Below are 115,343 nucleotides of genomic sequence, written 5' to 3' on the forward strand. Positions count from 1 at the left end.
TTAGCAGATACTTGATAAAATGCTATAATCTTGCTTTAAATTTTTTAAAGGTTTTTTTATGGCTGCTGATGATCAAGAGAAAACAGAAGAACCCACATCCAAGAAAATAGAAGATGCGCGACAAGAAGGAAATGTCCCAAAAAGCCAAGATGCATCTGCTGTGGCTGTACTTATTATAGCTGTGGTTGTGGTGTTGTTTATGATGCCTTTTATAGGTGAGAGAATTAGCGGTTTATATCGTTTTTATCAAAGTTTTATAGGCATTGAAATTGATTTAAAGATTTTACAAAAAATCATTATAAAAACTATGATAGAGATGTTTATTATGGTATTGCCCATTACTTTAGTAATTATGGTAGCGGGTGTGCTTGGAAATCTAATGCAGTTTGGTTTTATTTTTACTACTAAGCCCATTACTCCAAATTTTAATAAAATTAATCCTATTAACGGGCTTAAAAATCTTTTTTCTTTAAAAAAGATTATTGAAGCTTTGAAAATTATACTTAAAGTCGGTGTTGTATTTGGTATAGCTTTTGTTTTTTTATTGCAATTTATGAAAGAACTTCCTAGAGTAGAACTTTATACGATTTATCCACAACTTTTATGGCTTAGGGATAAAGCTATTATACTTGCAGCTATTGTTATTATAGCTTTTTTGATTATAGGGCTTTTAGATGTACTTTTGGTAAGGTATCAATACTTTAAAAACTTACGCATGAGTAAGCAAGAGGTTAAAGATGAATTTAAACAAAGCGAGGGAGATCCTTTGGTAAAAGGAAGAATTCGTCGTTTGCAAATGGAAGCAGCAAGGCGTAGAATGGTGCAAGATGTTGCTAGTGCTGATGTTGTGATTACTAACCCTACCCACTATGCGGTTGCTTTGCGTTATGATAGTTCCAAAGAAGCTGCACCAAAAGTTTTAGCTAAAGGAGTGGATTTTTTAGCTTTGCGTATTAAAGATATGGCATATGAATACAATGTTATGATTTATGAAAATCCTCCTTTAGCTAGAGAACTTTATAAAGCTTGCGAGGTAAATGATCTTATTCCACCAGAGCTTTTTAAAGCAGTGGCAGAGGTTTTAAGCTTTGTTTATACTTCCAATAGACAAAAATTTGCCGATAGATTAAAATAAATTTAGCTTTTTAATTAAGCTTATAATGGTCATAGTTATAGAAAGGGTGTAAATACCTAAAAGTGCTATGCGGTGGGATTTAAGATTGATTTTTTCCATGATTTTTATACCAAGATAAACTCCTAGCATAGAGCTAAATCCTACTAAGCTTCCATTTTGTAACACTTCTTTATCAATGATGTCATTATATACAAAAGAACTAATTCCTGAAATTGAAGCAAATATTACAAAAAATAAACTAAGTGGCACTACTTTTTTAGTATCATAGCCTAAAAAATAAGCTAAAATAGGGGTAATTAAAAGCCCACCACCAATTCCTAAAGATATAGCAAAAATTCCTGTAAATACGCCACAAATTAGCAAAATAGAATTTTTTAAGATATTAGAGTGGTTAATGTTTCCAATGGTGCTTTTTTGATTAAAAGCAAATTTTAAAAAGAATGCAATACTCACGCATAGAAAAATACTTGTTAAGGTTATATCTGAAAAATATGAGAGTAAAAGCCCGCTAAACATCGCACCTAAAAAGCCTCCAAAGCCTATGATAAGTCCATCTTTTAAGATTAAATTTTTCTTTTTATAGTTTAAATAGGAGCCAAAAATAGAAGCAAAAATCATTTGTACAACAGAAATTGCAACAGCATGATGAGAGCTAAGTCCTAAAGTAAGCATGAAAGGAACGATAATCATACCACCACCTATGCCAAAAACCCCTGAAGCCATACCTGAAAAAATTCCTATAATCATATAAGGAAGTAAAGTTAAATCCATAATTTATAAACCTTTAAATAAAAAATATTGTAACAAAATAAAATTTATTTATCTTTAGAAAATATAATCATAGTCGATTTATGATGATTATAAAGATTTTTTGGAGTTAATATGAAATTTTGTAAAAAATGCGTTATGCCAGATACTAAGCCTGATTTGCATTTTAATGATGAGGGAATTTGTGATGCGTGTTGCTCGCAAGAAGCTAAAAATCATGAGATAAATTGGCAAGAGCGTGAAAAAGAATTTCTAGAACTCGTTAAAAAATATAAAAAACATCCTGTGTATGATTGTGTGATAGGAGTAAGTGGTGGTAAGGATTCTACCTTTCAAGTTTTAAAATGTCTTGAACTTGGACTTAATCCTTTGTGTGTTTGTTTTGAACCAAGTATTCCTACTAAAATAGGTAAAAAAAATTTAAAAAATTTAAACAATCTTGGTGTTGATTTAATCCATATCAAAAGAAATCCTTTGGTGTATAAAAAATTGGCCCGCGAAGCTTTTATAAGAACGGGTGATAATGAATGGCAAAACCATTTGGGGATTTTTACATGTGTTCCAAAAGTAGCTGTTGCTTTTGGTATTCCTTTGATTATTTGGGGAGAAAGTCCGCAGATTGAGTATGGTGGGCCAGCTAGTTCTAAAGAAAAAAACACTTTAGGTAGAGAGTGGCTTGAAGAATTTGGCGGACTTTTGGGTAATAGAATTTCTGATATGATTAGTGTTGATGGTATTAGAGAAAAGGATTTATATTTTTATACTTATCCAAGTGATGAAGAGCTTCAAAGAGTAGGAGTTACAGGGTTATTTTTGGGATATTATTTTAAATGGGATTATAAGTATAATTTAAAAATATCTAAAGAAAATGGTTTTAAAACTAGTACAAAACCAGTTGAAACTACTTATGAGAATTTTGAAAATTTAGATTGTTATTCAAATCATGTGCATGATTATTTAAAATACTGCAAATATGGTTTTGGAAGAGCTACGGATAATGCATGCTTGGATATAAGACTTGGCTATATTAGCCGTGAAGAGGGCGTGAGGCTTGTAAATAAATATGATGGAAAGCCACCTAAAAAGGCTATTAAGAAGTATTTGGAATTTAGTGGTTTTAGTGAAAAAGAATTTGAAAAAATTGTAGATTCTTATACTAATAAAAAGATATTTAAACGCGATGAAAATGGTAAATTTTTAAGAGATAGTGATGGATCATTGATAAAAAAAGATGAGTTTGTTTTGAAATGATTTGTATTGTTGATTATCATCTTGGAAATTTTAAATCTGTTTTGAAAGCTTTTGAAAAACTTAATCAAGAAGTGATTATAAGTTCTAAAAAAGAAGATATAAAAAATGCCTCTAAATTAGTTTTACCAGGCGTTGGATCTTTTAAACAAGGTATGGAAAATTTAAAAAAACTTGCACTAGATGAGCTTTTAAAAGAATGTGTTTTAAAAGATAAAAAGCCTATTTTGGGGATTTGTCTTGGTATGCAACTTTTTGCTAGTAAGGGATATGAGGGCGGAGAGTGCGAAGGGCTTGATTTTATAAAAGCAAAGGTTTTGAAATTTGATTTAAGTAAAGAAAAATTATTGCATAGTGGTTGGGATGATTTACAATTTAGTGATAAAAAAAGCAAGCTATTTGATGGAATTTTAGAAAAAAGTGATTTTTATTTTGTGCATTCTTATTATGTAGAGTGTTTAGAAAGTGTGGAAACTTCTTTTTGTGAGTATGAAAAACCTTTTTGTGCAAGTTTTGAAAAAGATAATATTTTTGCTGTGCAATTTCACCCTGAAAAAAGCCAAAATGTAGGTTTGAAACTTTTGGAAAATTTTGCAAATTTAAAGGCCTAGTATGCTTAAAACAAGAATTATACCTTGCGTGTTATTAAAAGATCATCAGCTTGTAAAAAGTATCAATTTTTCTTCTTTTAGAACTATAGGGCATGTAATAAGCACAGCTAGGATATATAATGCTAGAAATGTTGATGAGCTTATAGTTTTGGATATCAATAAAAATGGTGTTATAGATTTTGAAAGCTTAGAAGATATAGCTAATGAATGCTTTATGCCTTTAACCATTGGAGGTGGGATTAGAACTTTAGAAGATATTAGAAAAGTGTTAGATATAGGTGCTGATAAAATTAGTATTAATTCTATGGCTTTGCAAGATCTAGATTTTATCAAAAAGGTGGCAAATACTTTTGGAAGCTCTTGTGTAGTATGCTCGATTGATGTAAAAAAAGACAAAAATAAATTTAAAGTTTTTAATAATGAAATTTTAGATATTGATCCGCTAGAACTTGCATTACAATACGAATCTTTAGGAGCAGGGGAGATACTTTTAACAAGTGTTGATAAAGAAGGAAGTTCTTTGGGGTATGATTGGGAATTACTAGAGTATTTCAAAGGTAAATTAAAAATTCCACTCATTATCAATGGAGGACTTTCTAAACCTCAAGATGGGGTAAAGGCCATACAACTTGGTGCGAATGCATTAGCTGGTGCTTATATATTTCATTTTAGTCAATATACTCCAAATGATGTTAAAAATGAGCTTTTAAAAAATGATATCCCCGTGAGGATTGTTTAAATTTACAAAATAAAAATTATTATCTTCTTTAATAACTTCAAAACCATGTTTTAAATATAAATTCAAAGCTTTTGTATTTTCTTTGAAAACACATGCGTTTAAAGTTTGAACTTTTAAAACATTGAAAGCATAGTTTTTAACTTCTTGCATTAAAAGCTCACCTACGCCTTTTTTTATACCATAAAGCCCAAATTCACAGGATATTTTTATGATATTATTAAAATATATTACTCCCAGTTTCTCGTTATTTTTTATCAACAAAAAATATTTTTTATTTTTGTTTTTGTTTAGTTCTTTTAAAAATATTAAGTGATTTTTATAATTTATATTTTTTGTTTTCATAAATTTAGAGATATTTGGAGAATTTCTTATATAAAAAATTTCCTTTTTTTCTTCTTTTGTAAGATTAGTAAAATTTTTATAAAAAATCACTTTATAACCTTTATACTTTTAAACACTTCAGCATATTGAAGACCAACTCTCATTCCTTGGTATTGTGCATTTATTTTTATTCCCTCTAAGCTTCTTGGATGGGGATAATTTCTTAGTTCTGATTGATAAAAAGACATAGCTTTTAGCTTCAAATCAAGCGTCTCACTAATATCAAAAAATACATCAGGTTGAAAGCTTAATGGATAGTTCCATTCTGTACTCGAAAGAATTTCAAAACTATAAATTTCTTTAACACTTTCTTCTTGTAGAGATCTTGTAGCAGTAATTGTTGCTTTGTATGTAATTTGATGGTCTATATTGAGATCTTTTTCATAATGTGTAAAAATTATATTTGGTTTAATTTCATTTTTAACTTCTTCTATACTTTTGACTATTTCTAATAATGGTATTTTATCAAAAGCATTATCAGGAAAAAACTTTCTAAAAACTTTTTTAATGCCTAAAAGATTATTTGCTTTAAATAACTCATCTTCTAAAATTTCTTGTTCATTTTCACTATTTATCTCTCTGCTTGTTTTACCTTCTCCAAGTATTAAAGTATAAGCTTCATATCCTTCTTGAATATATTTTGCTATAGTTCCAAAGCATCCTAAAACTTCATCATCTGGGTGAGCTGCTATAATTAAAATTTTGTTATTTTTCATAAAATATTACCTCTGCTTTTATTTTATTATTGTGTTTTTTTGCGTTTTGAAAAACCATTTTTATATTTTCAAATTCCAAAAAAGCTTTTGGATAATCAATGGCATCAAGCATGCGTATAAAATCATATATTTTTATCAAATTTGGATTTTCGAGTGTATTGATATTACTTTGTTCTTTTGTTCTTCTTTTGAAAATTACTACTTTCCCTTTTTGTATGCGAGGGTTGATTTTTGTATGTAAAATTCTTGGTATTAGTTTAAAGAATATGATTTTTGAGATTTTTTCATAAATTCGTTGTGCATTTGAAATTTTAAAACTAATATTGTGTTTTAGATATATTTCTCCACCATCTAATGTATCACAAGCTTTTAAAGCACAAATTTTGCTTTTATATACCCCTCTTATGATTAAATTTTGTAAAGGTGAACCTCCTCTTCCAAATGGTAAATTTCCAAGGTGGAAAATAATACATTGATAGTTATTGTAAATTTCTTGAGGTATATAGAAAGACCAATGCGGGAAGAATATGTAATCTGGATTTATTTTTGTTATTTTTTCTAAAGTAAGATCGTCTTTTTTTGTTATGAGGTAAAAAGTATATGTTTTATATAATTCTTTTAGTTTATAAAAATTATTAATATTGTGCTCTCTAAGAGTTGCTATGATTATATTCAAACTGCAACTCCATATATTTGATTAAATATATTTAAGTTGTTACCCCCCCCCCATGTATGCAAAAGACAAATTTACAAAATAAAAATTATTATCTTCTTTAATAACTTCAAAACCATGTTTTAAATATAAATTCAAAGCTTTTGTATTTTCTTTGAAAACACATGCGTTTAAAGTTTGAATTTTTAAAACATTGAAAGCATAGTTTTTAACTTCTTGCATTAAAAGCTCACCTACACCTTTTTTTATGCCATAAAGCCCAAATTCACAAGAAAGTTTAGTGATATTGATAAAATCAATCACGCCTATGATATTTTCATCATCATATACTAAAAAATATTTTTTAGTTGCGTTTGTTTTTAAGCTAGATAAAAAGTTTAAATGCACTTCTAGGCTAATATTTTGCGTTTTCATAAATTTAGCAATGCTTTCATCGTTACGCCATTTTAAAACAAGTTTGATTTCTTCTTGAGTCAAATGGATAAAATCTTTTAAAATTATCATATAAAATTCTCCACTTCATAGCCTTTTTTAGCAAGCCATGTTGCAAGTTTTTCTTGATTTTTAGCATAAGCTATGGCTTTAAAATTTGCTTTTAAAATTAAAGCTTCATTTACCAATGAACTTGCGCTAATGATGAGTTTTTTGCTTTCATTCATCAATCTTGCAAGATTAGATTGGTCAATGAGAATTTGTATATTAGGGTTTTTTTGGCTTAATTTTCGAAGTGAGTTTAGATGAGAATTTGCTTTTGTGGTAGCTATGATGATAGTTTTGTTTTTGTTAAGTTTGTTTGCTATATCAAAGGAAATATTTTTTGGATCACTTCCTCCTATACAGATAAAATAATCATAAATTTTTTCTCTTTTTATCTTGCTTTCTTGGTAAAATTCATCGCGTATTAGAGCATAGGAAAAGCCACATCTTAATTCACAATATTTTGGCACTAAATTCTCATAATCACTTTCTTTAGCATAAGCATTAACATTTAGTAAAATGTCACAAAAATGTTCTTTTATCTCATCATCAAAACTTAGAATTTTAACCCCTGTTTCTAGCTTGATGAGTTTTTCATCATCTGCAGTAATTTCATAATGATCAATAATCAAAAGATCAAATTTTTCTTTTTTGATGAGATTGATTAGCTCATATACACTAGCACTTGTTAGCTCATATACAGGATAAGGAATTTCATCTATCAAAGAACCTTCTAGAGCTAAACATGCAAAAGATACATCATGATATTGCTTAGCTAACAAAAGATCTCTTTTGATATGTCCGTGTCCTATGGTGCTAGAACTATCACTTCTAAAAAGAACTTTCATGTATTATGCTCGTTAATTTTGATACATTCTTGAAATTTTGCACAAGGCTCTTTTTCATTAAATAAAAAATCTAAAATTCCTAAATAAGCTATAAAATTTGCACCCAATTGAGTATAGGTTGGATGGATAAAATCAAAATATTCAATTTTTATATTTGCATTTTTAAAAATTTCTTTTGCTGTTTCTTTTTCAAGATAGTTTTTTGAACCTTCTGGGGAAAGGTAATGATCAGCTTTTAGTATTTGGCAAATTTCAAGTAGTAATTTTTCTTTTTTTTCATTTTTTAAATTTAAAGAAGAGCTTTGCAAAATGGGTGTTTTGATGCTCAAATGCTCGCAGTAAATTCTGATTAGCTCCATGTTAAATTGTACTAAATGTGTATGTTTAAATAAGACTTTTTCTAAGATATTGTAGTATTTATTAAAATTAATACTTTTAGAGTAGGCATGATGAATAGTTTTTAAAAATTTAATTTTCCATTTATCATCTTTATCAAATAATATATCCTGAAGTAATGTTTTTTGTGACGCTTTTTGTAAATTTAATCCCAATAAAAAGGTTTTATCTTGTAGTTTAATTTTATTTCTATTTTGCCATGATCTGCGTTCAAATTGCACATTATCCAAAAAGACAAAAGTATCAACGCTTTGTATCATATATATATAGCCAAGCCATGGATTAAAGGTTGGCTGCATGATAGCTATTTTCACTTAATTTTTCCATAAATTACAATATCGCTATCATTAACTAATCTTTCATCTTCTCCCATGATATTGGTATTTTCATAAGTAAGTACTTTAAAATCATATAAATTTAAATATTCTTTTAAAATTTCCACAAGCTCGTATTCTTGATATAGAGTATTAATACATCCAAGCTCTCCTGTAGTATTGTCATTTGTGATTTTAAAACAATTATGAGCTATTTTTTCTCCATAGCCATATCTATAATCTTTTATGCTTCTTGTTCTTAAAAAAAACAAAGCATTTTCTTTATACATAGAATTTTCTTTAGAAATTTTTAATAATTTTAAAAAATCTTCTTTCAATAGATAGTTAATCACATTGGGAATCATAAAAATATCTGCATTAATATTTGGATTTTTTAAAGGAAAATCTAAGATATTATCATGAAAAAACTGATAGTTTTTACATTGAATTATTTCTTTGAAGTTATAATTAGCATTGCTGATACTTTCTTTGCTTAAGTCAACTCCGATACACTCATAATCATAATTTGCAAATAAAGAGAGATTGTTGCCATTAGAACAGGCAAATTCTAAAACTTTTTGGTTGCTTTTTTGATGCAGTCCTTGTTTGAAAAAAAATTTAATCACGGCTAAATCTGGAAATTTTAAGCCTTTTAAATTTTTTAAATACATTTTTACTCCTTAGTGATTTTTCCATATATAATTATATCGCTATCTTTGATATAAACTTTATTTTTTATATTAATATTTTCACTTGTGATAACTTCAAAATCATATAAATTTAAATTTTCTTTTAAAATTTCCACAAGTTCATGTTCTTGGTATGCTGTGCAAAGACAATTTTTTTCGCCACTAAATTCATCATAGCTTAAAATAAAACTATCATTTTTTAATTTTTCTCCAAGCCCATAGCGATGATCTTTAACGCTTCTTGCTCTTAAGAAAAAGTGAGCATACCCCCCCCCATTTGCTTGATAAAGATTATTTTGTTTTGCGCTTTGTAGTAAATTTTTAAATTCATCTTTAGTAATGTAATTAATAACATTAGGTATTAAAAATACATCTGCATTTATATTTTGATGATTTTTAGCAAAATCAAGCATATTTTCATTAAAAAAACTTGCCTTTTGATAATGCATAATTTCTTTAAAATTATAAATAGCGTTTTCATGATTTTGTTTGCTAAGTTCTACACCGATACACGCATAATTATAATTTGCAAATAAAGAAAGATTATTGCCATTATGAGAAGCAAATTCTAAAACTTTTGCATTTTTTAAAGTGTCAAGTTTGTTTTTAAAAAACCATCTTACAAGTTCCATATCAGGATATTTAAAACCTTTGATTTTATTTATAAACATTTGTTTCTTTCATGGAATTGATACAATATTTTAGCAAATTCTAAGTCTTCAAAAGTGTCAATATCGCAAATTTTATTTCTTGGAAGTAAAAAAGCTTTAGAATGAGATTTAAACATAAAATCTTCTTCTAGCCACGCTTCTTTTTTGCCAAAGTAAAATGCACCACCATCATGGTAAGCTTTAGTAAGATCTTGTGAGCGTTTATCGTAATTTGACTCATCAAACATATAAACTTTATTTTGATCATTAAGGTAAAAACCTCTTTGTATAGGATATTCAAACTCGCAAGCTGAAAATAAAAATTTACATTCTTCTTGACTAAATTGTTCAAAAGCTTCTTTTAAGATAAACTCATCTATAAGTGGAGCAGTTGCGTATAAGCAACACACATTTTCATAGATTTTACTTTGTTTTTCTAGAGTGATGATGGCATCTTGGATTACAGTGGTTGAACTTGCATAATCATCACTTAGTTCTTTTTTACGCACAAAAGGAGCCTTAGCACCATACTTTAAAGCCACTTCTATGATCTCATAATCATCACTTGAAATAATTACATCATCAAAAATACCCGAATTTAAAGCACTTTCTATGCTATAAGCAATCAATGGTTTTCCCAAAAAATCAATAATATTTTTTCTAGGAATACGCTTAGAACCACCGCGCGCAGGGATAATACAAAGATTTTTCATGATTTCTCTTTAAATTTATAAAAAAGTAAGTATAATTGAATTTTTATTTTAAAAGGCTTAACATGCTCATAAATCAAACTTATTTTATAGACTCTTGTGATGATGTAGAATTAAATATAAAAAGAGAAAGTAAATTAGAATATAGAATTACTTATGATGATAGTAAGCAAATGGAAGCTATTGTTTTTATCATAGGTGGATTTGGGGCAAATGCTAATATATCTTTTTTAGATTTTGATAGAGAATATCTTGCTAAAAAATTTAATATTATTGTTGTAAATGTTTTTTATCATTGCTTTAGTGCTAGGCCTTCTATAGATGAGAAATATAATCCGATTTTTATGCCAAATGAAAAAGATTGGGAAGGTTTTTGTGAAATAGCAAAAATTTGCGATATGGAAATTTATGACCATGAAAAAAGCAATTTTAAAAATTGTATAAGAAAACTTGATGAAAGATCTAAACAAATAAAACATGAAGGAAGACTGAAAAAAGATTTTTTGATAAATCTTTCTTGTGATTTTGTATTGCCAAATAACGAATATCAAAATTATGGAATTATGGCAGCTATCGATCATATCAATGCTTTAAAAGATATAATGAAAAATTATCCTCAATTTAAATCTTTGCCTAAAATTTATGGAGGAGGATCATACGGAGGTTATTTAGCGCTAATGTGTGCTAAAATAGCTCCTTGGTATGTAGATGGAGTGATAGATAATTCAGGAGTGACATTGCCTCATTTGCCTCATTTGTTAGGTAGAGAAAGTGAGTGTGGTGAATTTGCTATTAGAGGTGATAATTATATTTTATTATGTTTTGTAAAAAAATACTGGACTAGAGATGAAAGCTCTCCGTATTTTTTAAGTGATGATAATTATATGATAAGGGTTCTTTTAAACTCAAAGCATCTAAGTTTGCAAAATGAAAAAAATCAAAATACAATATTTATCAGTTATCATAGCGCAAAAGATGAGGGAGCTCCAGTGGAACATAAGAGTAATTTTTATGAATTTTGCAAACAACTTGGATTTGATACAACTTTGCATATTGTTAAAGATGAGAATGATGTAGATGGTAGATATATAAAGAGCTTAGAGCATGGTTTGAGAATGACAGATAGGGCTTTATTTAAAAAAGAATTACCTATATTGCTTGAAAAACTAAAAAATAAAACATTTAATATGAGAGAAAATAGCATATCTTATCCTTGTAAAGATAAGATATTTACTTTTAAAGATTTTAAAGATCGATTTGAGCTTAAAATTATGTAATCTTAAGTATATTTAATTGTAGAAATATTCTTTTATTAATAATATTATTGTTTTAGGTATAATATAAAAAATGTAAATATAAGGCTTAACATGCTCATAAATCAAACTTATTTTATAGACTCTTGTGATGATGTAGAATTAAATATAAAAAGAGAAAGTAAATTAGAATATAGAATTACTTATGATGATAGTAAGCAAATGAAAGCTATTGTTTTTATCATAGGTGGATATGGAGCAAATGCTCATATGACTTTTGTTGATTTTAATAGGAAGTTTTTGGCTCAAAAATATAATGTTGTAGCTGTAAGTGTTTTGTATCATTGTTTTTGTCAAAGAAGATCAGATATAGAAAAATATAGTGCAGCTACTGCATTTATAGAAGAAGATTTACCTAGTTTAAAACTTGTATTAGAACAATTTAATATCAATACCAATGCTTTAAATATTTATACTGCTTGGGAATACTATGAGCTTTTAAATAGAACTATAGGTGAATTAAAAGATAAGAAGATGTTAATTCAGCCTTATAGGGCACATTTTAATGCTACTTTTATTCCTCCAAATAACGAATATCAAAATTATGGAATTATGGCAGCTATTGATCATATCAATGCTTTAAAAGATATAATGAAAAATTATCCTCAATTTAAATCTTTACCTAAAATTTACGGGGGAGGATCATATGGAGGTTATTTAGCACTAATGTGTGCTAAAATAGCTCCTTGGTATGTAGATGGAGTGATAGATAATTCAGGCGGAGCTTTGCCTCCATTTACATATTTTTTAGGGAAAGAATTTGATAAAGAAGATAGTGTATTTTACGATCCAAACACTATTGTACATTGTCAAGTAAAAACTCATTGGACACGTAAAAATCCAAACTCACCTTATTATTTTGCTGATGAAAATTATTTAATAAGAGCTTTACTTAATAAAGATCATTTGATCTTACAAGCTCAAAAGAATAAAAATATTATTTATACAAGTTATCATAGTGCTAAAGATGTTTTGGTGTCTTTTGAGCATAAAAGTCAATTATTGCAAATTTATCAATTTTTAGGCTATCAAGTTAATTTTAATATAATTGATGAAAAAAATATAGATGGTAAATATATAAAAGATTCAGCGCATGGAGGTGGAATTTCTGATAAGACATTATTTAATAAAGAATTACCTATTATGCTTGAAAAATTAAAAGATAAAACATTTAGTATGAAAAAAGATAGTATATCTTATCCTTGTAAAAATAAAGTTTTTACCTTTAAAGATAAGGGTAATAAATTTATATTGGAAATTATGTGATTTTGATATAATTACTAGATATAGATTTTTAAAATATGAAAAGGAAAAAATGACAGCGTATATTAGTATAGGAACAACCAATAGTGGCAATCAAGAAAGACAAGGCTTTTTAATGCAAAATGAAAATAAACTTTTGCAACAAGGTTATATCTATCCAAAATCTCTTAGAATGGCAAATAGACATTGGGTTTTAGTCGATATAGTTTTAGAGCTTATAAAAAAAGATAAATTAAGTCAAAATCCATTGGACGATTTAGAAGATGTGCGTTTGATTAAGGCTATTGAGAATTTCAAAATAGAAGCCACAATACATAAAGATAAGAAATTTATATTTTCTGCAGAAGGGATAGTTTGGGATTTTTCTACTAAAAGACATATAGAAATTCTTAAAAGTGTTTTAAATGCTTTAGGATTTGATGAAATTTATGAAATTATTTACTTTAGAGATACTCTTGGATATTTAAATTCTCATTGTTCTCAAGATATTAAAAATAATATGGGGTTTTATAGTGCTGATTTTAAGCCTGATGAGCATCCTAGAAAATATATATTTGATTATAAGTGGATTTGCGAGAGCCATATAGAAGTATTTGGTGAAAAAAGTTTAATAGTGAGACTTTTGAAGGAAGAATATGTTGGCGGAACATTACTTAAAGATTTTGTATATCATTTAGGTTTAGAATGGGATGATGAATTTTCATTAAAGCAAAATAAAAATGAAAGTTTTAATCTTTTAGGTATGGAGCTTCAAGGAAGACTTATAAAAAAAGATTTGCATGGGCAAAACATAAATTCTTTACTTTATACGGCTAGAAAAATTTTTGAAGGTGCTAATGAGGATAGGTTGAAATTTAGAGTGCAAAAAGAAATAGCAAAAGCTTATGTTGATTATTATGCTCCTTCACTTGAGTGGGTTAGAGCTAAGTATTTTCCACACAGAAAAAATTTATTTGAGCCGATTAATTGGGATGAGTATGAAGAAAATCCAACCTTAACCCAAACCAAAGAAAGTGATTGGGATAAAATAGCTGATTTTATAGCAGAAATTATTGTGTCTAAAAATAAAATTATCCAGTCTTTAAAAAGTAATTAACGCAATGTTTTAACATTGCGTTAATTATATGCTTTTTCTAGCATATTTTTGATACTTTGAAAATCTTCAAAATTTTCAGGACTTATAAATTCAGCATTGAGACTTTTTCCATAGTGTTTTTCAATTTCAGCTACTAAAGCCATAATATCAATACTATCTATAATGTCTTCACTTACTAAATTTTGCATTGTTTCATCAATATCGGTTCTCTCTATGTTCATAAAAAACTTTTTAATATTTTGCATATTTATCCTTTTTTTGTTTAAAATAATAATGATTATTATATCTTATTAATATTGAAATTTATAAGAATTTGATAATATATTATCTTTATTAATTTGAGAAAGTTTTAAATGATTGCAAGTGTTATTTGGCTTACAGGTTTAGCAGGTAGTGGAAAAAGTACTATAGGTAAAGCATTATATGAGAAATTAAAAAATGAACATAAAAACATTATCTATCTTGATGGAGATGAATTAAGAGATTTACTAGGACATTATAGCTATGATAAGCAAGGTCGTATAGATGTAGCATTAAAAAGATCCCAATTTGCTAAATTTTTAAATGATCAAGGTATGATAGTAGTTGTAACAACCATATCTATGTTTAGTGAAATTTATAAACATAATAGAGAAAATTTAAAAAATTATTTTGAGATTTATATTAAATGTCCAATGGAAGAATTAATAAAAAGAGATCAAAAAGGACTTTATACAAAAGCTTTAAATGGTGAAATTAAAAATGTTGTAGGTGTTGATGTAAAATATGATGAACCAAATGCACATTTTATACTAGATAATTCATTGCAGGATAATTTAGATAAAAAGGTCGATATAATATTTGATTTAGTAACAAAGGAGTTTCATGAAACAAGGTGACTTTAGTGAAGTTGCAAAACATTATCACAATAGACCAGCATACTCAAGTATGCTTATAGAAAAGCTCATAAAATGTGTAAATGATCAAAATAAAAGCACATTAAAAGTTGTAGAAGTAGGAGCGGGTACGGGAAAGCTTACTAGAATGCTTGCTGATGAGTTTAACCTTTGTATAGATGCAGTCGAGCCAAATGATAATATGCGTGAAGAGGGTATTAAATTTACTCAAAATTCACAAAATATTACTTGGTATAAAGGCAGTGGAGAAGAAACTACCATGCCTAGTAATTATGCTGATTGGGTAATCATGGCTAGTTCTTTTCACTGGACAGATCCTAAAAAATCCTTACCTGAGTTTGCAAGAGTGCTTACAGGGGGGGGGTATTTCACTGCTATATGGAATCCACGCCATATAGCTAAAGGCTCTGTGTTTTATGAAATTGAAGAGGAAATTAAACATATTATACCAGAGCTTACTCGTGTAAGTAGTGGGGTGCAAAATGTTAAAAACTGGGAAGAAATCTTAGTAAGTACTGGAGATTTCAAGGATTGCTTTTTTATGGAGTGTGATTATAAAGAGCTTTGGAGTAAAGAGCGTTATCTTGGGGCTTGGCATTCTGTAAATGATATTCAAGCACAAGCTGGAAAAGCTAGATGGGAAGAAATTTTAAAAATGATAGAAAATAAAATTTCTTCTATGGATATGATTGAAATTCCTTATAAAATCCGTGCATGGACGGTACATAAGGCATAGAAAATCTTTTAGCTTTTTTAGCTTTGCTATTAAAGTTAAAGGAAAAAAATGGAAAAAATAGTAGAACAAGTTTGGGATTATACTAAGCATGCAAAATTTTACTCATATAGACCAAATTATGCACCACTTAGTATAGATATGCTAGTAGAGCTTGCTAAAAGAACTAGTCAAAGTTCAAAGATAAAAGTTGCAGATATTGGAGCAGGTACAGGGAATTTAAGTATTATGCTTTTAGAGAGAGCTTGTAAAGTGGTAGCGGTTGAGCCAAATGATGCAATGCGTGAAATTGGTATAGAAAGAACTCAAGGTCAAGATGTAGAATGGGTAAGAGCTACCGGTATTGACTCTACTTTAAAAGATGGAGAGTTTGATTGGGTGAGCTTTGGAAGTAGCTTTAACGTGATGGATAGATCAATGGCACTAAAAGAAAGTCATAGATTGCTCAAAAAAGGATGTTATTTTACTTGTATGTGGAATCATAGAGATTTAAATGATCCTATTCAAAAAATAGCAGAAGATATTATTGTTAGTTTTGTTCCAAATTATACAAGAGGCACAAGAAGAGAAGATCAACGCCCTATTATAGAAGCACATAAAGAGCTTTTTGATAATATTATTTATTTGGAAGAAGATTTTTACTTTCATCAAAGTGTAGATAATTACATCAATGCTTGGAAAAGTGTAAAAAATCCTTATTGGGATCTTGAGACTAAAGAAGGCAATGAGTTGTTTGAGAAAATCACTGATAAGTTAAAACAAGAATTACCAGGTGAATTTGATATCAAATATACAACAAGAGCTTGGAGTGCAAAAAAAATATAAAAGAGTGATATTATGGATAGATTAGTTTTTCAAACAAAAGCAAGAAATTTACAGAATTTAAAAAATATACTTAAAAATGCAAAAGTTTTAGATGTAGTTATCACTTCTTTAAAAGAAATCATTCAAGATAAAGAAGAAGTGCTTAAAAAAATTATCAATCTAAATGCGAAAAAACTAATCATCCGTAGTTCTTCTAATAGCGAAGATAGTTTAAAAAGTTCCAATGCTGGAGCTTTTCTAAGTTTGGCTAATGTAGATATTAATGATAAAAGTCAACTTTTTAATGCTTTAGAAAAAGTAGGTCATTCTATGCCTAGTGAGAATGATGAAATTCTAATCCAACCTATGCTTTTAGATATTAAAAAATGTGGTGTTGCTTTTAGTGTAGATAAGGATAATTTTGCTCCATATTTTTGTATAGAATACGATGAAAACGGCTCTAATAGTTCCATTACAGATGGAAGTGCTAAAAATGCTAAAACATATTTTCACTACCGTGAAAATGAAGATATAAAAGAACCATATATGCAAAAAGTTATTTTATTATTAAAAGAACTTGAAAGTTTATATGGCTGTAATTTTTTAGATGTAGAATTTGCTTTTAATGAGCAAGATGAACTTTTTTGCTTGCAAGTTAGACCTTTAATAATGCAAGAAAAAATTAATCTTTTTAATAACCTGCCTAAAGAAGCTTTACATAGACTTTATAAAAGATTTGTATCTTTACAAGAACCAAGATCTAGAGTGCTTGGAGATAAAGCCATTTTTGGTGTAATGCCTGATTGGAATCCAGCAGAAATTATAGGACTTAGACCAAAAAGATTAGCTTTTAGTCTTTATAAAGAAATCATTACAGATAATATTTGGGCTTATCAAAGAAATAATTATGGCTATAGAGATTTAAGATCGCACCCTTTAATCCATTCTTTTTTAGGTATTCCTTATGTAGATGTGAGACTTTCTTTTAATTCTTTTATACCAAAAACACTGGATGAGAGTATTGCTAAAAAGTTAGTTAATTATTATTTAAATAAATTATATGAAAATCATGAGTTACATGATAAAGTAGAATTTGATATAGTATTTTCTTGTTATGATTTTCATATGGCTGATAAATTAGAACGCTTATTAGATCATGGTTTTAATAAAAATGAAATTAAACGCATTGAATTTTCTTTACTAAACCTTACCAATTCTATTGTTAATATTAAAAATGGCTTATGTTTAAAAGATATAGAAAAATCAAAACAAATGATTGTATATTATGAAAATATTATGCATTCAGATTTTTCACCATTAGATAAAATTTATTGGCTTTTAGAAGAGTGTAAAAGATATGGAACATTACCATTTGCTGGTGTTGCAAGGGCTGCGTTTGTGGCCATGACTATGCTTAATTCTTTGGTGGAAATTAGATTTTTTAGCAAAGAAGAAAAAAATGAATTTTTAAATTCTCTCCACACCGTTAGTAAAACTTTGAGTAATGAGTTAACAACTTTAAATGAAAATAATAAACAAGATTTTCTAAAACAATTTGGCCATTTAAGAGCAGGGACTTATAATATTTTATCTCCAAGGTATGATGAGGATTTTGATGGGTATTTTGATTTAAAACAAAAAAGTGAAATTCAAAAAGAAAAGGAATTTAAGATTAGCGATGATAAATTGCAAAAACTTGATCAAATTTTAAAAGAACATGGAATTGAAGTTAATGCAAAAGAATTTTTTAGCTTTTTAAAAATAGCTATAGAAGGACGCGAATTTGTTAAATTTGAATTTAGCAAGCTCTTATCTAAAGCTATATCACTGATAGAGGATCTTGGAAATTATTATGGAATATCTAAAGAAGATATGGCCCATTTGGATATTAAGAGTATTTTAAATTTGTATTCTAGTGTGTATTCTAAAAATCCAAAAGATAAATTTTTGAGTGAAATTAATGAAAACAAACAAGAATATGAATTAAGTTTAGCTATAAAACTTCCGGCTTTACTAACTGATGCACATCAAATATTTGGGTTTTTTACTAGCTATATTCATCCAAATTTTATCACTCAAAAAAGTATTAGTGCTAATATTGCTTTAGAAAATGAACAAGATTTAAAAGGCAAGATAGTGTTAATCTATGCAGCTGATCCTGGATATGATTATTTATTTACTAAAGATATTGCAGGTTTTATCACTTGCTATGGTGGTGCAAATTCACATATGGCTATTAGAGCTTCTGAACTTGCTATGCCTGCTGTTATTGGTGTAGGTGAAGAGAATTTTAAAAAATATCTTCAAGCAAAAAAAATTAAAATTGATTGTCAAAGTGAGCAGATATTTTGTCTATGAAATTTATAGCTATTAGTCAAAGAATTTTAGAAAATCAAGATTATTATGAATTAAGAGAGTGTTTGACACTTGATTGGGGAAGTTTTTTTAAAAAAGAATTAAGTGAGTTTTTACCTCTTCCATTGAGTTATGAAATTGATTTTAAAAATTATATCTCTAGTATTAGTGCTGTGATTTTAAGTGGGGGTAATGATTTAAACTCTTGTAAATCTTCTTTTATTAATCAAAAAAGAGATGAATATGAGAAAAACATTATAAAACATTGTATGCAAAATAACATTCCCTTGCTTGGGGTTTGCAAAGGAGCACAGATGATCGCTTCTTATTTTAATTCTACTATTTGTCCTTGTAAAGATCATGTTGGAAATCATGAAGTGTATTTAAAAGATCAAATAATTAATGTTAATTCATATCATAATTTTGCTATTAAAACATTAGGTAATGAGCTTGAGGTGTTAGCAAATGCAAAAGATGAAACAATAGAAGCTTTTAAGCATAAAAAATTTAGTATTTATGGTCTAATGTGGCATATTGAAAGAGAAAATGGTATGAGCGAAAAAAGTATTTTTAATGCGTGGTTAAAGGATATAAAATGAGAGCTATAATTTTAGCAGCAGGGTTTGGTTCAAGGTTAATGCCTTTAACAAAGAACAATCCAAAATGTATGGTTGAATATAAAAATAAAAAAATCATAGACTATGAAATTCAAGCTTTAAAAGAAAATAATATTCATGAGATATGTGTAGTTGGTGGATATTTATTTGATGTTTTAAAGGATTATGTGGGTAAAAATCATAATTTGGAGTTGTTTTATAAAAATGAAAACTATGATAAAACTAATATGGTTCAGACTTTATTTTGTGCTAGAGATTTTTTGCAAAGTTGTATTGAGGATGAGCAAGATTTGATTGTTTCTTACGCTGATATAGTTTATTTTAAAGATAGTATAGAAAAACTCAAACAATCAAAAGATGATTTTGCTGTTATTGTGGATAAAGCTTGGAAAGAACTATGGTTAAAAAGGTTTGAAAATCCACTTGATGATGCTGAAACTTTAAAATTACATGATGATTTTATAGTAGAGCTTGGCAAAAAAGCAAAAAGTTATGATGAAATTCAAGGGCAATATATAGGCTTATTTAAATTTTCTCATCATTTTTTAAAAGAAGTTTTAAAAACTTATGATGAGCTTGATAGAACTTTACTTTATGATGAAAAAGATTTTAAAAATATGTATATGACAAGTTTTTTACAAATTTTAATTAATAAATACAAAAATGCAAAAGCTATAAAAATCAATGGAAATTGGTGTGAGATAGATTTTATGAGCGATTTAAGAGTGGAGATTTAAGAGTTTTTACTCAAAACCTTCCTATCAATCTTCCCATTTGCATTTAAAGCAAATTGTTCTATTTTGACAAATTTTTTAGGTATCATGTAAACAGGGAGTTTGTCTTTTAAAAAGTTTTTAAAATCTAACTCTTCCTTACTTTCATAAAAGCAAATAATTTCTTCTTTAAAAATACAAGCGCAATTTCTTACATTCTCATGAGAATTGATAATACTTTCTATCTCTCCAAGTTCTATGCGATGACCCATATATTTGATTTGATGATCTATCCGTCCATAACATAAAAGTTCACCAAATTCATTATAAGCTACCACATCACCTGTTTTATAAAGCAAGTCTAGGTAATTATCATGCAAAGGATTTTGCATAAAAGCTTGCTTTGTTTTTTCTTTATCGTTGTAATAGCCTAAAGAAAGACAAGTTCCTCTTACATAAAGCTCGCCTTTAACTCCCACTTGACTTGAAGTAATTAAATTTAAATTCTCATCAAAGACTAAAAGTTGGGTATTTTTACAAGCTTTTCCTATAGGTAAAAGCTCATCATCGCTAAATTGTCTATCAACTATGTAAAAAGAACATACATCGGTAATTTCAGTAGGTCCATAAAGATTAGCAAATAAAGCACTAGGAAGGTATTTGCGCCAAATGTTGAGTTGTTTATTTGGCATGATTTCACCACAAAAAAGAATTTTGTTTAAATTTTTTAATTTGGTGCTATCTACCGCATTGGTATTAGCAAAATAAATCAGCACTGAAGGTACCCAAAAAATTGTTGTTATTTTTTCTTGTTCTAGATACTCTAAAATTTTATTTGGAAAAGCAAAAAGATGATTAGGCAGTATATGAAGCGTAGCTCCCATTTTAACAGAGCTAAATATATCTAATATGCTATTATCAAAGTAAAATGGCGCTTGATTAGCAAGTATATCTTCATGATCTAGTTTAAAAGTTTCACATACCCAAAAAGTATAATCAATCACACTTTTATGGCTTATGCTTACTCCTTTTGGAGTTCCTGTGCTTCCGCTTGTAAAAAAGACATAAAGTAAATTAGTATCTATGTGATCGTTTAAAGCTTTTTCTAAAGCATTTTCATTTATAACAAAGCTTTCAAAATCTTCTGTGAAAATGGTATCAAGATTAAAATCTAAATTTAATTTTTTAGAAGTAATTAAAAGCTTTGGTTTCAAAACTTCTATAACTTTTTCTACACGCTCTTTGGGACTTTTTTCATCTAAAAGTGTATAAAAATTTCCACTTTTTGCTACACCAAAAAAAGAAAGCAAACAATCAATTCCTTTAGGAAGTATGATTAATACAGGATCTTGTGTACTTTTAGTAGGAAGTTTAGAAAGAATTTTACTTGCTATTTTTTTACTTAAATCATCAAATTCTTTATAGCCTATACTTCTACCATTAAACTCAACAAAAGCATTTTTACTTCCAAATTTAGCAACACTTTCTTGTAAAAAATCATTGATATGAGTTGTCATTTTATTCCTTTAGCAAACAATAAGGGTTATCCTTTAAAGCTTTTAATGTTTTTTCTAAATAGTTTTTCATGTCGATATTTATTATATGAGCATTGGAAAAATTTAAAATATTAAAATTATCATCATTTTTTAAAATAGCTACTTGTTTATCAACATCTAAATCTGAATTTTTATTCAATTTCCTAACATAGTATTTAATATTTTTTTGGAGTATTTTACCATCTTCATCAATAATTTTTCCACTAAAATTTTTAAAATATCTATATGGAACATGAGCTTTTTCTTCTATGAAATGACTAAAAGTGTACCCAGCTATTTTAGAGCCAAATAAAACTAATTTTCCATTTTCTTTGGCTAAAATTTCATACACACAATTTTCTCCAAAACAACTTGTAGTGTCCTTTAAAAACAATTCTTCTTTGGCTCCTTTAATGGCAAATGAAAATATAGGATCATTGGTGCGTTTTACCCCCCCCCATTTACGAAAATATTCTGTTAAAACGCCAACAGTGCTTTTTGAATTCAAATTATCATAAACTTCATTTTTGCAAAAACTATAAGTAAATGTAGGCATGATTAAAGTACCTTCTTTACCTATAACTTCAAAAAAACAATCTAATATAGTTTGTAAAAATTCATTTCTAGGAAGTAAAGGAATACCAAATTTCATCAATTCACTATGTACACACAAAATATCACCTTTTTTAATACCAAGTTTTTTGAAAGCTTCTATTAAGTCTATATTGGAATATTTTTTATCATTGCATTTAAATATATATTTCATACTTTTTTCTTTGAGTGTATTTTAATTAGTTATAATAGCATATAAATTATAATATCAAGAAAGAAAAATATGCTCATAAATCAAACTTATTTTATAGACTCTTGTGATGATGTAGAATTAAATATAAAAAGAGAAAGTAAATTAGAATATAGAATTACTTATGATGATAGTAAGCAAATGAAAGCTATTGTTTTCATCATAGGTGGATATGGAGCTAATGCAAATATACATTTTCTAGAAAGTTATAGAAATTTTATAGCTAAAAAATTTGATGTAGTAGCTGTAAATGTATTTTATCATTGCTTTTGCCAAAGAGTTTCTGATGTAGACAAATATAGCGCTGAAATGACTTTTTTATTAGACGATATAAGAACATTTGAAAAGGCTTTCAGGGATTTTGAAATAGAATTTGAAGTGTTAGATAATACAAAAAATATAGAAAAATATTATCAAATTCTTGATCAAAAAATGAGTATATTAAAAGAACAAGGAATTTTAAATCAAGACTATAAGGTTGAGTTATCTGTGACTTTTATCCCACCTAACAATGAGTATAATAATTTTGCCATTATGCCTGCTATCGATCATATCAATGCCTTAAAAGATATAATGAAAAATTATCCTCAATTTAAATCTTTACCTAAAATTTACGGGGGGGGGTCATACGGTGGCTTAGTGGCATTAATGTGTGCTAAAATAGCTCCTTGGTATGTAGATGGAGTGATAGATAATTCAGGTGCTGCATTGCCTCCATTAAGATATATCATAGGAAGGGATTTAAATAAAGGTGATGCTATTTTAAACGAAGATGAGTTAAATAGTAAAGTTCATTGTTATGTGGAAACTTATTGGACACGCAAAAACCCAAACTCACCTTATTATTTTGCTGATGAAAATTATTTAATAAGAGCTTTACTTAATAAAGATCATTTGATCTTACAAGCTCAAAAGAATAAAAATATTATTTATACAAGTTATCATAGCGCTAAAGATGACTTAACTCCAGCTGATCATAAAATTTCTATGATAGAAATTTTAAAAGCCTTAAATTATGAAGTAGATTTTCATCTAATAGATGAAAAAGATATAGATGGCAAATTTATTAAAAATTTAACTCATGGGTGTGGAATTCCTGATAAGGCATTATTTAATAAAGAATTACCTATTATGCTTGAAAAATTAAAAGATAAAACATTTAGTATGAAAAAAGATAGTATATCTTATCCTTGTAAAAATAAAGTTTTTACCTTTAAAGATGAAAATGATAAATTTGTTTTAGAGATTGTTTGATAAAATATATCTAAAACTAGCAAAGGCTTTTTAAATGTTAAAAAATGAAACTTATTTCATAGACTCTTGTGATGATGTAGAATTAAATATAAAAAGAGAAAGTAAATTAGAATTTAAATTAACTTATGATGATAGTAAAGAAATAGAGGCCATTGTTTGCGTTATAAACGGTATTGGCAGTGATATAAAAAGCATTTATTATATAAGTGATTATTGTGCTAGAAATTACAATGTAGCAGTTTTGAGTGTAAATTATCATGGTATAGGTAATCGTCCTCAAACTGGAGCACAATGGTATTTAGATGATATTGATAAACTTATTTTTGATGCAAGCTTAAAAGCTATTGACATAGAAATTCCTTATGATATATCAAAACTTAATACTTTTGAAGAATTTCATCCTGCTATGGAATATCTTAATAAAGAAATTCAAAAAAAGAAAGACGCTTGGAGGTTTGATAAAAAGTATTATTTAGACTTAAGTGCGAGTTTACGACCTACTAAAAACGAATATCAAAATTTTGGCATCATGCAAGCAACAGATATACTAAATGCTCTTTTATATATTAGAAAAAATTCTCCTTTTAAAGCTATGGGGGGGGGTATAAAGCATATTTTAATCGGATCGTCTCATGGAGGTTATTTAGCAAATTTATGTGCAAAAATAGCTCCTTGGCTTGTTGATGTTGTAATAGATAATTCTTCTCATGTTAGTCTTACTAATTTATGGAGAGTTATAGGTTTTGGAAAAGAAGTTGATTATACTGAGTATTATTCGGTTGCGACTTTTAATTTCTTTCAAAATATAAGATTGTGTTGTTGTGAAAAAACACTATGGACTACAAACAAACAATCACCTTATTATTTTTCACCTGCTAGAAAACTCATTAGAGAAACACTAAATAAAGATCATCTAAATATACAAGCAAAATATCCAAATCCAAAATATATTGCTTATCATTCTAAATTTGATGAATATGTTCCTTTAGAAGAAAAAGAAGAATATGTTAATATTTTAAAAGAACATGGACTTGATGTTGAATTTATAAAAGCTATAGATGAAAAACAAATAGATGGCAAATTTATTAAAGACTTAACTCATGGTATGGGTATACCTATGAAATTACTTATTAAAAAACACTTACCACAAATTTTACAAGAACCTTTAAAAGATAAAACTTGTAAAAAAGAAATCTCATATAAGTGTGATGATTTAATATATACTTTTAAAGAGGAAAATGAGCAGATTATTTTAAGTGTGGAAAGGGTTTAAACAAATATTTGTTTAAACACCAGCTAAAGCTAAAAGATCGCTTACTTTTTCACATTTTTTAAGATCATCACCGCTAATTTGTTTACCAAGTGAGTTTTTAAATAATACCATGATAGATACAAAAGCTAAGCTATCCCATTCATCAATATCATCTAAAATCATATCTTCTTTTAGTGTTTCATCCATATGCATAGCTTCGCTAATAGCTTCTAATAATTCTTCTTTAGTCATTTTTTTCTCCTTTATAAATTGAAATTGTATCAGTTTTAAAGTTTTTATCAAAATTTATATAAGCACTCCCCCAGGCATATCCAGCGCCAAAAGCACTTAAAATGGCATTAAAATCATTTTTTTGCATTGTACAAAGTAAAGCAGGTAAAGAGCAGGCACTTAAATTAGCATATTTTGACATCAAAAAATTTGGTGCTTTAGAGCTATCAATACCCAAGTCATTTATAATAGAATCAACTAAAAATTGATTGGATTGATGTAATAAAAAATAATCCACTTCATCTTTACTTTTTTCACAAAAATCAAGCATTTCTTTTATGCTTTGGCTCTCAAGATTAAGTGCTTGGTTAAAAATTTCAGCCCCATCCATGTAAAGATTATCTAAGCTCCTATGCTTATTGGTTTGAAATATTTCTTTATTGGAGCTTTTACTCTCATCAAGTTTAGCAAAAGCTCTATTGGGTATGATGAGTTTGTCAAAACCTTCTCCATTAGAATGAAGCTTAAAAAACGATTTTTCATTTGCACAGCTTATGAGTGTTGCGCTTACTCCATCGCCAAAGATTGGAGCTAAATTTGGATTTAAAGGGTTTATGGTTTTGCTTAAAGTATCACCACAAATTAATAAAATATTTTTTGCATTTTGATTTTCTAAAAAAGAAAAAGCTATAAATAAGCCATATAAATACCCAGAACACGCTTGATTTACATCAAAAGCTATGGTTTGAGGTTTTAAATTTAATCGTTTGTGAAGATAGTTTGCGCATGATGGCATAAAAAAATCAGGAGTTTGTGTAACAAAAATCACCATATCAAGCTTATTTTTATCAAAATCAAGCATTTTAAATAAATTTATACTTGCTTCATAGGCTAAATCTGTTGTGCTAATATTTTCATCAGCAATAAATCTTTCTTGTATGCCTGAAATTTTTTTCATTCTTTTTAGCATTTTGACATCATTTTGAAAAACATCTTCTAAGCAATCATCTATATTTATACATTTATTAGGCACGCAAACGCTTATACCTGCTATTTTGGCTTTATTAAAACTAGCTTTCAATTATAAGTCCTTCGTAATTTATCATTTCTTTTTGGATTAGAGCAAAATTTTCTTTTATATTTGCATTTAAACTATATAAAAATTCTAAAAATGGCATATTTCTTTCGCCCTTTTGAAAGTATAAAATACACTCTTTTGTATTAAAATGCACATGTAATAACTCTATAGCCTTATATAACATAATTTTTTCAAGCTTTCTTCCTAAGGCTCTACAGCTTATACAAAGATCTTTTATGATTAAATTTGTTTCATCTTTATAAGCTAAAAAAATTGCTATAATACCACTATCACTTAATTTATCACTCATGCTTATAGTCAAAATAGCATGTTTTTGCATAAATTCTTCACATTCTTTTAAGCTTAATCTTGAGTAATTTGATATAAATTGATTAGTTTTATTAAGTAGTTGTGAAATTCTTTCAAGTTCATTCGCGTGGTTGATATGAAATTTCAAACAAATCTGTAATTTTTCAAAATACTCTTTAGGGCTAAGCTTGCTAAGTTCTTGTCTTTGTAAATTTGCTTTAATATCAGCACTTCTTAACTCATCTTCTTTGCTAAAGCTTGTTTTTAAAAGTCTAGGATAGAGCTTTAAACTATAAGCACTATTTTCATCAGCTAGCAAGGTGTTAATATGAAGGTGTGATACATTTTCAATTTCGGCTATATTATCATCAATAAATAGCACACTATCAAAAGCTATATTAAAAAAATTTACAATTTCTTTAATATTTTCGTCTTTACTTTTCCAATTAGCCCTGATCATACTAAAATCATCAAGTTGTAATAAAAAGTCTTTTCTTTGTGAAAAAAGTTTTTTTACATCTTCTTCTTCATTTTTTGAAGCGATGGCAAGTAAAAAACCTTGATTTTTTAAATTTAAAAGCTCACTTTGTAAGGCTTTATGATTGCTAGATAAAGTAAGATTTTCAATGCCATCTTCGCCTAAAATTCCTTGGTATAAGGTATTATCAAGATCTATGATGATTGCTTTTAAAGTTGGTTGCAAGAAGCTAGGTAGGATTTTTAGTCCTAGAAATTGGGCTAATTTTACACAAGCTTTATTACTAAGTCTGCTTGCATTTATTTCAAAATTACTATCATCTATGATGAGATTTTCATCTAAAAAGGGCTTTAGTATTTTGCAAATACTATATTCTTTTAAGCTTGTATTACCAAGTAAAAGTGTGATGATAGGAGCGTTGCTAATGCTTGATAGTTCTTGTATTTTTTCTTTGATAAAATCATCTACATTTTTTTTATAATTGTTTAAATCTATAAATATGATGTTTAAATTTGCTTTTTGAAAATTATCATAACTTAAACTATCATCATAAGAGCTTATGTTAAATTCAGCCTTTAATTTACTAAAGGCTAAAAATGCATTTAGTATGCTTGAAATCACTTCAAAAGAGTGATTTCTAAAAACATTAATAGTAATTTTTTTATGATGATTTTCCTTGCTAAGTTTTATGAGATCATTTCTTTTTAAATTTGGTGAAAAAAGATTCATTCTTTGACCAAAACTACTGCCATTACAATAGCATTTTTTGTTTTTAGTGCTTTTTCTAAAGAATAATTATTCGCCATAAAATATTCACATTCTTTGATTTTCAATCCTGCTTTATTAAGTAATTCTTTAACTTCATCAGGATGAGAAAATAAATAAATATGATCAATTGCAGGAGCGTTGATAGGTATAGTCGCAAAGATTTCTCCATTATCATTTAATAAGGCTTTTACATCTTTCATAAATTGTAAAGGTTGTTCAACATGTTCTAAAACCTCTCCCATTACTACCAAATCAGCTTTGTTGTTAAACTCACATTTGGTAAAATCTTTACATATAAATTCGCATTTAGTATTTATTTCGCCAAACTGATTTTCTACCATATCCTTGCTCATTTGACAACTTATAGGAGATATATCGATGCCAAAATATTCTTTAAATTTTTGACTTCTTAGGGCTTTAACAAAAAATTCACCATGTCCTGGTCCTATTTCAAGATAGGTATTTTCTTGATTTTGTTTTTCATCTATATACTTAGCAAAATATCTTCTAACCTCAATATGAGCATTCCATATAAAAGAAGATATAGCAAGACCTACCATGTATTGCTTCATATAGTTTTCATTAAAATACACCATATTTTCTACTTCTGCTAAGGTGCTATATCTATATTTTCCAAATTCTATAAAATATCTAGTTTCTTCTAAAGTATCATTTAATACAACTATATAGCTTAGTGCTTGTTCTTCTAAATTTATTTTTAAATCATTTTTATAGTATATAATTAATTTTTCTAAATCGTTATATTCTTGTTTTGAAAGTTTTAATCCATTTAAACATTTTTCATGTAAAGGATTTTTTTCTTTTATTAAATCAAATAATTTTTTAGTATTTTCTAACATAATTTTTCCTTTATAGAATTTAATAAATCATTTTTAGATTTTAAATTAGTTAATTCTTCTTTATTAAATTTTATTTCAAATTCTTCTTCTAGACTCATTATTATATCTATATGAGCTAAAGAAGTCCAATTTTTGCAATTTTGCATGCTTAAATTTGAATTTTCATCAACTTTTACTTCTAGTATATTTTCTAAAATTTCATAAAATTTATTTTCCATGATTAATCCTGTAATATAAAAATATTTTTATCTTCATCAAGAGCATTTTTTATCGCTTCTTTGTATTCTTTTGTATGAAATAAACATATAGTTGCACCACCAAAATTTTCGTATATAAAATTTTTTGTTTTTTTAGTAATATAGTTTATATTATCGACATTTGGTAAAGATTTTTTATCTAAATGTCTAACATAAAATTTTATTTTTTTATCATGCATTTTGTTTTGTTCGTCTATTATTTTTCCGTGAAAATCTTTAAAATATCTGTAATCTACTCGGTATTCTTCTTCGATATAATGAGTTAGAGTGTGTCCTGTAGTGCTTCCAAAAAGTATATATTTTCCATTTTCTTGTGTTAAAATATCATACACACAATTTTCTCCAAAACAACTTGTAGTGTCCTTTAAAAACAATTCTTCTTTGGCTCCTTTTATAGCAAAGGAAAATATAGGATCACTAGTGCGTTTTACTCCTGCTTGTTTGCGAAAATATTCATTTAAAGCACCCATTTTTGTAGGAGAATTTAATTTATCATAAACTTCATTTTTGCAAAAACTATAAGTAAAAGTAGGTATGATTAAAGTACCTTCTTTACCTATAACTTCAATAAAACAATCTAATATAGTTTGTAAAAATTCATTTCTAGGAAGCAAGGGTGTGCCAAAATTAAAAAGTTCAGTATGCACACACAAAATATCGCCTTTTTTGATGCCAAGTTTTTTGAAAGCTTCTATTAAGTCAATATTAGAGTATTTTTTATCATTATATTCTAAGAAATATTTCATTTTATTAGTTTATGAAATTTTAATCTTTCTATTAAATCTTTTAATTCATAAGCTTGTATATTTAGCTTTGAGGCTATATCTAAAACATCGTTTTTATCATCACAAAATGCTAAGAAACTAAGTATATTTTCAACTCTTCCTTCTCTTTTGCAATGGTCTATATATAAGTCTCTTTTACCTAAATTGGGTTCGCAAAATACAGTATTTTGATAAATTTCATTCACTTCTAAATTCATGATAATTTCTTGCATAGCTTTTAAGCCACCTTGCAATCCTTCTTCGCTGATGAAATTTAAATCATCTTTGCTAGTGTGGTATTCTTTATAATCACCAAATCTAGTCCTACACACACAAACTACGGGTAAATTTACCAAAGGAGCACAGTATTGTCTCTCATCGCTTCCTCTATCTAAAAAGTTAAATTCTTTAAAATTATTTTTTTCTTTTAAGGTATGTAAAGCTACTTTATCTGCTAGGGTATTTTCACTTGGAGTGTGAATGAGTGAGTAAGCATTATCATCACCTATGCAAGAGAGTACAAAACCTGCTTTAGTGTGTTTTTGTAAATGTTTTAAATGTTTACTAAGATAAACTATACTCCCTATGGTTTCAGGAATAAAAACAAAACGATAATTATATTTTCTCTCTTTAAGTTCTAAAAGCCATTTAGCTAAAAATGCAGCTACTACAGGGCCGCTTAGCTCGTTATTTGCCATAGATGGATGACAAAGGTAAGTGGAAATTAAAATTTCATCTTTTGTTTCTTGCGTGCTAGGTATGAGTAAATCAGCATAGTTTAAAACCCCATTTTCATGGTGTTTTGCATCTATGAAAACTTTATATTTTCCTTCTTTTAGTTTAACTCTATCTTCATGTTTTATACAAAAACCCCAACGCCTTTTATAATAGCTTGTCACATAAGGTATAGCATCAGGCATACCCTCTATAGAGTAAAGGTGTTCTTGTAAGCTTGCTAGATCAAGCTCTGTGTCTATGCCTGTGCTATAGTTTAATACATGAAGATTATTTTGCTTAAAATCACAAATTTTTTCTCCATTTGGAGTGATGATATAAGCATTGTTTATCTCCCATTCAGCAGGTACTTCCCAGTCAAACACTTTGCTCCCGCTTGCTATAGAGTGAATTTTTAATATACCCCCCCCCATAGCTTCATCAAGTATTTTTAAGCTTTGTCTAAAGCCTTTCCCGGTAATACTTCTGCATATAGGAAAAAGCTCACAAACTAGCTCATACATACTTTTACTCACAACAAGCCTTTTTAGTTTCTTCTAAAATCTTAAATAAATTATCTTTAATAAATCGCGCTTCTTTTAAGCTCATTTCTTGATGAGCAGGTATGCTAAGTTCAGCTTTATAAAAATTATCCGCATTTTCTAAAAATAAATTTCCATATAAGTTTTTATAATAACTAAACTCATAAGTAGGCTTATAATGCACTTGTACACCTATGCCTAAATTTAATAATTTTTCAAAAATAATCTCTTTTTGGCAATAAAACTCAGGGAAAAGCAAAATAGGATATAAATGTCTTGAGCTTTTTTTATAATCTTTGATTTTTATAGTGCTAAAATAAGGATTTTTTTCAAATTCTTTATCGTAAAAACTTGTGATGATTTCTCTTTTTTCTAGCATATTATCAAGTTTTTTAAGTTGATTTATACCTAAAGCGCAAGCCACATCACTTAAACGATAATTATAGCCTAGTTCAATCATATCGCTATCCCAAAGTCTTTTTTTGACTATGCCATGACTTCTTAAAAGCTTGATTTTTGAGATTAATTCCTCATCATTGCTAACAACCGCACCACCCTCAAAGGTTGTGATAGGTTTAACCGGATGAAAAGAAAATATACTCAAATCCCCCATAGAACCTACTTTTTGATCTTTATAAATAGCACCTAGAGCATGACTTGCATCATCAATTAGTGGGATGTTGTATCGTTTGGCTAAGGCTAAAATTTCATCCATTTCTACACTATTTCCCGCAAAATCAACCACACAAATTGCTCCAATATTAGAGCTATCTTGGCTTAATCTTAAAGCAAGTTTTTTCTCATCAATATTTCCATCGCTTTTTACATCTATAAACTCAACCCTAGCACCTGCCATTAAAGCTGCATTTGCAGTTGCAGCAAAGGTAATGGGGGTTGTTAAGACAATTTTATCTTTTATATTTAAAGATAAATATGCAAGGTGTAAAGCAGAAGTAGCTGAATTTAGCACGCAAGCATATTTTACACCTATATATTCACAAAGGGCTTGTTCAAATTCTTCAACCTTTTTTCCACCGGTTAAAAAATCATCTTTTAAAGCCTCACAAACTACTTGTATGTCTTGTTCGTCAATATTTTGATGAGAATAAGTTATCATTTTTCAAGCTCTGTATGATTTATTATATTTAAAAGCTCTTCTTGGTTAATCCATGATGGATTATTATCAGAGCTATAAGAAAAGCCATTAGAAACTTTTTTGCCCTTTTGCCCTTTTGCATTTATGCTAAAATCAACATTAATGTTATTAAATTGAATACTTGGACTAATGGCATAATAATTTTCAAATTCATAAGTTAAATGACTATCATCACTTGAAATCATAATTTCATGTAGTTTTTCACCTGCTCTTATACCTATGATTTTATGAGCTAAATTAGGAGCCATAGTTTTAGCTAAATCAACGATTTTCATAGAAGGAATTTTTGGTACGAAAATTTCCCCTCCATGCATATAGGCAAAATTATTCAGCACGAAATTAACCCCATCTTCTAAGGATATCCAAAATCTTGTCATTCTCTCATCTGTGATAGGAAGTTCTTTAGCACCTTCATTGATTAGTTTTTTAAAAAATGGTATGACAGATCCTCTTGAACCTACTACATTACCATATCTTGTAACGCTAAATTTAGTATGAGAATTTCCTGCGATGTTGTTTGCTGCTACAAAAAGCTTATCACTTGCAAGCTTTGTAGCTCCGTATAAATTAATAGGATTGCATGCTTTATCGGTTGAAAGAGCGATACATTTTTCTACATTATTTTCCAAACACGCATCGATTACATTTTGTGCTCCATGGATATTAGTTTTTATGCATTCCATTGGATTATATTCTGCAATTGGCACATGTTTCATAGCAGCTGCATGAATGACAAAATCGACATCTTTCATTGCTATGCTCAATCTTTCTTTATCTCTTACATCACCTATAAAATAACGCATACAATCATCATTAAATTCTCTTGCCATTTCAAATTGTTTTAACTCATCTCTTGAATAAATGATGATTTTTTTAGGTTTGTATTTTTGAAGTAAAGTTTTAGTATAAGTTTTTCCAAAACTTCCTGTACCACCGGTGATTAAAATGCTTTTTCCATTAAACATATATATTTTCCTATTACTTGACTAAGTTTTTATATCGGTTGAAAATAAAATTATTTTAAAATTCTTGGTAAAGTTATACCTGTTTGAGCTTGGTATTTACCCTTTTTATCAGCATATGTTACATCACAAGGCTCATCTCCTTGTAAAAATAAAACTTGAGCTATACCCTCATTAGCATAAATTTTAGCAGGTAGTGGGGTTGTGTTTGAAATTTCTATAGTGATATGTCCTTCAAAACCTGGCTCAAAAGGGGTTACATTTACTATAATGCCACATCTTGCATAAGTGCTTTTGCCAAGACAAATTGCTAAAACATCATTTGGCATTTTAAAATACTCAACCGTTCTTGCAAGCGCGAAAGAATTTGCAGGTACTATACATACATCGCCTACAAAATCTACTACATTTTCTTCTACAAAATTTTTAGGATCTACAACGGTGGAATTTACATTAGTGAAAATTTTAAATTCTCTTCCAACTCTTATATCATATCCATAGCTTGAAAGCCCATAACTAACTATACCTTTACCTATGTTTGCTTCACAAAATGGCTCTATCATATTGTGCTCTAATGCCATTTTTTTGATCCAATTATCCGCTTTTAAGCCCATTTTTGTCCTTTATAATTAAAGTGAATTTTTAAATTATATCTTAAAATAAAAGTAAAAAATAAATAATTGAAGTTATTTTTAGTATTTTTATATATAATTATAAATTAAGTCTTATAAATTAAGGAGAATATATGACAAAAGAAGAAATCAAAGAACTAATGCAACTTTTTGCAGAAGCAAATATAAGCAAGATTAAAATAAAAGAACAAGATGGATTTGAAATAGAACTTGAAAGAGATATGTGTTGTGAATTACCAGCTCCAGCTCCTGTTGCTCCAGCTCCACAGCCAATTAATGTAAATGTAGTTAATGAAACTAAAGCAAGCTCAAACTCTTCTAATAAACCAACTATCAACAGCCCTATGGTAGGTACTTTTTATCAAGCTCCAAGCCCGGGTGCAGCACCTTTTGCTAAAGCAGGACAAACTATTAAAAAAGGAAGTACTATAGCAATTATTGAAGCGATGAAAATTATGAATGAAATCGAAGCCGAATATGATTGTAGGATAGTAGAAGTATTAGTTGCAGATGGTCAGCCTGTAGAATTTGGTATGCCTTTATTTGTGGTGGAGAAATTATAAAATGGAAATTAAAAAAGTTTTAATAGCAAATCGTGGAGAAATTGCATTAAGAGCTTTAAGAACTGTAAAAGAAATGGGAAAAAAAGCAATTTGTGTGTATTCTACTGCAGATAAAGATGCTTTGTATTTAAAATATGCCGATGCGAGTATTTGCATAGGAAATGCTAGAAGTTCAGAAAGCTATTTAAATATCCCAGCTATTATTAGTGCAGCTGAAATTAGCGAAGCGGATGCGATTTTTCCAGGATATGGATTTTTAAGTGAAAATCAAAATTTTGTTGAAATTTGTGCAAAACATAATATCAAATTCATAGGCCCTTCAGTAGCTGCTATGGCACTAATGAGTGATAAAAGTAAAGCAAAACAAGTAATGCAAAGAGCAGGTGTGCCTGTAATCCCAGGAAGCGATGGGGCTTTAAATGGGGTTGAAGCAGCAAAAAAACTTGCTAAAGAAATAGGCTATCCTGTGATTTTAAAGGCAGCAGCAGGTGGTGGCGGCCGTGGTATGCGTGTAGTTGAAGATGAAAAAGATTTAGAAAAAGCTTACTGGTCAGCAGAAAGTGAAGCGATGAGTGCTTTTGGTGATGGAACTATGTATATGGAAAAATACATCCAAAACCCACGCCATATAGAAGTGCAAATCATAGGAGATAGCTTTGGAAATGTGATACATTTGGGTGAGAGAGATTGCTCTATGCAAAGACGCCATCAAAAACTTATAGAAGAATCTCCTGCAATTTTACTAGATGAAAAAACAAGAGCAAGACTTCATGAAACAGCAGTTAAAGCTGCTAAGGCTATTGATTATGAGGGTGCGGGAACTTTTGAGTTTTTAGTGGATAAAAATTTAGATTTTTATTTTATCGAGATGAATACGCGTTTGCAGGTTGAGCATTGTGTGAGTGAGATGGTAAGCGGGGTAGATATTATCGAGCTTATGATTAAAGTAGCAGAAGGGTATCCTTTGCCAAAACAAGAAGAAATTAAACTTAAGGGTCATTCTATAGAATGTAGAATTACTGCTGAAGATTCTAAAACTTTCTTACCTTGCCCAGGTAAAATCACAAAATATGTAGCTCCTGCAGGACGCAATGTAAGAATGGAAAGCCATTGTTATCAAGATTATAGTGTGCCTCCATATTATGATTCTATGATTGGAAAATTAGTCGTTTGGGGAGAAGATAGAAACACAGCTATAGCTAAAATGAAAATAGCCTTGCAAGAGCTTATTGTAGGTGGGATAAAAACAACCAAGGATTTTCATTTAGCGATGATGGATAATGCAGATTTTATCAATAATAATTATGATACAAATTATCTTTCAAGACATTAATTGAAGATAGGTTTTAACCTATCTTAATTCTTCTATATGAGCATTTGCTCTTATTTTATCAAGATGATTTTTTAAGGCTTGTTCTTTTTGAGTTAGGGTATAGACATTGCTAACTTGATCTTTGATTAAATCAAATTCGATAGGATTTTTACCATATTTTTCTTTTACAAAATACACTATATAAGCGTTTTCGCCATTTAACACTGGAGTAAATTCTCCTATTTTTGTATTATTTAACAAAGCAAGTAATCTTGGATCTAAACTAGCTGCGTTTAAACTAATGGCTTTTGATTTAATTTGAGAATTTTTATACATAGGATTTTGTGCAAGCTGTTGTAAAAGTTCAGGATTGGTAGAATTATAAACAACTAAGTCTATATTTGAAAAAGTGCTAAATTTATCAAGATTGCTTTCATAAAAATGTTTTAGTGTTTCATCATCAATATTGATTTTTGCATTTTGCATTATGCTTCTATAAAGTTTTTCTCTTTCAAGATCTTTTCTAATTTTGTTTTTAAAAACTTCAAAACTTAAACCATCTTTTTCTATCTTTGCTTGCAAACCATTAATGTCAGTTTTATTGCCTTTTGCTATTTGGGCTAATTTTTCATTAAGTTCAAAAGTGCTTACATAAATTCCTAGCTTTTTAGCTTCGCTTTGTTGAACTTTATCATCTACTAAAAATGCTATAGCTTTTTGTTTGTCATTAGTTTTTAATTCTTTCATAGTTTGTTCTATATCATAAAGAGTAATAGGTTGATTTTCTACTACCATTGCTACACCACCAAGGGTTTGAGCATATAAAATATTTGCAGCAAAACAACAAGATATTAAAAATTTTCTCATATAAAACCTTTATTTAAGTGTAAATATAGCATTATAACAATAAAAATTTAAAAAAGGTAAAAATATGCAAGAAATCACAACGCGTTTTGCTCCTTCTCCAACAGGATATTTGCACATAGGAGGGCTTAGAACAGCTTTATATAATTATCTTTATGCAAGAAAAAATAAGGGTAAATTTTTATTGCGTATTGAAGATACGGATTTAAAAAGAAATTCACAAGAAGCTACGCAAGCTATTATAGAAGCATTTAAATGGTGTGGGCTTGATTATGATGGGACGATCGAGTATCAATCTCAAAGATTTGATATTTATAAAAAATACATTCAAAAATTATTAGATGAGGGCAAGGCTTATTATTGTTATATGAGCAAAGAAGAGCTTGATGAGTTAAGAGCTAAGCAAGAAGCAGCTAAAGAGCGTCCAAAATATGATGGTAGATATAGAGATTTTAAAGGAATTCCGCCAAGTGGTATTGAGCCTGTGGTGCGTATAAAAGCACCACAAAGTGGAGAGATTAAATTTATAGATGGCATTAAAGGCGAGGTTAGTTTTAAGGCTGAAGATATTTTAGATGATTTTGTAATTGCAAGAAGCGATGGTAGCCCAATTTATAATTTAACCGTTGTAATTGATGATGCACTAATGGGTGTGAGTGATGTTATAAGAGGAGATGATCATTTATCAAATACTCCAAAACAAATTGTCCTTTATGAAGCACTAGGCTTTAAAATACCTAAATTTTATCATGTAGCTATGATACATGGTGAAGATGGTAAGAAACTTTCTAAGCGTCATGGAGCAACTGATGTGATGGAATATAAAAATATGGGGATTTTACCTCAAGCCTTGCTTAATTTCTTAGTGCGTCTTGGTTGGAGTCATGGCGATGATGAAATTTTTTCTTTAGAAAGTATGCAAGAGCTTTTTGATCCAAATCATATTAACAAAAGTGCTTCTTGCTATAATTTTAAAAAATTAGAATGGCTTAATGCTCATTATATTAAAACTTTACCTTTTGAAGAAATCAATAGACAATTAAAAGATTTAGGTTTTGATTTAAGTCAGTATGAAAAAGCAGGCTTTTTGCTAGATATGTTAAGAGAGAGAGCTAAAACTTTGCATGATATTATTAGCGGGGCTAAAGTGTTACTAAATGACCCAAAAGAATATGATCAAAAGGCTGTAGATAAATTTCTCAATGTTACAAATTTAACTTATTTGGAAAAATACGCTATGGTTTTAAATGAGCAAAAAAATGCTTGTGAATTTGAAGAATTAACTAATCAATTCTTAGAAGAAAATAATCTTAAGTTAAAAGATCTAGCTCAAGCTATACGCATCGCACTCACAGGAAACTCGGTTAGTCCTAGTATATTTGAAGTATTGGAATTTTTAGGAGTGCAAAAGGCTAAACTTAGGATAAAAAATTTACTAAATTATATGAAGGAAAAATAATGAATTTAAAAGAAGAGGCTTTAGAATATCATTTAGGTGGTAAAGTAGATATTGTTGCTAGAAAGCCTATGGATAGTGCACATGATTTATCTTTGGCGTATTCTCCTGGGGTTGCTGAACCTTGTATTGAGATAGCAAAAGATGAAACTTTAGCTTATAAATACACTAATAAAGCTAATTTAGTTGCTATAGTAAGCGATGGTAGTGCGGTTTTAGGGCTTGGCAATATAGGAGCGAGTGCAAGCAAACCTGTTATGGAAGGAAAAGCTTGTTTGTTTAAAAAATTTGCTAATGTTAATGCTTATGATTTGGAAATTAATGCTCATAGTATAGATGAGATTGTTACCTTTTGTAAAGCTATAGCACCTACTTTTGGAGGAATTAATTTAGAAGATATTTCAGCACCAAAATGTTTTGAAATAGAAGCTGCCTTGCAAGATCTTGGAATTCCTGTAATGCATGATGACCAACATGGAACTGCGATCATTTCTACAGCAGGATTAATGAATGCTATGGAAATTAGTGGTAAAAAATTTGAAGATATTAAAGTAGTGGTAAGTGGTGCAGGTGCAGCAGGTATTGCAAGTGCTAGAATGTATAGAAATTTAGGGGTTAAAAATATTGTTTTAGTAGATAGTAAAGGTGTGATTAATACTCAAAGAGATGATTTAAATAAATACAAACTAGAATTTGTAAGCGATACCAAAGATAGCACTTTAAGAGAAGCTTTAAAAGGTGCTGATGTATTTTTGGGTTTGAGTGCACCTAAGATTTTAGATGATGAGATGATTTTAAGTATGGCAAAAGATCCCGTGATTTTTGCATTAGCTAATCCTGTACCTGAAGTAATGCCAGAAGATGTTAAAAGAGTTAGAAACGATGCTATAGTTGGAACAGGTAGAAGTGATTATCCAAATCAAATTAATAATGTTTTAGGTTTTCCTTTTATCTTTAGAGGAGCTTTAGATGTAAAGGCAACTAAAATTACTGAAAATATGAAAATAGCAGCCGCAAAAGCTTTGGCTGATTTAGCTAAGTTTGAAGTAACTGATGAGGTAAAACAAGCTTATGGAGTAGAAGAGCTTAGTTTTGGTAGAGATTATGTGATACCAAAACCATTTGATAGCAGAGTAAAAGCTGTAGTTAGTGCTGCGGTAGCAAAAGCTGCGGTTGAAGATGGAGTAGCTTTGATAAATAATTTTGATTATCAGAGATATTTTGATAGTTTAAAATAATTTTTTATAAATTAAGTTTTATTTAAAATAATTTTTTATTATAAAACTTAATTTTATCTATTTTTTATTGTTTATATGAGTTATAAAAACATATTTTTTAAAAATCATTTAAAAAATATGTTTTAAATGTTACTTTTTTTCTTTTTAAATTATATAAATTTGATATTACTAGTGTTTTTAATAAAATTAATTTATATTTAAGATATTTTTTAATAGGATATTTTTACTTAATCATAGAAAGGTCGAGATGATTTTTGGTAAGATAGATTATCTTAATTTACTCCCTTTACATATCTATCTTAAAAAATCAGCTTTTCCTAGCTATGTTAAGCAAACTACAGAATACAAAAAAGGGGTTCCTAGTAAGCTAAATCGCCATTTGTATTTTAGACGCATTGATGCAGCGATTATCTCAAGTGTTGAAAGTCGTAGAAAAAAATACAAAACCTTAAATGTGGGGATTTGCGCAAGCAAAAAGGTAAAAAGCGTTTTAGTGAAAAAACAATCTGAAAGCAAAGAAGATGCAAGCTCTGCAACTTCTAATGCTCTTGCAAAAGTTTTAAAGCAAAAAGGGGAGGTTATCATCGGTGATAAGGCTTTAAAACTTTATTTGCAAAATCCAAAAGATTATATTGATTTATGCGAATTATGGTATGAAAAGACAAAACTACCTTTTGTTTTTGCTCGATTTTCTTGTATTAAAAATTTTTCTATTTATAAAAAAATGATGAAAAATTTCACAAAAAGTAAAATTTTCATTCCGCAATATATTTTGCTAGATTATTCTAAGTCAAGAAATCTTTCTCAAAAAGAAATTAGTGCATATTTAAAGCTAATTTACTACAAAATAGGAACAAAGGAGCAAAAGGCGCTAAAAAAATTTTTAGCTAATGCAAACAGCAAGATACTATAAAAAGGACAATTTATGAGTATAGCTAAACAATATATCAATGAAACCTTAGAAAAAATTCAAGCAACTTCCCCAAGACAACCTATCTTTTTTCAAGCAGCAACTGAGGTGTTAAATTCTTTAGAACCTTTACTTGAATCTAACAAAACTTATCAAGATCATGCTATATTAGAGCGTATTGTTATGCCTGAAAAAACGACTATTTTTAGAGTAGTATATATTGATGATGCAGGTAAAGCTCAAACGCATTTTGGTTATAGAGTACAGTTTAATTCTAGTTTAGGACCTTATAAAGGTGGGATCAGATTTCATCCTAGTGTAGATTTAGATGTTTTGAAATTTTTAGGTTTTGAACAAATTTTCAAAAACTCTCTAACAGGTTTAATGATAGGGGGAGCTAAAGGAGGAGCAAATTTTGACCCTAAAGGCAAAAGCGAAGCAGAAATTATGCGTTTTTGTCAAGCTTTTATGGCCGAGCTTTCAAAAATCATAGGTGCAAGCACTGATGTGCCAGCAGGCGATATAGGGGTTGGTGCTAGAGAAATTGGATATATGTTTGGAGCTTATAAGAAAATTAGCTCTAATTTTGATGGAACTTTAACGGGAAAGAAAATTCCATGGGGTGGAAGTTTAGTAAGAACAGAAGCAACAGGGTATGGCTGTGTGTATTTTACTCAAGAAATGCTAGCAAAATACAACAATGCATTAGAAGGAAAAGAGTGTGCAGTTTCAGGTAGTGGAAATGTGGCAATTTATACCATAGAAAAATTACATCAACTTGGTGCAAAAGCAATCACAATAAGCGATAGCGATGGATTTGTTTATGATAAAGATGGGGTAGATTTAGATTTATTAAAAGAAATTAAGGAAGTAAAAAGAGCTAGAGTGAGTGATTATGCAATGCTTAAAAAAGGTGCTATTTTTACTCCAAAAAGTGCGTATAAACAAGGTTGTAATGGAGTATGGAGTATACCTTGTGATATAGCTTTTCCAAGTGCTACGCAAAATGAATTAAATTTAGAAGATATTAAAACCTTATATCACAATGGTTGTCGTATGGTAGCAGAGGGAGCTAATATGCCAAGCACACTTGAAGCGATCGATTTTATGTTAAATCAAAAAGACTTTTTATTTGCGCCAGCTAAGGCTGCTAATGCAGGTGGTGTAGCGACTTCTCAACTTGAAATGCAACAAAATGCAAGTATGTGTCAATGGAGCTTTGAGGAAGTTGATGCAAAATTACATAAGATTATGAAAAATATTTTTGAAAATTCATACGAGTGTGCAAAAGCTTATAATCATGAAGGAAATTTAGTAGTAGGTTCAAACATAGCAGGCTTTAAAAAAGTAGCTGATGCGATGATTGATCATGGTTATATTTAAAAAGATGGCTTAAATGCCATCTTTAGTGTATATAAAAAAAGCTTGTTATTTGATTGGCGATTTTTTCTTCTAAAGACTCTTTGGCTCTGTCTATATTGCCAAGATAAGCAGTTCTTGCTAAAAGCGAGGTGCTTTGAGTAGAGTTTTTGGAGCTAATTTGTAAATTAACTTGCAAAAGATAGTAATTTTCTACTTCCATTTCAAAAACATCATCTATTTTATCAAAGTCATTATAAAAAAATCTCGCATTAGAAGCGCGTAATCTTTGTGCGTAAGAAAATTTCTTAAAATCTACTATATTGATATAAATTTTATAATCACTTTGAACATTATTTAAAACTAAGCCTAAATTTTGTAATTTTTGAGCGAGCTTGGCTTCTAAATTTGTGTTTAATTTTGAAGGATTATTGATGTGTAAAGAAAAACTTTGATTTTTACTAGCATGCAGGAAAATACCCTCATTATTTGTTTGGATAAAAGTTTGCATAGGGCCTGTGCAAGCACTTAAAAATAGTGCAAACACAAGCAAGAAAAAATTATTTTTGAGCATCGATTATAGTTGGCACAGCACGAAGACCAAGTTTAGAGTATTTTGCGAAAGTTTCTCTTACTGCTTTAACCTCAGCTTCACTAGGTTTTTTATAATCTTTTAAATTTTTATCATAATATTTTTTCATGATAGCGATTTTTTGCGCATCATCTTTAGCATTTTTACTTTCTTTGTAAATTAATGCAGATTTTTCAAAAGCACTAGTATCATGGATAGGGGTTAAGATAAATTTAACCTGATGAGTTTTTAGTGTTTCTTCTATTTTATCTAAATGCATTCTACAATATGGACATTCAGGATCGCTAAAAACATAAAGTAAAGGTTTGTTTTTATCGCCTAAAGAAATAAACATTTTTTCTTTTTTAAGTTCAACTAGAGCTTTTTTTGAAAATTCAGCTTGTTGTTTTTCCATGAGTTTTGCTTGATAAACTTGAGAGTAAAATTCACCTTTTTTTACATCAATTACTTCAGTTGTGATGATATTATCTTGAGTGAAAACGATTTCTTGGAAATTTTTACCACTAATTTCAAAATTAACTATCACAGCTTCAAAGTTAGTATCAGGAATTTTTTCTCTACTAGAAACACTAATGTTTGCATTTGATAAATTTGGATTTTTCTTAAAAAAATTAATAATTTCTTCATTGCTTGCAGCAAATAAAGAGCTAGCAAGAGTTAAAAGAGCTAAAGATTTTTTCATCATTTTCCTTTGTTTTAAAATTTTTGCACATTATAAAATGTAATCTTTAACACTTAGATTTTTAATATTCTTTTTTCCTCTATTTTTTTAACTTGAGGGTAGTTTTTATCAAGATATTCTAAATAAGCTATGGCATATTTTCTCGAAATTTTAAAATGATTTTTAACAAAAGCTACATCTAAATGATGATTTTGCAAAAGTTTTAAAAACTCTTGCATGAGATTTTCAAGAGTATTTTTTTCTATAAAAAGATTATGCGCTAATCTTTTGACTTTGTTTTCTTTAGTGAGTTTTTTTAAAATAAGATCTCCATTTTTCCTATCAAGCTCTAAATACTCATAAAGATTGTAAGGTGCGGTAGGTTTTATGCCTTCTTTTTTTAAAATTTCATAAAGCTCACAATGAGCCTTTTCTTGTAATTTTTCAAAATCTTGTCCTTTTAAAAACCATATGCCATCTTTAAAATCTAATTTTTCTTGCATTTGCTTGAGTGTATAAGCGCAAAAGCTCTCACTTGCCCAGCTAAGCCTTAAGGCGATAGAATGAGACGAGATTAAAGCATAAGGATTTTTAGAGAAAATAAAATCAATAAATTCTTTCAAAGTTTGCATAGCATTTAAATCATATACATTTAAAGCTTGCTCATCGACAAAAACATGATTTAAGCTTTTTGCTAGGTTCAGGGCTTGCTCATGAGTGAGTTTAAAGCGTTGATAGCTTGAAAGTAATCCAAAGCCAAGTTTGTGAGTTTGTTTTAAAAACTCAAATACCTTTTTTAAATCTTTTTGTTCTAAAAGTGCTAAATACTTAGCTTTTATATCTTTTTTTAAAGGCTCACTTACCGCATTAAGAACCACACCACCGCTTTTAATACGCCCATTTTCAAGCAAGATGAATTTATCATCAAAACACAAAGGTAAGCTTTTATCAAATTCTAAGTTAATATAAGTTTTATCTTCAAATTTTTTGATTACACTAATTTTTGCATTAAGCTTTTTTGAGCCACTACAAAATTCTAAAATACTCCCGTGTTTAATCTCTGTACTAAAAACAACCCCATCGATACTTTTAAAGCTTTTAAAAACACCTTTTTTACTTAATATATAGCCTTTTTTTAACTCATGATAATCACAATTTAAACTCAAAGCAACTCTATTATAAGCTTTTGCTTCTAAAACATTTTCTTCATGAATTTGTATGTTTTTTACAATGATATCTTTTTGATTTTCAAGGCAAAATATTTTTTCATTTTTGCTTATTTTTCCTTCATTTAAACTCCCTGTTACTACCGTTCCTATACCTTTTAGAGAAAAAACCCTATCAATGTAGTATCTAAAAATCAAATTTTCATCATTTTCTTTAGGCTTTAAACTAAGCAGATAGTTTTTTAAATTTAATATACTTTGCTCATCATAAATGCTAGTTGGAAAAACTTTTAAGATATTGATTTTAAAGGCTTTTAATTCTTTTAAAAGCTCTGCTTGCTTTTGTACTAAATCCTTGCATAAATCAACCTTACTCAAAATAAGCACTACATCTTTTACGCCTAAAAATTCCAAAACCCTTAAATGCTCTATACTTTGAGCCTTTAAACCCTCGTTTATATCTATGACAAACATACATACTCTAAAGCCAAAAGCACCACTTATCATAGTTTTAATTAAACTTTCATGCCCAGGCACATCGATAAAAGCAATGTTTAAATTTTCACTTTTTAAATTTGAAAAGCTAAGATTGATCGTAATGCCTTTTTCTTGCTCTTCTTTTAAATCATCACCTTCAAAACCATTTAAAGCTTTAATAAGTGAAGTTTTACCATGGTCAATATGTCCAGCAGTGCCTATGATGATACTATGCATGAAATACCTCTTTAATAATGCTTATTATTTTATTTAAATCTTTTTCTAAAATACTTCTAAAATCTAGCACAAAATGCCCATTTTCAACACGGCCGATTACGCCTTTTTTTCTAAATTTTTCTTGTAAAAGCAAAGCTTTCTCATCAAAACTTAACACAAAAGTATCTAAGCTTTTATCAGGCATAGAGCCACCACCTACTAAACTTTTAGAAGCTTTTAACTCACATTTTATAGGAATTTTTTCTTTGACAAAGAGTGCTTTTTTTTCTATGGTTTTTAAGTCATCATTTAAAAGTTTTAGTGTGGGGATTTTTTCATATTCTTTTTCTAAGTAAGCTTTGGCAGTTTCATTTAAAAAAGCTAGAGTGATTTTATCAACCCTTAGCATTCTTAGAAGTTGATTTTTCTTTAATTGTTGAATGTATTTTTTCTTTCCAAGTATAATGCCTGCTTGAGTAGAACCAAAAAGTTTATCACCGCTAAAACTTAAAATATCACAATGTTTTAAAAGCTCTTTCACACTTGGTTCGTTTTTACTAAGTTGTTTATTAATCTTTTCACACCAGCCAGCACCCAAATCATAATAAGATATGAGTTTTTTCTTTTTTGTTAAAGCGTGAATTTCACTTAAGCTTACTTCTTCAAAAAATCCTTTAAAAGCAAAATTAGAACGATGAGTTTTTAAAATCATTTTAGTATTTTCATTGATAGCTTTTTCATAATCATATAAATGAGTTTTATTAGTCGTGCCTATTTCTTTTAGCCTAACACCAGCTGCTAGCATAACTTCAGGAATTCTAAAATTTCCCCCAATCTCAACTAGCTCACTTCTTGAAGTAATAACTTCCTCATTTTTTGCTAAGGTATTTAAGATTAAAAATACAGCTGAAGCGTTATTATTAACAATCAAGCAATCTTCGCAATCAAATAATATTTTTAAATTTGCACTAAGTGCGTCATACCTTGAGCCTCTTTTACCACTTTGCATGTTAAACTCTAAATTTGAATAAGAACAGATGATTTCTTTAGTTCTTTCAAAAATACTCTCATCAATAATGCTACGACCAAGATTAGTATGTATGATAACTCCACTAGCATTGATCAAACTTTGACTTTGCATGTTTAAAAACTCATCAATACTTTGGGCAATTTTACTTAGCAAATCTTGCAAGCTAAAATTTAAATTTTCATTTTTACTCAGTTCTTTTTTACAATTTGAAACAACTATTTTTGCAAAATGAGATCTTAAATACAAAGGATAATTAGCCAAGTTTTCATCGTTTATGAGTGTGTTTATGGGTGGAAAATTTCTAAATTTGTTCATCTTAAACCTTAAGAATAAATTAGTAAAATTATAACTTTTTTATAATGAAATTTATATAATTAAGATTAAAAAAATTTAAAAGAGAGTGTTATGAAAGATTTTGTATTTTTAGAAAATGAAGATTTAATTCCTTTAAGTGATGATATTAGCATAGTTCAAAAAGCCTGTAATGAAGAAGTTTTTATAGGAAATTCAAAGCTTTTAAATCCTGAAGTTTATGCACCTGAGATTAATTTTTACCTTAAAAACTCACAAGATGATGTGCTTAAAAAAGCCAAAACTATTGAGTCTTTATACAAGATTAGATCTAAAGTTTATGATTTAGGACTTGATTTAGAATACACCAAAGAAGTGGGTAAAAATGTAATTATTGTAAGCGATGAGGATCAAGATAAGCTTATTGAAAGCTTAAAAAAACAAGAATGCAAGGTTTTAAAACTAAGTAATGAGCAATGTTTGGGTGTTTTAGGTTGCGTGGGTGAGCTTTGTGTGATAGCTTTAAAAGATAATGAGCAAGTAGAGATTGATTGTGATTTTTTCTTATATGATGTAAAAAAAGAAAGTTTTGATCAACAAAGTGGTTGCTATGATTTAACCACTTTAAGTCAAGAAGAACTTATAAAACTTTTAAATTCTAATTCTCCAAAATATAAATTTAGAAATTATATTAGTTATGATGATAGCATTTGTCAATACCATGAAAGAAGAAGTATTCATTGTGGAAAATGTGCTGAAATTTGTCCTAGTGTGGCTATTTTAAAAGATGATGAGCAAAGAAAATTAGAATTTTCTCATGTGGATTGTTTAAGCTGTGGTGATTGTGTAGGAATTTGTCCTAGTGGAGCGCTTGATTATGCACCTATGCCACGCAATAGCTTTTATGAAATTTTAAAATTTTATGAAGATAAAATCATTTTAATAATCCCTGAGAAAATGTCTATAGAAAATTTAAATATCACTTTAAAAGAAGATGTAATGCCTTTTATGATTAAAGGTGAAAACTATCTTGATCAAGCACATTTTTTAGCTATGCTTCAAACAAGTGGTGCGAGTGTGATTTTTTATAGTGATGGCTTATCGCAAGGTGCTTTAGAAGTGATAGCTTTGATGAATGAAATTTTTCAAAGAAAATTTAAACAAAACGCAATTTTTCTAGCTAAAGATGAAAAAGAACTTTTAGAGGCTATAAATCAAGCTCATTTTATAGAAAATCTTAAATTTATATCTTATAATCCTGCGCTTTTAAAAAGAGAAGATTTTGCTATAAGATTAAGAGAGCTTATAAAGGAAGAAAATTTAGGCAATATCCCAAGCAAAGAATGGATACGCTATGGAAAAATCACCATTAATGCAGACACCTGTACTTTATGTCTTTCTTGTGTGGGAGCTTGTAATGTAGGAGCTTTAGTGGCTGATACTAAGGATAATTCTTTGAAATTTAATGCAAGCTTATGTACTACCTGTGGGTATTGTGAGGCAAGTTGTGCTGAAAAAGATACTTTAATGCTTCAAAGAAGTGGGATAGATTTGGAAAAAGAGTATTTTTCTTTTATGGTTTTAGCTCAAGATGAACTTTTTGCTTGTGTAGAGTGTGGGAAAGAATTTGCTACTAAAAAGGCCATTGAAAAAATTGCTAGCATTATGAAACCAAGATTTATAGGTGATGAAGCTAAGATAAAAACACTATATTGCTGTGCTGAATGTAAAGCAAAAGTAATGATACAAAGTATGAATGTGCTTTAAGCCAAAAGGCTTAAGCACTAAGTTTTAATCCCACTACTCCAGTGATGATTAAAATAATAAAAATGATTTTATTAAGAGTAATTGCTTCTTTAAAGATTAAAAATCCCACCACACTAACTAATGCCAAACCGCAACCTGCCCAAGTTGCATAAGCTATACTTAAATCAATTTTTTTCAAAGCATAAAATAAACCTGCTAAAGAAAATGAAAAAAACACCGCAAAAACGATTAAATAAAGATTATTTTTACTTATGCTTGCATACTTCATCGAGCTTGTTGCAATCACTTCAAAAATTATACTAATTGCTAATACTAACCAATGCATTTTATATATCCTTTTAAATTAATTTAAAAATGAAACTACAAAAGGATAAAAGGTGGTGCAGTAGGGGCTATAAAATAACCACAAGATAATCTTATCTTCCATTTTATCCATAAGCTAGTATAAAATTTTAAGATAAAAAATCCATAAGTCATTTATAACCTTGTGATAATTTATCTTATTTTAACATTGTTTTTATATCTTAGTTAAATTTAGCGCAAAAGCTTTTTGGCTCAAAAGCACTTCATCATTTTCTTTAAAATCTTTAGCTTCTAAAGGGCTTAGCGCTACTTGGCTGATTTGATTACCTATGGCAAGTATGGCTATAAATATGCTATCTTGCTTTTGTAGTTTTAAAATGCGTGCTTTTATAGCAAATTTTTGTGAGCCTTGTGTCTTTAAAAAAACTTCATTAGGCGAGCCTTCTTTAATGATAGCTCCATTTTCTAAAATGATGACTTTATTAGCTAGTTTATAAACTTCACTTACATCATGGCTGATTAAAATAGTAGTGATTTTATAAGTTTTATGTATATTTAAAAGATAATCATGCAAGTGTAGTTTTATCTCATTATCTAAGGCGCTAAATGGCTCATCTAAAAGTAAAAGTTTGGGTTTTTGCATAATGGCTCTTGCTAAAGCTACGCGTTGTTTTTGTCCCCCACTTAGTTCTAAAATATGACTTTTTTTGTGTTTGCTTAAATCTAAAAGTTTTAAAAGTTCATTAGCAAATTTTAGATCTTTTTTAGCAAAAAGTAAGTTTTGCTCTACATTCATATTTTCAAATAAAGCATAATCTTGAAAAACAAAACCAAGTTTTCTTTTTTGTGGGCTTAGAAAGTTTTTATCATCAAAAAATATCGTATTATTAAAAGTGCAAATTCCTTGTGCTTTTTCAAAACCTGCTAAAATTCTCAAAAGCGTAGTTTTACCACTACCACTTTTTCCAAAAATAGCACAAAATTCTCCTTCTTTAACTTCAAATTTAACCTTAAGTTTAAATTCTTTTTCTTTATTTTTAAAGATTTTTTCAAAGTCAAGTTTTAGCATAAATACTCTTTGATAAATAAAGCACTAGGATGTACATAAGCAAATACAAAATCATTTTTTTGATAATTTTGCTCTAAAAACTCATGGGTGCTAATTTGAGCTTCGAAAGTGCAAATTTCATTTTCTAATCTTACGATAGTGATGATTTGTCCTTGAAAAATATCAATGATTTTTGCATAAAAGGTATTTAAAAATGAATTTTCTAATTTTTTTTTACTAAGCAAGCACTCGCTACTTTTAAAAGCTAGTAAAACTTCTTGATCAATGCTTGCTTTTTCATCAAGTTCTAAAGCAAGCATAAATAATTTATGTTTATTTATAAGAAATTCTACCCAGTTTATATTTTCATGATTTTTTATAGTATTTATTTTAGCTTTAATCATGGGATATTATAGCCATAAGCTTTGAAAATTTCCTTAGCCTTTTTGCTTAAAATAAAATCATAAAATTTCTTTGCTTTGGCATTATTTTTACCATAAGAAGTGATGATAATGCCTTGATTGATTGGTTCATAAAGCTTTGGATTGATTAAAATATAATTTTTTCCTTCTTGGAGTTTATAAGATTTTAGCGTATCTTCATATAAAGCACTTGCTGCTATAAAACCCACATCGGCTGCTTTTAATGTTTGAGTAAGTGCTTCTCCTATGGATTTTGCCTCGATAATTTTAGTTTTTGTTTGCTCATAAATTTTAGCATTTTGTAAAGTTTCTATACTAGCTTGACCATAGGGAGCAGCTTTGGGATTAGCTATGGTGATGATTTTTACTTTTTCTTCTTTAAGCGTGTCTAATCCTTTGCTTAAATCCATTCTAACACTTAGTAAAGCTAAAGCTCCTTGAGCATAAATAACAGGTTTTGTACTAGCAAAATTATCTTCATACAAACTTTGTGCAAATTTCATATTTGCAGCCATAAATATATCAAATGGCGCTCCATTTTTGATTTGCGAAACTAAATTTCCACTAGCACCTAAGCTTACATTGATACTAATATCAGGGTTTTCTTTTTGAAATTCTTTTTGTAAGGCTTTAAAAGCGTAAGCTACATTTGCAGCTGCAGCGATATTTACATCAGCGCTATAGCCAAAAATACACAAAAAAAGTAGGGTAAAAATTTTTTTCATTTTTTATCCTTTTAATAGTAAATTTTAAAAAAATTATAGCTTATTTTTAAAAGCAAAAATAAATTTATATTTTTTGCATATTTTCTAAGACTTATTTCATAAGTAAATAAAAATTACTAATTTTTTTTAAAGAATATTTTTAATGTAAAAATTTATTTTAATTTTTGTATAATATAAGATTTCAATTTATGAAATTTTAAAAGGAAAAAGCTTGTTAAAATACATACTAACTTTGTGTTTATTTTTTAACACTTTGATTTTAGCAAATGACTTTGAAGATTTTGAACAAGAATATCAAAAAAAAGAAGTCAAAGATAGCTTTTATACCTACAATAAAGCTATGAGTAAATTTAATTATGATCTTTATACTTATTTTTTAAGACCGGTTGTGCTTTCTTATAAAAGCATTACTCCAAGTTTTATAAGAACAGGTGTAAAAAATGCTTTTGATACCACAAGATCACCTTTTAGATTTATTAATCATCTTTTAAGTTTAGAATTTAGAAAAGCTGGTGAGGAATTTGGAAGATTTTGTGTGAATGTGATTTTTGGATTTGGTTTGTTAGATAGTGCGAGTAAAACTCCTTTAAAAAGTTATGAAGCTGATTTTGGAACAACTTTGGGTAAATGGGGAGTAGGTAGTGGACCACACTTAGTGCTTCCACTTTTAGGTCCTTATAATGTAAGAGATGCTTTAGCTTTGCCTGTAAATTGGTTTATGGTGCCTGAGGGGTATATTGAGAATTTTTGGGTTGGTGTGGGTGTAAATGCTGCATTAAAACTCAATGAATTAAGTTTTGAGTATGAAAAAATAGATGATATTTACCAAAATAGTGTAGATTATTACATTTTTATACGCGATGCGTATGAACAAAGACGCCAAGAACTCATCAAATAAGGAGATAAAATGAAAAAAATCATAGCTTTATTTTTTAGCGTAGTATTTGCTTTTGCTTTAAATTTGCAAGATATTTCTAAAACCATGCAAGAAAAAATTGATGAGAGCTTAAAAATTCTAGATCAAAATAAAAACGATAAAGCTAAAGCAGCGGAAAAAATCTTTGCTTTATTTGATGGTGTTTTTGATTATGAACTTATGGCTAAACTTAGTCTTTCTACAAGATATGAAAAATTAAGTGAAAATGAAAAAAATGAATTTAACAAAGCTTTTGAAAAAAACCTTAAAAAAAGTTTCACAGATAAGCTTGCTTTGTATGATTCTCAAAAATTAAAAGTGATTAATTTAGAAGAAAAAAATAAAAGAGCCTTTTTAAAAACTTCTATGATAGTAGATGGTAAAGAAAATTTTGTAATCTTTAAATTTTATGATAAAAATAATGATTGGCAAATTTATGATGTAGATATTTTTGGCATAAGTATCATACAAACTTATCGCTCACAATTTAAAGATGTCTTGCAAAATGGCGATTTTAAAACCTTGCTTGAAAAGCTTTCTAGTGTTGATTTTTCTAAATAATGCTAAGTAAAATTTTAAAAATCTTTCTTAATTTCCCAAAGCTAACTTTGGGGATTACTTTAATCTTTTGTATATTTTTTAGTTTTTTTGCTAAAAATTTAAGTGTTGATGCAAGTGCTGAAAGCTTGCTTTTAGAGCATGATGAGGGTTTGAAACTATATAGAGAAGTTTCAGCGCGTTACGGCAATGATAATTTTTTAATGCTTGCTTTTGCTCCTAAAAATAAAGATATTTTTGCTAAAGAAAATTTAGAAACTATCAAAAACTTAACTCTTGATTTAGAAAAAATCAATGGTGTGCAAAAGGTATTTTCTATCACTAATGCGCCTTTACTTGCAAGTTCTAAAGGTAAAGAGTTAAAAGAGCTTATCCAAAATATACCTAATATTTTTAGTCAAGATGTGGATATTAATCTAGCTAAAAAAGAAATTTTAAATCAACCCTTTTATAAAAATAATATCATCTCAAAAGATGGAAAAACAACGGGAATTTTGATTTATCTAGCACCTGATCTTGTTTATAATGACTTGATTAATTCAAGGGATAATGCGCAAAATGAAAATGAAAAAGAGCATTTTAGAGCCTTGATTAAAAAGCACCAAGAAAGCTCAAGGGAATTTAGTGCAAAAAGATTAGAAGAAATTACTAAAATAGTATCTAAATATAGTCAAAATGGAGACTTTTTACACCTTGGTGGTGTTGAAATGATCGCTAATGATATGATTAATTATGTAAAAAGTGATTTAAAAATTTATGGACTTAGTTTAATAGGGCTTTTATTTATAGCACTTTGGTGGTTTTTTGGCTCTTTGCGTTTAGTGTTTTTGGCTTTGGGAATTTGTGTGGTTTCACTTTTTACTTCAAGCGGGATTTTCGCGCTTTTGGGCTTTGATATTACTGTGGTGTCTTCAAACTATGTAGCTTTAGTGCTTATTATCACTGTCTCTGTTGTGATACACTTAATCGTGCATTTTATAGAAAATTTACACAAACACCCAAAAGCTAGCGTTTATAAGCTTTTGCTCTCAACCTTACTTGATAAAGCAAGTCCTAGTTTTTTTGCTATTTTAACCACGGTTGTTGGGTTTTTAAGTTTTGTTTTTTCAGATATTGAGCCTATTATTAAACTTGGTATTATGATGAACCTTGGCATCAGTGTGAGTTTGATTTTAGCTTATATTTATTTTGCAAGTATTTTAGTATTAATACCGCGTTTAAATTTTAAAGAGCTTAATCAAAATTCGTTGAAATTTTTAAGTTTTTGTGCAAATGTAAGTTTAAAACATAGAAAATTTATCTATGGTATAAGTTTATTTTGTGTGGCTTTTGCTTTGTATGGAATTTTGCAAATTAAAGTAGAAAATAGTTTTGTGAGTTATTTTAAAGATAGTTCTAGGATTAAACAAGGCTTGTTGATTATAGATAAAGAGCTAGGTGGAACTATGCCTTTAGATGTGATTGTCAAATTTAAGCAAAATCCAAAACAAAATGAAAGCTTAGATGAGTTTGAACAAGAATTTGATGATTTATCCAAAGATGATAGGTATTTTTTTAGTAGTGAAAAAACAAGAATAGCTGCTAAGGTTCATGAGTTTTTAAGTAAGCAAAAATATGTAGGTTCTGTGCTTAGCTTGCAAAGTTTGCTAGAGCTTGGAAAAAGCATTAATGATGGTAAGACTTTAGATGATTTTGCTCTAGCGTTTTTGTATGAAAATTTAGATGAGAATTTTAAAAAGCAAGTTTTAACCCCTTTTGTTAGTGTAGAAAATAATGAGTTGCGATTTAGCGTGCGTATGCTAGATAGTGATCCAAATTTAAGACGCGATGCTTTTTTAAAACAGCTTGAAAAAGACTTAAATGAGCTTTTGCAAAATGATAATGTAGAGGTTAAAATCAGTGGTATTATGCCTTTGTACAATAATATGCTTCAAAGTCTTTTTTCATCACAATTTGACACTTTAGCCTTTGTGGTGCTTGTGATTTTTGCTTTGTTTGTGGTGATTTTTAGAAGTTTTGTTTATGCTTTTGTGGCAATTTTGGCCAATCTCATACCTTTAGCTTTGGTGTTTGGCTTAATGGGTGTTTTAAATATACCACTTGATATTATGAGTATTACCATAGCTGCTATTTGTATAGGAATAGGGGTTGATGATATGATTCATTATATTCATCGTTTTAAAGAAGAATTAAAATATAAAAGCTTAGAAGAGGCCATAAAAGCTTCGCATATAGGTATAGGAAGTGCGATTTATTATACTAGTGTTACGATTATTCTAGGTTTTTTAGTGATGATTAGCAGTAATTTTATCCCGACGATTTATTTTGGTTTGCTTACGGTTTTAGCTATGAGCTTGCTTTTATTTGGTTCGCTTTTTTTATTACCAAGTTTTATTTTAACTTATCATTATTTTAAAACAAAATTAAAATAAAGTAAAATCCAAATCACATAAACACCAAAAGCAATAAGCATATATTTTATAAATTGTTTCATTAATACTCCATTTTTTCTAATACCCTTAAGATATAAGTAGCAAACATTAGTGCTTGTGAGCGGTGTGAAATTTTTAATTTTACTTGCTCATCTAATTCACCTAAGGTTTTATCAAAACCTTTTGGGATAAACAAAGGATCATATCCAAAGCCATTATTACCCCTTGGAGTGTCAATAGCAAGGCCATGCATATATCCATGCGTGCTAAAATGTCCATATTTTGAGCTTATAGCTATGGCTGCAGTGTAAAAAGCTTTGCTTTGATGTAGATTTTTTTCATGTAAAGCTTGGATGAGCTTGTTTCTATTGGCCTCATCAGTGCCTTCTTGAGAGTATCTTGCAGAAAAAATCCCTGGCGCATTGTCTAAAGCCTCTACGCTTATACCACTATCATCGCTTAAGGTGATAAATTCATTTTGTTTTTTGCCTAAAGCATTAAAAATAGCTTTAGATTTTATCAAAGCATTTTCTTTAAAACTTGTGCCATCTTCGATGATTTCAAAAGGGGTGATGATTTCATTTAAGGCATAAATTTCATAAGTAGTTAAAAATTTTTTGATTTCTTCTACTTTGTGTGCGTTAGAAGTTGCTAGAATGATTTTTAATTTTTTCTTCATAAATTACTCTTTTTGTTTTGACTTTAAAAAAAGTTTATCAAAATCATAGTAAAATTATCCTTTATAAGGAGAAAAGATGTTAAAAACCGTTTTACCTTTGTCTTTTATTGTAGGAACTAGATTTTTTGGATTGTTTATAGTTTTACCGGTTTTAAGTTTATATGCTTTAAATTTAAAAGGAGCTAATGAGTTTTTAGTAGGGCTTTTAGTAGGTGTGTATGCTCTAACTCAAATGGCATTGCAAGTTCCTTTTGGTATTATTTCAGATAAAATAGGGCGTAAAAAAACTATGCTAATAGGACTTGTGGTGTTTATCATAGGTTCTTTGGTGTGTTCATATGCTGATGATATTTATACGATGATGTTTGGAAGGCTTTTACAAGGTGCAGGAGCCATAGGAGCAGTAGCTACTGCTATGATAAGTGATTTTATCAATGAAGAAAATCGTGGTAAGGCTATGGCTATCATGGGTTCATTTATAGGACTTTCTTTTGCAGCTTCTTTAGTGCTTTCTCCTTTAATGAGTGCTAAATTCGGACTTTCTAGTTTGTTTGATTTAAGTGCCATTTTAAGTCTAATTTGTATCGTGCTTTTATTTAGTGTTGTGCCAAAAGAGCATACAATAGTACATGAAAATACTAAAACCCCATTAAAAAAACTTTTAAAAGAAAAAAACTTAGCTTTGATGAATCTTACTAATTGTATGCAAAAAATGCTTATGAGTATTGCGTTTTTAAGTATTCCTTTGGTTTTGGTGCATGAGTTTAATTATCCAAGTGAGAATTTATGGCATGTTTATGTTAGCTCTATGGTGCTTGGGTTTTTAGCTATGGGTTTATCAGGATCTTTGGGAGAAAAAAGAGGCTTAAGTAAAGAGATATTGCTTTTAGGTGTGGCATTTTTTATCATTGCTTATATTATATTTGCTTTTTCGCATAATGCTTTAGTGTTTATGGTGGGTGTTGTAGTGTTTTTTATAGGATTTAATTTACATGAGCCTATTATGCAAAGCTGTGCGAGTAAATTTGCTAAGGTAAATGAAAAAGGTGCAGCTTTGGGTGTGTTTAATGCTTTTGGCTATTTTGGAAGCTTTTTAGGTGGTGTCGTTGGAGGGTATTTTTTACACCATTTTAGTTTAGTTGCTCTCGCTTTTATTTTGATAGCTTTGTCTGTAATTTGGTTTGTGTTGCTTTTGTTTTTACAAAGTCCAGCAGATTTTAAAAATGTCTATTTATCTTTAGAAACAAAACATGATTTAAATATGATTAAAGGCATAAATGGAGTTTTAGATGTGTATAAAAACTCTAAATTTTTAGTGATTAAATACAATAAAAAACTTACAAGCGAAGAAGAAATTTTAGCGATTATTGGAAAATAATCGCTTTTATACAAAATGCTTTTCTTTTAAAATCACATATAATTTTAAAGTAGAAATAAAGAAAGTTAAAATAGCAGGTCCAAGGATAATACCCCAAAAGCCAAAACTTGAAATTCCTGCTATCATCGCAAAGAAAATTAAAAGTTCGTTAATTTGTGTTGGAATTTGAACAAGTTTTTCATTGATCCATTTAATGATATAAGGTTTTACTAAAGTATCTGCGATAAAAGATATCATTACCACGCTATAAATGAAAATCACTAAAGCACCGCTTAGATTATTATTTGCAAATTCATATAAAGAGACAGGCACATAAACTAAGGCCCCACCTACCACAGGGATTAAAGAGCTAAAGCAAAATAATATTCCCATTAAAATCGCATCATAACCATAAAATTTAGTAATGATAGCAAAAAGCACCCCTTGTAAAATGGCATTTAGCACCATAGAATAAAACACCACAGACATTACATTACTCACTTCACTTAAAATGCCTTGAGTTTCTTCTTTTTTCATAGGCACTATGCTTTTTATATAGCCAATGAGTTGGGCTCCATAAAGATTAGCAAAGAAATAAAACACACAAATTAATACCATGTCAGTTAGAAATTTAGTGCCAAATTTAGTTGCGCTTGAAAGATAGGTTAAAACATTTTTAGAGATAGAATTTAAGTCAATACTTGCTAATGCTTCTTTGATTTTGGGTTCTATAAAGCTTAAAGATTCGGGTAGGTGTAGGGAATAATTTTTAAAATATTCTATGGTATTGTGAAAATAGCTTATATCAAAACCTTTTGCAGCCTTTGCTAGCTCTATAATAGCATATACAAAAGGGATAAAAAATAAAGCTAGCATAAAAGCAGTAGTAGCTGCTGCAGCAACGACTTTTTTACCTTTAAAAATACTTAAAAATTTAACATTAACATTAGAAGTAGAAACAGCCATTAAACTTGCTATGGCTATATTCATCAAAAAAGGTTTAAACAAAAAAAGTACCCAAAATAAAATGATCAAAATAAAACTAATCAAGAAAAAATTACTACTTTTCATCAAATAAACCTTTGTTATATTTTAATTTTAAAACATCAAAGCTTTTTAAGCTTGCAATGCGACCTTTGGCTGTTCTTTCTATATAGCCATTTGCTAGTAAATATGGCTCTATCACATCTTCTATGGTATTTTCATCCTCACTTAATGCTGCGGCTATACTAGAAAGTCCTATAGGTTTTCTTTTAGCTTCAGTTAAAAGTTCTAAATACCGCAAATCCATCGCGTCAAAACCAAGCTCATTTACCCCTAAGGAATCAAGTGCTTGTTTAGCTCTTTTTTCGCTAATGATTTCTTCATCATTTACATCAGCAAAGTCTCTTACACGCTTAAGCAATCTTAATGCTATTCTTGGGGTTGAGCGACTGCGTTTGGCTATTTCTAAAGAAGCTTTTTTTTCACAAGTTTTATTAAGCTTTAGAGCTGCTTTTTCTAAAATAATAGCAAGCTCTTCGTTTTTATAAAATTCCAAGCGAAATTGCATACCAAAGCGATCGCGTAAAGGATTACTTAGCATACCTGCTCTTGTAGTAGCACCTATTAAAGTAAATTTGGGCAAATCGATTTTGATTGTTTGTGCAGCAGGGCCACTACCGATGATAATATCAAGACGAAAATCCTCCATAGCAGGATAAAGCACTTCTTCTATTGCGGGACTTAAGCGATGAATTTCATCGATAAATAAAATATCTCCCTCGCTAAGATTAGTTAAAATCGCAGCTAAATCCCCGCTTTTTTCTATCATGGGTGCAGCAGTAGTTTTGATATTTGCATTCATTTCATATGAGATAATGTTTGCTAAAGTTGTCTTACCAAGTCCTGCAGGCCCACTAAAAAGGATATGATCTAGACATTCATTTCTTTTTTTAGCAGCTTTGATAAAAATTTCTAAATTTTTTTTAATATTTTCTTGTCCTATGTAGCCATCAAAATTTGAAGGTCTAAGACTTGTTTCATAAGTTTCATCAGGGGAGAATTTTTCAATCTCTACGATTCTATCCATATTTTTTCCATTTTATTTTGCTAAGAAATTTTAATTTTATCTAAAATTTGCTAAAATAAACATTTAAACTCAGATTATAGAAGTTTTTATGGGAATTTTAGAGCAATTAGAGTTAGATTACGAGCTTGAAGAAATCGAGCGTTTTTTGTATTTTTTTAGAAGTCTTTGTGATGTTTTAGAGCCTTTGATAGTAAAGCTAAGCAGTGATAGCTCAAAATACAAAGAAGCTTTAAAAGACTTAGAGCAAAATATCCACAATGTAGTTTGGGCTGCTAAAAGATTAAATTTAGATGAGATTGCAAATTTTTGCACATTTTGTGAGGAAATTATGCAAGAAGCAGCTAAATTTGATGGGCCTGCTAGCGATGAATTTGTGGATTGGATGTTTTTAGTGGGTGAGCAGCTTGATAGATATTGCAGTGATTATGAAAAAAATGCTTCTTTTTTAAGCGTATTTAACCCTCAAATTGCAAATGTTCCTGATAAAATTTCTAAATAACGGGGACGACTTGGCTTCGACAGGAGTAGAGTGGCCTTGGTGGCATGTCGCTTTGAGCAAAGCGTATAAAGCTCAAATTAAAATTAAACGCAAACAACGTTAAATTTGCTCCTGCTTACGCTAAAGCTGCGTAAGTTCAGTTGAGCCTGAATTTTAAGCGATACTATCTAGCTTAGGATTTGGTCATTTTCGATAGTGTAGATTGAAATTTGACAAGTTTTGATTGAAGTTAAAGTCTTAGTCTAGCTTGAAATTTTGGAAGGTGAGTTTGGCTAGATGAAATTTTCACCTTTGCTAAGCATGTAGATGCCGTGGTTGTTTTATTTTTGGACAGGGGTTCAATTCCCCTCGTCTCCACCAAAATTAATCTTTCATATATCAATTTATTAGAATTTAGTATTTTAATAATTTAATTTCATCAAAGGTTTCTTATTATTGATAGGACTTCAAGGAAGGCTTCTTTTAAGATAGATGGTAAGGTTTTTATTAATTCTAAATTTAAATTCATTATAAAGCTTGATAGTATTTCTTAGTATTTTAAAAAGTTCTTTTTGTTATCATTTTAAAAAATACTAAGGTTGTTCTATGAATTTTTATGAAGAAATTAAAAAATATCTTGATAATAATCTTTTTACCAACTATGCTCTAGAGGTGGATTTTCCAAATATTTATAATTTTACTAAAAATGAAAACACATATAAAACAACCTTAGATAATATAATCTGTCTATACAACGCCACTCAAAGAAATTTTCAAAATTATAACGAACATCAATTTGAAGATGAATTTATATCAAAAGTGTTAGACATTTTAGGGTGGAAATTTATAAGACAAGATGAAAAGATCATACAGGGTAAATTAGAAAAGCCCGATTTTTTGCTTTTTAGTGATGAAAATATAAAAGCAAATTATGAAAATTTAGACAAAGAAACAAAAAAATCAAGCAATGAATTCACTATTATCATGGAGTCAAAAGCCTATGATGTGCAAATAGATAATAAAAAAGTAAAAGAAAATCCCCATTTTCAAATTTTAAGATATCTTAGTAATCTTAAGAAAAATTATGGCTTTTTAACTAATGGTAGGTTTTGGCGTTTTTATGATAACTCTACACTTAGTGCAAACAAGGTATTTTATGAGATAAATTTAGAACAAATCATAAAAGATAAAAATTACCAAGCTTTTGCGTATTTTTATAGTATTTTTGCTTCAGCAAGTTATACGGAAGAAAAACACATAGAAAAATCTTTACAAGTTAATAAAGAATCAAAAATAAAAATAGAAGATGATTTAAAATCTATCATCTATGGAACTAATGGCAATGAATCTTTATTTGAATTTATAGGTTCTAAGATTTATAACAAAACTAAAGCTGATTTAAAGCTAATCTATGAAAATTCTTTATATTTTGTGTTTAGGCTTTTATTTATTGCTTATTTTGAAGATAAATTTGAAAATATCTTAGAAAAGCATAAATACTTCAAAAGCAAAATTAGCATAAAAACTTTATTGCAAAATTTAAGCGATGATGAAAGCTCAAGTGCTGGCTTTGGTGATTTAGAAATGATATTTCAAATTTATAATAAAGGCAAAGGCAATTTTGACATGCCTGTTTTCAATGGTGGGTTGTTTGATGAGAGCAAAACCACTCTTTTAAACACACCAAAGATTTTCAGCGATAAAGACTTGAAGAAAATTTTAGAACAATTATTATACTACAAAGATAAAAATTTAACTTTTAAAAGAGATTATAAAACCTTAAGTATAGAGCATTTAGGCACGATTTATGAAGGCTTGCTTTCTTACTTTTTTGAAGTAGCAAATGAAGATATTTACTATGTAAGCTATAAAGAAAAATCAAAAGAAATAGAGTGTTATTTTGATAATTATGACTTTAAAATTTTAGAAAAATCAAAAAAATTAGAAAAATACACTTTTTATAGAGAAGGACAAATTTATCTAAAAAATACTAGCAACTCAAGAAAAGCAAGTGCAAGCTTTTATACACCTCAATCCATAGCTAATTTTTTAATCCAAAGTGCTTTAAAAGACAAACTAAACAATGAAAACATTTTGAAATTTAAAATTCTAGACAATGCTTGCGGTAGTGGGCATTTTTTAGTTGCGGTTTTAAATGCTATCACGCATATTGTTTTATCAGATTTTGAACATTTTACAAATTTAAAGCAACTCCACGAACAAGAAAAAGAAAATATCGCAAATCATATAAAAGATTTCACGCAAGATTATGAGTTAGATGAAAGTGATGTTTTAAAACGACTTTTGCTAAAACGCATTATTTATGGAGTGGATTTAAATCCATTTAGTATAGAGCTTACTAAGCTTAGTCTTTGGATAGATAGTTTTATCTTTGGAACCCCACTTTCTTTTATAGAACATCACATAAAATGTGGCAATGCTTTGCTAGGCTCAAGTATAAGTGATTTTGAAAATTTAATAAAGCAAAATAAAGAAAATATTTTCACAAATTCCATTACTCAAGAATTTGAAATTTTGCAAGAAGTATTTGAAAAGCTTGATAATCTACAAGATACCAACGAAGAACAAATCAAACAATCCAAACAAATCTATCAAAATGAAATCATACCAAAACTTGATAAGTTAAATTTATATCTAAACTATATCAACTCACTTCATTTTGCTAACAAAGAAGAATTACAAATTCTAAAAGCCCTAAGTCAAGATGATATACAAAATTTAAGCCAAAATAAACAAGCAAAAGCTATCATTAGCAAATATCAAAAAGAATTTAACTTCTTTAATTATGAGTTAGAATTTCCTGAAATCATAGAAAATCAAGTCTTTAAAGGCTTTGATATCATCATAGGTAATCCACCTTGGGATAAAACTAAATTTAGTGATGATGATTTCTTTCCACAATATAAAAGCGATTATAGAAGCTTAATTGCTAGCAAGAAAAAAGAAATTCAAGACAATTTGCTAGCAAAAGATTATATAAAGCAAAATTACGAAAAACAAAAAGCATATATAAATGATTTAAACGAGTATTATAAAAAAGCTTATCTGCTAAATAAAGGTAGTGGAGATGGAAATTTATTTCGTCTTTTTGTAGAAAAAAATCTTTCTCTTTTAAAACAAGATGGAAATTTAGCTTATGTGCTTCCTAGTGCTTTGATGTTTGAAGATGGAAGTTTGACTTTAAGAAAAGAAATTTTAGAAAATAAAACTTTAGAATATTTTTATAGTTTTGAAAATAGACAAGCTATATTTGCTGATGTGGATTCAAGATATAAATTTGCTCTTATGCAAATAAAAAACACACAAGCAAATAATGCCCATAAAATCAAAACGATGTTTTATAAAACAGATATAAACTCATTAAAAAACAAAGATGAAATTTTAACTCTAAGTTTAGAAGATATCAAAAAGTTAAGCCCAACTCACTTAGCCTTAATGGAGCCAAAAGACAAGCAAGCTTTAGAAATTCTAAGAAAATCTTATAATGCTTTTCAAACCTTGTCTTTTGATTATATAGATTTTAGAAGAGAGCTTGATATGACAAATGATAAAGATTTATTTATAGAAGAGTTTAGGGAAGGACTTTTACCCTTATATGAAGGCAAAATGATACATCAATTTAATGCAAATTTTAGCCAAGCTATTTATTTTTTAGAAAAGGCTAAATTTGATGAGCGTTTAAAAAGCAAAGAACTTTTAAGAGCTAAAAAGGCCACCGGCAAAGAACTAAAGCCTGAATTGATAAAGTATGATAGAGAATTTTTTAGACTTACTTATAGAGCTGTTGCAAGCGATACAAATGAAAGAACCTTGATAGCTTCTTTATTACCAAAAAATTGTGGTTTTGGACATAGTATGTTTGCAAATGTACCAAAACTATATATTTTAAAAGATGATGAAATTTGTATAGATGTAGTGCCTTATGAAAGAATTTTATTTACTTTGGCTTTGTTTAATTCTTTAGTGGTTGATTTTATCATAAGAAATATGGTGCAAATCAATGTAAGCAAAACCTATTTAGAAAGAATTCCTCTGCCTCAACCAAGTGATAAAGAAATTCAAAACAATGAAATCTATAAAACTCTAGCTAAAAATGCCTTGCTTTTACAGCTTTATAATGATAAAAATCATCATTTTGATGAGCTAAAACAAGAATTTAACATAAAAGATGATGAAATTCCAAAAACTAAAAAAGCTTATGATGTCTTAAGAGCAAAAAATGATTTATTAGTTAAACAACTTTATAGTTTAAGTGATGATGAATTTTCTTACATGATAAGCACTTTTAAAGTCTTAAACGAAAAACAAAGCGAATATATAGCATTATTAAGGAATTAAGATGGGAGATAAATCTGTTTTAGAACAAATTATAGTTATTAGTCAAAATTTTAATAAAAATATAAAAAAACATGAAGATGATAGAGGGTTTTTATCTCAAAATATACTTAATGAGTTAAGGAATTTAATAGAGCATATTGCTTTGTATATTTACAATAGAGATACAAAGAATAATTTTAGTAGTCACTATGATAATATAAAAGTTGCAATTGTATATATAAGCGATAAAGCTAAATATGTAAATATTAGAAAAATGCATAATTTTTTACAAATAACATCTTCACATTACACTCCAGATGAGGAAACTTCAGAAAGATTGATGTTAAAATATATTTCTATTTTAATTAAAATAAAGCAATTTTGTAAAAATAATTTAAACTTAGATATCTTGCAAAATATATATGAATTTCCTATTAAGCTTGATAATCTAAGTTTGCAATATTATGAAAGAGTTGTAAATAAAATCAATAATACAAGTGTATTTGAAAGAGAAAGAACTGATAAATTTTATATACATAAAGTCAAGCCATTTGTTGTAGATAAAAAAATATATTATGAGATAACATTTGCATTAGCTAAAAACTATACAAGTAAATTTGATAAAATCATAGCTTTTTCAAAAGAATATATTCCTGATAATTATGCTGTTGAATTAAAACTATATGATACTAGTATATGGTTGAAATCATTTAAGATACCCATTATATTAATAATCAATTGGAATGTAAGCATAAGACCTTGTGAGTTAAAGAATTTTTGTGCTATTTTTGGATTAGCTAATGTTAATTTTACAAGAAATGCAAAGTATGAGAGAATCATGCAATTTTTAAAATACAATGAATTGAGCTTGCTAGATATTGTAAAATTAAATGATATAGAATATCAAAACATCAAGAATGAATTTAGTGAAAATAAATTTAATGATTTTTTTAAATGTCTTGATAAGACAAGGGATATTATTACAAATAATAAAAAAGGAAAAAATATCCTTAGTTATTTATTAAATAGTATGAACAATGTTGTTATAAAATATCAAAAAGGTGATTTTGCTAATGAAAAATTATCAAATTTATATTTAAAAAATTCCTCCATACCTTTTGAAGATATGCCTTTTTGTACTTCTTTGACAGGACATAATCCTAGATTAATTGACTTATATGAGTGTTTAGATGTGAAAGATAGAAAGCATGAATTATTAGCCAGAACTATTAAAAATAACTCTAAAATTCATGGAAACTTATATAAGGATATTGAGGATTTTGGGCAAATTTCTAAAGAAAGTATTTTAGAACTAGTTAGAAAACACAATGATTCTATTGAGTATAAAGACCATAAGCCAAAAAGACATATAGAAATATTATATGAAAAATATTTATATATTAATGAAGATGAAACAGCGATAAAAAATATTATTTTAAAGCTTAAAAATTTTACCCAAAGTGGCATAGAAAATTATCAAAAAGATATAGAAAAATGGCTAAAGAATAGCAACTTAGATTGTGAAGAAAAAAAGAATTTTCTAGAAAAAATGTTTTGCGATTCAAAATTAGCATTGATATATGGTGCAGCAGGAACAGGTAAAACCACATTAATAGAATATATTTCTAATTTTTTTAAAGATAAAAATATATTATTTTTGACAAATACTTACACAGCATTAGATAATATAAAAAGAAGAATAAAAAATCCATTATGGAGTTTTAATGTTGTATCTTCTTGCGTAAAAAAAAGAAAAGAGCAAGTATATGATGTTGTGATTATTGATGAGTGTAGTACGATTGATAATAAACATATGTTTGAATTTTTAGATAAAGTAAAATGTGATGTTTTGGTTTGTGTTGGAGATGTATATCAAATAGAAGCTATTGATTTTGGAAATTGGTTTTTATTTGCTCAAAACTTTTTTAAAGATAAGCAAATAGAGCTAAAACATATTTACAGAACTAATGATGAAAGATTGCAAGATTTATGGAAAGAAGTAAGAGAGCTAGGGGAAAATATACTTGAAAAGCTTTCTAAGAAAAAAATATCTGAAAAAATAGAAAATTTTAATTTTAATACGCAAAAAGAAGATGAGATTATTTTATGCCTTAATTATGGTGGGTTATATGGTGTAAATAATATAAATAGGCTTTTACAAGAAAATAATCCTAAACAATACATTCAATTTAATAGCTTATATTATAAAATAGACGATCCTATATTGTTTAATAATGAATCCTCTTCAAGATTTGGACAAGTCATTCACAACAACTTAAAAGGATCGATAGTAGATATAAAGAAAGGAAAAGGATGTGCTTTTTTTGTGGTAAATGTTTATAAAAATATAAGCGAAGAGAGTGAAAAAGATTTTAAAATTACTAAAAAATTTAATAATGAATATACAGAAATTACTTTTAGAGTAGATGAAATAAATTCTGATGAAGAGGATGAAAAAGAGCATGCTATTCCTTTTCAAGTAGCTTATGCTATTTCTATACATAAAGCACAAGGTTTAGAATATGATAATGTTTCTATAATTATTTCAGATGAAATAGAAGAACAAATAACACATAATATATTTTATACAGCTATAACAAGAGCTAAGAAAAGATTAAAAATATATTGGTCAGCCGAAACTGAAAATAAAATATTAAATTCATTAAAACTTAAAGATATTAAAAAGGATTATAATCTTTTGTCATCTAAGTTAAAATAAGTTTTCTTTGCAAGGCTATCCTTGCAAAGAATTTATACAAATAAAGAATTCACACTTTCATTATGATAAACTCTGCGTATTACCTCACCAAAAATAGGTGCTACGCTTAGGACTTTGATTTTATCCATTTGTTGTTTTAAAGGTATAGTGTCAGTTACTACTAGCTCATCAAGCGCATCTTTGGCTATTCTTTCATAAGCTACGCCACTAAGCACAGGGTGGGTACAGCAAGCTATAACTGACTTTGCACCTTTGCTTTTAAATACTTCAGCAGCTTTTACTATGGTTCCTGCTGTATCGATAATATCATCTACCAAAATTACTTCTTTATCTTTTACATCACCGATGACATTCATCACTTCGCTTTCATTAGCTTTTTCGCGTCTTTTATCTACTATAACTATATCAAGTCCTAAAGCTTTTGCTACGCTCCTAGCTCTTGCTATACCGCCTATATCAGGACTTGCGATGATAGGGTTTTTATAGTTTTTATTTTTAATATAATCATTAAAAATAATACTCCCATAAAGATTATCCACAGGTATATCAAAAAAGCCTTGAATTTGTCCAGCATGTAAGTCTATGGTAGCTACTCTATCCACACCGGCTGATTCTATAAGATTTGCTACTAATTTTGCAGTAATAGGCACCCTAGGACTTGCTTTTCTATCTTGTCTAGCGTAGCCAAAATAAGGGATGATAGCTGTGATAGAGCTTGCACTTGAGCGACGCAGAGCATCTGTCATGATTAAAAGTTCCATTAGATTATCATTTGTTGGAGCACAAGTACTTTGAATGATAAATACATCTTTACCACGCACGCTTTCATCTATTTGAATGCTAATTTCACCATCACTAAAACGCTTCACACCCGCATTGCTTAGAGGCAGTGAAAGGTATTTTGAGATTTTTTTAGCAAATTCCTCATTTGCTGAACCAGAAAATATTTTATATCCGCGCATATATAAGCCTTAGAAAGTTTTCTGTGATGATATAAAATTTTTTTTGAAAATACAATAAAACATATCAAAAGCCGTGCAATCTTTTTAAATCCGCATCAATAGGAAGTTTATTTCCGTCTTTATCTACACTTACATAAGTTACCACAGCTGAAGTTACATGCATGCAATATACACGGCCATAATCATTGGCTCTTTGGGTAACTACTTCTACTTCTACGGTGATAGAAGTATTACCTGCTTTGATGATTTTTGCATAGCAAGATACCAAATCACCTACGAAAATTGGTTCTTTAAAAATGATCTTATCCACTGCTACAGTTACTACTCTTTGCGGAGAAAGCTCCCTTGCTGCAATGGCTCCAGCTAGATCAATTTGTGACATGATCCAACCACCAAAGATATTACCAGCAGGGTTTGTATTGCTTGGCATAGCTATAACTCTTAGTTTAGGTTCTCCCATATCTTTCATACATTCTCCTTGTGTTTTAAAAAAAACATTATAATTAAGTTTTAAAAATAAAGAAAGGTAAAAAATGAATGATTTTAAGCAAATAGCAAAAATTGTGAAAAATAGGAAACAAAATATCAATAGTCTTTATAATATACTTCAAACTAATCAAAGTCATCCTTTGATAGATAGAGCTTTAGAACTAGCTAATCTTGAAAATGAAAAAAGCAATGTTTTAGCAATGTTGCGTCGTTTGGTGGATTTAAAAGAGGAAAATTTAGTCCAAGAACTTGAGAAAAAAGGTTTAAATGAAGAAGAAATTTCTCAAATAAAATATAAAGTTTTTTCTTTAGTAAGAGCCTTTTATGAAGTAGAACATCAAGATTTAATCGATGAGATTAAGAGTAAAAATTTACTTGATGAGTTTTATTTGGCTCTAGTTCAAGGTGTGCATAATATAGGCGTAGTTATGAATTCTTTTGAGCTTGTTTGGAGCAAGCAAATTTTAGATACAAATAATAAAATCCTAAAAGAACAATTTCCAAATTTAAGCGATGCTTTGGAGTTTTTAAAACAAAATGAGCTTTATCAGCTTAATCAAGATGGTGAAATTTGTGAAAGAAGTTATGGAGCTTTAGTTAAAATAGGAACACTTTGGAGATTTTTACCTTATGCAAAAGCTTTTGAAAATGAAGTTTTAAAGCTTGAATATGAGTTTGATAAACTTTTAGAAAAACTAAGAAATTGTGTGCTAGATGATGAAAAAAATGCTTATATTGATTATATAGAAAAATTAAAATTTGCATTTTGTGAAAAAGATAATAATGAAGTAGTTAAAAAATGGCAAGAAGCAGAGCTTGCGTGGATGGAAGTAAAATGTCCATTGCAAATTGGCCATCCTTTAGAATACTATGAAGATTCTTATACACATGCAGTAGCACTTGAGTGGGATATACGCTTAGAAGATGTGAGTGATTTTAATGGGAGCGAGTTTAAAGATAAAATCAAAGAAAGCTTTGCAATGGTGTATGCAAATTTAGATGAAGAAGGTGAAGCTTTGTTTGATGAAGTGAATTTTAATCTTGAAAAAACTCAGCTTTATATTTGTATGCCTATGATTTTTTATGGAGCAGAGCTTAAGGGGCTTTTTTCCGCTCAAGTAGTGCCAAATGATGAGTATGTAAGCAATATAGCAGGTAAAAAGATCTTTGCTTTTTTAAATTATGTTTATGAAAATGCTAAAACTAAGCCTTTTATGAAGCTTTCTTCTATGGTATTTGAAAAAGAATTTTTAGATTATGGTAGAGAAATTTTATTTTACAATGAAAAATTATGGAAAAGAATTTATGAAGTTTCTACCATAGGTCATGAGTTTGGGCATATTTTCTTTGTGGCAAATGATAGTGAAAAGAAAATGAATGAAAGTGGCGTGTTTAAAAATATAGAAGAGTTTAAAGCTACTGCGGGCGGGCTTGTGAATTTCTTTTTACATGAAGAAGATGATTTAAAGCTTCCTGTATTTTATGAGCTTATTAAAAGGGCTATAGGATTGATTGCTTGGCAAAGAGTAGAGGAGGTTAAGCCTTATTATACAGAAGGTTTGATTCATTTGTCATTGCTGTTTAAATCAGGGGTGTTATCTTTTGCAAATGAGAAATTAAACATTAAATTTGATGAGGAAGCTTACGAGAGTTTTAAGGCTGTGTTTATGCAAAATTATTATAAGCTGGCAAGACATTATATGTTAAAAGAAGATGCTAAAAATTATTTAGACGAATTTTGTGTTTTAGAAGATGAGGTGTTTTTACCACTTGATGAAGAGTGTAAGGAATTTGTAAAATACTACTATGAATTACACAAACTTTATGGCAATGAAATCGATGAAAGTGGAGAGTTTGAAAAATACTCTAATGCAAAATAAAATTTTATCAAGAAGAACTTAGCTTTCTTCTTGATATTTACTATTTTCTAATACTTTTTCCATATCTTTTTGCGTTTTTAAAATAGCTTTACTAAAGCCATTTAGTACTGAAAATGGAGCAAATTGTGCCGCTCTTTTTTCTCTTGACATTGGTGGAAATTGTTTTGATTTTTGATATTTTATATCTATTATATCTTTATAATCATCATGCATTATGACCTCCTATTAAAGAAGTAATTTCTTTAGTCTCATCATCCAAGCTTGAAGCTTTTAAAATAGCTTTTTTACCAAATTTTTGTATGATTTGAAGTCTTGCTTTTTGGAGCTTTTCTTCTTTTTCAAGTTGATTTTTCTCTTGTGAAATTGCATTAAAATCACTAAATAAATTTAATTCTTGGAATTTTTCTTGAGCTTTATCTGTGATATTATTTAAACTTAGGCTGATTTTTCTAATACTTAAGTTTTTATCATTGATTTTATAAAAAAGTTCTAAGGTTTTTTTATTGATGATTTTTAAAGAATGGGTAAAATTTTCTAAATTCATACTTCCGTGAGCATTTTTAGGTATAGCTCTTCCGTAATTATCTTTAGTAATAGCTCCTTTATAAGAACCTAAAAAACTTGAATTTTCTAAATTGCTTTTATCATATTGTATATCTAGTGTGATATGGTTTGTTTTAAGGTTATTTTGTATAAGTTCAAGTACCAAATGATCTACAAGTTCTTTTAAAACCTTTATTGTTTGATTATTATCATATGCAAAAGGTAAAACTTTAGCCATGATTTTAGAGTGATTTTGTGATTTGTAATTTTTAATATCTTTCATTGTGCAAGTTTCAATACCCCATGCATGATCGATCAAAAGTTCAGCATTAACACCAAAGTGTTTATAAAGCAAGTCTTCATGTTCTAAAGAAAATCTTGCAAGATCTCCCATAGTATGAATGTTTAAATCTGCAAGTTTTAAGGCAATGCCTTTACCTATACGCCAAAAATCTTTTAAAGGTTTATGCTGCCACAATTTATATCTATATAATTTTTCATCTAAAAAGGCTATAAGCAAGCCATTTTCATCTACTTTTTGTCTTTTAGCGAGTATATCCATAGCAATTTTAGCTAAGTATAAATTTGTGCCTATACCTGCTGTTGCGGTGATTTTACTTGTGTGTGAAATATCAAGTAAAACCTTAGCAAGTAGCTCATAAGCTGATAGTTTGTATTTTTCAAGATAAGAACTAAGATCGATAAAAACTTCATCAATAGAGTATATATGAATATCTTTAGCATCAAAATACTTCAAATAAATGCTGTATATTTTTGTGCTAAATTCTATATAAGTAGCCATTCTGGGCTTAGCAATAATGTAGTCTAATTCTAAATTTAAATCATTTTCAAGTTCTAATATACTAAAACTTTTAGCTTTAAAGTGGTGTTTTTGAGCTTGTTTTAGTCTTTCTTGGTTGATTGAATGGATTTTTTGTTTAAACTCAAAAAGCCTTAACCTACCGGGTATATTGTAAGTTTTTAGCGCAGGTGAAACTGCTAGTATGATGGTTTTGTCCGTTCTTGTTTTATCTGCTACAATAAGATTAGTTGTTAAAGGATCTAAATTTCTTAAAACACATTCAGCTGAAGCGTAAAAAGATTTCAAGTCAATAGAAGCGTAAATTTGCATAGTATGTGAAGCTTGCCTTTAGATTTATTAAGTTTTGATGGTATTAATTATAACAATAAAAATTGCTAAAATAGATGAAATAAAATGAAATTTATAAGGTGGCGGACAGAGAGGGATTTGAACCCTCGAGACCCGTTAAGATCTGCACCCTTAGCAGGGGTGTGGTTTCAGCCACTCACCCATCTGTCCGTATTAAAAGGGAAAGTATATCTTATTGTTTATAAGATATACCTTAAATTTATACACTGAAATAAGCTATGATTAAAGTTATAATAAAACCAGCACCTAAAACTGCTATTTGTTTACCTCTATCTTTGCGTATAGCTATAATAGTGATTAAAAGTCCTGAAATATAAAGTATTATCATAGCAAGTGCAAAAGCTAACCCAAGCACAGAAAAGTACCACATACCTTTATCTTTATGAAGCAAAATCATATTTCCAAGCAAGCTTCTATCTTTTGTTGTAATTTCATAGTCATTCTCATCTAATTTTATAATACTTGCTATATAATTTATAGTCCCAAGTTCTATGCCATCGCCTTTTTTGTTGAGTTTTGGTTCCAAAGATGAAGGAATTTTTAAGTTGTTTTTCTTTAAAAAATCAATTAAAAATTCAGCTTCAGCACCCTCTTGAATAATAGCTTGAACTTTGTAATTTTGAATTTTAGCTCCACTTTCTCCATCAAAACCAGCTATATAAGCAAAACCTGTGATTGCATATAAAAATGCAAGTGGTAAGAAAAATAAACTAATGTAAATGTGAATTTGTCTGAATAATTTGTTTTTATTCATTTTTACTCCTTTTTGAAAAATAATGAAAAGTATATTGATAGAAAATGAAGTGAAAGTAAAATTAATATTTTTTAAATTTACGAGCTAGGGTAAAAAAACTACGAACAATCCCATAAAGCACATATAAACTAGCAATAATCAATGCACTTTCTAAAAAATACAGATAAAGCATAGAAAATAAAATTACTAAAAGGATTAACACCTTCAAAACATTTGCTCTTTTTAGATCGATTTTCTTAAAACTTGGATACCTTATGTTGCTTACCATTAAAAAGGCTAGAAGCATTTGGATACATATTATTATTAAAGAAAAATCATGTAAAAAATCATAATATAAATAAGCACTTACCCATAAAGCACTTACAACTGCTGCTGTTGGTATAGGTAGACCTATAAAAACCGATGGTTCATAAGTTCCTGTTGTGACATTAAATCTTGCCAAGCGTATAGCGCCAAAAACTACAAATAAACCAGCTATTAATGAGCCAAAACGACCATATTCATAACCTATGCTCATATAAAAAAGCATAGCAGGTGCTACACCAAAGGCTATTAAATCAGCTAGTGAGTCAAACTCAACTCCAAATTTAGAAGTAGAGTTGGTAGCTCTTGCAACGCGTCCATCTAAACCATCGCAAATTAATGATAAAATGATATAAATTAATGCTTTATCAAAGTTTTGATTAATAGAAGCAATCACTGAAATAATACCTAAAAATATGGAAGCGGCTGTAAAAAGATTAGGTAAAATATAAATTAGTTTAAAATTCATGATTTAAATACCCTATTAATGTACCAATGCGTACTTTATCATTTTCATTTACGCAAATTCTAGTGTCTTTTGGAAGTAATAAACTCACACTGCCATCAAACATAAAACCTATATTTTGTCCATGGCTTAAATGATGACCAAAATCATCAATATGAGCTTTTCTATTTAATGCTCCAAAAATAACGCGTAATGCCCATTGTTTGCTCTTGGAATTAGCTAAAAACAACATTCTTTCACCCATTAAATTTGTATTTTTTATAAATGGACATAAAAAAAGTCCATGCCTTATTCTAGTTTCTTCTATATTCATATCAAGCGGAGCTATGATATTTCCTTGGGAAAAAATATTATTGATAATTTGCACTTCTATACACTCGCCAAGCTCTTTATATGAGCTTGTTTTGATACATTTGATTTTTCCTTCTATGGGAGCTATAATGGTGTTTGGATCTGCTATATAATCAATTTTTTTAGTTCTAAAAAGATAAATAAAAAATATAAAAATACACCATAAAAGCCAAGAAAATCCCCATATAAATTGAAATATTGCAAAAACTATAGCTAGAACTATAAGCAAACTCCAACCAGTTTTTGCAATAAAATTTGTTTTCATTAGTTTTCCTTAGTAGCTTCTTGCTCTTTTTCTTCTAGGCGTGTTGGAAGATTATTTTCTTCTTCATAGTTTTTAATAATCTCTCTTACTTTGGCACCATCAATAGTTTCTTCTTCATAGAGTGCTTGCACCATCACCTCTATAGCACCGCTATAGGTTTTTAAAATTTCTTTTACACCTGCATAGCGTTCATCCAATGTTTTCTTTACATACTCATCTAAATCTTGAGCCATTTTATCAGAATAATCTTTTACAGTTTGCCCACCACTTAAGAAAGTATTTCTTTGCTTTTCAAGTACCATTAAGCCAGCAATTTCACTCATACCATACATAGAAATCATAGCTTTGATAATATCAGTTGCACGCTCAAGGTCATTGCTTGCACCTGTTGAAATTTCTTTAATGAAAATTTCTTCAGCTGCACGTCCTCCTAAAAGCACATCAACTTCAGCTAAAAGTTCATGTTTTTGCATTAAAAATTTATTTTCTTCAGGGGTATTGAGTGTATATCCTAAAGCTGCTAAACCACGAGGAATAACAGAAACTTTACTTACTTTTTTAGCACCTTTTGTAGTTTCAGCTATTAAAGCATGGCCGCACTCATGATAAGTTACGATTTTTTTCTCTTTATCATTAATTCTGCGTGATTTTTTCTCAAGTCCTGCTATGGCTCTTTCTACTGCCTCTACTAAGTCTTTTTGCTCCACATGTTTTTTAGAATCCCTACCTGCAAGCAAAGCCGCTTCATTAATGATATTTGCCAAATCAGCACCCGCAAGACCTGCTGTTAATCTTGCAATATCTTCTACTTTTACTTCAGGTGAAATTTTAACATCTTTCATATGGACTTTTAAAATATCACATCTACCTTTAAAATCAGGCTTATCTACCAAAACTTGCCTATCAAAACGCCCCGGTCTAAGTAGTGCTGCATCAAGTACTTCAGGGCGATTTGTCGCTGCTAGAACAATTACTGGTGAGCTTTCGGTACCAAAACCATCCATTTCAGCTAGAAGTTGATTTAAAGTTTGCTCTCTTTCATCATTTCCGCCCATCATACCGCTTGCTGCACGTGATTTACCTATAGCATCGATTTCATCTATAAATACAATAGCTGGAGCTTCTTTTTTAGCATTTTCAAATAAATCTCTAACCCTGCTAGCACCAACACCAACAAACATTTCTATAAAAGATGAACCTGATACGCTAAAAAATGGCACATCAGCTTCGCCTGCTACTGCTTTTGCAAGCAAAGTTTTACCTGTACCTGGAGGACCAACAAGCAAAAGTCCTTTTGGAATTTTTGCTCCAAGATTGATGTATCTTTCAGGATATTTTAGAAAATCAACAATTTCTTTAACTTCTTCTTTTGCTTCTTCAACACCTGCAACATCATTAAATTTAACCTTCGGTTTTTCTGAATTTACAAGTTTTTTAGAACTTCCTATACCAAGTATAGATCCACCCATATTTTTTTGCATACGAGAAGCTAAAAACATCCATATACCAAAGAAAATAAATACTGGCAAAACCCAAGAAAGTAAGATATCTATAAACCAATTGCTTTCATTAAAAGCACCATAGGAAACGCCTTTTGAGTCAAGTAAAGGAACAAAAGTAGCATCGTTTGGAACTTTTTTGGTAATATATACCATATTTCCTGCTTTAGATACAGCTTTTATAGTAGTTTGACCTATATTAACTTGGGCAATTTGATTATTTTCAATTAAAGTTTTTAATTCAGAATAAGTAACTTTTTTAGTGTTTTCTCCGCCCATAATACCCATGCTACCATCATCTGAAAATCCTTTAAATAAAAGAATCATCACAATGGCAAAAATGGCAAAAATAAAAATGGGATTTTTGTTAAAAAAGTTATTATTGTTTTGATTATCTTTTAAATCATTTGGTTTTTTATTCATTATTGCAATTCCTTTTTATAAACTAAACTCAACCATTCTCCTTTGTGTTTGCATTCTAACAAAGTGAAATCTTTGAATTTATTTTTAATCCTTTCTTCATATTTATTTAATATACCAGATAAGATCAAAATTCCACCTTCTTTGGTTTTTTCTTTAAGATCTTTTTCTAGTATGATCAATATATCGGCAATGATATTTGCCACAACTATATCATATTTATGTAAGCTTTTATTAATAGAACCTACCCAAATATCATCAAAGCTAACTTGATTTAATTTTGCGTTTTCTTTACTTGCAACTATAGCTAATTCATCTGTATCGCAAGCTTGTACTTTGGCTCCAAGTTTTGCCATGATAATGCTTAAAATTCCACTTCCACAACCCACATCTAAACAAAATTTGGAATTATCTGTATATTTTTGTAGAAATTCTATACAAGTATAAGTACTCTCATGATGTCCTGAGCCAAAAGCTAGAGCAGGATCTATAATGATATTAATTTTATCTTGTTTAGCTTCTTGCCAAGTGGTGTGAATATGGATATTATCGATCGTCAAAGCTTGTATACCTTTTTTATACTCTTCTATCCAATTTTTATTTTCTTTTTTTTCTAAGGTAGAGTGGAAATTAATATGAGTATTTAGTTTTTGACATAATTTTTGATGAAAATCATGCAAGGCTATTTTAATGAGTTCTATATCTTCTTCTGATCTTATATAAATACCATTGTTTTTTTCTTCTATAGCGTCTATCTCTAGAGAAAAGATAAGATCAAGGAATAAATCTAAATATTCCTTGTCTGTTTGAAAAAAAAGTTCGTAATAATGTGTTTGCATAAAAACTTATAATTAGCCTTCGTTTGTTCCTAAAACATCTTCAAGTTTTTCTTTTAACACTTGAGGAGTAAAAGGTTTTACAATATAGTTATTTACGCCTGCTTTTAAGGCGGTAATAACTTCTGCTTTACCACCTTCTGTAGTTACCATAATAATTGGCATATCAGCATATTTTTCTTCTGCTCTTACTTTTTTTACTAATTCCAAGCCATTCATTTCAGGCATATTCCAGTCAGTAATTAAAATTTTAATATCATCATTTTGTGAAAGTAAATCCCAAGCTTCAACCCCGTGTTCAGCTTCTAAAACATCCTTGTGGCCTAATCTTACAAGGGTATTTTTGATTATTCTTCTCATGGTAGAACTATCATCAACTACTAATAACTTCACTTTTTTTCCTTTATCTTGATGTAATTACATAAAACTGTAATTGTATCGTTTTTATTTTTATTAATCAATTAAAAGTTTATATTATATCATTTTAAAATAAAATTAGAATTTAATCACTCTCCGTTTTTATTGTGATTAAATTCAGGCACAATCTCCTTTAAAACTTTTGCAGGATTTGTGCTTTGGAGTAATTTTTCTATTTCTTGATTTAAAATTTTTAAATCTTTAAGATCACTAGTGGTAACAAATATACTTTCATATTGAGTTTTTAAATCATTTTCATGGATTAAAAGCTCTTCGTAAAGTTTTTCACCTTTTCTAAGTCCAGTGATTTTGATTTCTAACTTTTTATTAGAAAGTAAAAGCATTTTTTTAGCTAAATCCATGATTTTAACAGGCTCACCCATATCAAGTACAAATAATTCCCCACCTTTGGCAATAGCCGCAGCTTGTAAAACAAGTTGCACAGCCTCATCTACTAACATAAAATAACGCACTATATCAGGATGAGTAAGAGTAAGTGGCTCATTAGCTGCAATTTGAGCTTTAAATTTAGGTATTACACTTCCACTTGACCCTAAAACATTACCAAAACGCACACAAGCTACTTCAAAATTTTCACAACTTGAGCTTAATGTATAAAGTTCACAAATTCTTTTTGTGCAACCCATGATGTTAGTCGGTCTTACAGCCTTATCAGTGCTTATCATAACAAATTTAGCAACCTTATAAGCTTTTGCAAGATCGATTAAATTTTTAGTACCTATGATGTTATTTAAAATAGCTGAATGTGGATTTTGCTCACATAAAGGCACATGTTTGTAAGCTGCTGCATGTAAAATCAAATCTATGTTTTTTTCTTGTAAAAGTTTTTCTAACGCTTCTTTGTCTAATATACTCATCATAATAGGTTCGATTTTTTCTTTATGTAAGCTTAATTCTTCATTTATTTTATATAAATTATACTCACTATGATCAAGCATGATTAAGTGTTTTGCACCAAATTTAATGCATTGTTTGCAAAGCTCACTTCCTATAGTTCCACCAGCTCCACTAACTAAAACTACTTTATCTTTGATAAAATCAATCACGCAAGCATTATCCAAATCTTTTGGCTTACGCGCCAATAAATCTTCGATACTTATATCTCTTGCTTCATTTTGCGTAAAAGAAAAAAGCTTTATATCGTTAATCCCATAAGCAATGAGTTCGTCAAAAAGCTTTTTTAATTCTTCTTGCTCAAGTTTTAAAGCAATGATAGCAGTATGAATTCCTTCAGCGGTATATTTTCTGATTGCTTCTTTTTCTTCAACTATAAATTTATCACAATAAGTACCTATTAAATTTTTACGCTCATCTACCACAGCTACAGGAAAAAGTCCTAAGCTCCCTTCTTTAGCTCCTTTTAATAAATGCAAAGCCTTTGAAGTGGCGCCAACTACTATACAAGGATGTTCTTCGTTGTATTTTGGCTTTCTAAAATCAACTATCATTCTTTTGCTTATACGCAAACTTCCAATTAGCATACAAGATAAAACAAAGTCTATTCCTATAACGCTTCTTGGAAAAGGATTAAAAAAATCATCATAAAAATAATAAATTGCTAAAAATACAAGCTCAGCCAAAGCTAAAGCGATGACTAATTTACGCGCTTCATTAAGGGAGAAAAATCTCCAAGCAACTTGATAAATTTTAAAAAAAGCTAGAAAAATGATTTTAAGTAAAATCAAAATCACAGCACTTTTAAACATACCTTCATAAAATTCACTTGGGATGTCTGCACTAAAGCGTAAAGAAAAAGACAAATAAATACTTATAACAAAAAGTAAAATATCAGCACCTAGAAAAAATCCTAAGCGTTTGCTTTTATAATCCATCTTAGTCCTTTAAGGTGTTTAAGATTAAAGTAGAAACTTCCTCTACATCAGCTTTGCTCATAGTAGTTGCACTTGGAAGACAAATTCCATTACTAAAGAAAAACTCACTATTACCATTTAAGTAAGCATCGCAGCCTTTGTAAAGTTCTTGCAAATGCATTGGCTTCCAAAGTGGACGACTTTCGATTTTATTATCTTTTAAAACTTGTATGATTTTTAAAATTTTATCTTGAATTTGAACATTTTTATTTTCACATATACAATGTTTTTCATAAGTATTAAGTTTATTTAAATCAAAATCAAGTAAAGCAGTGCTTAACCAGCGATTTGACTTGGTATTTTCAAGCTCATCTAAAAAAGTAAAAGTTCCACTTAAAAATTCTTTATACCAGCTATAAATTTCACGCTTTTTACTCACTCTTTCTTCTAAAACTTCCATTTGAGCAGTGCCGATTGCACCTAAGATATTGCTCATTCTATAATTATAGCCATATTCTTTATGCTCATAATGAAGGCAGTTTTCTCTAGCTTGGGTACTATAAAATCTTGCTTTTTCAAGATTAGCATGATTTTCACTCACAAGCATGCCACCACCACCTGTTGTGATGATTTTATTACCATTAAAAGAATATACTCCAAAATCCCCAAAAGTACCTAAGGCTTTATTTTTGTAAAAACTTCCCAAAGCTTCAGCAGCATCTTCGATTAAAAAAATCTCATTTTCTTTACAAATTTGGACAATCTCATCCATTTTGGAAGCATTACCATAAAGGTGTGTTAAAATGAGAGCTTTTGGCTTTTTAGGACTTTCTTTGATAGCTTTTTTTAATAAATTTACATCTAAATTATAAGTTTCATCACAATCAATAAATACAGGCGTAGCATTCATGTAAGAAATAGGCGCTACTGAAGCAATAAAGGTAAAACTTGAAGCTAGAACTATATCGCCTTCTTTGATGCCCAAAACTCTTAAAGCTAAATGAATAGCTGCAGTGGCTGCATTTAGAGCAAGTGCGTTAGAACTTTTTGTATAATCTTTAATACTTTGTTCTAAGGCATTAACAAACTCACCCAAAGGTGCTATATAATTACTTTCAAAAGCTTTGTGTATGTATTCTAATTCTTTTCCACTCATATGTGGTGCTGATAGAAAAAATCTCATTTTACCTCCTTTATTTTCTTGGCAGGAACTCCAGCATAAATGCCTTTAGAAGTTAAGTTTTTAACTACAACTGCTCCCGCGCCTAAAGTTATATCATCATTTAAACTTATACAAGGAATAACACTTGAATTAACTCCTAAAAAACAACGCTTTCCTATTTTTACATTTCCTGTTAGTTTAGCTCCAACACTAATATGGCTAAACTCATCTACAAAACACTCATGCTCAATCACACAAGCAGTATTTAAAATCACACCTTTTGCAATACTAGCTTTAGCATTAACTACGACATTTGGCATGATTAAAATACCCTCATCATCTAAAAAAGCACTTGGGCTAATAATAGCACTTTTGTGTATCAAATTAACTAATCTAAATCCATCATCTTTTGCTTTTTTGAAAAGTTTTTCTCTAATAGAGTTTGCGCCAATAGCAATAAACATATCGTGTTTTTCTAAGTCGGAGTGATATTTTAAGCCTTTATTATCATCCAAAAAGATGATTTTTTCATATCCTAAATTTCTAGCTACATCAGCACAGACTAAACCATGCCCACTAGAACCATATATATAAATACTTTTAGTTGTGTCCATTGAATTTATCCGTTGTAGCTACTCCTTCTTTATTAACCCCGCTTCTTTTTAAAACTTTAATAATGGTCATAAAAAAGATTTTAAGATCAAATAAAAAAGAGCAATTTTGCACATATTCTACATCATATTTAAATTTTTGCTCCCAAGAAATAGCATTGCGTCCATTAATCTGTGCCCAACCTGTAATGCCTGGTCTTACATCGTGGCGTTTTTTTTGCTCTTGATTGTATAAGGGTAAGTATTCTACAAGTAAAGGTCTTGGGCCTATGAAGCTCATATCGCCTTTTAATACATTAAAAAGTTGTGGTAATTCATCTAAACTCAAGCTTCTAACTAGCTTACCAAAAGGCTTTAAGCGTAATTCATCGGGAAGTAATTCTCCATTTTCATCGGTTTCATCACTCATAGTTTTAAATTTATAAATATAAAAAATTTTTTCATTTAATCCTGGTCTTGCTTGTTTAAAAAGCACACTTCCTTGAACGATTTTTAAAACAATACCTATAAGCACTATAAAGGGTAAAAAAATAATCAATAAAATCAAAGCCAAAAAAAAGTCAAAAACACGCTTTAAACCATTTTTATACATTTATAAAACCCCTATAAAAGTCAAGATATTTCAAAACTATGATATTTTCATCATAATTTTGTGCTCTAAGAAAAGCATTTTGCGCTAAAGTATTTTTTAGTTTTTCATCTTCTAGTAAAACTGCTATTTTTTCAGCTAAATCCTTGCTATCTTTGCTTTTACAAATTAAACCGTCTATGGCATTATTCACTGCTTCAATGCAACCCTCAGCATCACTTACCACGCATGCTTTTTTACAAGCTTGTGCTTCTAAAACCGTTCTTGGATAGCCTTCTTTATAACTTGGTAAAACAAAAATATCGCATAAATTTAATAAATGTGCAATATCACTTCTTGTGCCAAGATAAAAAACATCATTTGAGTTTAAAAATTCTAATGGTGCACAAGATTTATTATCATCTCTTCCACCCACTAAAACAAAATTTGCCTTATCTTTTAAAATTTGGCTTGCTTCATAAAATTCTTTAATTCCTTTATGCCAAAGTGCTCTTGAAATCATTAAAACGATAGGTTTATCAGGCATATTGTGTTCTTTTAAAAAAGCTTGTTTTTCTTCTGTGCTAATTTTTAAAGGTAAAAATTGTTTTAAATTTAGCCCTACGGATTTGATGATTTTGATTTTTTCTTCTTTTAAGCCTAAATTTTTCATAAATAAAGCATTGCTTTCATTGACAAAAATAAAACCATTTGCAAGTTTAAAAGAAATTTTATAAAGTAAATTAATGCTTATTCTTACTAATTTGCTTTTAAAATCATCATCTATGTAAAAACTTCCTAAGCCTTCAACCAAACCAAAAGTGTATTTAATGCCCGCCATTTTAGCTGCTATAATACCTGTTGTATTGCTTTTGTGAGCGCTTGTTTGTAAAAGATCTAAATTTAAACTTTTGAGTGTATTTTTTAAACTAAGTAGATTTTTAAAAACAATTAAAGGATTGACACTTGATCTAGCTAAATCATAAAAGCAAACCTTATAGCCTAGCTCTTGTAACTTAATAGCAAAATCATCTTTTGGAGTGATGATTATAACTTCATGATTATTTTTTTCTAAAGCTCTAATGAGTGCAAGACGAAAATAATACACACTCATTGCACTATGGGTTAAAATTCCTATTTTCATCTTTTTAGCCTATAAATTTTTGCTCTTGCATCATTAGTGACTTGCTCAAATAAATCTTGATCGTATTGATTTAATAAAAACATTTGTATGTAGGCACTATTATAAAGATTTTCATCTAAAATCACAAAGCTTTTATATTCTCTTAAAAAGAGTAAATAAATTTGAGCTTTTGAATCAATTTCATTGTAATAAAATTTGCCATTAGTGATGGATTCTATATCTACAAAAGCTTTTAAAGGTATAGTTGTACCTTCTAGTTTTAAAGCTCTAAAATCATTAATAATTTCTACTCCATTATCAAGCATAACAGAACCTGTTGTTTTATCTTGAGCTATGGCATTAGCTTGAGAGAAAAATAAACTTTTTTCTTGTTCTCCATTGTCAGGATTTGTATTTGCAAATTGTGCTACCACAGGCATGATACGCAACATTCTATAAGGCATGTAAATATATACATCTCTTGTTTTATTGGTATCAAATTTAAAATTTTTATCATTTAAACTTTCTAAAAAATCTTTAGCACTTGTTTGGTTATAATCTTTTACCATAGCTTTTAAAACATCAGGATAATTTTCTTTGAAAGATTTTTCAGTGTATTCTACGCTAAGTCTTGCCATATTGGCTGCTAGAATTTGTTCTTTACTTAAGACAAAAGATGAGAAAAAATTATCTTTTCCTAGGTGTTTTCCACCATCGATTAAGGTTTTTACATCGCTATAATAGCGTATTGGATAACCATAATCCCACCAAGCAACGACATAATCTTCTCTTTGAGCTTTATTTTTTAAATCATTTAAAATACTAGCTTCATAAGAAGTAAAAACAGTAGAGGATTTATAATAATAAATATGCATTAGGGCAGGACTTATACTAAAAAATGCAATGAGTATGAGCAAGATGTTTTTATTTTTTAGATTAAGTTTGATTTGTTTTTTTTCTAAAAAATTAAAAAAAGCATATAAAAAATACCCAAAACCCAAAGCCATCACAGGAACTGCATAAATGGTAAATCTAAGTCCAGCTCTTAAAGCCATAAAACCTAGTGCAAGCATAGGTAGAGCCAAAAGCATACTTTTGTGATCTTTGCAAAGTAAGATAAAACCTATAAAAGAAAGGATAAATACTAAAACACTAGAGCTAATTCTTTGCATAAATACTTCAGGATCGATAGTATTTACTTCCATAATAGTTTCATTAACATTAAAATACATAAAGGCAGCATCTTTTAAATTTTGCACATCAGAAGCTTTGAAAACATAAAATTTAAGTTGATATAAAACAGGATCTAAGCCACCGCTTAAATGTAATATCAAAATGCTAATAAAAATCAAAGCCCAAACCATATAAAAATTAATTTTTTCTTCTTTAAAGGCAAAAATAGCAAATAACAATACAATCAAAGCAAGTTTATATTGCCATGCTAGTATACTTAAAGCTATGATCATTAAAGCAATAGCTAGATAAAAAATCTTTTCTTTTCTATGAAATACTAAAGTATAAAGACCAAAAAGTCCTATCATAGCAAAATTTAAAGAATAACTTGATGGATACCACCACAAATAAATCATGATGAAAACCGGACTTAAAAGTAGGGTAAAAATGTCTTTATTAATAGTTAAGCGTATAAAGGTAAGCAAAATAAGCATTGGCAAAACTAACACTAGCATATCAGTATCATAATACCCGCTCATAGTGCGGTTATAATAACTATTTGCAATGCTTCCAAGTAAGGCTGCTATAAAGCCATAGGTAGTGAGTTTATACTCTCTTGCGATTAATATAATAGGCACAACAATCAAAGAAGCAAAAAAAGTACTCATATATAAAATAATACTTTCAAAGCTAAAAGGCAAAATACTATAAAGCCAATAAGTTAAAGTAGAAAGTGAGCTTCCAAAATAAGATAAGTCATTAGGTTGATGAAAACCTGCTATCATATCCCTTGCACCTTCTGCAAAAGCATAGCCATCATTAGTAGTAATCATAAGTTGATCATTAAAGAAAAACTCATAAAACTCACTTGCCCAAGCCACCCAGTATAACCTACACAAAACACTAAAAGCAAAGGCTATAAGGATTAAAATACAGGTATATTTTATAGAATTATTATCAGTGAAATTTTGTTGCAGTTTCATTTTATGCCTTGTTGAAAAATTCAAATAATTGCTTTGCTATGCTAATTTTATCAAATTCTTTTGCACGCAAAAAAGCCTTTTGTCTATATGAAGCTTTTAATGCTTCATCATTGCACATTTTTTCTAAGCCTTCTTGCATGGCTTTTTCATCATCTACTTTTACTAAAAGTCCAAACTCATCATCTAAAAATAGCTCCCTTGCCCCACTTTTATGATCAGTGCAAAGTACGGCAGTATTACAAGCTAGGCATTCGATTAAAACATTGGAAAAACCTTCAAAACTTGAAGCAAAAGCAAAAAAGTCACATTTGCTCATGTATTTATAAGGATTTTTATCAAAACCTAGTAAAAAGACTTTATCTTTTAAATTTAAAGTTTCTATTAAAGCTAAAAGCTCATCTTTTAAAATGCCCTCGCCTAAAATGACTAATTTTAAATCAGTTTTAACTTTTGCATAAGCTCTTATAAGCATAGCATGATTTTTACCATGATCAAGCCTTCCAACACTTAATATAAAAGGATCTTTAAAGTCTATTTTTTCTTTAGATTTTTCTATGATGTTTTCTAAGTCTATGGCATTGTATAAAATATCGCATTTTTTAGCCTCTATATTGAAATTTTGTATTAAATCTTCTTTGTTTCCTATAGAATTTGCTAAGATTAAATCTGCTTTGTTATAAAGTTTTTTAATAAGAAATTTATTGATAAAAGAATTTAGATTATTATGTTTATAAATTACACTTGGAGTGGTGCATTCATTGATAATAAGGGTTGATTTAAGTCCTAGGGATTTTGCCATTAACGCAATATAATTAGGTCTATTTAATAATACAAATTGCAAATTGATTTTTAAATCTTCACAAAGCTTTTTGTATTTCATAGCTAGCAAGGGTAGTTTTAAAAATTTAGCTAAATTACTTTCGCTTGGATTTGATTTTTCAAGGTAGTGGATATTAACTTCAGGAATATCATATGATATTTTGTCATTCATTAAAATTAAATGTATTTCATATTTTAAATTTAACACAGGTAATAGTGTAGATACAACCCTTTCAGCGCCACCACTTCCTAAAGAATAAATAAAAATTGCTAGTTTTTTCATTTTAAACCCTTACTTCTTTGATCAAATCAAGCCATTTTTGTGCTACATTGGCCACTTCATAATCTTTACATCGTTGCTGTGCATTAAGTGCTAGTGTTTTTCTTAAATTTTCATCTTGCATTAAAAGTGCGAGTTTTTCGCTTAAAGCTTTTTCATCATCTAAATCTACTAAAAATCCATCTTTTCCATCATCAATTAAATCTTTATGACCGCTTGTGTATTTAGTGCTAATGCGCGCTACTTGATAATATAAACTTTCAAGCAAAACCGTTGGCAAGCCTTCTATGAAAGAGCAAAGGCAGATTATTTTTGCTTTTTTATAAAGATCTTGCATATTTTCAACTTTACCTAGAAAATTAACTTTGATATTTAAATTCTTGGCTTCTTGTTCTAAATCTTGTCTTAATTCTCCATCGCCTGCTATGAAAAAGTCGTATTGTTTTTGTAAATTTGTATCTAGCATTGCTATGGCTTTTAAAAACATAGAAGCATTTTTATTATGATCAAGTCTGCCTACGAAAATGACATTATTTTCTTTTTCTAAATTTTCTTTAATAGGGCTAAAATGACAAGGATTTGGCATATTGATAACTTTTTTAACAAAGTTTTCATAGTAATTTTTATCATCATTACTTAGCACGGTTAAAGCATTTGCATGAGGAAAACTTATACGGCGTAAAAATTTCCAAATTTTAGATTTTAAATAAGTATAAGAGCTATGCTCGCTAATGATTAAAGGTGTATTAGAACCTTTATTTGACCAAATACAAGCAATATTAGTTGTATCTAAAAATGAGATAAAAACATCACTTTTATGGTCTTTAAGTGCTTGTTTTAAGGCTTTGAATTTTTTAATGCGTGAGGCTATTTTATTATAAAGAGTGGAAAAGTCAAACTGCTCTAGGGTAAAAAGTTTGATTTTTGGATCAAGCTTGTAAAAAGAGTCTTCTTTGTGAAATTTAATAATATTTATTTCATGATTTTTACAAAGCTCATTAGCTAAAGTGACCAATACTCTTTCAGCACCACCTGAATTTAAAGTAGCTATGATGAAAGTGATTTTCATGCTTGTTCCTTTAAATGCCCATGATTTACTTCAAATACTCTATCACAACCTTGTATAGTTGAGAGCCTATGAGCTATAATGATGAGAGTTTTGTCTTTTGAAATTTTATAGATTTCTTCCATGATTTTTGCTTCACTTTCTTGATCAAGAGCGCTAGTTGCTTCATCTAAAACTAAAATTTCAGGCTGTTGGTAAAGTGCTCTTGCTATGGCTATTCTTTGTCTTTGACCCCCACTTAAAAACGAACCTGAATCACCCACCTTAGTATGCACTCCATCTTCAAGTGAATTTACAAAGCTTTCAAGATTAGCTTGTTTGATTACCTTATGCAAAAGCGCTTCATCTACTTCTTCTCCAAAGCTAATATTTTTAGCAATAGAATCATTAAAAAGATAAATTTGTTGAGGTATGTAGCCAATTTTACTTCTAAAACTTTTTATATTGCTCTCATCAAGCTTAATTCCATCTACAAAAATAGCTCCATCGCTTGGTTTTAAAAGCCCTATGATAAGATCAACTAAAGTACTTTTACCACTTCCACTTTTACCTATAAAAGCGATTTTTTCATTTTTCTTAAGCTCAAAATTTAAATTTTTAAATAAATTTTTCTTACCCTTATAAGCAAAGAAAAGATTTTTCAAAACGATTTTTTCTTTAAATTCAATACTTTCATCGCCTAGTTTTTCTTCTTTTTCATTGAGCATATTATAAATAATATCTAAAGAGTTTTTATAATATGTGATTTCATTATAACTTGTGATGATACGATTAGCACTTGGCATAAGCCTATAAAGAGCCACCACAAAAATAGTAATGGTTGCTAAGATAGATGAAATATCACTTTCATATCTTAAAACTAAATACACCACGATAAAACAAAGCATACAAAAACCTATACCTTCAAGGTAAATTCTAGGAATGCTTGACATGCTTTCATTGCTAATGTTTGCTTTGGCAAAAAGCCCACTTTGAATTTCATAAAGCTTTTGTGTGCTTTGTTCTTTGGTTTTGAGTTTGATGATTTTAAGGTTGTTTAAATTTGCATTTAAAATTTCAAAATAATTTTTCATCGCCTCTTCTCTAGCTATGGAAGCTTTTTTTACCAAGGGTGAGAGGATTTTAATCAAAATAAAAGCATTTAAAAGTAAAAAAGCACTTAAAGCTAGGGTGATTTTATAGTTGATAATTAGCAATAAAGTATAAAGTAAAAACACCACAAAGCTTTCACTTAGCATAAGTAAAAAAGCACTAATTAAAGTGCTTAAATGAAATACTTCTTGAGTGATGGTTTTTAAAAGTTCTGATTGATTTTTATTAGTAAAATTCTCATATTCAAGGTGTAAGTATTTATCAAAAATACGACAAGCAAGGCTGTGGTAACGCCCTTTAGAAAAACGCGCAAGTAAATGAAAATAAAAGGCATTTAAAAAGGCTCTAAAAATATAAAAGGCGATTAATATACAGCCAAAATAAGCAATAATCTTATAACTTGGTAAATTTAAATACTCATATACAGGTTGAAAATAGGAGCTTTTTTCTAAAAGCTCAAAATTACTCGCCACTGATACAAAAGGCATGATCAAAGAAATAGCAAAGCTTTCTATGAATCCTATAAAAATAGAAAAAATTAGCAAAGCAAATAAAAATTTCTTATCATGGGCATTGAGTATGAAAAAAAGTTTTTTTAACACTGTTTTTCCCACTCATAAGCACTTTTACAGATTAATTCTAAATCATCATATTTTGGTTTCCAATTGGTTAGAGTTTTGATTTTATCAGCATTTGAAATAAGCACAGAAGGATCCCCAGCTCTTTTTGGTGCAAGTTCTACTGTGAAATCTACTCCACTTACTTTTTTCATAGTTTCAATAACTTCTTTTACGCTAAAACCGTGTCCATATCCTACATTGAAAATATTACTTTCATTGTTTTCTAGGTATTCTAAAGCAGCTAAATGTGCACTTGAAATATCATCAACATGGATAAAATCTCTAATACAAGTACCATCTTTAGTATTATAATCATCACCAAAAATATAAAGTTTTTCTCTTTTTCCTGTGGCTACTTCAGCAGCAACCTTGATAAGTAAAGTAGCTTTTGGATAGCGTTGACCTATAGGATAACTCATGCAAGCACCTGCTACATTGAAGTATCTTAAAATGCAATATTTAAATTCAGGATTAGCCATATTAGCATCTTGTAAGACTTTTTCGCTCATTAGTTTGCTTTGTCCATAAGGATTAATCGGTACTAATGGACTTTGCTCATCTACGATAGGAGTTTGTGGCTCTCCATAAGTAGCTGCAGTTGAAGAAAAAATGAATTTTTTCACACCTGTTTCTAAACAAGTTTGGATTAAGTTGCTTGTGTTTGCGGTATTATTCATATAATATTTTAAAGGATTTTCCATACTTTCAGGAACTTCGATACTAGCTGCAAAATGCACAATTGCATCAAATTTTTCCTCTTTGAAAAGTTTTTTAATCCCAGCATAATCACTTAAATCTTGCTCAAAAAACTTAAAAGGTCTGATTTTAGAAAGTTCATCCAAACTTTTTTTGCTACCTTTTGAAAGATTATCTAATACACAAATTTCATGATTTGTTTCTAAAAATTGTTTTAAAGTATGAGAGCCTATGTATCCTGCGCCACCGGTGATTAAAATTTTCATTTTTATCCTTTTTGTGATATTTAATAATAGTTATTTTAATATACTTTTCTTAATTAATTTAAAACTTGCTCTTTTCTTTTTCTATGGCCTCTAAAAATGGCTTTTGATAGCTTTTATCGCTATGTTTTTGCAAAAGTTCTTCTTTGAAATTTTCTAAAATATTAAGATAATCTTCTTGGGTTAAATTACCTTTAATGAGTTCGTATTTTAAAAATAGCATATAGGTGTTTAACACATCACTTTCGCAGTATTCGTGAATTTTTTCTAATTTGTTTTGATAAAAAAGTTCTAATACTTCATTTCCATGCACATCATATTTTCCAGGAAGTCCTGCCATAGCACAAAGCGTGTCAAGTCTTAAGCCTTTTTGACCAAAACTTCCTAAAGATTCTAATAAATCACAATGTTTATTTTCTACAAATTTGCTTTTGTAGTTATTCCATTTATCGCTTGCGTCCAAATAAGCACTTGCGTTGATATTGTATTTTAATGCTCTTATAACAAGCAAAGGCATGTCATAGCTTTTACCATTAAAACTTACAAGGCGGGGTTGGTGTTTGTCTATGAAGTTAAAAAATTCTTCTAGCATTTGTTTTTCATTTTCGCCTTTGATTTTATTGACTTTGATGAAATTTCCAAATTTATCTGCAATCACTGCACAAATGCTTACAACTTTATGAAAAGGCAGGGGTAAAAATTCACTTCCGCTTTCTTCTTTTTGTCTTTCTAAAGCTTGCTTGCTAATGCTTAAATCATCGCCATTAAAATCATAAAGATGTTTTATCAATTCTACATCAGGAATGCTCTCACAATCAAAAACGCAAATATATTCTTGCATGATAAACCTTTTTTTAAAAAAATCTTTGTTAAAATCATAACAGAAAATTTAAAAATAAAGTAGCATATGAAAATAGGTTTGGTTAAATTATCCGCACTTGGAGATATCATCCATGCAGTAATTGTTTTACAATTTATTAAAAAGCATTATCCTAAGGCGAGTATTGATTGGTTTGTAGATGTAAGATTTGCAGGATTATTGCAAGATCATCCAATGATCAATGAAGTATATGCCCTGCCTTTAAAAGATAGAAAATTCAAAGAAGTTTTTGCTATGCTTTTTGAAGCTAGGCAAAATAAATATGATGTTGTGATTGATTTGCAAGGTTTGATTAAATCTGCTTCAGTGAGTAAATTTTTATGTGCTAATACCTTTGGTTTTGATCAAGAAAGCATAAAAGAGAGCTTTGCGAGCAATTTTTATACGCATAAATTTGCGTGTAATTATGAAGAAAATATTATCGTGCGTAATCTTTCTTTGGTAGCTTATGTATTAAATGAGCATTTTGATCATAGCGATATAGAGTTAAAACAAAGTTGTTTTAGCGTAGATGATGAGTTAAAAGAAAGCTTAGAACAAAGGCTTTCTTTAAGTGAAAGTGCGCCAAATATACTCATACATGTAGGCTCATCTATGCCTAATAAAATTTACCCAAAAGAGCGTTTGATACTACTTTGTAGAATGCTTTTGGAGTATTTTACTAGTGCAAAAATCATGCTTGGTTGGGGTAATGTTAATGAGTTTAATTTTGCTAAAGATATAGTTTTAAATTTAAAGCATTTGAAAATAGAACTTGCGCCAAAATTAAGCTTAAGTGAGCTTTGTGCTTTAACTAAAGCAAGCGATTTGATTATCGGAAATGATAGTGGGCCTACTCATTTAGCCTTTGCATTAAATAAGCCTTCTATAACGATTTTTGGTGCTACTCCTAGTCAAAGAAATGCTTATGAAACAAATATCAACAAAACAATCAATGCAGGTAAAAAAATACTGCATTCAAAGCATATAGATAAGAGTGATTTTTGCATACAAAATATCGATGAAAAAGATATTTTTAAACTTGCTTGTGAGCTTTTAGAAAAATGATAAATTATGTATATCTAAGCCTTTTTTATATATTAAAAGCCCTTGTGAAGATTTTACCTTCAAAGCTTTTAAACTCTTTTGCAAATTTGATTGCTTTGATCACTTATAGGCTTAATCACAAACACCGCAAAATCATTGACATAAACTTAAAAATTTGCTTTCCTGAAAAAGATCAAAAATGGCGTGATGAAACTAGTCTTAATATCTATAAAAATTTTGCTAAATTTGGGATTGATTTTATCAAAAATCAAAATGCAAGCAAAGAAGAAATTATCGATAAAATTTGCTTTGATGATGAGGAGCAAATTTTAAATATAATGCAAAGTAAAAGACCCTTGATTGTAACTACGGCTCATTATGGTAACTGGGAGCTTTTGGCTTTGTCTTTTGGGGCTAAATTTCAAGGAATTTCCATAGTTGGAAGAGCACTTGATAGTATGATAATGGATAAAATTTTAAGTAAAAATCGCACGCAGTTTAATATAGAGCTTATAGAAAAAAAGGGCGGGCTTAGAAAAATGCTAAAAGCCTTAAAAGAAGGTAGATCGCTTGGAATTTTAACCGATCAAGATGCAGTGGATAGTGAAAGTGTAAAAATACAATATTTTAACCAAGAAGTAAATTTCATAGCAGGTGCAAGTGTGCTTGCTAAAAAAACAAATGCTATGATTTTACCTTGTTTTGTGTATCAAAAAGATGAGAAATTTTTTGTAAAAACTTTTAAGGCTTTAGATGCAAGCAAGGCAAGTATAGAAGAGCTTACTAAGTATCAAGCAAAGTGTTGTGAAGAGATGATTAAATTTAAACCTGATGAGTATTTTTTCTTTCATAAGAGATTTAAAAGATACAATCATGAATTATATTTATAGGATATAAAATGGATTTAAAGCAAATTAGTGTGATAATGATTGTTAAAAATGCTCAAAAAACTTTAAAAGCTTGCTTGGAATCTTTGCAAGAATTTGGCGAGATAGTTTTGATAGAAAATGATAGCAATGATGATACTTTAAAAATTGCTTATGAGTTTAGTAAAAGTTATAAAAATATCAAGATTTATCAGCATAAATTTATAGGTTTTGGACCTTTGAAAAATTTAGCCATAAGTTATGCTAGTAATGATTGGATTTTTAATATTGACGCAGATGAGCTTACTAAGAAAGAATTTTTACAAGAATTAGGGCAAATTGAGCCTAATAAAGAAGATATCATAGCTTTACCAAGAGAAAATTTATATAATGGAGAGTGGATTAAAGCTTGTGGGTGGTGGCCTGATCATGTAATGCGGGTGTTTAATAAAACTCATACCAATTTTAATGAAAATTTGGTGCATGAGAGTTTGATTTTACATGAAGATAGCAAAAAAATTAAGTTGCAAAATGGTTTGAGGCATTTTGCGTTTGATGATATCGATAGTTTGCTAGATAAGCTTCAAAAATACTCCAAGCTTTGGGCTTTGCAAAATTTACATAAAGAAAGTAGCATTTGCAAGGCATTGTTAAGAGGAATTTGGACTTTTTTTAGAAATTATGTTTTGAAAAAAGGGATTTTTTATGGCTATAAAGGCTTTATCATAAGTACTTGCAATGGTCTTGGGGCCTTTTTTAAATATATGAAATTGTATGAGTTAAAAAAACAAAAGCCAAAAACTTGTGCTTTAATCATCACAACCTATAATCAAAAAGAAAGGCTTGCTTTGGTGCTTGATAGCGTTAAAAACTTAGAGCCTTTACCAGATGAGGTTTTAATAGCTGATGATGGAAGCAAAGAAGATACGGCTAAACTTATACAAGCTTATCAGAAAGATTTTCCTTGTAAATTAGAGCATATTTGGCAAGAAGATGAGGGATTTAGACTAAGTGAGATTAGAAACAAAGCTATTAAAGCTTCTAAAAGCGAATATATAATCGTTATAGATGGAGATATGGTTTTAGAAAAAAGTTTTGTAGCTGATCATTTGAAATTTGCACAAAAAAAAGTATTTTTGCAAGGTTCTAGGGTGATTTTAAATGAAAAAGAAAGCAAAGAACTTTTAAGCAAAAATGATTTTAGTTTGGCTTTTAATAAAAAGGGTTTTAAAAATCAAAGAAATATTTTTTTAGCTAAATGTATATATAAATTTTCAAAACTAGCTAAGAAATTTTTTAAAAAATCACAACTTATTAAAGGTATAAGAGGCTGCAATATGAGCTTTTATAAAAGTGATTTTGAAGCCATTGAGGGATTTAATGAAAAATTTATAGGCTGGGGTAGGGAAGATAGCGAGTTTGTAGCTAGATTTTTATTTAATGAGGGAGTGTTTAAAAGGCTTAAATTTAATGCTCTGGCTTATCATATCTACCATGAAGAAAATAGCAAAAATATGCTTGAAATCAATCATCAAATTTATCTTGAAACTATAAAAAATAAAAAAGTGACTTGGAAATGAAAATTTTATTACTTATCGGGGATATCACTATAGGAGGTGGTGCCGAAAGGGTTGTTGTAAATTTAGCAAATGCACTTTTTGAGCTTGGGTATGATGTAAAAATTTTTAGTTTTTATAAACAAGGAGTTGATGTAGCTTATGAATTAAATAACAATATTAAAATAGATTACTTGCATAGTAAATCAAGAGCTGACGTAAAAAAAGAAAAATTATTTTATAAGTTATATTATAAGTATTATGAGAGTTTTTTGTTAAAACGAAGATATAAAGATGTTGATGTGATGATTTTTAATAATTGTCCTCATTTTCCTTTCTTTAAAAATAAAAATACAAAATATATTAATTTTATTCATATGAGTCTAAAAAAATATAGAAGAAAAAATAATTATTTTGATGCTTTAGTGGTATTATCAGTCAAACAAATTAATCAGTGGAGAAAATATCATAAGAATGTTTGGGTTATACCAAATTTTTTATACTCTAAAACTTCATTGGAAGGGAAATTACATATTAAAAATATTTTAAGTGTTGGAAGAATGGCTTTAGAGGATCAGAAAGGGTTTTTAAGACTTATTGAAATTTGGAAGCTTGTGCAAAAAAATGTAAAATACAAAGAATGGACTTTAACTATAGTCGGAGAAGGTGAGTTAAAGAATACTATAGAAGATAAAATAAAAAAATATAAACTTGAAAACTCAGTTATATTGAGGCCTTTTACAAAAGATATAGAAAAAGAATATTTACATTCAAGTATTTATGCAATGAGTAGCTTGTATGAAGGTTTTCCTATGGTTTTGGTTGAAGTTAGTTCCTATGGAGTCCCTTTGATTTCTTTTGATATTAATACAGGTCCTAGTGATATTATAGAAAATAGTAAAAGCGGATATTTAATCGAGGATGGTAATTTGCAAGAATTTGCAAATAAGCTTTGTTTGCTTATGGATGATGAAAATTTAAGAAAACAAATGGGGCAAAGTGCAAAAGAAAATATTTCTCATAACTTCTCTAAAGAAAAAGTTATGCAAAAATGGCAAGAGTTATTAAACTCTTGATTTGTCTGCGTATTTTTTAAAATTTTTGAGCATTTTGATAGCTTTTAAAAAAACACTAAAGGTGTTTTTTTGATTTTTTCTTGCATATAAAATGCTTTCTCCAAGCATGCAGCAAAGTCCAAAAATATCATCGTTGATATTTTGTAATTTTTCTAAAAAATACTCATCTTGCTTAGTGTTATGTATTAAAGATGATATTTTTGCAAAATTAAAACTTTTTATAGCTTTTAAAAGCTCAAATCCCAAAGCACTATAAAGCAAATGATCTTTAATGTTTGCTTTTTGTTCGAGCAATTCTTCATTAAAAATAGGTGTTTTTTCTGCTATTTGCCACCAATAATCATTTATATTTTTACCTTGCAAATCTGTGTATGATTTTAAAAATTTCCAAGGTTTTTCTCCATAATGTAAAATTTTAGGTGTTTTTGCGCTTTTGGTAAATTCATCTCTTGTGTAGTTAAGTCTATTTGCTTGTTCATCTTTGCATATAGCATAAAAAAGAGTAATGATGTTGAAATTATATGAAAAATCAAGTTTTAGTTGATATTGTGGTTTTATGGTGGCGTTAAGTAAATCTTGATCTGCGGCTTTTATGTAGTAGCATTTGCTAGCTAAATCCTCACATTTTTGTTCTATATTGTGTTTTTTCCATTCTTTTAGATTGATAAGTAAAAAACCTGAGTTAAAATAATTTTCATCAAAACGCAAAGTGTGTTTTTGGTTATTTTCTTTAAATTTTATTTTTGTACGTTTGGAGCCAGGATCGCCTACAACACCGGCTATTTTTCCTTCTAAATTAATAGTAAAAATTTCTCTTATATCACACAAACATAGCATATCAGAATCTAAATATAAGCAAGTGTTTATCTCATCATCTAATATAGAATTTAATTTTAATCTATAATAAGGAAGTTTTGAGCTATGAGCAGCTCCACTGATAGGATAATGTTTAAAGTCTTCATCGTTTTGAATATGAATTTGTATTTTGCATGGGAAAGTTAAATTAAGTTCTTGTTCTAATTTTTGAAGTTTATTTTTAGTATGATTGCTAATAGAATTACTTAAAATATGAAAATAATATATTTCGTTTTCTTGATAAAATTTATTTTTATCTGTATTTTTAATAATACTTGTAATCAAAACAGCTGTGTATTTAATATAATTTTCATCTGCACTAAAAACAATGTGATACATTTGCTTCCTTTAGGATATTTTTAGCATTTTTTATTTGGATATTTTTTTTAATTTTAATTTTTTTTCTTTGTATTTTAAGGAAAATTTTTTCAAAAAAATTTTTATTTGTGTATTTATATGTTAAATCTATTTTATGGATGTTTAGATCGTATATAGCGATTTTAAAAATCAGTGAATGAAGTTTATTTGTTTGATTTTGAGTAAGATTTGAAATTTTTTCTGAAACAAAAGATAAGTCATGGATATAAGATTTAATTTTATTAAGATCTTTTTTTTCCCTAGTTGATGAATTTTCATTTGAAATATTATAATTATATAAATATTGTTTTGTGATACCAATTGCATTTATAAATTTTAGGCTATGTAAAACCAATAAAAAATCTTCAGCCATAGTATTTTTTTCATTTGGTTGAAGACTAATTGTATTAAAAGCTTTAAGATATAACTCTTTTTTCAATATTTTATTGAAAATATTCCAACTAAATTTAGGATACCTTGAAAATAAAAAATAGCAAAAATTTTCATTATTATAAAATGCACTTTCAAAAAAATTCCATTCTTTTTTATAATCATCGCATTCGTAATAATTGAAACATATTAAATCAACTTTTTGTTTATCTAAAATTTTAACACATTCTTCACAAGCATTAAGCTCTAAATAATCATCAGGATCTAAAAACATAATATAAGGTGAAGCTGCTACTTTAACACCTTCATATCTTGCTCTTAAAAGTTTCAAATTCTCTTCATTATGTATGATTTTTATCCTATCATCTTTACTAGCATATTCTTTAGCTATATCTACACTTTTATCGCTTCCACAATCATCTACTATAATGATTTCTATATCTTTAAAAGTTTGGTTAATGCAACTTTCTAATGCTCTAGCAATATATTTTTCTACATTATAAGTTGGTAGTATGATAGAAATTTGACTCATGTTCTATCCTGAAAAATTTTTTTAGGATGACGAATAATCATTTTGAATTTCAGGTATTTTTTATAAATTTCAATATTTTTTTTAAAAAAAATAATTTCTTTTTTGATTTTTAGAGGATCTTTAGCTATTTGCATATTAAAATAATACATACAATAATCTTTGATGCTTTTTTTAAAAAAATCATTTTTAATATCAATATTAAAAATATATAATTGTTTCGCTATTTTAACAAGACAATAAATTCTAAAATATTCTCTAAGCTCTTTATAATCACTAAAATGCTCTTTTAGTGGCTCTAGATATTTAGGTAATTTTTGCGGTATTAAAGTATTTTGGATATTTGTTATGGAGCCTTTTCTAATTCTATATATCATTAAGGTTGTATTGATATAAAAAACTTTTTTCGCCAAGCAAAACAATATAGTTCCAAAATCATGATCTTCATGATAAATTCCATGTGTGAAACGAAGATTATATTGATTTAAAATTTTAGCTTTAAAAGTTCCTTGCCAAGCAAAATAAAACTGAAAAAAGTTATTTTCTTGCAATAGTTCTATACCGGTATTAAAAAATATTTTTTTACTTTTTTGCATTAGGTCTGTTGGTGGTTTTTTTAAAAAACAAGAATTTTTTTCATGATATTCTTCAAACCCGTGCGCACAAATATCCAAATCTTTTTCAATCATTTCTTTCACGCAAAGCTCTATACAATCATTTAAAAAATAATCATCTGAATCTAAAAAGTGAATTATAGAATTTGGTAGCTCTTGCACTAATAAATCATTTATATTTTCTATATTTGTTTTTATGTATCTTTTTTGAATTTGTATAAAATTTGATTTTATAGTTTCTTTGCTGATTATTTTTGTATTTTTGTCAAAGGTATGAGTTAAGGCAAAAGAGATTATATCTTGTTCTTTATCATCTTCAAAAAAGCTTCTAAGTTTAGTTCCTTTTATAAATTCTAATCCCATATTTCTTGCCGAACTCAATCCTCCATTTTCCTTAGAGATTAAAAATATTCTTTCATCTTTATTGAGATATTCTAAAGCTATATCTAAGCTTCCATCATCACTTCCATCATCTACTAAAACAATATCTAAATGTTTATAGCTTTGATTGACAACGCTATCTAGACATTCTTTTAAATAAGGTACCACATTGTATATTGGTATGATGATGGAAAGTGTTGTTTTCATTGATAAAACTTTTTATTAAAGATAAATTTTAGATATTTTTTTAAGAGTATAATTCTTTTTCTATTTATTTTTAAGGGTAATTTGAAGCATACTAAGTAGGTTAGATAATTTTTTTTATATAGTTGTATTTTTCTTTCGTTTTGTCCAAATTTGATATTCTGTATTAGAATAGTAAGGAAAATACATAAAAGAGTGTCGAGCTTATTGTTTTTTAGATAATTGTTCATTATTTTTATGATTTGTGTTTCTTGTTTTATATAGTTTTGAATTCTTTCTTTATTATTTGTTAGCATGGAACCTGTGCTGTTTTGATAATAATAATATATATTAAGAGAGCTTGTTTGGATGTTTTTACAATGTTGTATGATAAAAAAATACATTAAAGCATCTTCTGCCATGGTTAATTTTGTTTTAATATATTCTAAAAGAGTCATTGCTTTTGTGTAGATTTCTTTTTTTATTATTTTTGAGCAAAGAGTCCAATAGCATAAACCGTCGTGTGATATTACATATCGACAGTATTCATTAATAGAAAAAATATTATCTTGTAAGATTTTATTTTTTACTACAGTGTTATTGGAACGATATAAAAAATCAAACCATATTAAATCTATTTTACCATTTTTGTTTAAAATTTTAATACATTCTTCACAAGCATTAAGCTCTAAATAATCATCAGGATCTAAAAACATTATATAGGGTGAGCTTGAATTTAATACACCTATATTTCTACTAGCAAAAGTTCCTAAATTCTCTTCATTGTGTATGATTTTTATCCTATCATCTTTACTAGCATATTCTTTAGCTATATCTATACTTTTATCATTGCCAAGGTCATCTACCACAATGATTTCTATATCTTTAAAAGTTTGTTTAATACAACTTTCTAATGCTCTAGCAATATATTTTTCTACATTATAAGTTGGTAGTATGATGGAAATTTGACTCATGTTCTATCCTGAAAAATTTTTTTAGGATGATGAAAGTAAAATTTTAAATTATGGCATATTTTTTTTAGGAATAATTGAACTTTAAAGAAAAAAGAAAAATCTTCTTTTATTTTTTCTTCTTCAGAGTTATAATTAAATAATTTATAATCGTAGTGATAAAGCTTGTAGACAATTTTATAAGTTGTCTTGTTGTAATATGATAAATAATGTCGATGGCTACTTGGATTGGATATTGTTAATGTTCTTTTTATGTTTAATTTTGATAAAACAAATTGAAAATCATTGTGAATATTTTCTACTTTTCCTATAAAATCGACCAATATATTTTTTTGATTATCGCAAAGAAAACAATATTGAGGGATAAAATGAATCCAATTAAAAATTTTATTTCTAATTTTTATATTTTCTAGATCTAAAACAAACTGCTCAAATGAGCTGTATTTTCGCATATGTTCTTGTGACCATTGCAAATCTTCTATGTTACCACCTCCTTTTTTAAGATAGAAAAAAGCAGAAACAAGTCTATCATGTGGATTTCTTACAAATCCAAATGAAAAAATATTTTTAAATTCTTTGGGATCACTTTGTATGTAATCTTGAGCTTTAATGTGTCCACTAAGCCATTTATCTGTTTGAAAAATAGCTTTTTCTATGCTTGTTCCTGCTGTTTTTGGTATATGTATAAAAATGCATTTTTGTTTTCTTTGAAAGTCTTTTATTAGATTATTATCCAAAAATCTCCTTTTATTTTTTAAAGATTTTTATATTAACTTAAAAAACAAATAAAATTTATTTATGTATTTTATTAATTATGTTTGTAATTTTGCCATAAAATTTCTTTATTTTTGTTTTCATATCAATATTTTTAATTTTCTCAAACCTAAGCTCGTATGTATTAAGCTTTAAATAATCACAGAATCTAAAAAAATGAATAATATCATCAGGTAAATCTTGAATGATAAAATCATTAATGTTTTTTAACTTTGTTTGGACTATATTTTTACTAAGTTTGGTAAAGTTTTTTTATTCTTTTACGAGCTCTTTTATACTATTTTAAAATTATTTGATTTTTCATAACTGATATATTTTCTTCGTTTTCAAAAAAATCTCTTAATTTAGTTCCTTTTATAAATTCTAATCCCATATTTCTTGCAGAACTTAATCCCCAATTTTCTTTGGAGATTAAAAATATTCTTTCATCTTTATTCAAATATTCCAAAGACATATCCAAGCTTCCATCATCTGCTAAAATAATATCTAGATCTTTATAAGTTTGATTTATTACGCTATCTAAACATTCTCTTAAATAAGGTGCTGCATTATATATTGGGATGATAATTGTAATTAAAGGATTATTCATATATACTTTCTTTTTATTTTATTATGTATAAGGAAACATTAAAAAATATGAAATTTAGAAAAATATTTATAAATTTATTGCTTATATTTATACCAATAAAATCTATAAGAAAAAAGATAAGATATAATTTAAACAATAAAACCATATCTTTACAAAAAACTGATTTTAAGTTACCCAAAAATATTTTAAATAAAATAAAAACATACAATAATAAGTATTTTTATAAAATTAATAAAACCATTAATGGGGGGGGGGCATAATGGTTATTTTGACTTTGATCCAAACTCAAAAGATACAAAATCTTCTTTAAATCCTTGGGCTTTTATAAGAGTCAAAAATGAAGCTATTACTTTAAGAGCTTCATTAGAAAGTATATTGCCTGCAATACAAAGAGGCGTTATAGGATATAATGATTGTACTGATGGAAGTGAAGAAATTATTTTGGAATTTTGTAAACAATACCCTTCTTTTATACCAGTAAAATACCCTTATGAAGTACAAATTGAAAATCCTCAAAGTGAAGAAAATAAACTTTATAGTTATTATAATTATGTTGCAAGTTTTATTCCTCAAGGAGAATGGCTTGTAAAAATAGATGTAGATCATATTTATGATGCTAAAAAATTATATAAAAGTTTTTATATACCCAAAAAAGATAACGATGTGGTTAGTATAGCAAGAATGAATTTTGCTATTTGTGAAAATAAAGTTTATATAGTACCTAATTATTATATAGATGTTGCCGATCATTGGCTTGTTAAAAATATACAATTGCAGTGGGAAGAAGTGCTTATTTTAGGAGATAGTTTCGAATGGAAGGAAATTCCACAAAAAGAAAAATGCAAATATCAATCTTTATCATCTTATGAAATATTAAGACTTAAAAAACATATTATATATCATACAGAATTAACCAATTGGCATTTTCCATTTGTAAAGCAGCATAGGAAATTAAAAATTCGAAATGATTGGATATTGTTAAGTGATTTTAAAGATCAATTTTCTTACCTTATAAATTCAAGGATTGATGAGAAATTGTTAAATAAAGATAGAATTATAAATACATATAATAATTTTGCTTTAGAATGATTGTTTTTATTATTTGGTAGAAATCTAATAATTATCACTTGCAAGTTGCACATTTAAAAGCAAAGAATTTTTTATTTATAAATAATTTTTAAAGTTGAAAAATAAAATCTTATAATTTCTCTTATAATTTTAGATGGTATGCTAAGTTTCTTTTTTCTTTGTGTTATAGTAGTTTCTACATGATTTAAGTCAAGCAAAAATGGTTTGTATATAATGTTTTGTATTTTATTATAATAATACATATCCATATAATCATCTACAGGCTTAAACCAATATCTCGCTTTTTCAATAAACTTTTTTGCAGCATTTGGGTGTATAAAATATCCTTGCGTGCCACCAATATTTTCGTAACTTATATAAAAATTATTATTTAAATGGTGTATTTTTTTATCAAAAAGGTAATAAAATCTTATGTATTTATAGTTACTATTTAGTAATTTTTCAATGACATTTGAGTTGTTTAAAAACTCATCGCTAAAGATGACATCATCTTCTAAAATGATGATGGGGTTATTAAGTTCTTGACATTTTTTCCATAAACTATAATGAGATGCAAAGCATGATTTTTCACTATCGCTAAGTTCACGCCCAAGTGCAAATTGACACCACCATGGGAAGTGACTTTTAAACTGCAAATGCTCATTTTTAGAACCATCGATGGCTTTAAAAAATTCAAATTCTAGTTGATTTTTTAAATTTGGATTACACGCGAAGAGTTTTTGAATTTGTTCTTGCATAAAATTTTTTCTATCTTTTGAGCGTTCTAGATTGATGATAAAAACTTTTATTTTTTTCAAACTCTACTCTCTAACCCTAAAATTTCTTTTTCTAAAACTTCTAATATTTTTCCATTAAAATGCTTATATGAAAAAACACTAGCTAATTTTTTAATGCATTTTAAACTTTGCTTTTTATGTTGGTAATTTTGCCATAAAATTTCTTTATTTTTGTTTTCATATCTACCATTTTCATTAAATTCATAGCGGTATATGCATTCTTGCGATACAAAAAAGCTCTCGCTTGGCATAAAATTTATATAGTTAAAAAGCACATCTTCTCCATAACAAAGTTTTTCTTTAAAATCAACATGCTCAAAACTTTTTAAAATCAAATTTTTTCTATATACTTTCGCCCAAACACTCCAACAAAAATGCTTTTGTTTAAGTAAAAATTCCAAAAATTCATCTTTTTTAAAAAGTTCATCTTGTTTAAATCTATAAAATTTCTTAAATTTCACCCTATGTACATATGCATCAAACACTACCATATCTACATTTTTGATTTTTTCAAGCCCAACTTCACAAGCATTAAGCTCTAAATAATCATCAGGATCTAAAAACATTATATAGGGTGAGCTTGAATTTAATACACCTATATTTCTACTAGCAAAAGTTCCTAAATTCTCTTCATTATGTATGATTTTTATCCTATCATCTTTACTAGCATATTCTTTAGCTATATCTATACTTTTATCATTGCCAAGGTCATCTACCACAATGATTTCTATATCTTTAAAAGTTTGTTTAATACAACTTTCTAATGCTCTAGCAATATATTTTTCTACATTATAAGTTGGTAGTATGATGGAAATTTGACTCATTTTAGCTCTTTATTTTTTTGATATAATTATAGCTTTTATTTTTAAGGAAAATTATGAATATTTTTATCAACCTTCCTACTTGGCTTGGCGATGCGGTGATGGCTAGTGCGGCTATTTATGCTATGAAAGAAAAATACCCTCAAGCTAAATTTACTTTTTATGGTTCTTTTGTAAGCACAGAGCTTTTTAAACGCTTTGAAAATGCTCAAATTTTAGTAGAAAATAAAAAGCAAAGATATAAGCAAATTTTAAAAGCTAGAAAAAACCTTGGTAAATTTGATCTAGCTTTTTCGTTTCGCTCGGCATTTTCAAGCAAGATCATTTTAAATCTAATCAAAGCAAAAAAAAGATTTTATTTTGATAAAAATATTCTAAAAGAAGAACACCAAGTCTTAAAATACTTAAATTTCATAGAAAAAGCCTTAAATTTTAAAGCCACTTCAAATGCTTTAAAACTCCCTATAAAAGCAAAATCAACTCAAAAAATCTTAGGTATAAACCCGGGTGCACATTTTGGAAGTGCCAAAAGATGGGAAGCGAGCTATTTTGCAAGGGTAGCAAAAGAATTTAGCTCAACTCATCAAATTTTAATCTTTGGAGTAGAAAGTGAGAGAGAAATTTGTGATGAAATTGAGTATTTTCTTCTAAAAGAAGGTATCAAATCAAAAAATCTTTGTGGTAAAACTAGTATTTATACTTTATGTAAAAATATTTCTATGCTTGATTTGCTCATCACAAACGACAGTGGTCCTATGCATATAGGTGCAGTTTATGAGGTGAAAACGGTGGCTATTTTTGGCTCGACTAAATTTAGTCAAACCTCGCCTTGGCAAGAAAATGCTAAAATAGCACATTTAAATTTAGCTTGTATGCCTTGTATGCAAAAGGTCTGCCCTTTAAAACATCATAAATGTATGAAAGATTTAAAGCCTGATGTGGTAATAAATTTAGCAAAAACATTTTTTTAGCATATTTTTCTTTGTGATTTGGGTTTAAACCTCTTGCAAAAGCTTGATAAATGTGTTAAACTTAACAATCATTTTTAATCAAGGAGCTTTTTATGACTAAAGCAGATTTTATTTCTCAAGTTGCTCAAACTGCTGGGCTAACTAAAAAAGATGCAACTGCAGCTACTGATGCAGTAATCGCTACTATTACTGATGTATTAGCTAAAGGTGATAGCATTAGCTTTATCGGTTTTGGTACATTTTCTGTGGCTGAAAGAGCTGCTAGAGAAGCTAGAGTACCAAGCACTGGTGCTACTATCAAAGTACCTGCTACTAAAGTTGCTAAATTTAAAGTAGGTAAAAACCTTAAAGACGCAGTTGCTGCTGCTAAAACTGCTAAAAAAGCTAAAAAATAATTCTTTGCGCAAAAGTTAAAAAACTTTTGCGTTTTTCTTCATAGTTAAGTATTAATTTTCTTTTGATATTGTTTTTAAAAATATTAAAGGAAGACAATGTCAGTTTATAATAATATCTTAGATTGTATAGGTAATACCCCGATTGTTTCTTTAAAAGAATTTGCTCCAAATCTTTATGCTAAATGCGAGTATTTTAATCCAAGTCATTCTATAAAAGATAGAGCGGCTGTGGAGATGATAAAACAAGCTTTAAATGAAGGTAAAATCAATCAAGAAACAACCATTATAGAAGCTACAAGTGGAAATACCGGCATAGCTTTAGCAATGATTTGTGCAAGCTTAAAGCTTAAACTTATCATAGCTATGCCTGAGTCTATGAGTATTGAGCGTAGAAAAATGATGAGTTTTTTTGGTGCAAAGCTAGAGCTTACTCAAGCAAGCAAAGGTATGCAAGGGGCGCTTGATAGAGCTAATGAGCTTTTGAGTGAAATTCCAAATTCGTTTATGATAAGTCAATTTGAAAATATCAACAACAAAAATGCACATAGAAAAAATACTGCTTTAGAAATTTTAAAAGCTTTGCCTGATCTTGGTATTTTTTTAGCAGGTTTTGGTACAGGTGGGACTATTAGCGGGGTAGGAGAAATTTTAAAAGAACACAATCCTAATGTCAAAATCATAGCCTTAGAACCCGCATCTTCGCCACTTTTGAGCCAAAATACCGCTGCAAGCCATAAAATTCAAGGTATAGGTGCAAATTTTATCCCTAAAATTTTAAATCAAAAAATCATAGATGAGATAGTTTGTGTAAGCAATGAAGATGCTATAAATACAGCCTTAGAGCTTGGTAAAAATGGCATAATGGCAGGAATTTCAAGTGGTGCAAATGTATATATGGCTAGAAAAATTGCTTTAGAAAACCCTGATAAAAAAGTCTTGACTATGTTAAATGATACAGCCGAGCGATATTTGTCAACTGATTTATTTGCAAATTTATAATTAGGGGTGTGTATGAGTCAAAATAATGAGCATTTTGATTTAGATCTTGAAAGGGCGATTTTAAGTTCTTGTATATATAGTGAAGATTCTTTTTTTAGTGTTTCTTCGGATATTGAAATTAATGATTTTTCGCTCAAAGCTCATCAAGATATTTATAAAGCTATTTTAGCTTGTGTGAATGCAGGTGAGCCTATAAGTGCAAGTTTTATAAGAAAACATAAAAAAGTAGATGAGCAAATTTTAGCTGAAGTTTTAGCTACTACTTCCATAGCAGATGTGAGCAAATACGCTTATGAATTAAGAGAAAAATCCATTAGACGCCAGCTTTTAAATTTTGCTTATACTATACCTACAAGGGTAAATGAAGATAAAAGCATTTCTCAAATCTCAGATGAAATAGGCAAAGAAATTTTTAATCTTACAAACCGTGTAAATAGTAATAGTATTAAAGATATGACTATGGTGATGTCTGAGCTTATGGATGAGTTTAAAAAGCAAAAAGAAGCTGAAAATAAAGATATTTTGGGACTTGATACAGGTTTTAGTGAACTTAATAAAATGACAAAAGGCTTTAAACCTGGCGATCTTGTAATCATCGCAGCACGCCCTGGCATGGGAAAAACTACAATTTGTTTAAATTTTATAGAAAAAACACTAAGACAAAATAAAGGTGTTGTGATGTTTTCACTAGAAATGCCTGCTACGCAAATCATGCAAAGATTAATCAGTGCAAAAACTTCCATTCCTTTGCAAAAAATTCTAATCGCAGATTTAAACGATGATGAGTGGAGTAGGGTAGGTGATGCTTGTAATGAATATGCACAAAAAAATCTTTATATTTATGATAGTGGTTATGCTAGCATAGCAGACATTCGTTCAATTTTACGCAAAATCAAGGCTCAAGATGAGAGTATTGAGCTTTGCGTAGTTGATTACATCGGCCTTATGATGAGTAACTCAGCTTTTAATGATAGGCATTTACAAGTGAGTGAAATTTCAAGAGGTTTAAAGCTTTTAGCAAGAGAATTAAATATGCCAGTAGTGGCACTTTCGCAATTAAATCGTTCATTAGAAAGTAGGGCAAATAAACGACCTATGCTTAGTGATTTAAGAGAGAGTGGCGCTATAGAACAAGATGCAGATACGATTTTATTTGTATATAGAGATGAGGTTTATAGAGAACAAGAAGAAAAAGAAAGAGAAAATAAAGCCAAAAATGAAGGCAAAACTTATGAGAGAAAATTTATGCCAAATCCTGTGCAAGAAAAAGCTGAGCTTATTATAGGTAAAAATAGAAATGGTCCTGTAGGGCATGTGGATTTGCTTTTCTTAAAAGAAAAATCGTGCTTTATTGAAGCTCCAAAAGAAGATTTTATAGTTACCAATTTTGAAGGTTAATTTAAAGAATAGCGATAATCGTTTTGTATAAAAAGCTCTAAATCTTTAAAATCAATTTTTCCCATCAGCTCTTTTACGAGCTGTTTGTATATTATTTTTTCATCTTTAACTATAAAAGCTGATCTTGCCAATAATCCTGCAAATATACTATCATGTATTAATACTCCATAATTAGCGCCAAAATCTTTAAAGGCAAAATCACTTGCAACTATGATATTATCAATTCCTTCAGTCGCACAAAAACGATCCATAGCAAAAGGTAAGTCCATGCTAATAACAATCACTTCAATGTTTTTTATAGATGCCAATCTTTTGTTAGTTTCTTTAGCTTGTTTGGAACATACTTGAGTGTCTAAGCTAGGAAAAGTTAGTAAAATTTGAGTTTTTCCAGGTGGTGCTATTTCTACTGAGGCAAGATTTTTAGTTTTTAAAGTCACTTTTGGAGCATTATCGCCAATTTGTAGTTGATTTCCTGTGAGTTTTATGTTTTGTTTTTTATATATAATGCTTGACACAATTTTCCTTTTTATAATAAAATCATCTTAGCTAAGAGTAAAAAGCTGAAAAAACCCAAACCATCAGTAATTGCAGTAATTACAACACTTGAACCTACCGCAGGATCAATTTTAAATTTTTTCAAAGTTAATGGCACAAAAGAGCCTACAAAACCGGCTAAGGCTAGATTGATTAGCATTGACAAAGCTATAACAAGTCCTAAAAGGGCTGTTTTAAACCATATAAAAGCTATAATACTCATAACGCTAGCAAATATAAGCCCATTTAATAAAGAAATTCCACTCTCTCTTAATATAACTTTTTTAGCATCTTTGAATTCTACTTCATTGAGTGAGAGTTTTCTAACTGTTACCGCTAAGGCTTGTGAGCCTGTGTTACCTCCCATGGAAGCTACAATAGGCATAAGTACTGCTAGAGCTACAAGTTGTTCTATTTCACCTGAAAAAAGACTGATGATATTAGCTGAAATTAATGAAGTTGTAAGATTAATCATGAGCCAAAAAGCTCTTGCTTTAGCTGCTTTAAAAGCACTTTCTTCTTCAACATCTGCATCAACTCCGGCTAAATTATAAATTTGCTCTGTTGCATTTTCTTGGATTAAATCATGAATATCATCATAAGTAATTCTACCCAAAAGCACTCCATCGTCATTTATAACAGCCAAAACACTTAAATCATAATCTTCTACTATATCAATAGCCTTTTGTATATCTTCATGATCTTTAATGCTATAACATTTATATTTTTCATTGTTGTTTTTAATAATATCTGCAAAACTTAGTTTAAAATCCCAAAGCAAGAGATCGCTTAGGTTGATAGCATTGCAAAGTTTTCCTTGTTTATCTATGATATAAACTTGAAAAATTTGATCTACTTGTCCTGAATGCTTTAAAATTCTATATCTTTTAATGGCCTTTTCTATACTTTCATTAATAGAGGCTGTGAAAATTTCTGTTTGCATATAAGCACCAGCAGTATTTTCATCATAATTTTTAAGGCGTAAAATTTCTTCTTTATCTTCTGAACTTAAGCGGTTTAAAATAGCTAAAGTTTTTTGTGGATTTAGCTCTTCAAAACGCTTAATTAAGTCTGTTGCATCATCACTTTCAAGCTCTTCTACTGCTTTTGCAATCTTTATAATGCTTAAGTTTTCTAAAATATCTTCTAAGATATGTTCAGGCGTTATAGTAGCTACATTTGCAAGTGTGTAAGTATCAAAAGATTTAAGAGTTTTTAAATAAAGCTCTTCATCATGTCTTTTGATAGTTTTTAAGGCTTCATTGATTTCATAGGTACTTTGATTTTTGAAAGTATTTTTTAAAAGTTCTTGTGCTTCTAAAAAATCATTCATCATCTCAAAGCTCCATAGAATTTTCTATATTTTGTTCTTTTGGTGGATTTTTATAATTTTCATCAATGCTTTCCAAGCGGTTTTCATACTCTTTTGCCATTTTTAAAAATTCTTCTTTGTTTTTTCCACTTAAGCTTGATTTTGGAATTTTAACTATAGTTTCAGGATTAATTGCTTTATTATTTAGATAAAGTCCAAAATGCAAATGTGGCCCAGTACTCATACCAGTAGAGCCTACATAAGCAATCACTTGTCCTTGCTTAACTTTTTGTCCGCGTTTGATTTTTGCAAAGCGACTAAGATGAGCATATAAAGTCATATAGCCTGACATGTGTTTTACTTGTACAACCTTACCATAACCACCTTTTGTCCCAACAAAGCTAATCGTTCCATCTCCTGCACTTTTAACTGGAGTACCCGTTGGAGCTGCATAGTCAATACCTAGGTGTGCTCTATAGCGTTTCAATATAGGATGGTATCTTGCTCTAGTAAAACGATCTGAAATCCTTGTATATTTGACAGGTTTAGTTAAAAAGAAATTTTCAAGCTCTTTTCCTTGAGCATTATAATAAGAATCTTTATATAAAAATACAGAATATTCTTTACCTCTAATATTAGCTAAAGCTGCTTGGATATTAATATCGCCAAAAAGTCTTCCTAGTCTTCTTTTTTGCTCATAAATTAATACTACACTATCGCCTTTTCTAACATTTTTAAAATTAACACTATTTTTAAAAGCTCTTACCATAGCTCTTGCTAAGGTTACGCTACCACTTTCATCATAAACATCTTGATAAGCTGAATTGTTAATAGCTACGCGAATAGTTCTTTTTTCTTTGGTATAAGAAATTGGAGTAAAACTTAATACGAATTTATTTTCAGTGTTTTTGTAAATATGAATTTGTAAATCATCACTGATTGGGATTAAAACCTGTTCTAATTCTCCTTGATCATCTTTTAACATTTGGTATTTAATGCCACTTGCAATTTCTGCACTTAGTTCTTTATCTTCAGCATCAAGATTATAGTATAAATTTAAAGGTATGGAGTGATCTTGTAAAAAATCAAGTAAAGTTTTGCCATTCTCCCAAGAAAGTTCTTCAACACTTGAAATAGCAAAAAGTTTTATCGATATAAGTAAAGATATGAAAATTTTTTTCATGGTATTTTAAAGCCTTCTAAAATTTAAACATAAATTTGTATTTTACTTAATTTTTCTTACAATTTTGTAAGGAAAATACAATATAATTTAATTTTTACACTTTTTTAAGGAGTATCAGTTGTCAAGAATTATTTTAATGCTTTGTTGTTTTTTAGCATTTTTGCAAGCTAAAAATTTTGATTTAATACAAACAAAACTTGAAAAAGTAGATGATATTTATGGTTATATAAAAGATGATCCTAGAATTTTATTGCACTCAAGTGGTATAGTTGTGCATGAAATTGATACACAAAAATCAATTATTGCAAGAGCTAGTGTGATAGGGCGTGAAAATGGCTTAGTTAAATTACAATTTAAAGTTTTTGATATGCTAGCTCAAGATGCTATGCCTTTACCAAATGTATTGCCACAAGTAGGCGATAAAATAGTTTTAAATTATTTATATGATAGAGCCTTGATTATAGCTCCTGATAAAAATGTGTATGATTTTATAGCTCAAAAATTAAATGGACTTTATTTTTTACACCCTGATTTATTTGGTGCTCATATGATACAAGAATACCGCCAAACTCCAAGAAGATCAGATTTTAGATCTTTTTGTTCAAAAAATGCTGTTGGGCTTTTAGTGGTAGCTTTAGAAAATAAAGCTGAGATAGTTGATTGTCAAGATTTTGGCAAGATAGAAGAATTTAACATACCTCAAGCTCAAAGTTTGCAAATTCCATTTTATTCAAGAATTACAGGTTATAAAAGCGATATTTTTAGCTTAAATGATGAAGCAATTGGAAATTATTATGTATATTATGAAAAATTAATTAGCTTAACTAGAGAAAAATAATGCAAGAAATCCATCAAAAATTTTTTCAAGATCTTTTAGGGGTTGAAAATGCTCATTTTGATCCTATCCATAAAAGAGCGTATAGTTATGATGCTACTAAAAAGCATTATTTACCTGATGGAGTGCTTTTTCCAAGAGATGAAAATGATATTAGTCAAATTTTAAAATATTGTAATGAAAATAAAATCATCGTTATTCCTAGGGGCTCAGGTAGTGGATTTACCGGTGGAAGCTTAGCTATTAATGGTGGAGTAGTGTTAAGCTTTGAAAAACATATGAATAAAATTTTAGAAATTGATCTTGAAAATTTAGTTGCAGTAGTGCAGCCTGGTGTGATAAATATGGCTTTACAAGAAAAAGCAAAAGAATATGGTTTATTTTATCCACCTGATCCTGCTAGTATGGAGTATTCTTCTTTAGGGGGGAATGTAAGTGAAAATGCAGGGGGTATGAGAGCTGCTAAGTATGGTATAACTAAAGATTATGTAATGGCTTTAAGAGCTGTTTTACCTAATGGAGAAATCATTAGAGCAGGTAAAAAAACTATAAAAGATGTAGCGGGTTATAATCTAGCTGGAATTTTAATAGCAAGTGAGGGATCTTTGGCTGTGCTTAGTGAGATTACTTTAAAACTAGTAGCTTTGCCAAAGTTTAAAAAGACAGCTATGGGGATTTTTAACAGCATTGATGAAGCAATGAATGCAGTTTATAAAACTTTAGCTAAAGGTGTGACTCCTGTATCTATGGAATTTTTAGATCAATTAAGCATACAAGCATTAGAACAAAAATTCCAAAAAGGCTTACCTATGGATGCGGGTGCGATTTTAATCGCTGATGTAGATGGCAATGTAGAAGAGGCTATTGAAGCAGATTTAAAAATTTTGCAAGAGAGTTTTTATGAATCTGGCGTAAGAGAGTTTAAAATGGCAAAAGATGAGCAAGAAGCAGCCAATATTTGGTTTGCTAGAAGAAACTGCTCTCAAAGTATAGCAATGTATGGAAATTTAAAGCTTAATGAAGATATTACAGTGCCGCGTTCAAAACTACCTGATCTTTTAAAAGGTATAGCTGAAATTTCTAAAAAATATGGTTTTAAAATCCCTTGTTTTGGTCATACTGGCGATGGTAATGTGCATACTAATGTAATGGTAAGTGATAAAAATAATCCTGAGTTGGTTAAAAAAGGTTACGAAGCTGTAGAAGAGGTGTTTAAGCTTACAGTTTCTTTAGGTGGAACCTTAAGTGGGGAGCATGGTATAGGCATTTCAAAAGCTCCTTTTATGAAGCTTGCTTTTAGTGAAGCTGAAATGGACTTGATGAGAAATATCAAAAAAGCATTTGATCCAAATAATATACTTAATCCTTTTAAAATGGGACTTTGATGAATTTTAAAAACTTCATAAAAATTCTTTTAAGCATAAGAGATAAAGAAATTTTAAATTATGCTGCAGCTTTGAGTTTTTATACTATTTTATCTTTAATACCGCTTTTATTTTTATGTTTTTGGGTTTTTACTCAAATTCCAAGTTTTGAAATGTATCAAGAAAGAATTAAAAATTTAATTTTTACTTTTTTAATCCCAACTCAACAAGAATTAATAACACAATATATTAACACTTTTTTAAAAAATAGTGTCAATCTTGGTTTAATTGGTCTTTTAGCTATGGCTTTGACTTCTTTAGCATTTTTTTCAGGTTATGATTATGTTATTAATAAGCTTTTAGAAGAAGACTCTAAAAGTCTTTGGCATAGTATAAGTTCTTATTGGACTTTGGCAACATTAACTCCACTTGGACTTGGAGTGAGTTTTTACATTTCAGGTTTTATACAAAAAACCTTAGATGATTTTAATATTGCTTTGAATTTTTTTGAGATTTTACCTTATGTGATTATATGGGCTTTGTTTTTTATATCTTATTCAAGTTCAGTGAGTAAAAAAGGTGATTTAAAAACTTTGCTTATTAGTTCTTTTGGCGCTTCTGTGATTTGGTATATTTCTAAGATGATTTTTGTATATTATGCTGTATATAATAAAACTTATTTAAATGTATATGGTTCTTTTTCTGTGATATTGTTTTTCTTTTTGTGGATTTATATTTCTTGGATTATTTATCTTTTGGGTTTAAGGGTTTATTTGATTTTAAATCAAGAAAATAAAGGGAATAAAACCAAGAGAAATTACAAAAAGAGCTAAATAACGATGAAAAATAGCCATGAAGGATAAAAATATATAAATAAGATAAATTTCTAATGGTATGTGTAACAATATACTATTTAATTTAAAATCAAATAATGCTAATAATATTTCATCTAATACATCTCCATAAGATAATAAATGCAGTAATAAACTTATAGGGTAAAATAAAGCAAATAATATGCTTAAAGGTATACCTAAAAATTGTTGAAAACTAATAAGTGGAAAAAAATATAATACAGGAATTATCATTGCTAAAAAAGTCCAAAAATTTATAAAAATAATATGAATATAATTTTTTGAAAAATTATCTTTAAAATGATGTAAATATAAATAAATATAAAATACTCCTAAACTTGAAAACAAAAAGCCAACGCTAAATAATAAATTTGGAAATAAGCTTATACATAAAATTACACTTAAGAATAAAAATTTAAAACTCAAAATTTTAATATTTTTGCTAAATAGATAAAAAGCAAAAATACTCATACATAAAGCTCTTATATAAGAAGGGCTAAAGTCTATTAAAAATATATACAAAATTAAAAGCAAGAAAGCAAAAATACTAATATCAAGTTTTAAACTTCTATAAGGAAAATATCGTTTGTGAAAAAAGGCATATAAAGGAGCAAAAATCAAAAAGCAAAAGCTAAATAACAAGCCCAAATGATATCCACTAATAGCAATTAAATGCGCGATATTGTAAAAATTTACATCATTTCTAAGTTCACTTGATACATTTTTTGCAAAGAATAAAGCCCCGTAAAATTCTTTGATTTTTTCATTTTGATGTTGATTTAAAAAATACTCCACTAAGATATTTTCTTTTTGAGCATTAGTTTTATGAAAATCATAACTTGGTACAAAAAAATTTTTACTAAGATAATCTTTAAAGTTAATATTTTTAGTAATAATCCTAAGATTTATAATATCATTTTTACTTAAATTTAGATCTTTAAAACTAGTAGTGTAAAAAACAAAATCAGAATTTTTAATTTTAAAAACTTGGTATTTTTTACCTTTTTTATTAGTTTTTTGATAGCTAGATATAATGATATTATTTTTAAGCAATAAATGTTTTGTGAGTTTAAAATTTTGGTATTTTTTATACTCATAAATGAGATTTAGGCTAAAAATTGCTAAAAAACATAATAATAAAATTAAAAATTCTCTATAAGAATCTTTTATAGAGAATTTTAAATTCATTTTTTCTTAGAAAAGCGTGATAAGTATAACCATATAATAAAAATTAAAGTGATTATAAAGGCAGGTGCTATATAAGGATGATTTGAAAAAATTTCAAAAGCCTCCTTTAAGGTGTTTCCAAAAATAAATCCAACATAACCAAGTATTATAGCCCAAATTAAACTAGCTAGGGTATTGATGATAAAAAATCTTACAAAGCTAAATTTGCAAAGACCTGCTGCTATAGGAATGATAGTTTTTACCCCGTAAATAAATTTTTGCACTACTAAAAGCAAATCTCCATATTTTTTGATTTTTATTATAGCAAGAGCGATTTTTCTTCTATGATTTTTAAAATAAGGCATTATGTCTTTTTTATAATATTTTCCTAGAATAAATAATAGGGTTGAACCTATGGTATTAGCCAAAAAGGCTAAAAATATACATAAATGCAAATCAAGTTTAGTTGAACTTGCGCAAAGTACCCCGGCAGCAAGTATGGCCACCATTCCTCCACCAAAAGAATAAAAAAATAAAATCAAATAACCATAAGTGCTAAGATTATCAATCATTTCTTGCATGAAAAACTCTATCTTGCAAAATCAACAGCTCTAAGCTCTCTGATGACATTAACTTTTATTTCACCAGGGTATTGAACTTTTTCTTGAATTTCTTCAGCTATTTCTTTAGCTAAAAGCACAGATTCATCATCATTGACTAATTTTGCATTAACAATAACTCTAATTTCTCTACCAGCATTAATAGCATAAGCTTTTTTAACCCCTTCTTTACTTTTTGCTATATCTTCAAGTTCGCTAACTCGTTTCAAGAAGGCCTCAAGCACCTCACGCCTTGCTCCAGGGCGTGCAGCGCTTAGTGTATCTGCTGTGCAAACTGCAGCTGATTCTATACTTGTAGCCTCTTCATGTCCATGGTGAGCATAAATTGCATTAATCACTATAGGATGTTCTTTGTATCTTTTGCAAAGTTCAGCTCCTAAATCTACATGAGAACCTTCAAATTCATGCGTTAAAGCCTTGCCTATATCGTGTAAAATTCCAGCTCTTCTTGCCAGTTTTTCATCGCCACCACACTCAGCTGCTATGATTCCAGCTAAATGCGCTACTTCTAAAGAGTGTGCTAGAGCATTTTGTCCATAACTTGCTCTATATCTTAATTTTCCTATTAATTTAACAATTTCAGGATGGATATTATTAAGTCCTAAATCCATTACTATAGTTTGACCTTCTTCTAAGATATTATCTTCAAATTCTTTGCAAACTTTTTCATGGATTTCTTCTATTTTTGCAGGTTGTATTCTACCGTCTTCAACTAAAAGTTCAATCACCTTTGTAGCAATGGCGCGTCTATAAAGATTAAAACAACTTACTATAATTGCTCCAGGCGTATCATCTATGATAATATCAACACCTAAAACCATTTCTAAGGTTTTAACATTTCTCCCTTCTTTACCTATAATGCGTCCTTTTAACTCATCATTTTTGATATTTACTACATTGATCAACCTTTCAGCAGCGAATTCTCCTGCAAATCTTGAAGTAGCTTGTGCTAAGATAAAATTAGCCTTTCTTTTGGCTTCATTTCTAGCCTCTTCTTCGTATTTTCTAACAATATGAGCAATTTCAGCTCTTGAGGTTTCTTCTACTTTTTGTAAGACTATGCTTTTTGCCTCTTCTTGTGTGAGACCAGCTGAATGTTCAAGAATTTTTAAAACATCATTTAACTTTATTTCGTAGCTTTGTTTTAAATTTTCATTTTCTTCATGTAAAGCTTTTATAGTTTGCTGCTCTTTTGCTAATTTGTTTTTGTTTTCTTCATGAAGTTTTTCTTGATAATGAAGATTTTGTTCTTTTTTGTTGAGTTCTTCTAGCTTAATAGAATGCTCTTTTTGTAGTTTTTGAATTTTTTCATCAAATTTTTTCTTTGCTGCAAATTCAGCCTCAGCAACTGAATTTTTAGCATCTTTAAGTGTTAGCTCAGCTTCATATTCAATGGCTTTTGCTTTTGCTTTTGCTTGCTCTAAAAAGATATTGAAATTTGCATCATTAATCTTTTTGGCGACTATATATCCAATCCCTCCGCCTATGAAAACGGCTATTAATGCGACTAATATTTCTATCATTGTTTTTAACTTTCCTAAAATATTTTTTATAAGGGTTTATATAAAAATTTCCTTTTATATCATGGTCTTGACTAAAAATTTGATGAGATTTTGCATCCATCATTTGTGTGAAAATAACTAAAGGTTT

Annotated in this window: 112 protein-coding genes, 1 tRNA gene, 1 other RNA gene and 1 pseudogene (1 of these 115 running past the window's edge); 43 read left to right on the top strand and 72 right to left on the bottom strand. The window is 28.7% G+C overall.

All coding sequences use genetic code 11. The features are described 5' to 3' along the window. Window positions 1–58 precede the first annotated feature (58 nt). Window positions 59–1,135 (top strand): flagellar biosynthesis protein FlhB, encoded by a 1,077-nt coding sequence (gene flhB, locus L8X33_RS02530; protein ID WP_133319972.1) that lies wholly within the window; start codon window positions 59–61, stop codon window positions 1,133–1,135. Here the strand turns inward: flhB and L8X33_RS02535 are convergent. Further along, entirely contained in the window at window positions 1,127–1,906 is a 780-nt protein-coding gene (locus L8X33_RS02535) for a sulfite exporter TauE/SafE family protein (RefSeq protein ID WP_263669864.1), read from the bottom strand. The genes flhB and L8X33_RS02535 overlap by 9 nt on opposite strands. A 111-nt stretch (window positions 1,907–2,017) precedes the next feature. Here L8X33_RS02535 and L8X33_RS02540 point away from each other — a divergent pair, with 111 nt between their 5' ends. Genes L8X33_RS02540 through L8X33_RS02550 form a run of 3 tightly spaced genes read left to right on the top strand, consistent with a single transcriptional unit; the run spans window position 2,018 to window position 4,501 of the window. Further along, entirely contained in the window at window positions 2,018–3,154 is a 1,137-nt protein-coding gene (locus tag L8X33_RS02540) for an N-acetyl sugar amidotransferase (protein WP_263669865.1), read from the top strand. Further along, window positions 3,151–3,762, top strand: coding sequence for an imidazole glycerol phosphate synthase subunit HisH (gene hisH / locus L8X33_RS02545; RefSeq protein ID WP_133319969.1), 612 nt, complete (start codon window positions 3,151–3,153; stop codon window positions 3,760–3,762). The genes L8X33_RS02540 and hisH overlap by 4 nt, the downstream gene beginning before the upstream one ends. A 1-nt stretch (window position 3,763) precedes the next feature. Continuing rightward, window positions 3,764–4,501: a HisA/HisF-related TIM barrel protein gene (locus L8X33_RS02550; RefSeq protein ID WP_263669866.1), complete on the top strand. Its 738-nt coding sequence runs from the start codon at window positions 3,764–3,766 to the stop codon at window positions 4,499–4,501. Here the strand turns inward: L8X33_RS02550 and pseH (L8X33_RS02555) are convergent. From pseH (L8X33_RS02555) to pseF, 9 genes are read right to left on the bottom strand one after another with little or no spacing between them, the layout of a single operon-like run. Then, on the bottom strand, window positions 4,469–4,933 hold the full coding sequence (pseH, locus tag L8X33_RS02555; RefSeq protein WP_263665126.1) for a UDP-4-amino-4,6-dideoxy-N-acetyl-beta-L-altrosamine N-acetyltransferase: 465 nt from the start codon (window positions 4,931–4,933) through the stop codon (window positions 4,469–4,471). The genes L8X33_RS02550 and pseH (L8X33_RS02555) overlap by 33 nt on opposite strands. After that, a complete protein-coding gene (locus tag L8X33_RS02560) occupies window positions 4,930–5,598 on the bottom strand; it encodes a PIG-L deacetylase family protein (RefSeq protein ID WP_263669867.1) in 669 nt (222 codons plus the stop codon). Before L8X33_RS02560 ends, pseH (L8X33_RS02555) begins: the two co-directional genes overlap by 4 nt. Then, window positions 5,588–6,274 (bottom strand): methionyl-tRNA formyltransferase, encoded by a 687-nt coding sequence (locus tag L8X33_RS02565; protein ID WP_258108356.1) that lies wholly within the window; start codon window positions 6,272–6,274, stop codon window positions 5,588–5,590. The genes L8X33_RS02560 and L8X33_RS02565 overlap by 11 nt, the downstream gene beginning before the upstream one ends. Before the next feature lie 39 nt (window positions 6,275–6,313). Next, window positions 6,314–6,775, bottom strand: a complete 462-nt coding sequence (pseH, locus tag L8X33_RS02570; RefSeq protein WP_263669868.1) for a UDP-4-amino-4,6-dideoxy-N-acetyl-beta-L-altrosamine N-acetyltransferase — start codon at window positions 6,773–6,775, stop codon at window positions 6,314–6,316. After that, window positions 6,772–7,596, bottom strand: coding sequence for a UDP-2,4-diacetamido-2,4,6-trideoxy-beta-L-altropyranose hydrolase (gene pseG / locus L8X33_RS02575; protein WP_263659985.1), 825 nt, complete (start codon window positions 7,594–7,596; stop codon window positions 6,772–6,774). Before pseG ends, pseH (L8X33_RS02570) begins: the two co-directional genes overlap by 4 nt. Continuing rightward, entirely contained in the window at window positions 7,593–8,306 is a 714-nt protein-coding gene (locus L8X33_RS02580) for a WbqC family protein (RefSeq protein ID WP_263659986.1), read from the bottom strand. Before L8X33_RS02580 ends, pseG begins: the two co-directional genes overlap by 4 nt. Next, on the bottom strand, window positions 8,303–8,977 hold the full coding sequence (locus L8X33_RS02585) for a class I SAM-dependent methyltransferase (protein WP_258108337.1): 675 nt from the start codon (window positions 8,975–8,977) through the stop codon (window positions 8,303–8,305). The genes L8X33_RS02580 and L8X33_RS02585 overlap by 4 nt, the downstream gene beginning before the upstream one ends. Before the next feature lie 2 nt (window positions 8,978–8,979). Next, window positions 8,980–9,666, bottom strand: a complete 687-nt coding sequence (locus tag L8X33_RS02590; protein ID WP_263669869.1) for a class I SAM-dependent methyltransferase — start codon at window positions 9,664–9,666, stop codon at window positions 8,980–8,982. Then, window positions 9,657–10,358 (bottom strand): pseudaminic acid cytidylyltransferase, encoded by a 702-nt coding sequence (pseF, locus tag L8X33_RS02595; protein WP_263669870.1) that lies wholly within the window; start codon window positions 10,356–10,358, stop codon window positions 9,657–9,659. Before pseF ends, L8X33_RS02590 begins: the two co-directional genes overlap by 10 nt. A gap of 62 nt (window positions 10,359–10,420) precedes the next feature. On the opposite strand from pseF, the gene L8X33_RS02600 reads away from it, so the two are divergent. The 3 genes from L8X33_RS02600 to L8X33_RS02610 all read left to right on the top strand — a co-directional run bounded on the left by L8X33_RS02600 (window position 10,421) and on the right by L8X33_RS02610 (window position 14,027). After that, window positions 10,421–11,632 carry a DUF2920 family protein gene (locus tag L8X33_RS02600; protein ID WP_263669871.1) on the top strand — a complete coding sequence of 404 codons (1,212 nt, stop codon included), beginning with the start codon at window positions 10,421–10,423 and terminating at the stop codon, window positions 11,630–11,632. Between the two features lie 90 nt (window positions 11,633–11,722). Beyond that, window positions 11,723–12,934, top strand: a complete 1,212-nt coding sequence (locus L8X33_RS02605; protein WP_263669872.1) for a DUF2920 family protein — start codon at window positions 11,723–11,725, stop codon at window positions 12,932–12,934. 49 nt (window positions 12,935–12,983) lie between these two features. Beyond that, window positions 12,984–14,027, top strand: a complete 1,044-nt coding sequence (locus L8X33_RS02610) for an acyl carrier protein (RefSeq protein WP_263669873.1) — start codon at window positions 12,984–12,986, stop codon at window positions 14,025–14,027. Window positions 14,028–14,047: 20 nt separating this feature from the next. Here the strand turns inward: L8X33_RS02610 and L8X33_RS02615 are convergent, their stop codons facing one another. Next, window positions 14,048–14,272: an acyl carrier protein gene (locus L8X33_RS02615; RefSeq protein ID WP_087698989.1), complete on the bottom strand. Its 225-nt coding sequence runs from the start codon at window positions 14,270–14,272 to the stop codon at window positions 14,048–14,050. A gap of 108 nt (window positions 14,273–14,380) precedes the next feature. Between L8X33_RS02615 and L8X33_RS02620 the strand changes: the two genes are divergently transcribed. Genes L8X33_RS02620 through L8X33_RS02645 form a run of 6 tightly spaced genes read left to right on the top strand, consistent with a single transcriptional unit; the run spans window position 14,381 to window position 20,169 of the window. Further along, the gene (locus tag L8X33_RS02620) at window positions 14,381–14,905 is read left to right on the top strand and encodes an adenylyl-sulfate kinase (RefSeq protein WP_263666352.1); all 525 of its coding nucleotides are present in this window, start codon (window positions 14,381–14,383) and stop codon (window positions 14,903–14,905) included. Further along, window positions 14,892–15,659 carry a class I SAM-dependent methyltransferase gene (locus L8X33_RS02625; RefSeq protein ID WP_263669874.1) on the top strand — a complete coding sequence of 256 codons (768 nt, stop codon included), beginning with the start codon at window positions 14,892–14,894 and terminating at the stop codon, window positions 15,657–15,659. The genes L8X33_RS02620 and L8X33_RS02625 overlap by 14 nt, the downstream gene beginning before the upstream one ends. 48 nt (window positions 15,660–15,707) lie before the next feature. Next, window positions 15,708–16,481 (top strand): class I SAM-dependent methyltransferase, encoded by a 774-nt coding sequence (locus tag L8X33_RS02630; protein WP_263660016.1) that lies wholly within the window; start codon window positions 15,708–15,710, stop codon window positions 16,479–16,481. 12 nt (window positions 16,482–16,493) lie between these two features. Beyond that, window positions 16,494–18,818, top strand: coding sequence for a PEP-utilizing enzyme (locus L8X33_RS02635; RefSeq protein ID WP_263669875.1), 2,325 nt, complete (start codon window positions 16,494–16,496; stop codon window positions 18,816–18,818). Then, entirely contained in the window at window positions 18,815–19,414 is a 600-nt protein-coding gene (locus tag L8X33_RS02640; protein WP_263669876.1) for a gamma-glutamyl-CDP-amidate hydrolase, read from the top strand. The genes L8X33_RS02635 and L8X33_RS02640 overlap by 4 nt, the downstream gene beginning before the upstream one ends. After that, entirely contained in the window at window positions 19,411–20,169 is a 759-nt protein-coding gene (locus L8X33_RS02645) for a phosphocholine cytidylyltransferase family protein (protein WP_263669877.1), read from the top strand. The genes L8X33_RS02640 and L8X33_RS02645 overlap by 4 nt, the downstream gene beginning before the upstream one ends. Here the strand turns inward: L8X33_RS02645 and L8X33_RS02650 are convergent. Both L8X33_RS02650 and L8X33_RS02655 read right to left on the bottom strand, forming a co-directional pair. After that, window positions 20,166–21,662 (bottom strand): amino acid adenylation domain-containing protein, encoded by a 1,497-nt coding sequence (locus L8X33_RS02650; RefSeq protein WP_263666356.1) that lies wholly within the window; start codon window positions 21,660–21,662, stop codon window positions 20,166–20,168. The genes L8X33_RS02645 and L8X33_RS02650 overlap by 4 nt on opposite strands. 1 nt (window position 21,663) lies before the next feature. Next, entirely contained in the window at window positions 21,664–22,446 is a 783-nt protein-coding gene (locus L8X33_RS02655; RefSeq protein WP_263669878.1) for an AAC(3) family N-acetyltransferase, read from the bottom strand. Window positions 22,447–22,515: 69 nt separating this feature from the next. Between L8X33_RS02655 and L8X33_RS02660 the strand changes: the two genes are divergently transcribed. Continuing rightward, window positions 22,516–23,736: a DUF2920 family protein gene (locus L8X33_RS02660; protein ID WP_263669879.1), complete on the top strand. Its 1,221-nt coding sequence runs from the start codon at window positions 22,516–22,518 to the stop codon at window positions 23,734–23,736. Window positions 23,737–23,770: 34 nt separating this feature from the next. Next, a complete protein-coding gene (locus tag L8X33_RS02665) occupies window positions 23,771–25,009 on the top strand; it encodes a DUF2920 family protein (protein WP_263669880.1) in 1,239 nt (412 codons plus the stop codon). 12 nt (window positions 25,010–25,021) lie between these two features. On the opposite strand, the gene L8X33_RS02670 is transcribed toward L8X33_RS02665, so the two are convergent. Genes L8X33_RS02670 through dcd form a run of 10 tightly spaced genes read right to left on the bottom strand, consistent with a single transcriptional unit; the run spans window position 25,022 to window position 33,721 of the window. Beyond that, window positions 25,022–25,240: an acyl carrier protein gene (locus L8X33_RS02670; protein WP_214100219.1), complete on the bottom strand. Its 219-nt coding sequence runs from the start codon at window positions 25,238–25,240 to the stop codon at window positions 25,022–25,024. Beyond that, a complete protein-coding gene (locus tag L8X33_RS02675) occupies window positions 25,233–26,300 on the bottom strand; it encodes a beta-ketoacyl-ACP synthase III (protein ID WP_263659253.1) in 1,068 nt (355 codons plus the stop codon). The genes L8X33_RS02670 and L8X33_RS02675 overlap by 8 nt, the downstream gene beginning before the upstream one ends. Further along, entirely contained in the window at window positions 26,290–27,813 is a 1,524-nt protein-coding gene (locus L8X33_RS02680) for an HAD-IIIC family phosphatase (RefSeq protein WP_263669881.1), read from the bottom strand. Before L8X33_RS02680 ends, L8X33_RS02675 begins: the two co-directional genes overlap by 11 nt. Next, entirely contained in the window at window positions 27,810–28,712 is a 903-nt protein-coding gene (locus L8X33_RS02685; protein WP_263669882.1) for a class I SAM-dependent methyltransferase, read from the bottom strand. Before L8X33_RS02685 ends, L8X33_RS02680 begins: the two co-directional genes overlap by 4 nt. After that, window positions 28,706–28,930 (bottom strand): acyl carrier protein, encoded by a 225-nt coding sequence (locus tag L8X33_RS02690; RefSeq protein ID WP_263669883.1) that lies wholly within the window; start codon window positions 28,928–28,930, stop codon window positions 28,706–28,708. Before L8X33_RS02690 ends, L8X33_RS02685 begins: the two co-directional genes overlap by 7 nt. Before the next feature lie 2 nt (window positions 28,931–28,932). Next, window positions 28,933–29,715, bottom strand: coding sequence for an AAC(3) family N-acetyltransferase (locus L8X33_RS02695; protein ID WP_263669884.1), 783 nt, complete (start codon window positions 29,713–29,715; stop codon window positions 28,933–28,935). Next, window positions 29,712–30,971, bottom strand: coding sequence for a DUF4910 domain-containing protein (locus L8X33_RS02700; protein WP_263659315.1), 1,260 nt, complete (start codon window positions 30,969–30,971; stop codon window positions 29,712–29,714). The genes L8X33_RS02695 and L8X33_RS02700 overlap by 4 nt, the downstream gene beginning before the upstream one ends. A gap of 4 nt (window positions 30,972–30,975) precedes the next feature. After that, window positions 30,976–32,106 (bottom strand): UDP-4-amino-4,6-dideoxy-N-acetyl-beta-L-altrosamine transaminase, encoded by a 1,131-nt coding sequence (gene pseC / locus L8X33_RS02705; protein ID WP_263669885.1) that lies wholly within the window; start codon window positions 32,104–32,106, stop codon window positions 30,976–30,978. Then, on the bottom strand, window positions 32,103–33,110 hold the full coding sequence (pseB, locus tag L8X33_RS02710) for a UDP-N-acetylglucosamine 4,6-dehydratase (inverting) (protein WP_263669886.1): 1,008 nt from the start codon (window positions 33,108–33,110) through the stop codon (window positions 32,103–32,105). Before pseB ends, pseC begins: the two co-directional genes overlap by 4 nt. Before the next feature lie 50 nt (window positions 33,111–33,160). Further along, complete coding sequence (dcd, locus tag L8X33_RS02715) at window positions 33,161–33,721, bottom strand: dCTP deaminase (RefSeq protein ID WP_012661997.1); 561 nt, start codon at window positions 33,719–33,721, stop codon at window positions 33,161–33,163. 131 nt (window positions 33,722–33,852) lie between these two features. Here dcd and accB point away from each other — a divergent pair, with 131 nt between their 5' ends. Continuing rightward, entirely contained in the window at window positions 33,853–34,302 is a 450-nt protein-coding gene (gene accB / locus L8X33_RS02720) for an acetyl-CoA carboxylase biotin carboxyl carrier protein (protein WP_039626958.1), read from the top strand. 1 nt (window position 34,303) lies between these two features. Next, a complete protein-coding gene (locus L8X33_RS02725) occupies window positions 34,304–35,635 on the top strand; it encodes an acetyl-CoA carboxylase biotin carboxylase subunit (RefSeq protein WP_258108146.1) in 1,332 nt (443 codons plus the stop codon). Between the two features lie 18 nt (window positions 35,636–35,653). Here the strand turns inward: L8X33_RS02725 and L8X33_RS02730 are convergent, their stop codons facing one another. Beyond that, window positions 35,654–36,481: a peptidylprolyl isomerase gene (locus L8X33_RS02730; protein ID WP_258108145.1), complete on the bottom strand. Its 828-nt coding sequence runs from the start codon at window positions 36,479–36,481 to the stop codon at window positions 35,654–35,656. 64 nt (window positions 36,482–36,545) lie between these two features. Between L8X33_RS02730 and gltX the strand changes: the two genes are divergently transcribed. From gltX to gdhA, 4 genes are all read left to right on the top strand, one after another. Beyond that, window positions 36,546–37,937, top strand: a complete 1,392-nt coding sequence (gene gltX, locus L8X33_RS02735) for a glutamate--tRNA ligase (protein WP_263666364.1) — start codon at window positions 36,546–36,548, stop codon at window positions 37,935–37,937. Then, window positions 37,937–39,172, top strand: a complete 1,236-nt coding sequence (locus tag L8X33_RS02740) for a malic enzyme-like NAD(P)-binding protein (protein ID WP_263669887.1) — start codon at window positions 37,937–37,939, stop codon at window positions 39,170–39,172. Before gltX ends, L8X33_RS02740 begins: the two co-directional genes overlap by 1 nt. Window positions 39,173–39,419: 247 nt before the next feature. Next, window positions 39,420–40,085, top strand: coding sequence for an MqnA/MqnD/SBP family protein (locus L8X33_RS02745; RefSeq protein ID WP_133319772.1), 666 nt, complete (start codon window positions 39,420–39,422; stop codon window positions 40,083–40,085). Window positions 40,086–40,097: 12 nt separating this feature from the next. Next, window positions 40,098–41,465 carry an NADP-specific glutamate dehydrogenase gene (gene gdhA, locus L8X33_RS02750; RefSeq protein WP_263669888.1) on the top strand — a complete coding sequence of 456 codons (1,368 nt, stop codon included), beginning with the start codon at window positions 40,098–40,100 and terminating at the stop codon, window positions 41,463–41,465. Window positions 41,466–41,487: 22 nt separating this feature from the next. On the opposite strand, the gene L8X33_RS02755 is transcribed toward gdhA, so the two are convergent. From L8X33_RS02755 to selA, 4 genes are read right to left on the bottom strand one after another with little or no spacing between them, the layout of a single operon-like run. Beyond that, on the bottom strand, window positions 41,488–42,015 hold the full coding sequence (locus L8X33_RS02755) for a hypothetical protein (protein ID WP_263669889.1): 528 nt from the start codon (window positions 42,013–42,015) through the stop codon (window positions 41,488–41,490). Beyond that, a complete protein-coding gene (locus L8X33_RS02760; protein WP_220566922.1) occupies window positions 42,002–42,715 on the bottom strand; it encodes a thioredoxin fold domain-containing protein in 714 nt (237 codons plus the stop codon). Before L8X33_RS02760 ends, L8X33_RS02755 begins: the two co-directional genes overlap by 14 nt. A gap of 53 nt (window positions 42,716–42,768) precedes the next feature. Beyond that, window positions 42,769–44,574 carry a selenocysteine-specific translation elongation factor gene (selB, locus tag L8X33_RS02765; RefSeq protein WP_263669890.1) on the bottom strand — a complete coding sequence of 602 codons (1,806 nt, stop codon included), beginning with the start codon at window positions 44,572–44,574 and terminating at the stop codon, window positions 42,769–42,771. Further along, on the bottom strand, window positions 44,567–45,898 hold the full coding sequence (gene selA / locus L8X33_RS02770) for an L-seryl-tRNA(Sec) selenium transferase (RefSeq protein WP_263669891.1): 1,332 nt from the start codon (window positions 45,896–45,898) through the stop codon (window positions 44,567–44,569). Before selA ends, selB begins: the two co-directional genes overlap by 8 nt. 90 nt (window positions 45,899–45,988) lie before the next feature. On the opposite strand from selA, the gene L8X33_RS02775 reads away from it, so the two are divergent. Continuing rightward, window positions 45,989–47,641 (top strand): 4Fe-4S dicluster domain-containing protein, encoded by a 1,653-nt coding sequence (locus L8X33_RS02775; RefSeq protein ID WP_263669892.1) that lies wholly within the window; start codon window positions 45,989–45,991, stop codon window positions 47,639–47,641. Window positions 47,642–47,651: 10 nt separating this feature from the next. On the opposite strand, the gene L8X33_RS02780 is transcribed toward L8X33_RS02775, so the two are convergent. From L8X33_RS02780 to modA, 4 genes are all read right to left on the bottom strand, one after another. Further along, window positions 47,652–47,966, bottom strand: a complete 315-nt coding sequence (locus L8X33_RS02780; RefSeq protein WP_263669893.1) for a DMT family transporter — start codon at window positions 47,964–47,966, stop codon at window positions 47,652–47,654. A 192-nt stretch (window positions 47,967–48,158) separates the two neighbouring features. Next, a complete protein-coding gene (locus L8X33_RS02785; RefSeq protein ID WP_263669894.1) occupies window positions 48,159–49,013 on the bottom strand; it encodes a sulfate/molybdate ABC transporter ATP-binding protein in 855 nt (284 codons plus the stop codon). Beyond that, the gene (locus tag L8X33_RS02790) at window positions 49,007–49,396 is read right to left on the bottom strand and encodes a hypothetical protein (RefSeq protein WP_263669895.1); all 390 of its coding nucleotides are present in this window, start codon (window positions 49,394–49,396) and stop codon (window positions 49,007–49,009) included. The genes L8X33_RS02785 and L8X33_RS02790 overlap by 7 nt, the downstream gene beginning before the upstream one ends. Beyond that, complete coding sequence (modA, locus tag L8X33_RS02795; protein WP_263661261.1) at window positions 49,393–50,139, bottom strand: molybdate ABC transporter substrate-binding protein; 747 nt, start codon at window positions 50,137–50,139, stop codon at window positions 49,393–49,395. The genes L8X33_RS02790 and modA overlap by 4 nt, the downstream gene beginning before the upstream one ends. Window positions 50,140–50,350: 211 nt before the next feature. Between modA and L8X33_RS02800 the strand changes: the two genes are divergently transcribed. The 3 genes from L8X33_RS02800 to L8X33_RS02810 are packed head-to-tail and all read left to right on the top strand — an operon-like array spanning window position 50,351 to window position 54,045. Beyond that, complete coding sequence (locus tag L8X33_RS02800; protein WP_133319762.1) at window positions 50,351–51,037, top strand: VacJ family lipoprotein; 687 nt, start codon at window positions 50,351–50,353, stop codon at window positions 51,035–51,037. 9 nt (window positions 51,038–51,046) lie between these two features. Then, a complete protein-coding gene (locus tag L8X33_RS02805) occupies window positions 51,047–51,616 on the top strand; it encodes an ABC transporter substrate-binding protein (protein WP_258108135.1) in 570 nt (189 codons plus the stop codon). Continuing rightward, the gene (locus L8X33_RS02810; protein ID WP_263669896.1) at window positions 51,616–54,045 is read left to right on the top strand and encodes an efflux RND transporter permease subunit; all 2,430 of its coding nucleotides are present in this window, start codon (window positions 51,616–51,618) and stop codon (window positions 54,043–54,045) included. The genes L8X33_RS02805 and L8X33_RS02810 overlap by 1 nt, the downstream gene beginning before the upstream one ends. 61 nt (window positions 54,046–54,106) lie before the next feature. Here L8X33_RS02810 and rdgB read toward each other — a convergent pair whose 3' ends face one another. Beyond that, window positions 54,107–54,724 (bottom strand): RdgB/HAM1 family non-canonical purine NTP pyrophosphatase, encoded by a 618-nt coding sequence (rdgB, locus tag L8X33_RS02815; RefSeq protein WP_263662584.1) that lies wholly within the window; start codon window positions 54,722–54,724, stop codon window positions 54,107–54,109. A gap of 76 nt (window positions 54,725–54,800) precedes the next feature. On the opposite strand from rdgB, the gene L8X33_RS02820 reads away from it, so the two are divergent. Next, entirely contained in the window at window positions 54,801–56,102 is a 1,302-nt protein-coding gene (locus L8X33_RS02820; RefSeq protein ID WP_263669897.1) for an MFS transporter, read from the top strand. Window positions 56,103–56,108: 6 nt separating this feature from the next. Here the strand turns inward: L8X33_RS02820 and L8X33_RS02825 are convergent, their stop codons facing one another. Next, window positions 56,109–57,152 carry an AI-2E family transporter gene (locus L8X33_RS02825; protein WP_133319757.1) on the bottom strand — a complete coding sequence of 348 codons (1,044 nt, stop codon included), beginning with the start codon at window positions 57,150–57,152 and terminating at the stop codon, window positions 56,109–56,111. Continuing rightward, a complete protein-coding gene (gene ruvB, locus L8X33_RS02830) occupies window positions 57,142–58,152 on the bottom strand; it encodes a Holliday junction branch migration DNA helicase RuvB (protein ID WP_220566281.1) in 1,011 nt (336 codons plus the stop codon). The genes L8X33_RS02825 and ruvB overlap by 11 nt, the downstream gene beginning before the upstream one ends. 88 nt (window positions 58,153–58,240) lie before the next feature. Here ruvB and L8X33_RS02835 point away from each other — a divergent pair, with 88 nt between their 5' ends. The 4 genes from L8X33_RS02835 to L8X33_RS02850 all read left to right on the top strand — a co-directional run bounded on the left by L8X33_RS02835 (window position 58,241) and on the right by L8X33_RS02850 (window position 65,687). Then, window positions 58,241–58,651: a hypothetical protein gene (locus L8X33_RS02835; protein WP_039619086.1), complete on the top strand. Its 411-nt coding sequence runs from the start codon at window positions 58,241–58,243 to the stop codon at window positions 58,649–58,651. 1 nt (window position 58,652) lies between these two features. After that, window positions 58,653–59,011: a transfer-messenger RNA gene (ssrA, locus tag L8X33_RS02840) on the top strand. Window positions 59,012–59,236: 225 nt separating this feature from the next. Further along, window positions 59,237–62,989 carry a class I SAM-dependent DNA methyltransferase gene (locus L8X33_RS02845; protein ID WP_263669898.1) on the top strand — a complete coding sequence of 1,251 codons (3,753 nt, stop codon included), beginning with the start codon at window positions 59,237–59,239 and terminating at the stop codon, window positions 62,987–62,989. A 1-nt stretch (window position 62,990) separates the two neighbouring features. Next, the gene (locus L8X33_RS02850; RefSeq protein WP_263669899.1) at window positions 62,991–65,687 is read left to right on the top strand and encodes an AAA family ATPase; all 2,697 of its coding nucleotides are present in this window, start codon (window positions 62,991–62,993) and stop codon (window positions 65,685–65,687) included. Between the two features lie 32 nt (window positions 65,688–65,719). Here the strand turns inward: L8X33_RS02850 and L8X33_RS02855 are convergent, their stop codons facing one another. Together L8X33_RS02855 and L8X33_RS02860 are read right to left on the bottom strand one after the other, a co-directional pair. Further along, window positions 65,720–66,649 carry a ribose-phosphate pyrophosphokinase gene (locus L8X33_RS02855; RefSeq protein ID WP_039619082.1) on the bottom strand — a complete coding sequence of 310 codons (930 nt, stop codon included), beginning with the start codon at window positions 66,647–66,649 and terminating at the stop codon, window positions 65,720–65,722. Between the two features lie 64 nt (window positions 66,650–66,713). Further along, a complete protein-coding gene (locus L8X33_RS02860; protein WP_133319755.1) occupies window positions 66,714–67,118 on the bottom strand; it encodes an acyl-CoA thioesterase in 405 nt (134 codons plus the stop codon). Between the two features lie 64 nt (window positions 67,119–67,182). On the opposite strand from L8X33_RS02860, the gene ciaB reads away from it, so the two are divergent. Next, window positions 67,183–69,018: an invasion protein CiaB gene (gene ciaB / locus L8X33_RS02865; RefSeq protein ID WP_263660187.1), complete on the top strand. Its 1,836-nt coding sequence runs from the start codon at window positions 67,183–67,185 to the stop codon at window positions 69,016–69,018. Window positions 69,019–69,036: 18 nt separating this feature from the next. Here ciaB and L8X33_RS02870 read toward each other — a convergent pair whose 3' ends face one another. The 20 genes from L8X33_RS02870 to L8X33_RS02965 all read right to left on the bottom strand — a co-directional run bounded on the left by L8X33_RS02870 (window position 69,037) and on the right by L8X33_RS02965 (window position 89,172). Further along, the gene (locus L8X33_RS02870; protein ID WP_220567232.1) at window positions 69,037–69,231 is read right to left on the bottom strand and encodes a hypothetical protein; all 195 of its coding nucleotides are present in this window, start codon (window positions 69,229–69,231) and stop codon (window positions 69,037–69,039) included. Continuing rightward, complete coding sequence (locus L8X33_RS02875) at window positions 69,224–70,693, bottom strand: DNA methylase (RefSeq protein WP_263669900.1); 1,470 nt, start codon at window positions 70,691–70,693, stop codon at window positions 69,224–69,226. Before L8X33_RS02875 ends, L8X33_RS02870 begins: the two co-directional genes overlap by 8 nt. 99 nt (window positions 70,694–70,792) lie before the next feature. Then, window positions 70,793–70,882 (bottom strand) — tRNA-Ser (locus tag L8X33_RS02880). 49 nt (window positions 70,883–70,931) lie between these two features. Then, the gene (locus L8X33_RS02885) at window positions 70,932–71,486 is read right to left on the bottom strand and encodes a hypothetical protein (RefSeq protein ID WP_133319744.1); all 555 of its coding nucleotides are present in this window, start codon (window positions 71,484–71,486) and stop codon (window positions 70,932–70,934) included. Window positions 71,487–71,547: 61 nt separating this feature from the next. Then, a complete protein-coding gene (gene pssA, locus L8X33_RS02890; protein WP_133319743.1) occupies window positions 71,548–72,258 on the bottom strand; it encodes a CDP-diacylglycerol--serine O-phosphatidyltransferase in 711 nt (236 codons plus the stop codon). Further along, complete coding sequence (locus tag L8X33_RS02895; RefSeq protein WP_263669901.1) at window positions 72,248–72,871, bottom strand: phosphatidylserine decarboxylase; 624 nt, start codon at window positions 72,869–72,871, stop codon at window positions 72,248–72,250. Before L8X33_RS02895 ends, pssA begins: the two co-directional genes overlap by 11 nt. Then, a complete protein-coding gene (ftsH, locus tag L8X33_RS02900; RefSeq protein WP_263664935.1) occupies window positions 72,871–74,793 on the bottom strand; it encodes an ATP-dependent zinc metalloprotease FtsH in 1,923 nt (640 codons plus the stop codon). Before ftsH ends, L8X33_RS02895 begins: the two co-directional genes overlap by 1 nt. Continuing rightward, on the bottom strand, window positions 74,793–75,629 hold the full coding sequence (locus L8X33_RS02905; protein ID WP_133319740.1) for a 50S ribosomal protein L11 methyltransferase: 837 nt from the start codon (window positions 75,627–75,629) through the stop codon (window positions 74,793–74,795). The genes ftsH and L8X33_RS02905 overlap by 1 nt, the downstream gene beginning before the upstream one ends. Window positions 75,630–75,641: 12 nt before the next feature. Next, on the bottom strand, window positions 75,642–76,019 hold the full coding sequence (locus L8X33_RS02910) for a chemotaxis response regulator CheY (RefSeq protein ID WP_039619063.1): 378 nt from the start codon (window positions 76,017–76,019) through the stop codon (window positions 75,642–75,644). Between the two features lie 113 nt (window positions 76,020–76,132). Beyond that, the gene (gene pglF, locus L8X33_RS02915; protein WP_263669902.1) at window positions 76,133–77,896 is read right to left on the bottom strand and encodes a UDP-N-acetylglucosamine 4,6-dehydratase (configuration-retaining); all 1,764 of its coding nucleotides are present in this window, start codon (window positions 77,894–77,896) and stop codon (window positions 76,133–76,135) included. A gap of 1 nt (window position 77,897) precedes the next feature. Next, window positions 77,898–79,058, bottom strand: a complete 1,161-nt coding sequence (gene pglE / locus L8X33_RS02920; protein WP_133319738.1) for a UDP-N-acetylbacillosamine transaminase — start codon at window positions 79,056–79,058, stop codon at window positions 77,898–77,900. Continuing rightward, a complete protein-coding gene (gene pglD / locus L8X33_RS02925) occupies window positions 79,055–79,651 on the bottom strand; it encodes a UDP-N-acetylbacillosamine N-acetyltransferase (RefSeq protein ID WP_263667219.1) in 597 nt (198 codons plus the stop codon). The genes pglE and pglD overlap by 4 nt, the downstream gene beginning before the upstream one ends. Continuing rightward, complete coding sequence (gene pglC, locus L8X33_RS02930) at window positions 79,638–80,240, bottom strand: undecaprenyl phosphate N,N'-diacetylbacillosamine 1-phosphate transferase (protein WP_039626890.1); 603 nt, start codon at window positions 80,238–80,240, stop codon at window positions 79,638–79,640. Before pglC ends, pglD begins: the two co-directional genes overlap by 14 nt. Next, window positions 80,233–81,360: a N,N'-diacetylbacillosaminyl-diphospho-undecaprenol alpha-1,3-N-acetylgalactosaminyltransferase gene (gene pglA, locus L8X33_RS02935; RefSeq protein ID WP_263669903.1), complete on the bottom strand. Its 1,128-nt coding sequence runs from the start codon at window positions 81,358–81,360 to the stop codon at window positions 80,233–80,235. The genes pglC and pglA overlap by 8 nt, the downstream gene beginning before the upstream one ends. Then, window positions 81,357–83,495, bottom strand: a complete 2,139-nt coding sequence (locus tag L8X33_RS02940) for an STT3 domain-containing protein (protein ID WP_263669904.1) — start codon at window positions 83,493–83,495, stop codon at window positions 81,357–81,359. The genes pglA and L8X33_RS02940 overlap by 4 nt, the downstream gene beginning before the upstream one ends. Before the next feature lies 1 nt (window position 83,496). Next, window positions 83,497–84,597: a glycosyltransferase gene (locus tag L8X33_RS02945; protein ID WP_263669905.1), complete on the bottom strand. Its 1,101-nt coding sequence runs from the start codon at window positions 84,595–84,597 to the stop codon at window positions 83,497–83,499. 1 nt (window position 84,598) lies between these two features. Next, the gene (locus L8X33_RS02950) at window positions 84,599–85,663 is read right to left on the bottom strand and encodes a glycosyltransferase (protein WP_263669906.1); all 1,065 of its coding nucleotides are present in this window, start codon (window positions 85,661–85,663) and stop codon (window positions 84,599–84,601) included. Then, window positions 85,660–87,354 carry an ABC transporter ATP-binding protein gene (locus L8X33_RS02955; protein WP_263669907.1) on the bottom strand — a complete coding sequence of 565 codons (1,695 nt, stop codon included), beginning with the start codon at window positions 87,352–87,354 and terminating at the stop codon, window positions 85,660–85,662. The genes L8X33_RS02950 and L8X33_RS02955 overlap by 4 nt, the downstream gene beginning before the upstream one ends. Next, a complete protein-coding gene (gene galE / locus L8X33_RS02960) occupies window positions 87,348–88,334 on the bottom strand; it encodes a UDP-glucose 4-epimerase GalE (protein ID WP_263662612.1) in 987 nt (328 codons plus the stop codon). The genes L8X33_RS02955 and galE overlap by 7 nt, the downstream gene beginning before the upstream one ends. A 58-nt stretch (window positions 88,335–88,392) precedes the next feature. Then, the gene (locus L8X33_RS02965) at window positions 88,393–89,172 is read right to left on the bottom strand and encodes a 3'-5' exonuclease (RefSeq protein WP_263662614.1); all 780 of its coding nucleotides are present in this window, start codon (window positions 89,170–89,172) and stop codon (window positions 88,393–88,395) included. Window positions 89,173–89,238: 66 nt separating this feature from the next. Between L8X33_RS02965 and waaC the strand changes: the two genes are divergently transcribed. From waaC to L8X33_RS02985, 4 genes are read left to right on the top strand one after another with little or no spacing between them, the layout of a single operon-like run. Then, the gene (gene waaC / locus L8X33_RS02970) at window positions 89,239–90,258 is read left to right on the top strand and encodes a lipopolysaccharide heptosyltransferase I (protein WP_263669908.1); all 1,020 of its coding nucleotides are present in this window, start codon (window positions 89,239–89,241) and stop codon (window positions 90,256–90,258) included. After that, window positions 90,255–91,127 carry a lipid A biosynthesis lauroyl acyltransferase gene (locus L8X33_RS02975; protein ID WP_263669909.1) on the top strand — a complete coding sequence of 291 codons (873 nt, stop codon included), beginning with the start codon at window positions 90,255–90,257 and terminating at the stop codon, window positions 91,125–91,127. Before waaC ends, L8X33_RS02975 begins: the two co-directional genes overlap by 4 nt. A gap of 8 nt (window positions 91,128–91,135) precedes the next feature. Further along, complete coding sequence (locus L8X33_RS02980; protein ID WP_263669910.1) at window positions 91,136–92,683, top strand: glycosyltransferase family 2 protein; 1,548 nt, start codon at window positions 91,136–91,138, stop codon at window positions 92,681–92,683. Further along, window positions 92,680–93,735 carry a glycosyltransferase family 4 protein gene (locus tag L8X33_RS02985; RefSeq protein WP_263660201.1) on the top strand — a complete coding sequence of 352 codons (1,056 nt, stop codon included), beginning with the start codon at window positions 92,680–92,682 and terminating at the stop codon, window positions 93,733–93,735. The genes L8X33_RS02980 and L8X33_RS02985 overlap by 4 nt, the downstream gene beginning before the upstream one ends. Here the strand turns inward: L8X33_RS02985 and L8X33_RS02990 are convergent. The 6 genes from L8X33_RS02990 to L8X33_RS03015 all read right to left on the bottom strand — a co-directional run bounded on the left by L8X33_RS02990 (window position 93,724) and on the right by L8X33_RS03015 (window position 99,378). Then, window positions 93,724–94,929, bottom strand: coding sequence for a glycosyltransferase family 8 protein (locus L8X33_RS02990; RefSeq protein WP_263669911.1), 1,206 nt, complete (start codon window positions 94,927–94,929; stop codon window positions 93,724–93,726). The genes L8X33_RS02985 and L8X33_RS02990 overlap by 12 nt on opposite strands. Further along, entirely contained in the window at window positions 94,910–95,869 is a 960-nt protein-coding gene (locus tag L8X33_RS02995) for a glycosyltransferase family 2 protein (RefSeq protein ID WP_263669912.1), read from the bottom strand. The genes L8X33_RS02990 and L8X33_RS02995 overlap by 20 nt, the downstream gene beginning before the upstream one ends. Continuing rightward, a complete protein-coding gene (locus L8X33_RS03000) occupies window positions 95,866–97,068 on the bottom strand; it encodes a glycosyltransferase family 2 protein (protein WP_263669913.1) in 1,203 nt (400 codons plus the stop codon). Before L8X33_RS03000 ends, L8X33_RS02995 begins: the two co-directional genes overlap by 4 nt. Beyond that, window positions 97,065–98,018, bottom strand: coding sequence for a glycosyltransferase family 2 protein (locus tag L8X33_RS03005; RefSeq protein ID WP_263666397.1), 954 nt, complete (start codon window positions 98,016–98,018; stop codon window positions 97,065–97,067). Before L8X33_RS03005 ends, L8X33_RS03000 begins: the two co-directional genes overlap by 4 nt. Further along, the gene (locus L8X33_RS03010; protein WP_263666398.1) at window positions 98,015–98,752 is read right to left on the bottom strand and encodes a sulfotransferase family protein; all 738 of its coding nucleotides are present in this window, start codon (window positions 98,750–98,752) and stop codon (window positions 98,015–98,017) included. The genes L8X33_RS03005 and L8X33_RS03010 overlap by 4 nt, the downstream gene beginning before the upstream one ends. A gap of 314 nt (window positions 98,753–99,066) precedes the next feature. Further along, window positions 99,067–99,378: a glycosyltransferase family A protein gene (locus L8X33_RS03015; protein ID WP_263666399.1), complete on the bottom strand. Its 312-nt coding sequence runs from the start codon at window positions 99,376–99,378 to the stop codon at window positions 99,067–99,069. A gap of 47 nt (window positions 99,379–99,425) precedes the next feature. On the opposite strand from L8X33_RS03015, the pseudogene L8X33_RS03025 reads away from it, so the two are divergent. Further along, a pseudogene (locus tag L8X33_RS03025) lies at window positions 99,426–100,467 on the top strand (beta-1,4-N-acetylgalactosaminyltransferase). A gap of 71 nt (window positions 100,468–100,538) precedes the next feature. Here L8X33_RS03025 and L8X33_RS03030 read toward each other — a convergent pair. Continuing rightward, window positions 100,539–101,255, bottom strand: coding sequence for a glycosyltransferase family 25 protein (locus tag L8X33_RS03030; RefSeq protein WP_263669961.1), 717 nt, complete (start codon window positions 101,253–101,255; stop codon window positions 100,539–100,541). 5 nt (window positions 101,256–101,260) lie between these two features. Beyond that, window positions 101,261–102,067: a glycosyltransferase family 2 protein gene (locus tag L8X33_RS03035; RefSeq protein WP_263669916.1), complete on the bottom strand. Its 807-nt coding sequence runs from the start codon at window positions 102,065–102,067 to the stop codon at window positions 101,261–101,263. Between the two features lie 53 nt (window positions 102,068–102,120). Here L8X33_RS03035 and waaF point away from each other — a divergent pair, with 53 nt between their 5' ends. From waaF to L8X33_RS03055, 4 genes are all read left to right on the top strand, one after another. Next, window positions 102,121–103,035, top strand: coding sequence for a lipopolysaccharide heptosyltransferase II (waaF, locus tag L8X33_RS03040; RefSeq protein ID WP_263669917.1), 915 nt, complete (start codon window positions 102,121–102,123; stop codon window positions 103,033–103,035). A 92-nt stretch (window positions 103,036–103,127) separates the two neighbouring features. Further along, window positions 103,128–103,430, top strand: a complete 303-nt coding sequence (locus L8X33_RS03045) for an HU family DNA-binding protein (protein WP_039619003.1) — start codon at window positions 103,128–103,130, stop codon at window positions 103,428–103,430. A 96-nt stretch (window positions 103,431–103,526) separates the two neighbouring features. Next, window positions 103,527–104,429 carry a cysteine synthase A gene (cysK, locus tag L8X33_RS03050; RefSeq protein ID WP_263669918.1) on the top strand — a complete coding sequence of 301 codons (903 nt, stop codon included), beginning with the start codon at window positions 103,527–103,529 and terminating at the stop codon, window positions 104,427–104,429. A gap of 12 nt (window positions 104,430–104,441) precedes the next feature. Then, window positions 104,442–105,827 (top strand): replicative DNA helicase, encoded by a 1,386-nt coding sequence (locus tag L8X33_RS03055; protein ID WP_257938844.1) that lies wholly within the window; start codon window positions 104,442–104,444, stop codon window positions 105,825–105,827. On the opposite strand, the gene tpx is transcribed toward L8X33_RS03055, so the two are convergent. The 3 genes from tpx to L8X33_RS03070 are packed head-to-tail and all read right to left on the bottom strand — an operon-like array spanning window position 105,824 to window position 108,856. Next, window positions 105,824–106,342 (bottom strand): thiol peroxidase, encoded by a 519-nt coding sequence (gene tpx / locus L8X33_RS03060; protein ID WP_220566323.1) that lies wholly within the window; start codon window positions 106,340–106,342, stop codon window positions 105,824–105,826. The genes L8X33_RS03055 and tpx overlap by 4 nt on opposite strands. An 11-nt stretch (window positions 106,343–106,353) precedes the next feature. Continuing rightward, window positions 106,354–107,697 (bottom strand): magnesium transporter, encoded by a 1,344-nt coding sequence (mgtE, locus tag L8X33_RS03065; protein ID WP_263669920.1) that lies wholly within the window; start codon window positions 107,695–107,697, stop codon window positions 106,354–106,356. A gap of 1 nt (window position 107,698) precedes the next feature. Further along, complete coding sequence (locus L8X33_RS03070) at window positions 107,699–108,856, bottom strand: M23 family metallopeptidase (RefSeq protein WP_263665429.1); 1,158 nt, start codon at window positions 108,854–108,856, stop codon at window positions 107,699–107,701. A 127-nt stretch (window positions 108,857–108,983) separates the two neighbouring features. Between L8X33_RS03070 and L8X33_RS03075 the strand changes: the two genes are divergently transcribed. Genes L8X33_RS03075 through L8X33_RS03085 form a run of 3 tightly spaced genes read left to right on the top strand, consistent with a single transcriptional unit; the run spans window position 108,984 to window position 111,888 of the window. After that, window positions 108,984–109,694 (top strand): plasminogen-binding N-terminal domain-containing protein, encoded by a 711-nt coding sequence (locus L8X33_RS03075; protein WP_412175223.1) that lies wholly within the window; start codon window positions 108,984–108,986, stop codon window positions 109,692–109,694. After that, complete coding sequence (locus L8X33_RS03080) at window positions 109,694–111,076, top strand: FAD-linked oxidase C-terminal domain-containing protein (RefSeq protein WP_263669921.1); 1,383 nt, start codon at window positions 109,694–109,696, stop codon at window positions 111,074–111,076. Before L8X33_RS03075 ends, L8X33_RS03080 begins: the two co-directional genes overlap by 1 nt. Continuing rightward, a complete protein-coding gene (locus L8X33_RS03085; protein WP_263669922.1) occupies window positions 111,076–111,888 on the top strand; it encodes a YihY/virulence factor BrkB family protein in 813 nt (270 codons plus the stop codon). The genes L8X33_RS03080 and L8X33_RS03085 overlap by 1 nt, the downstream gene beginning before the upstream one ends. Here the strand turns inward: L8X33_RS03085 and L8X33_RS03090 are convergent. The 4 genes in view from L8X33_RS03090 to L8X33_RS03105 are tightly spaced (at most 8 nt apart) and all read right to left on the bottom strand, a layout consistent with a single transcriptional unit that may run on beyond the window. Continuing rightward, window positions 111,835–113,094 (bottom strand): ComEC/Rec2 family competence protein, encoded by a 1,260-nt coding sequence (locus tag L8X33_RS03090; protein WP_263669923.1) that lies wholly within the window; start codon window positions 113,092–113,094, stop codon window positions 111,835–111,837. The two genes, L8X33_RS03085 and L8X33_RS03090, sit on opposite strands and share 54 nt — an antisense overlap. Beyond that, entirely contained in the window at window positions 113,091–113,654 is a 564-nt protein-coding gene (locus tag L8X33_RS03095; protein WP_263669924.1) for a DedA family protein, read from the bottom strand. Before L8X33_RS03095 ends, L8X33_RS03090 begins: the two co-directional genes overlap by 4 nt. Before the next feature lie 8 nt (window positions 113,655–113,662). Further along, window positions 113,663–115,216 (bottom strand): ribonuclease Y, encoded by a 1,554-nt coding sequence (gene rny / locus L8X33_RS03100; RefSeq protein WP_263659764.1) that lies wholly within the window; start codon window positions 115,214–115,216, stop codon window positions 113,663–113,665. Then, window positions 115,140–115,343, bottom strand: the 3' end of a protein-coding gene (locus tag L8X33_RS03105; RefSeq protein WP_263661216.1) for a 5-formyltetrahydrofolate cyclo-ligase. 426 nt of this gene lie beyond the right edge of the window; only the last 204 of its 630 coding nucleotides appear in the window; its start codon lies off the right edge, out of view; the stop codon is at window positions 115,140–115,142. The genes rny and L8X33_RS03105 overlap by 77 nt, the downstream gene beginning before the upstream one ends.

Source organism: Campylobacter sp. CNRCH_2014_2849 (assembly GCF_025772845.1).
Classification (GTDB): Bacteria; Campylobacterota; Campylobacteria; order Campylobacterales; family Campylobacteraceae; genus Campylobacter_D; species Campylobacter_D lari_D.

What these genes read in the sequence shown, in the direction of transcription:
- flhB (WP_133319972.1), top strand. Translation starts at nt 59, where the DNA reads ATGGCTGCTGATGATCAAGAGAAAACAGAAGAACCCACATCCAAGAAA.
- L8X33_RS02535 (WP_263669864.1), bottom strand. Translation starts at nt 1,906, where the DNA reads ATGGATTTAACTTTACTTCCTTATATGATTATAGGAATTTTTTCAGGT.
- L8X33_RS02540 (WP_263669865.1), top strand. Translation starts at nt 2,018, where the DNA reads ATGAAATTTTGTAAAAAATGCGTTATGCCAGATACTAAGCCTGATTTG.
- hisH (WP_133319969.1), top strand. Translation starts at nt 3,151, where the DNA reads ATGATTTGTATTGTTGATTATCATCTTGGAAATTTTAAATCTGTTTTG.
- L8X33_RS02550 (WP_263669866.1), top strand. Translation starts at nt 3,764, where the DNA reads ATGCTTAAAACAAGAATTATACCTTGCGTGTTATTAAAAGATCATCAG.
- L8X33_RS02560 (WP_263669867.1), bottom strand. Translation starts at nt 5,598, where the DNA reads ATGAAAAATAACAAAATTTTAATTATAGCAGCTCACCCAGATGATGAA.
- pseH (WP_263669868.1), bottom strand. Translation starts at nt 6,775, where the DNA reads ATGATAATTTTAAAAGATTTTATCCATTTGACTCAAGAAGAAATCAAA.
- pseG (WP_263659985.1), bottom strand. Translation starts at nt 7,596, where the DNA reads ATGAAAGTTCTTTTTAGAAGTGATAGTTCTAGCACCATAGGACACGGA.
- L8X33_RS02585 (WP_258108337.1), bottom strand. Translation starts at nt 8,977, where the DNA reads ATGTATTTAAAAAATTTAAAAGGCTTAAAATTTCCAGATTTAGCCGTG.
- L8X33_RS02590 (WP_263669869.1), bottom strand. Translation starts at nt 9,666, where the DNA reads ATGTTTATAAATAAAATCAAAGGTTTTAAATATCCTGATATGGAACTT.
- pseF (WP_263669870.1), bottom strand. Translation starts at nt 10,358, where the DNA reads ATGAAAAATCTTTGTATTATCCCTGCGCGCGGTGGTTCTAAGCGTATT.
- L8X33_RS02600 (WP_263669871.1), top strand. Translation starts at nt 10,421, where the DNA reads ATGCTCATAAATCAAACTTATTTTATAGACTCTTGTGATGATGTAGAA.
- L8X33_RS02605 (WP_263669872.1), top strand. Translation starts at nt 11,723, where the DNA reads ATGCTCATAAATCAAACTTATTTTATAGACTCTTGTGATGATGTAGAA.
- L8X33_RS02610 (WP_263669873.1), top strand. Translation starts at nt 12,984, where the DNA reads ATGACAGCGTATATTAGTATAGGAACAACCAATAGTGGCAATCAAGAA.
- L8X33_RS02615 (WP_087698989.1), bottom strand. Translation starts at nt 14,272, where the DNA reads ATGCAAAATATTAAAAAGTTTTTTATGAACATAGAGAGAACCGATATT.
- L8X33_RS02620 (WP_263666352.1), top strand. Translation starts at nt 14,381, where the DNA reads ATGATTGCAAGTGTTATTTGGCTTACAGGTTTAGCAGGTAGTGGAAAA.
- L8X33_RS02625 (WP_263669874.1), top strand. Translation starts at nt 14,892, where the DNA reads ATGAAACAAGGTGACTTTAGTGAAGTTGCAAAACATTATCACAATAGA.
- L8X33_RS02630 (WP_263660016.1), top strand. Translation starts at nt 15,708, where the DNA reads ATGGAAAAAATAGTAGAACAAGTTTGGGATTATACTAAGCATGCAAAA.
- L8X33_RS02635 (WP_263669875.1), top strand. Translation starts at nt 16,494, where the DNA reads ATGGATAGATTAGTTTTTCAAACAAAAGCAAGAAATTTACAGAATTTA.
- L8X33_RS02640 (WP_263669876.1), top strand. Translation starts at nt 18,815, where the DNA reads ATGAAATTTATAGCTATTAGTCAAAGAATTTTAGAAAATCAAGATTAT.
- L8X33_RS02645 (WP_263669877.1), top strand. Translation starts at nt 19,411, where the DNA reads ATGAGAGCTATAATTTTAGCAGCAGGGTTTGGTTCAAGGTTAATGCCT.
- L8X33_RS02650 (WP_263666356.1), bottom strand. Translation starts at nt 21,662, where the DNA reads ATGACAACTCATATCAATGATTTTTTACAAGAAAGTGTTGCTAAATTT.
- L8X33_RS02655 (WP_263669878.1), bottom strand. Translation starts at nt 22,446, where the DNA reads ATGAAATATATATTTAAATGCAATGATAAAAAATATTCCAATATAGAC.
- L8X33_RS02660 (WP_263669879.1), top strand. Translation starts at nt 22,516, where the DNA reads ATGCTCATAAATCAAACTTATTTTATAGACTCTTGTGATGATGTAGAA.
- L8X33_RS02665 (WP_263669880.1), top strand. Translation starts at nt 23,771, where the DNA reads ATGTTAAAAAATGAAACTTATTTCATAGACTCTTGTGATGATGTAGAA.
- L8X33_RS02670 (WP_214100219.1), bottom strand. Translation starts at nt 25,240, where the DNA reads ATGACTAAAGAAGAATTATTAGAAGCTATTAGCGAAGCTATGCATATG.
- L8X33_RS02680 (WP_263669881.1), bottom strand. Translation starts at nt 27,813, where the DNA reads ATGAATCTTTTTTCACCAAATTTAAAAAGAAATGATCTCATAAAACTT.
- L8X33_RS02685 (WP_263669882.1), bottom strand. Translation starts at nt 28,712, where the DNA reads ATGTTAGAAAATACTAAAAAATTATTTGATTTAATAAAAGAAAAAAAT.
- L8X33_RS02690 (WP_263669883.1), bottom strand. Translation starts at nt 28,930, where the DNA reads ATGGAAAATAAATTTTATGAAATTTTAGAAAATATACTAGAAGTAAAA.
- L8X33_RS02695 (WP_263669884.1), bottom strand. Translation starts at nt 29,715, where the DNA reads ATGAAATATTTCTTAGAATATAATGATAAAAAATACTCTAATATTGAC.
- L8X33_RS02700 (WP_263659315.1), bottom strand. Translation starts at nt 30,971, where the DNA reads ATGTATGAGCTAGTTTGTGAGCTTTTTCCTATATGCAGAAGTATTACC.
- pseC (WP_263669885.1), bottom strand. Translation starts at nt 32,106, where the DNA reads ATGATAACTTATTCTCATCAAAATATTGACGAACAAGACATACAAGTA.
- pseB (WP_263669886.1), bottom strand. Translation starts at nt 33,110, where the DNA reads ATGTTTAATGGAAAAAGCATTTTAATCACCGGTGGTACAGGAAGTTTT.
- dcd (WP_012661997.1), bottom strand. Translation starts at nt 33,721, where the DNA reads ATGGGCTTAAAAGCGGATAATTGGATCAAAAAAATGGCATTAGAGCAC.
- accB (WP_039626958.1), top strand. Translation starts at nt 33,853, where the DNA reads ATGACAAAAGAAGAAATCAAAGAACTAATGCAACTTTTTGCAGAAGCA.
- L8X33_RS02725 (WP_258108146.1), top strand. Translation starts at nt 34,304, where the DNA reads ATGGAAATTAAAAAAGTTTTAATAGCAAATCGTGGAGAAATTGCATTA.
- L8X33_RS02730 (WP_258108145.1), bottom strand. Translation starts at nt 36,481, where the DNA reads ATGAGAAAATTTTTAATATCTTGTTGTTTTGCTGCAAATATTTTATAT.
- gltX (WP_263666364.1), top strand. Translation starts at nt 36,546, where the DNA reads ATGCAAGAAATCACAACGCGTTTTGCTCCTTCTCCAACAGGATATTTG.
- L8X33_RS02740 (WP_263669887.1), top strand. Translation starts at nt 37,937, where the DNA reads ATGAATTTAAAAGAAGAGGCTTTAGAATATCATTTAGGTGGTAAAGTA.
- L8X33_RS02745 (WP_133319772.1), top strand. Translation starts at nt 39,420, where the DNA reads ATGATTTTTGGTAAGATAGATTATCTTAATTTACTCCCTTTACATATC.
- gdhA (WP_263669888.1), top strand. Translation starts at nt 40,098, where the DNA reads ATGAGTATAGCTAAACAATATATCAATGAAACCTTAGAAAAAATTCAA.
- L8X33_RS02755 (WP_263669889.1), bottom strand. Translation starts at nt 42,015, where the DNA reads ATGCTCAAAAATAATTTTTTCTTGCTTGTGTTTGCACTATTTTTAAGT.
- L8X33_RS02760 (WP_220566922.1), bottom strand. Translation starts at nt 42,715, where the DNA reads ATGAAAAAATCTTTAGCTCTTTTAACTCTTGCTAGCTCTTTATTTGCT.
- selB (WP_263669890.1), bottom strand. Translation starts at nt 44,574, where the DNA reads ATGCATAGTATCATCATAGGCACTGCTGGACATATTGACCATGGTAAA.
- selA (WP_263669891.1), bottom strand. Translation starts at nt 45,898, where the DNA reads ATGAACAAATTTAGAAATTTTCCACCCATAAACACACTCATAAACGAT.
- L8X33_RS02775 (WP_263669892.1), top strand. Translation starts at nt 45,989, where the DNA reads ATGAAAGATTTTGTATTTTTAGAAAATGAAGATTTAATTCCTTTAAGT.
- L8X33_RS02780 (WP_263669893.1), bottom strand. Translation starts at nt 47,966, where the DNA reads ATGCATTGGTTAGTATTAGCAATTAGTATAATTTTTGAAGTGATTGCA.
- L8X33_RS02785 (WP_263669894.1), bottom strand. Translation starts at nt 49,013, where the DNA reads ATGCTAAAACTTGACTTTGAAAAAATCTTTAAAAATAAAGAAAAAGAA.
- L8X33_RS02790 (WP_263669895.1), bottom strand. Translation starts at nt 49,396, where the DNA reads ATGATTAAAGCTAAAATAAATACTATAAAAAATCATGAAAATATAAAC.
- modA (WP_263661261.1), bottom strand. Translation starts at nt 50,139, where the DNA reads ATGAAAAAAATTTTTACCCTACTTTTTTTGTGTATTTTTGGCTATAGC.
- L8X33_RS02805 (WP_258108135.1), top strand. Translation starts at nt 51,047, where the DNA reads ATGAAAAAAATCATAGCTTTATTTTTTAGCGTAGTATTTGCTTTTGCT.
- L8X33_RS02810 (WP_263669896.1), top strand. Translation starts at nt 51,616, where the DNA reads ATGCTAAGTAAAATTTTAAAAATCTTTCTTAATTTCCCAAAGCTAACT.
- rdgB (WP_263662584.1), bottom strand. Translation starts at nt 54,724, where the DNA reads ATGAAGAAAAAATTAAAAATCATTCTAGCAACTTCTAACGCACACAAA.
- L8X33_RS02820 (WP_263669897.1), top strand. Translation starts at nt 54,801, where the DNA reads ATGTTAAAAACCGTTTTACCTTTGTCTTTTATTGTAGGAACTAGATTT.
- L8X33_RS02825 (WP_133319757.1), bottom strand. Translation starts at nt 57,152, where the DNA reads ATGAAAAGTAGTAATTTTTTCTTGATTAGTTTTATTTTGATCATTTTA.
- ruvB (WP_220566281.1), bottom strand. Translation starts at nt 58,152, where the DNA reads ATGGATAGAATCGTAGAGATTGAAAAATTCTCCCCTGATGAAACTTAT.
- L8X33_RS02835 (WP_039619086.1), top strand. Translation starts at nt 58,241, where the DNA reads ATGGGAATTTTAGAGCAATTAGAGTTAGATTACGAGCTTGAAGAAATC.
- L8X33_RS02845 (WP_263669898.1), top strand. Translation starts at nt 59,237, where the DNA reads ATGAATTTTTATGAAGAAATTAAAAAATATCTTGATAATAATCTTTTT.
- L8X33_RS02850 (WP_263669899.1), top strand. Translation starts at nt 62,991, where the DNA reads ATGGGAGATAAATCTGTTTTAGAACAAATTATAGTTATTAGTCAAAAT.
- L8X33_RS02855 (WP_039619082.1), bottom strand. Translation starts at nt 66,649, where the DNA reads ATGCGCGGATATAAAATATTTTCTGGTTCAGCAAATGAGGAATTTGCT.
- L8X33_RS02860 (WP_133319755.1), bottom strand. Translation starts at nt 67,118, where the DNA reads ATGAAAGATATGGGAGAACCTAAACTAAGAGTTATAGCTATGCCAAGC.
- ciaB (WP_263660187.1), top strand. Translation starts at nt 67,183, where the DNA reads ATGAATGATTTTAAGCAAATAGCAAAAATTGTGAAAAATAGGAAACAA.
- L8X33_RS02870 (WP_220567232.1), bottom strand. Translation starts at nt 69,231, where the DNA reads ATGCATGATGATTATAAAGATATAATAGATATAAAATATCAAAAATCA.
- L8X33_RS02875 (WP_263669900.1), bottom strand. Translation starts at nt 70,693, where the DNA reads ATGCAAATTTACGCTTCTATTGACTTGAAATCTTTTTACGCTTCAGCT.
- L8X33_RS02885 (WP_133319744.1), bottom strand. Translation starts at nt 71,486, where the DNA reads ATGAATAAAAACAAATTATTCAGACAAATTCACATTTACATTAGTTTA.
- pssA (WP_133319743.1), bottom strand. Translation starts at nt 72,258, where the DNA reads ATGAATTTTAAACTAATTTATATTTTACCTAATCTTTTTACAGCCGCT.
- L8X33_RS02895 (WP_263669901.1), bottom strand. Translation starts at nt 72,871, where the DNA reads ATGAAAACAAATTTTATTGCAAAAACTGGTTGGAGTTTGCTTATAGTT.
- ftsH (WP_263664935.1), bottom strand. Translation starts at nt 74,793, where the DNA reads ATGAATAAAAAACCAAATGATTTAAAAGATAATCAAAACAATAATAAC.
- L8X33_RS02905 (WP_133319740.1), bottom strand. Translation starts at nt 75,629, where the DNA reads ATGCAAACACATTATTACGAACTTTTTTTTCAAACAGACAAGGAATAT.
- pglF (WP_263669902.1), bottom strand. Translation starts at nt 77,896, where the DNA reads ATGGATTATAAAAGCAAACGCTTAGGATTTTTTCTAGGTGCTGATATT.
- pglE (WP_133319738.1), bottom strand. Translation starts at nt 79,058, where the DNA reads ATGAGATTTTTTCTATCAGCACCACATATGAGTGGAAAAGAATTAGAA.
- pglD (WP_263667219.1), bottom strand. Translation starts at nt 79,651, where the DNA reads ATGGACACAACTAAAAGTATTTATATATATGGTTCTAGTGGGCATGGT.
- pglC (WP_039626890.1), bottom strand. Translation starts at nt 80,240, where the DNA reads ATGTATAAAAATGGTTTAAAGCGTGTTTTTGACTTTTTTTTGGCTTTG.
- pglA (WP_263669903.1), bottom strand. Translation starts at nt 81,360, where the DNA reads ATGAAAATAGGAATTTTAACCCATAGTGCAATGAGTGTGTATTATTTT.
- L8X33_RS02940 (WP_263669904.1), bottom strand. Translation starts at nt 83,495, where the DNA reads ATGAAACTGCAACAAAATTTCACTGATAATAATTCTATAAAATATACC.
- L8X33_RS02945 (WP_263669905.1), bottom strand. Translation starts at nt 84,597, where the DNA reads ATGAAAAAACTAGCAATTTTTATTTATTCTTTAGGAAGTGGTGGCGCT.
- L8X33_RS02950 (WP_263669906.1), bottom strand. Translation starts at nt 85,663, where the DNA reads ATGAAAATCACTTTCATCATAGCTACTTTAAATTCAGGTGGTGCTGAA.
- galE (WP_263662612.1), bottom strand. Translation starts at nt 88,334, where the DNA reads ATGAAAATTTTAATCACCGGTGGCGCAGGATACATAGGCTCTCATACT.
- L8X33_RS02965 (WP_263662614.1), bottom strand. Translation starts at nt 89,172, where the DNA reads ATGCAAGAATATATTTGCGTTTTTGATTGTGAGAGCATTCCTGATGTA.
- waaC (WP_263669908.1), top strand. Translation starts at nt 89,239, where the DNA reads ATGAAAATAGGTTTGGTTAAATTATCCGCACTTGGAGATATCATCCAT.
- L8X33_RS02975 (WP_263669909.1), top strand. Translation starts at nt 90,255, where the DNA reads ATGATAAATTATGTATATCTAAGCCTTTTTTATATATTAAAAGCCCTT.
- L8X33_RS02980 (WP_263669910.1), top strand. Translation starts at nt 91,136, where the DNA reads ATGGATTTAAAGCAAATTAGTGTGATAATGATTGTTAAAAATGCTCAA.
- L8X33_RS02985 (WP_263660201.1), top strand. Translation starts at nt 92,680, where the DNA reads ATGAAAATTTTATTACTTATCGGGGATATCACTATAGGAGGTGGTGCC.
- L8X33_RS02990 (WP_263669911.1), bottom strand. Translation starts at nt 94,929, where the DNA reads ATGTATCACATTGTTTTTAGTGCAGATGAAAATTATATTAAATACACA.
- L8X33_RS02995 (WP_263669912.1), bottom strand. Translation starts at nt 95,869, where the DNA reads ATGAGTCAAATTTCTATCATACTACCAACTTATAATGTAGAAAAATAT.
- L8X33_RS03000 (WP_263669913.1), bottom strand. Translation starts at nt 97,068, where the DNA reads ATGAAAACAACACTTTCCATCATCATACCAATATACAATGTGGTACCT.
- L8X33_RS03005 (WP_263666397.1), bottom strand. Translation starts at nt 98,018, where the DNA reads ATGAGTCAAATTTCCATCATACTACCAACTTATAATGTAGAAAAATAT.
- L8X33_RS03015 (WP_263666399.1), bottom strand. Translation starts at nt 99,378, where the DNA reads ATGAATAATCCTTTAATTACAATTATCATCCCAATATATAATGCAGCA.
- L8X33_RS03035 (WP_263669916.1), bottom strand. Translation starts at nt 102,067, where the DNA reads ATGAGTCAAATTTCCATCATACTACCAACTTATAATGTAGAAAAATAT.
- waaF (WP_263669917.1), top strand. Translation starts at nt 102,121, where the DNA reads ATGAATATTTTTATCAACCTTCCTACTTGGCTTGGCGATGCGGTGATG.
- L8X33_RS03045 (WP_039619003.1), top strand. Translation starts at nt 103,128, where the DNA reads ATGACTAAAGCAGATTTTATTTCTCAAGTTGCTCAAACTGCTGGGCTA.
- cysK (WP_263669918.1), top strand. Translation starts at nt 103,527, where the DNA reads ATGTCAGTTTATAATAATATCTTAGATTGTATAGGTAATACCCCGATT.
- L8X33_RS03055 (WP_257938844.1), top strand. Translation starts at nt 104,442, where the DNA reads ATGAGTCAAAATAATGAGCATTTTGATTTAGATCTTGAAAGGGCGATT.
- mgtE (WP_263669920.1), bottom strand. Translation starts at nt 107,697, where the DNA reads ATGATGAATGATTTTTTAGAAGCACAAGAACTTTTAAAAAATACTTTC.
- L8X33_RS03070 (WP_263665429.1), bottom strand. Translation starts at nt 108,856, where the DNA reads ATGAAAAAAATTTTCATATCTTTACTTATATCGATAAAACTTTTTGCT.
- L8X33_RS03080 (WP_263669921.1), top strand. Translation starts at nt 109,694, where the DNA reads ATGCAAGAAATCCATCAAAAATTTTTTCAAGATCTTTTAGGGGTTGAA.
- L8X33_RS03085 (WP_263669922.1), top strand. Translation starts at nt 111,076, where the DNA reads ATGAATTTTAAAAACTTCATAAAAATTCTTTTAAGCATAAGAGATAAA.
- L8X33_RS03090 (WP_263669923.1), bottom strand. Translation starts at nt 113,094, where the DNA reads ATGAATTTAAAATTCTCTATAAAAGATTCTTATAGAGAATTTTTAATT.
- L8X33_RS03095 (WP_263669924.1), bottom strand. Translation starts at nt 113,654, where the DNA reads ATGCAAGAAATGATTGATAATCTTAGCACTTATGGTTATTTGATTTTA.
- rny (WP_263659764.1), bottom strand. Translation starts at nt 115,216, where the DNA reads ATGATAGAAATATTAGTCGCATTAATAGCCGTTTTCATAGGCGGAGGG.